We start from the raw sequence: 115,343 nt of genomic DNA, 5'->3' as shown, positions 1-115,343 counted from the left end.
GAACCGCGCAATGAAGTCCGCACTCCGTATCGCCGCCGCCATCGGCCTGGGGGCCGTCCTGTCCGGCGCGCCCGTTATTGCCCCCGCTTTTGCCCAGGACAAGGAACCGGCAATGACGGGCAAGACCGCGATGGGTCCCGTCCTGACCGACGCGAAGGGCATGACGCTCTATGTCTTCGACAAGGACGGTGCCGGCAAGTCGGCCTGCAACGGGCCTTGCGCGACCAACTGGCCGCCGCTTATGGCTCCCGCCTCCGCAAAGCCGATGGGCAAATACAGCGTCGTCACCCGCGACGACGGAAGCCGGCAATGGGCCTACAACGGCAAGCCGCTCTACAGCTGGGCCAAGGATGCGAAGCCGGGCGACACCACCGGCGACGGCGTGAACAACGTCTGGCATGTGGCGAAGCCATAACGTTCGGGGTATCGCGGGGCCGTGGTTACTGTCGTCCGGTGCCACGGCCCTGCCTTCGCCGGGAGTGTACTTATCCGGTCGAGGTAATGCGCAAACGCCGACTTCGCGGGCCGCGCTCTTTAAAGGTCGTTAAGGATCCGAACCGCATGATGACCTCAACGCCATCTTGCTCACGGAGCCGCAGGTCATGTCGATCTACAACGCCGCCTCGTTCGAAGCCGCCCCCTCCGCCGAACCGAAGGTCCGCAAGATGAGCGGCCTGCCGCGTCTGGCGGTCTGGACCGTCATGATCGGCACGCCGTGGCTGCTGATCGTGGAAGCGGTGCGCCTGATCTTCTGAAGCTCGACACTCCAGGCCCGGCGCACCGTCCTTTCAAGCTGTTATTGGGCCGGTGCCACCCAGGGCTCCAGCGCGCCGATCTTCCTGGCCCGCTTCTCGTCCGCCGACAGTTTGAAATTATGCCCGAAGGGCGCGCTCTCGAACGAGCCGTAACCGGGATTGGCCAGCATCAGCCAGTCGCGCCCGAAATGCTCCTTCGCCGCCTCGAACGCCTTCAGACGGTCGGCCTCGCTGCCGTTGTAGGCATCGCTGAAGTCGCCGAAATTGTCGCCGAACAGCAGAACGATCCGGTACTCCTTGGCGATGTAGGCGCGCCGCGTCCCTTTCGCCGAACCCCAGTCCGGCTTTTCCTTCGACATCAGGAAGGTATCGACGTTGCCGCCCATCGGGAAGCCCAGCGCCTGTGCGTTGCGGCGGGTCGGCTCTTCCTGGTCGGCGTTGCGGTTGGTGACGTAGAACACCTTCACGCCCTTCGATTCGGCGTATTGGGTGAACTCCACGGCACCCGGCACCGCCGTCGCCTTCTCCGCCTTCACCCAGGCATCCCAGGTCTTCGACGAGAATTCGCCGTTGGTGGTGACCAGCCCGGCCTGATAGGCGGAGTTGTCCATCGCCGTCTCGTCCAGGTCCAGCACCACGGCCGGCGGCAGATCCTGGTAGTTGCCGGTCTGCTCCGTCGCCGCGGTCCAGCTCTTTTCGGCCAGCGCCTTGTCCAGCTGGATCCTGCCCAGCGCATAGACCGCCAGCGAGTTCGCCTTGTATTCGACCGACCGCTGCATCCACAGCTCGGCGTTCAGAAGATCGCTTTGCGGCACCGGGCCTTGAGGAGCCGGATCCGCCGCCAGGGCGGGGCCTGCCAGAAGGGAAAGGGCAACCGCACCGGACAGCAGCGACCAGCGCCCGGAACAGGCGGAATTGCGCATCGACTCAATCCATCCATCAAGTGTCATGGAACTGTCATCGAAGCACAGATTCGGGTGCTTGGCGACGGTCCCGTGACGCTTGCGTTACCATGCCCAGAAACGCTTGCGTCACGCGGCCCGCCTTAGGGACTCAGGCCGGCTGGGGGATGGCGCTTTCCGGCATCGGGGTCAGCGCCGGAATCGCCTCCACCCGCTCCAGCCAGCGCCGCACCGCCGGATAGGGATCGAGCGGGATATGGCCTTCCGGGGCGCGGGCGACATAGGCGTAGCAGGCGATGTCGGCGATGGTCGGCCGCTCCGCCGCCAGCCAGTCGCGGGTCGCCAGATGGCTGTCCATGAAGCGCAGCAGGCGTTCCGCGATCCTGTGCGCGTCGGCCAGCGTCCCGGCCCCGCCCCACAGGGTCAGGATGCGCGCCAGCGCCGGCCCGAAGCGCAGGTCGCCGGCGGCGACCGACAGCCAGCGCTGCACCTGCGCCGCCTCGTCCGGCGCCTTCGGGTTCCACAGGCCGGAAGCGTCGTAGCGGTCGGCGAGATAGACGAGAATGGCCACCGAGTCCGGCAGGACGAGATCGCCGTCGACCAGCACCGGGATCTGTCCGAACGGGTTCAGGGCGAGGAAGGCATCCGACCGGCGCACCGCGGCATTCGCTTCGACATAGCGATAGGGCAGGCCGAGGATGTTCAGGAAGGCTTCGACCCGGTGGGCATGACCCGACAGCGGCGTGCCGTACAGCGTGATGGCGGGATCGGTGCCGGTGCCCATGGCAATGCCTCTTCTCTGTGGAGCGCGGATGCCCACAGCCAACCACTTGCGCCGCTTCGCAGGAATGCGCTTTGATGAAAAGGGACTCTTTCAGGAAATGGAAGAATTGTGGACCGGCTGGATGAACTGACGATCTTCGTCGCGATCCTGGAGACCGGCAGCCTTGCCGGGGCGGCCAAGCGGCTGCGGCGGTCGGCGCCTGCCGTCACCCGTGCGCTGTCGGGGCTGGAGGAGCGGCTGGGTGTGCGGCTGATCGAGCGCACCACCCGCAACCTCGCCCCCACCGATGCCGGCCGGCGGCTGGCCGAGCAGGCGCGCCGCCTGCTGGCCGATTACGACGAGGCGCTGGCCGCCACCGGAACCGACCGGCCGATGCGCGGGCGGTTGCGGGTCACCGCACCGGTGATGTTCGGGCGCAAGCATGTGACGCCTCTGGTCCTCGACTTCATGCGGGAGTTTCCGGACATCCGCGTCGAGCTGACGCTGTCCGACGGCAACCTCGACCTGATCGAGGAGGAACTGGACGTGGCGATCCGCATCGGCCCGCTGCCCGATTCCGGCCTCGTCGCCCGGCGGGTGGGGCAGGTCGGGCGCTTTCTGGTCGCCAGCCCCGGCTATCTGGCGCGGCGCGGCACGCCGTCGATGCCGGAGGATCTGTCCGGCCACGACATCATCCTGACGACGGCCCGGCCCGGCCCGCCGGACTGGCGCTTTCTGATCGACGGGCGGGAGCGGGTGCTGCGGGTGACGCCGAAGCTGGCGGTCAGCCACATCGAGCCGGCCCTGCTCGCCGCCCGTGACGGGCATGGCATCGCCCGTCCGCTGTCCTATCAGGCGGCGGACGACCTCGCCGCCGGCACGCTGGTGCGCCTGATGCCGCACGCCGAGCCGGAGCCGCTGCCGGTCCATGTCGTGGTGCCGACCGCAAGGCTGATGCCCGGCCGGGTGCGCGCCTTCCTCGACCATGCAGTGCAGGGCCTGTCGGCGCTGGAGGTTCTGCGCAGCTGACATGCGACCCTGTCAGGGATCGCGGGCGACGCGGATGCCGTAGGCGGCATAGCCGCTCTCCGCCGCGTCCACCCGGCGCACGGCGGAGCGGGCATAGCGCGGGTTGCTGTGCCACGACCCGCCGCGCATCGTCCGCTGCGAACAGGCCGCTGCGGGCCGGCCGTCCGGGGCGCAGTCCTCCACCCATTGCCAGACATTCCCCAGCATGTCGTAAAGGCCGAAGCCGTTGGCGCGGTAGCTGCCGACCGGCGAGGTGAACAGAGCGCCGTCGCGGCAGTTCGCCACCTCCCAGTCGGTGAAGCGGTCCTTGGCCGACAGGTCGGCGACGTTCGCCGCATCGCATCCCCTGGCCGGATCGTCACCCCACCAGCGCGCGGTCCGGGTGCCGGCGCGGGCCGCATATTCCCACTCCGTCTCCGTCAGCAGGCGATAGCGCTTGCCGGTCCGGCGGCTGAGCCAGTCCACATAGGCCTTGGCGTCGTACCAGCTCGCACAGACCGCCGGGTCGTTGTTCGTCTGCGCGAACCCCGGCCGGCGCCAGGAGAAATGCCAGCGCGGCAACAGCTCCGTCTCTCCGGCATAGCCGCGGCAGACCGTCCGTGGCCGATAGCCGCTGTCCCGGATGAAGCTGGCATATTCGCCGCGGGTGACCGGATATTTGCCGACGGCGATGGGATGTTGGATCGACGCCGGGGTTTGCGGCGGCTCGTCGGGAAAGCGTTCCGTCTCCGTCGCCGGGGAGCCCTGGAGATAGCTGCCGGCGGGGATGGTGACCAGGACGGGCGCGTCGGGATGGTCCCAGACCTCGCGTGCTGGGCTGCCCGCCTGCCAGGCATGGTAGGCCGCCAGCCGTTCGGCCCGCCAGCCGGTCAGATCGTCCGGCTCCACCCGGCGCCAGGCGGCCAGGGCCGTCAGCATCAGGATGAGGGCGACGACCGCACCGACGGAGCCGGGCAGTGTGATGGTCATGGCGGGAATGTCTCTTGCCGAGGTGCCGGTGCGGATCATGGAGCCATTTCCCCGCAGCGCGCTGCGTCCGGCAACCGCGCGTCCGTGTCCCGGTCGGGGCACTTCCAGCCGGTACCTCAACCGGTATTGGGGCACCACAGCCGGAGGTTCGCCCTTTCGCGGTATGACGCATTCGGCTCCGGCGACCGACCGCCGGCCGCTGGGCCGCTTTCCGCATTCATGGTGGCCGGGAAGGACAAGGTCTTTCCCGGCCATCGCTCTGCTGCAATGCAGCATTCCCGTCGCGTCCGGATTTTGCCCGGTGACGAGTCGGGGGACTTTGCCGTAAGAAACTTGGCGGGGTTTCAAAACGGATGGTTCGCCCGTGCTTCGATCGGTCTCTCTCTGCCTGTTCATCGCCGCTGTCGGCGGTCTTGCGGGCTGCACCTCCGACTATTCTCCCAACACCTACGCCTCCAGCGCGGTCCAGCAGGCCAACAAGGTCGAGGCGGGCATCGTCGTCGGCTTCCGCCAGGTGGCGATCAGCGCCAACGGCACCGTCGGCGCCGTCAGCGGCGGGGCGGCCGGCGGCATCCTGGGCGCACAGGTCGGGACGGGCGGCATGAACGCCGCGCTCGGCACCGTCGGCGGCACGGCGATCGGCGGTCTGCTGGGCACGGCGATGGAGCACATCGCCGGCGACACCAACGGCTGGGAATACATCGTCCGCAAATCGAACGGCGAATTGCTGTCGCTGACCCAGAAGGAGCCGCAGCCGCTGCCCATCGGCCAGAAGGTGCTGGTCATCACCGGCAGCCAGGCCCGCATCGTCCCCGACTATTCCACCCCCGCCGATCCCGACTCTGCGAAGGCCGATTCGGCGAAGCCCGAGCCTGCCAAGGCCGAGACGCCCAAAGCCGACATGTCGCGGCCCGAGCCCCCGAAGTCGGACATCAAGGCGGTGCCGCTCGCCCCGCCTGCCGAACCGGCTCCGGCTGCCGACCCCGCTCCGGCCGAGCAGTCCGCCACCGGTCCGGCGCAGCCTGCCAGCGGCGGTGGGCCGGTCCGCCTGACCGCCCCCACCGACACTCCCCCCGCCGGCCCGGCCCCCACCGCTCCTTCGGCAGCGGCGGAACCCGCAGCGGCGGCTCCCGCCTCTCCCCCCGCTTCGCCCACGGCCCCGGCAGAGACCAAGCCGGCCGAGTAGCACCATACTTGTCCGAATGGACGGGATGGCGCACAGTCCGGTGACCCAGCCAAGTTCACCGACCGAGGCCCCATGTCCGCCGCCGACCGTTCCGCCGCCGCTCCCGTTCCCGCCATGACGAAGGAGGAATTGGAGGATCTGATCCGCGAGGGGGTTCCCCTGGTCGGGAACTTCGGCGTCGTCGTCGAAAGCCTGGGCGCCGGCACGATCCGCCTGCGCCTGCCCTACAAGGACGACTTCGTCCGGCCCGGCGGCACCGTCACCGGCCCGGCGATGTTCGGGCTGGCCGACGTGGCGCTGTATGGCGCGGTGCTGAGCCTGATCGGCCGGGTCGAGCTGGCGGTGACCACCAGCATGACCATCAACTTCCTGCGCCGCCCGCCGCCCGTCGCCATCATTGCGGAAGCGCGCGTGCTGAAACTCGGCAAGCGGCTGGCCTATGGCGAGATCCTGCTGTTCTCCGAGGGCGACCCGGAGCCGGTCGCCCATGTCACCGGAACCTACTCGATCCCGCCGCATGACCCCGTCTCCGTCGCGGTATCTCATTACCGTACCGAGGAAGCCTGATAAAAAATCCTTTTGAATCAACAGGTTTGGCGGCACGGTATTATGTTACCGCGCTTTTAACCTATTGAAATACAATGATAATTTTTCCGTTGACAGAGGTGTGTTCCGGCCCGTAGAAAACCGTCCGCTTCGGCGCCCCGGTATCGGCGGCCAGCCGATCCGTATTCGAAGAAACGAGTGTGGCGATGAAGACCTTCAATCTGAAGCCGACCGAGATCGAGAAGAAGTGGTACGTCGTCGACGCCGACGGCCTCGTTCTCGGCCGGCTTGCCAGCATCCTGGCGAACATCCTGCGTGGCAAGAACAAGCCGACCTACACCCCCCACATGGATTGCGGCGACCACATCGTCGTGATCAATGCTGAGAAGGTGAAGCTGACCGGCAACAAGCGCGACGCCGACATCTTCTATTGGCACACCGGCTATCCGGGTGGGATCAAGGGCCGTTCCAAGGGTCAGATCCTGGACGGCAAGTATCCGGAGCGTGTGATCGAGAAGGCCGTGGAGCGCATGGTTCCGCGCGGTCCGCTCGGCCGCCAGCAGATGACCCACCTCAAGGTCTACAAGGGTGCCACGCATCCGCACGATGCGCAGCAGCCGGTCGCCATCGACATCGGCGCCCTGAACCCGAAGAATAAGCGGAGCGCGTAAGCATGGCCCAGGTCACCACCACCCTCTCCGGCCTTAAGGAACTGACGGGCGCTGCCGCCACTGCGACCGTCTCCGAGGAGCTCGCCGCTCCGAAGCTGGACGCCCAGGGCCGCGCCTACGCCACCGGCAAGCGCAAGGACGCCGTCGCTCGCGTGTGGATCAAGCCGGGCTCCGGCAAGGTCACCGTGAACGGCCGCGACCAGTCGGTCTACTTCGCCCGTCCGGTGCTGCGCATGATGATTGCCCAGCCGTTCGGCGTGACCGAGCGTTCGGAGCAGTTCGACGTCGTCGCCACCGTTGCCGGCGGCGGTCTGTCGGGCCAGGCCGGTGCCGTCCGTCACGGCATCTCCAAGGCGCTGACCTACTTCGAGCCGGCCCTGCGCCCGCCGTTGAAGGCCGCCGGCTTCCTGACCCGCGACGCCCGTACGGTCGAGCGTAAGAAGTACGGCCGCGCCAAGGCCCGCCGCAGCTTCCAGTTCTCGAAGCGCTAATCCCTACACGGGCCTGCTGCTTTACGGTACAAGCGAGGGGCGTCCCGAAAGGGGCGCCCCTTTCTTTTTGTCCTCACCTCACGCCTACCCAAACCTCAACGTTCCTCCCGTCAAGCGAAGGACATCGGTTCCATGGCCTCCATCAGCATTCCGGGCAGCACTCCCGGCGGTTCGAAAATCCGCGTCGGCATCCTGGGCGCTTCCGGTTACACCGGCGCCGAACTGGTGCGCATGCTGCTGCGCCACCCGAATGTGGAGATCGCCGCGCTGACCGCCGAACGACAGGCCGGAAAGCCGATGGCGGAGGTGTTCCCGCATCTGGGCGGCTATGGCCTGCCCGATCTGGTGAAGATCGAGGAGCTGAAGTGGGGCAACCTCGACTTCATCTTCTGCGCCCTGCCGCACGGCACGACGCAGGAGGTGGTCGCCGGCCTGCCGAGCGGGCTGAAGGTGGTCGATCTCTCCGCCGATTTCCGCCTGACCGACCCGGCCGAATACGCCACCTGGTACGGGCATGAGCACCGCGCCGTCGATCTTCAGAAGGAGGTCGCCTACGGCCTGACCGAGTTCAACCGCCAGGGCGTGCGCAAGGCGCGGGTGGTGGCGAACCCGGGCTGCTATCCGACCTGCTCGCTGCTGCCGCTGCTGCCGCTGCTGCTGGAGAACCAGATCGAGCCGGGCGGCATCGTCATCGACGCCAAGTCCGGCGTGTCGGGCGCCGGCCGCGACGCCAAGCAGGCCAACCTCTTCACCGAGGTGTCGGAGGGCTTCAACGCCTATGGCGTCGGCCATCACCGCCACATGCCGGAGATCGAGCAGGAGCTGCGGCTGGCCGCCGGCCGTCCGGTCACCGTCTCCTTCACCCCGCATCTGGTGCCGATGAACCGCGGCATGATGTCGACCATCTATGTCCGCATGGCCGATGGCGTCACCGCCGACGACCTGCGGGCGACGCTGGCCGCCCGCTATGCCGACGAGCCCTTCGTCGGTGTGACCCCGGCCGGCGTGGTGCCGGCGACGCGCCATGTCCGTGCGTCCAACCACAATCTGATCGGCGTGGTCGCCGACCGCGCCCCGCGCAGCGCCATCATCGTGTCGGTGATCGACAATCTGGTGAAGGGCGCGTCGGGTCAGGCCATCCAGAACATGAACGTCATGATGGGGCTGGGCGAGACGACCGGCATCGATCAGGCGCCGCTTTTCCCGTAATCGGCTACCGCGAAAGGATAGGCGGCGGGCTGTGACAGCGTTGTGGCCCTCTGTCCGCACTGTTGCACAGAGGCACCAATCGGGATTTGCTTTGGCCTGTCAATGCGAAATCAGGTGGTGCCTTAAGCCTTACGGTGCTTCAATCCGGCCCGTCATGCACGACTTCGGTACGACCTGATGACTGGCCTTGTCCGCGCCTTCAACGGCATCCTGCCCACCGTCGACCCGACCGCGTTCATCGCGGAAACGGCGGCGGTGATCGGCGATGTCGTGATCGGGGCGAACAGCAGCATCTGGTACGGCTGCACCGTGCGTGGAGACGTCAACGAGATCCGAATCGGCGCTCGCACCAACATTCAGGACGGCACCGTGATCCACGTGGCCTCCGAAGGGCAGGGCACCTACATCGGCGACGACATCACCGTCGGCCACATGGCGTTGCTGCACGCCTGCACGCTGGAAGACGGCTGCTTCATCGGCATGAAGGCCTGCATCCTGGATGGGGCTTATGTCGAGTCGCGGGCGATGGTTGCGGCCGGTGCTCTGGTGACTCCCGGAAAGCGGGTTACGTCCGGATTTTTGTGGGCCGGCAGCCCTGCTAGACCGGTCCGCGAGCTTACGGAAAAGGATCTCGCGGTTTTTCCTGTGCTCAGCCACCGTTATACGGATTTGGCAGAATCCTACAGGAAAAGCTGCTATGGAAGTGGAGCATAGGTCAAGGTACAGGTACGGTTCGGCCGAACGGCTGAGGTGTCGGAACATCGCCGCACACCACATGTTGGGAAGGTCGCTGCCGCGCTTGCACGTGGGCCGTTGCTTCGATTGATACGTTCATCCCCCGCAGGCACTCTGATGGGGAAGGGTTCTGGAAGGGAGTGAAGACAATGAAGACTATTGTTCGCGCGGGTCTGGCTGCCATCCCGGCCGCCATCGTCGCTTTCGGTCTGTCGGCGGCCGCCAATGCCCAGGACGCGAGCCTGGTCGGCAAGGGCACCCAGTGGTGCAACCCGGTCATCGGCTGGACCGGTCAGGTGTCGGAAGGCGTCGCCGCCCGCACCGCTGACGGCGGCTACGTCATCCATCAGGGCAGCTATCCGTGCCCGCCGGCCGCTGCCGCTCCGGCTCCGGCCGCCGTTGCCGCGGTCCAGAGCGAATATCTGGTGTTCTTCGACTGGGATAAGTCGAACATCACCCCGGCCGCCGATCGCGTGATCGGTGACGCGGTGTCGGCCATCCTGAAGAACGGTGGCGCCAAGATCCACGTCGTCGGCCACACCGACACCTCGGGCACGCCGGCCTACAACCAGAAGCTGTCGCTGCGTCGCGCCGACGCGGTCAAGAAGGCCCTGGTCGCCAAGGGCGTCCAGGCTGCCAACATCACGACCGAAGGCAAGGGCGAGAGCCAGCTGCTGGTCCAGACCGGTCCGAACGTCCGCGAGCCGTCCAACCGTCGTGCGCAGATCCTGCCGCGCCTGCTGAACGCTCCGTCGTCTTAAGGACGGTTGGCAGGGGGCCGCTCCGGGGGTTTCGGAACGGCCTTCCCGCCAGCGGGAGAAACCGCAAAGAAAAAGGCCGCGCCGGGCTTCCCGGTCGCGGCCTTTTTCTTTTTCGGTTCCGGGCGCCGTCTGCGCCTCAGCCGGCGGTCTGGGCCAAGTCCTGTTCCGGTTCGCCGGCGGTCAGCCGCAGGGGCACCACACCCGCCCACACCGGGTGGGCCATATCCTCCGGATCGTCGGCGGGCGGGCCGGAGCGCCGCTTGGCCGATGCCTCGGCAATCGGGAAGGCCAGAACCGACGTGGCCTTCAGTTCCTGCACGTTGGGCGCCCGCACCTTGGCGCTGCGGCCGGGCTCGATCTTCTCCATCAGCGCATCGAGGGCGGCACGCTTCTCCGCCTCTTCCGACACCAGCCGCGGCCGGCCGAACAGCATGACCGAGCGGTAGTTGACGGAGTGATGGAAGGCCGAGCGTGCCAGCACCCAGCCATCGATCAGCGACAGCGTGATGCAGGCCTCGCCCCCCTCCTGCAACCGGCGGATCATCCGGCTGGACGAGGCGCCATGGATCATCAGCTCATCGCCCACCCGCCAGGGGACCGTCGGGATCACCATGGGGGAGGGGGTGCCATGGCCCTTGATGGCATCGTCGACGAAGCCGACGTGGCAGATCGGCGCCTCGTCGATGATGGCGTGGATCTGGGCGACGTCATGGCTGCCGCGGTCGCCCAGCCGCACCGGACGGGTGCGCGGGGTCTGCGCCAAGGCGGCGGAGGAAGCGGCGGTGGATTCGTTGAGGGCGGAATCGGCGGGAAGGCTGGTCATTGTCGTGCTCAGGGCCGGACTGTTGCGGTGATCCAGAATGGCCGGCAAAATGGCCCCTTCGAAAGGTCCGGAATGTCGATTTCATTGGGACCAATTCCGCAGACCGCTTTGCTTGACCTTCGCGAGGATCGCCATGGCCCGTTCGGCACGTCCGGTTCTGTCCAGCCTGGGGCCGGTGGCGCTCGACCGGGACGGGGCGGAGCCGCTCCACCGCCAGCTCTACCGTGCCCTGCGTCAGGCGGTGCTGGATGGCCGCCTGCGCCCGGGGGAGCGGCTGCCGCCCAGCCGGGCGCTCGCCACCGAATGGGCCTTGTCGCGCAACACGGTGGTCACCGCCTACGACACGCTGCTGGCGGAGGGGTACGTCACCGGACGGGTCGGCGCCGGCACCTTCGTCGCCGCCTCCCTGCCCGATGCGGCACCCGGCGGTATCTCGGGCCGCGACGAGGCGCGCCGGGGTGTCGGGCTGTCCGCCCGCGGCCGGGCGCTGGCGGAGGCGCCGTCCATCGCCCGCGACCGGGTGGGGCGGCCCTTCGCGCTCGGCACGCCGGACCTGGGGGCCTTTCCCTTCGGCCTGTGGGCGCAATTGATCGGCCGCTGCTGGCGCCATGGCGGGCGGGCGCTGGCGACGGAGCCGGACCCGCTGGGCTACGGCCCCTTGCGGGCGGAGATCGCCGCCTATCTGCGGGCGGTCCGCGCCGTGCGCTGCGAGCCGGAGCAGGTCGTCATCGTCTCCGGTGCGCAGCAGGGCTTGGCGCTGATGGCACAGCTGCTGCTCGACCCCGGCGACGAGGCCTGGGTGGAGGAGCCCGGTTGGCCCGGCAACCGCGCCGCCCTGCTGGGCGCCGGGGCGCGGCTGGTGCCGGTGCCGGTGGACGGGGAGGGCATCGACGTCGCCGCCGGCATGGCCCGCGGGGCCGATGCCCGGCTGGCGCTGGTCACCCCGTCCCACCAGTTCCCCCTGGGCGTGACGATGAGCCTCGCCCGCCGCCTGCGCCTGCTGGATTGGGCGGCGGCGCGCGACGCCTGGATCGTCGAGGACGATTACGACAGCGAGTTCCGCTATGCCGGCCCGCCGCTGGCCGCGCTCCAGGGGCTGGATGGCGCCGGCCGCGTCATCTATGTCGGCAGCTTCAGCAAGGTGATGTTCCCGGCGCTGCGGCTCGGCTATGTCGTGGTGCCGCCCGATCTGGTGGAGCCGGTGCGCGCCGCGCGCCGCCATTTCGATGGCGGGACCAGCGTGGTGCCGCAGGCGGCCCTGCACCGCTTCCTGGCCGACGGCCATTTCGCCTCGCACCTGCGGGCCATGCGCTCGCTCTACGCCGTCAAGCGCGCCGCCATCCTGGCATCGATAGAGACTGTCTTCGCCGGTTTCGCCACGGCCGAGGCGGGCGAGGCCGGCATGCATGTCCTGCTCCGCCTGCCGCCGGACTGTCCCGACCATGTCCTGGCCGAGCGCGCCGCCCGCATCGGCCTGACCACGCCGCCGCTGTCCAGCTATTACCGCGCTGGCTCCAGCACCACCGAAGCGGGCCTCGGCAATGGCGTCCTTCTCGGTTTCGCCGCCCATGACGAGGCAGCGCTCGACCGGGCAGTGCGCGATCTGGCGCGGATGGCGGCAGATATGCCGAAGAGCTGAAGCGACCTCGCCATTTGCTCCTCCACTGGCAGGCGCGGCGAAGGAACCTCCGTTGTACGACATGCGTCCAAGGCGGTACGTACGACTGGGCTGCCGGCCTGACCCATCGGCGTCAATCCGTGTCCACTCCGGATTGCCGCGCATTCGAACGAGCCCTCCGGCACCTTCGCTGAAGGGTGTACGCCTGGGTTTCCGCCGACCCGACTATCCGGAAGTCAGGGTTGCCGGACGGTCGTCCGGGTGAAACCTTCGACCCTCTGGCTTGTTTCCGTCCCGTGTTCCCGCGACACGTGTTCCGTCAATCGCTTCTCGAAAGTGCTGGACTCATGATCGATCGGCAGGACCGGCTCTGGTACAAGGACGCCGTCATTTACCAACTGCACATCAAGGCGTTCTTCGACGCCGACAATGATGGCATCGGCGATTTCGCCGGCTTGACCCAGAAGCTGGACTACATCCAGGAATTGGGTGTGACGGCCGTGTGGCTTCTGCCCTTCTATCCATCGCCGCTGCGCGACGACGGCTACGACATCGCCGACTACACCTCGGTCAACCCGACCTACGGGAACCTGGATGACTTCCGGCGCTTCATGGAGGAGTGCCGCAAGCGCGGCCTGCGGGTGATCACCGAGCTGGTCATCAACCACACCTCCGACCAGCACCCCTGGTTCCAGCGTGCGCGGGAGGCGCCTCCGGGCTCCAACCACCGCGACTATTATGTGTGGTCCGACAGCGACCAGAAGTACCAGGGCACGCGGATCATCTTCTGCGACACGGAGAAGTCCAACTGGACCTGGGATCCGGTCGCCAACGCCTATTACTGGCACCGCTTCTATTCGCACCAGCCCGACCTGAACTTCGACAATCCCGAGGTTCTGGAGGAGGTGCTGAAGGTGATGCGCTTCTGGCTGGACATGGGGGTGGACGGGCTCAGGCTCGACGCCATTCCCTACCTGAAGGAGCGCGAGGGCACCAACAACGAGAACCTGCCGGAGACGCACGACGTCCTGAAGGCGATCCGCGCCGCGCTCGACGCCGAATATCCCGACCGCATGCTGCTGGCCGAGGCCAACCAGTGGCCGGAGGATGTGCTGCCCTATTTCGGCGATCCGGAGAAGGGCGGCGACGAATGCCACATGTCCTTCCACTTCCCGCTGATGCCGCGCATCTACATGGCGGTGGCGATGGAGGACCGGCATCCCATCGCCGACATCATGCGCCAGACGCCCGACATCCCGGCCGACTGCCAGTGGGCCATCTTCCTGCGCAACCATGACGAGTTGACGCTGGAGATGGTCACCGATACCGAGCGCGACTATCTCTGGAACTTCTACGCCGCCGACCGGCGCATGCGGATCAACCTCGGCATCCGCCGCCGCCTCGCCCCGCTGCTGGAGAACGACCGCCGCAAGATCGAGCTGCTGAACAGCCTGCTGATGTCGATGCCCGGCACGCCGGTGCTCTATTACGGCGACGAGATCGGCATGGGCGACAACATCTATCTCGGCGACCGCGACGGCGTGCGCACGCCGATGCAATGGTCCATCGACCGCAACGGTGGCTTCTCGCGCGCCGATCCGGCGCGGCTCTACCTGCCGGCGGTGCTCGATCCGATCTACGGCTTCATGGCCGTCAATGTCGAGGCGCAGTCCCGCAACCCCTCCTCGCTGCTGAACTGGATGAAGCGGCTGGTGGCGGTGCGCAAGCAGCGCCAGAGCTTCGGCCGCGGCAGCTTCTCGCTGCTCTATCCCGGCAACCGCAAGGTCCTGGCCTATATCCGCTCGCTTGAGACCGAGAACGGGTCGGAGATCGCGCTGTGCGTCGCCAACCTGTCGCGCTCGGCCCAGGCGGTTGAGCTCGACCTCAAAAACTGGAAGGGCCGCATTCCGGTCGAACTGCTGGGCCGCACCGTCTTCCCGCCGGTCGGCGACCTTCCCTATCTGCTGACCCTGCCGGCCTACGGTTTCTACTGGTTCGCCCTGACCGCCGAGGCGGAGCTGCCGACCTGGCACGAGACCCCGCCGGAGCCGGTGCCCGACCTGCTGACCGTCGTCGTCCGCGACGGCTGGCATAGCCTGACCAGCGGCAAGGCGGCGGACGAGCTGGGCCGCGATGTCCTCCAGGGCTTCCTGCCGCAGCAGCGCTGGTTCTCGGCCAAGGACCGCCGCATCACCCGCTCGCACGTCACGCTCGCCGCCCAGCTTCCGGGGCCGGGCGAGGGCTTCATGCTGGTCCGGACTCTCGTGGGCCTGGATGGCGACGCCGCCGACCAGAGCTATTTCCTGCCGATGGCGATGAGCTGGGAGGACGGGGCTGGCGGCACCGGCTGGCCGCTGCTGCCCTACACGCTGGCCAAGGTGCGGCGCGGTCCGCGGACCGGCGCCATCTATGACGCCGTGCAGGCCGACGGCTTCGCCCTGGCGCTGATCGAGGCGCTGCGGCGCGGCGACACGCTGAAGGCCACCGCCGGGGAGGACAGCATCCGCTTCACCGCGACCGAGGCTTTGGGCGCCATCGAGCTGTCGCCGGAGCCCGAGGTGCGGCGCCTGGGCGTGGAGCAGAGCAACACCTCCGTCCTGGTCGACAGCCAGATCGTGCTGAAGGTGCTGCGCCGTCTGGTCGAGGGCGAGCATCCCGAGGTCGAGATGGGCCGCTTCCTGACCGAGGTCGGCTTCGCCAACACCCCGGCCCTGCTGGGCACGGTGGAGCAGGTCGCCGCCGACGGCACGCCGACCGCGCTGGCGGTGGCCCAGGCCTTCGTCCGCAACCAGGGCGACGGCTGGGCCAGCACGGTTGAGGAGCTGGAGCGCCAGCTGGAGGACATCCGGCTGGGCGTCGCCGGCAGCACCGAGGACGCCGCCGAATCGGGCGAGCCGTTCGGCATGCATCTGGTGATGATGACCACGCTGGGGCAGCGCACCGCCGAACTGCACCGGGCGCTGGCGCAGAGCACCGGCAATCCGGCCTTCGATCCCGAGCCGATCGCCGCCGGCGATCTGGCGAACTGGGCCGATGCCGTTCGCACCCAGGCCGAGGCTGCCTTCGCCGCCCTGCCGGGGACGCTCGACCGCCTGTCTGCGGACGTGCGGACCGACGCCGAACAGCTGCTGGCCCGCCGGGGCGAGGCGATGGAGCGCATTTCGGCGTTGGCGTCGATGCCGGCCGGCGGCGTCAAGACCCGCATCCACGGCGACTATCACCTGGGGCAGGTCGTGCGGGCGCAGAACGACTGGTATATCCTCGACTTCGAAGGGGAGCCCGCCAAGACGCTGGAGGAACGCCGCGCCAAATCCAGCCCGCTGCGCGACGTGGCCGGCATGCTGCGCTCCTTCAACTATGCGGCCTGGGCGGCGCTGTTCCGGCTGGACAGCGCCGGCGAAGGCGCCAACAGCGGCGACAGCCCGGCGCTGGCCGCCGCCCGCGACTGGGAACGCCGCAGCACTGGGGCCTTCCTCGACGGCTATCGCACGGCCATCGAGGGCTGCCCGGCCTGGCCGGAGGCGGAAGAGACCGCGCGCGGCCTGCTGACCCTGTTCCTGCTGGAGAAGGCCTTCTACGAGATCGGCTACGAGGCGGCGAACCGGCCGGGCTGGATCGGCATCCCGGTGAAGGGCGTGCTGGGCCTTCTCGACGATGCCAAGGAGGCGGGCGCGAAGGAATGACCGGACAAATCCGCGGCGGGCATGGTGTGACGAAACCGCCGCGGGTATGTTCACCTCCGGAGACGGCGTTCCGGCGTCGGCCGTCATTCCTGCCTTCGCAGGGATGACGGCGTTGTGAGAGTTACCGGTCCACGAAGAAGGGCACTTGGCCAATGGCGAGCGACATGACGACGGACACCCGCAAGGACCAGGCGCAAACCGGCGTCTCCGAAAGCCGTACCCCTGAACAGCGCGCTGCCGACCATCGGGCCGAGGCCCTGCGCGCGGCGGCGGACGCCATTGTGCGGGCCGACCATGGCGATCCCTTCGCCGTGCTGGGCATGCAGCAGGAAGCGCCCGGCCGCCCGGTGGAGGTCCGCGCCTTCGTGCCCGGCGCAGAAAAGCTGTGGGTGATCGACAGCGCCACCGGCGAGCCGGCCGGCGAGGCCGAGCGCATCCACCAGGACGGCTTCTATCTCGCCGTGATGCCCGACCGGACGGAGCGTTTCCGCTACCGCCTGCGCGCCCAATACCCGCTGGCGACCCAGGAGTTCGAGGACGCCTATCGCTTCGGCAACATGCTGGGCGAGCTGGACGTCCATCTGCTGGCCGAAGGCACCCACCTGCGCAATTACGAGAAGCTGGGCGCCCACCCGCGCGAGGTCGACGGCATCGCCGGCGTGTCCTTCGCCGTCTGGGCGCCGAGCGCCCGCAGCGTCAGCGTCGTTGGCGATTTCAACAACTGGGACGGCCGCCGGATGCCGATGCGCCGGCGTGTCGAGGTCGGCGTCTGGGAGATCTTCGTTCCCGGTGCCCATGCCGGCCAGCGCTACAAGTTCGAGATCCGCGGACCTGATGGCAACCTGATGCCGGCCAAGGCCGACCCCTACGCCTTCCAGGCGGAGATGCGCCCGGCGACCGCCTCGGTCGTCCACGGCCTGTCGTCCTACGACTGGCGCGATCAGGACTGGCAGAGCCGCAAGCTGGCCGCCTCCGAGCGCACTGCGCCGATCTCGATCTACGAGGTCCATCTCGGATCCTGGGCGCGGGTGCCGGAGGAGGACAACCGCTTCCTGACCTATCAGGAACTGGCGGAGCGGCTGATCCCCTACGCCAAGGACATGGGCTTCACCCACATCGAGCTTCTGCCGATCACCGAGCATCCGTTCGACGGTTCCTGGGGCTACCAGCCCATCGGCCTCTATGCGCCGACCGCCCGTCACGGCTCGCCGGAGGATTTCAAGGACTTCGTCAATGCCTGCCACCGCGCCGGCCTCGGCGTGCTGCTCGACTGGGTGCCCGGCCATTTCCCGACCGACCCGCACGGGCTGGGCGATTTCGACGGCACGCATCTCTACGAGCATGCCGACCCGCGCCAGGGCTTCCACCAGGACTGGAACACCCTGATCTACAATTTCGGCCGGACGGAGGTGCAGAACTTCCTGCTGGGCAACGCGCTGTTCTGGCTCGACCAGTACAAGCTGGACGGGCTGCGCGTCGATGCCGTCGCCTCCATGCTCTATCTCGACTACAGCCGCAAGGAGGGGGAGTGGGTCCCCAACAAGTTCGGCGGGCGCGAGAACCTCGAATCCATCGCCTTCCTGAAGCGGATGAACGAGCTGGTCTACGGCCAGCAGCCGGGCGCCATGACGGTGGCGGAGGAATCCACCTCCTGGCCGATGGTCTCGAAGCCGACCTACCTCGGCGGTCTCGGCTTCGGCTACAAATGGAACATGGGGTGGATGCACGACACGCTGCACTACATGCAGAGCGACCCGATCCACCGCCGCTACCATCACCACGAGATGACCTTCGGGCTGATCTACCAGTTCTCCGAAAACTTCGTGCTGCCGCTCAGCCATGACGAGGTGGTCCATGGCAAGGGCTCGCTGATCAACAAGATGCCGGGCGACGACTGGCAGAAATTCGCCAACCTGCGCGCCTATTACGGCTTCATGTTCGCCCATCCCGGCAAGAAGCTGCTGTTCATGGGCGGCGAGTTCGCCCAGTGGCAGGAGTGGAGCGAGGCGCGCAGCCTGGACTGGCATCTGCTGGACCAGCCGATGCACCGCGGCATGCGCGACCTCGTGCGCGACCTGAACGGCCTCTACCGCGAGCTGGAGCCGCTGCACAGGACCGATTGCGACCCGTCCGGCTTCGAGTGGATCGAATCGAACGACAACGAGAACTCGGTCTTCACCTTCCTGCGCAAGGCCGACGAGTCCGGGCACATCGTCATCGCGGTCTGCAATTTCACGCCCGTCCCGCGCCAGGGCTACCGCGTCGGCGTCCCGCTTCCCGGCCGCTATGTCGAGCGGATGAACACCGACGACGCGAAGTACGGCGGCAGCGGCGTCGGCAACCCCGGCGGCGGCGTCTATGCCGAGGAAATCCCCTGGCACGGCCGCACCCACTCGCTGGACCTGACCATCCCGCCGCTGTCGACGCTGATCCTGGAGCGCAAGGCGGAGTAACGCCGCCTGCCAACCCGCACCCGCCCAACCCAACCCAACCCCAATCCCTTCTCCCCCCTGGGGAGAAGGTTAGGATGAGGGGGGGCCGAAGGCACGCCTGCGCCAGGGGATTGCCAAGGGGCAAGATGCCCCTTGGTGGCGCGCTTTGCGCCCCGGCCCGACCTCGCTGCCCTGGTCCCTTTGCCAACCTCCCTTGACGCCGCCGGGGGGAGGCTTTCTTATTGGATCCCTTGGGTCTTTTCGGGGAACCGGTGAGGCGTGCGCTGGCTGATGGTCGACAGGAACCCCGTTCCCTCCCTTGATGACGCGATGCGGACCCGGCGGGAAAACCGCAAGCTGCGGTGCTGCCGAGGGTGTGGAACACTGGAACAGGCCCCGAAAACCGTTTCATCCTGTTCCAAACGTTCCATCCGCCGGCCAGCCATCCGGCGCCCCGCCGCATTGCCGGCCATGCCGATCACCTCTACGACCTCCACCACACAGGCCGACCGCTGATGCCCTCCACCCCCGCCCGCACCCCGGTCTGGCCCGGCAAGCCCACTCCGCTCGGCGCCACCTGGGACGGGTTCGGCGTCAACTTCGCGATCTTCTCCGCCCATGCCGAGCGGGTGGAGCTTTGCCTGTTCGACAAGACCGGCCAGCGCGAGGTGGAGCGCATCACCCTGCCGGAACACACCGACGAGGTCTGGCACGGCTATCTGCCCGACGCCCGGCCCGGCCTGCTCTACGGCTACCGTGTCCACGGACCCTACGAGCCGGAGGAAGGGCACCGCTTCAACCCGAACAAGCTGCTGATCGACCCCTATGCCCGGGCGCTGTTCGGCGGCTTCAAATGGTCGGACGCCCATTACGGCTACCGGGTCGGCTCGACCAAGGAGGACTTATCGTTCGACCGGCGCGACAATGCCCGCGGCATGCCGAAATGCCGGGTGGTCGATGGCGCCTTCACCTGGGGCCATGACCGCCACCGCCGGGTGCCCTGGACCGACACGGTTCTCTACGAGACCCATCTGCGCGGCTTCACCATGCGCCATCCGGACGTGCCGGCCCATCTGCGCGGCACCTTCGCCGGCATGTCGACCCAGAACGTCGTCGAGTATCTGCGGGCGCTCGGCATCACCTCGGTGGAGTTCCTGCCGGTCCAGGCCGTCGCCGACGAGCAGCATCTCGTCACCCGCGGCCTGACCAACTACTGGGGCTACAACACCATCGGCTTCTTCGCTCCGGAGCCGCGCTACATGAACACCGGCGTCCTGTCGGAGTTCAAGACGATGGTCGCCCGCCTGCACGAGGCGGGGATCGAGGTCATCCTCGACGTCGTCTACAACCACACGGCGGAAGGCAACCATCTGGGGCCGACCCTGTCCTTCAAGGGCATCGACAATCTCAGCTATTACCGGCTGATGCCGGACAGCCCGCGCTACTACATCAACGACACCGGCACCGGGAACACGCTGGATTTCAGCCACCCGCGCGTGGTTCAGATGGTGATGGACAGCCTCCGCTACTGGGTGACGGAGATGCATGTCGACGGCTTCCGCTTCGACCTCGCCACCGTGCTGGCGCGGGAGCCCTACGGCTACGATCCCGGTTCGGGCTTCCTCGACGCCGTGCGGCAGGACCCGGTGCTGGCCGACGTCAAGCTGATCGCCGAGCCGTGGGACGTCGGTCCCGGCGGCTATCAGGTCGGCAATTTCCCGCCGGGCTGGGCGGAGTGGAACGACCGCTACCGCGACACCGTGCGGCGCTACTGGCGCGGCGACGACGGCATGCTGCCGGAACTGGCCGGCCGCATCGCCGGCTCCGCCGACCTGTTCGAGAAGCGCGGGCGCCGCCCCTGGGCCAGCGTGAACTTCATCACCGCCCATGACGGCTTCACCCTGCACGACCTCGTCTCCTACAACGACAAGCACAACTGGGCGAACGGCGAGGAGAACCGCGACGGCCATTCCTCCAACTGCTCCTGGAACCATGGGGTGGAGGGGCCGACCGACGATCCCGCGGTGACCGGGCTGCGGGCGCGGCAGAAGCGCAACATGCTGGCGACGCTGATGCTGTCGCAGGGCACGCCGATGATGCTGGCCGGCGACGAGCTGGACCACAGCCAGGACGGCAACAACAACGCCTATTGCCAGGACAACGACATCACCTGGCTGGACTGGAGCAAGCGTGACGGGGCGCTGGTGTCCTTCGTCCGCCGGCTGATCGCGCTCCGGCGCGCCCATCCGGTGCTGCGCCGGCCGCTCTTCCTGCATGGGCGGGAGGTGGCGGAAAACGGGCTGAAGGACATCGTCTGGTACAACGCGCAAGGGGTGGAGAAGACCGCCGAGCATTGGCGCAACACCCAGGCGCGCTGCATCGTCCTGCTGCTGAACGGCCGCGCCGGCACCCATGTCGGTCCGGACGGGCAGCCGCTGTCCGACGGCGTCCTGCTGATCGTGCTGAACGCCCATGCCGACACCCTGACCGTGACCCTGCCCGACGTGCCGGGCGGCCGGGGCTGGCGTTGCGTGCTCGACACCCGCATCGACGACGGGGCGGGGGACGAGCGCATCCATCTGGCCGGTCGGTCGGCGCTGGTCGACGGGCGGACGGTCCTGGTCTTCACCCTGGTGGAGCAGGCGGGAATGTGACGGGGCGGGCAGGAGAGATGAGCGGAAGACATGCCATGCGGTGCCCTGCGATCCTTTGCCCACTGTCCCTCCCCCGGGTGGAGATGCTACCGCGACGGGCGGAGACAACGTGTGTTACGCTGTGTGGCGCGTTTCCGTCACAGCCGCAGCGGAGCTTCGGGTAGGACGATGCCGGATTACGATTTCTCGCAGGTCGACGCCGCGATCATCGACAGCCAGCTCAACACCGCGCGCGTGTTCCGCGACGTGCTGATCCGGCTGGGCTTCCGGCGGGTGGAGCTGTTCGATTCGGTGAAGGCCGCCACCGGCCTGCTGGGGTCGGTCATGCCCGATCTGGTGCTGGTCGATGCCGACGGCGAGGATTCCGAGGCCTTCCACTTCATCCGGGCGCTGCGCAACGAACCGACGGTGCCCAACCCGTTTGCCTGCGTCATCGTCACCACCTGGGCGCCGACCCCGGCGCTGCTGACCCGCGTCACCAATGTCGGCGGCGACGATCTGCTGATGAAGCCGGTGTCGCCCAAGCAGGTGCGCGACCGCATCGTCAGCCTGATCGAGTCGCGCAAGGGCTTCGTCGTCACCGCCGACTATATCGGGCCCGACCGCCGCAAATCGCCGCGCGAAGGGGCGCAGGTCCCGGTTCTGGACGCACCCAACACGTTGAGGCTGAAGGCGACCGGGCAATGGACCCAGTCCGGCGCCCGCATGCAGCTGAACGAGGCGGTCGCCACCGTCACCACGCAGAAGCGGCTGCGCGCCAGCATCCAGGTCGCCTTCCTGGTGGAGTTCGCCCTGGTCGGCCTGGCGCGGCCGGCTCCCGACCGCATGTCCATCGACCATGTCGGCCGCATCGGCGGTTTCCTGGACGATCTGCTGCGCCGGCTGGGCGACGATGGCGACCATGCCCCCGTCGAGGCGGTCGCCCGTGCGATCAAGACGCTGGCCGACAAGGTGCGCGCCACCGCCGAAACCGGTCCGGTTGCCGCCGACGACCGTGACCAGTTGCAGGCGCTGTCCCGCGCCCTGATGCAGGCCGTCGATCCCGACCGCGCGCTGGAGGCGATGACGCACGAGGTGTCGTCGGCCGTCGCCGGCTACCGCAGCCGGCTGGAGCAGATCGCCCAGGCCAAGGCCGCCGCTGCGGCGGCGCTGACGGCCTCCACCGCCGCCGCGGCCGACGAGGGCGCAAACGAGGGCGCGAACCAGCCCGTCGCCTTGTCCGCCCCGTTGCCGGCTGCCGCCGGCACGGCCCTGTCCGCCGGCTGATGGGAGCCGGCTGATTGGGGAGCGCCGATGGCATAGGCCGCCGTGCGGCATTGACGCCGGCAGTCTCCGTCCCAATCCCTAAGCCCCACCCTTCCTTCCGTACAACCCGCGGGGACCCTGCATGAGTGATCTCGACCGGCTGGCCGATCTGCTTGGACTTGAACCCCACTATCACGACATCTGGGGCAACCGGCGGGAGACGTCCGCCGCCACCAAGCGGGCGCTGATCGCCGCCATGGGGTTGCAGGCCGCCACGGACGGGGAGGTCGCCGACAGCCTGCGCACGGTCGAACGCCGGTCCTGGAGCCGTCCGCTGCCGCCGGTCCTGGTCAGCGGGGAAGGGCAGGGGATCGGTCTTGAGGTGGCCCTGCCGGCCGGGCTGGACGAGGCCGCGCTGGTGTGGGAGCTGACGCCGGAGGGGGGAACCGCCCAGGGCGGCCGCGTCGCGGTCCGCGACCTGCCTGTCACCGACCGCACCGCTCTGGACGACACGGCCTATGAGCGCCGTGCGCTGGGCGCCTTGCTGCCGGTGTCCCTGCCCATCGGCTATCACCGGCTGGACCTGCATGTCGAGGCTGCCGGCGGGCCGGGGCCGTCGGGTTCCACCACCCTGATCGTGGCGCCCGAGCGCTGCGTGACGGTGGAGGAGATGGTGCCGGCCGGCCGCAGCTGGGGCATCGGCTTGCAGGTCTATTCGCTGCGGTCGGAGCACGATTGGGGCATGGGCGATTTCGCCGACCTCGCCGGCTTCGCCGAAGTCGCCGGGCGGCTGGGTGCCGGGCTGGTCGGGCTGAACCCGCTGCACGCCCTGTTCCCGGCGGACCCCAACCACATCGGCCCCTATTCGCCGTCCAGCCGCCAGTTCCTCAACATCCTCTACATCGACCCGGCCGCCGTTCCCGAATTCGCCGGTGCCGACGATCTGCAGGCCCGGATTGCGGATCCCGCCTTCCAGACGGCGCTGGCGTCGGCCCGGCAGGCGGAGCTGGTCGACTACCCCGCCGTCGCCGCGCTGAAGCTGCCGCTGCTGGAGGCTCTGCACGCCCGCTTCCGCAGCCTTTCCGACGACCACCCGCGCAAGGTCGCCTATGCCGCCTTCCGGCAGGACATGGGGGAGGCGCTCGACCGCCATGCCCTGTTCGATGCCTTGCACGAGCATTTCTTCCGCCAGGATTCCGCACAGTGGATGTGGCGGAGCTGGCCGGCCGCCTTCCAGGACCCGCAGAGCGCCGAGGTGGCGGATTTCGCCGCAACGCATGCCGGCCGCGTCGATTTCTTCGCCTGGGCGCAGTTCGAAGCCGACCGCCAGCTGGGCGAGGCCGCGGCGCGTGGGCGGTCCGCCGGCCTCGCCATGGGCTTCTACCGCGACCTTGCCGTTGCCGTCCATCCCGGCGGCGGCTCCGCCTGGGCCGATCCGGCGATGCTGGTGCAGGGCGCAAATGTCGGAGCCCCGCCCGACCAGTTCAACATGAACGGACAGAACTGGGGCTTGGCGCCGCTGTCGCCGCTGGGCCTGCGCGAGTCCGCCTATCGCCCCTTCATCGAGCTTCTGCGCGCCAACATGCGCCATGCCGCCGCGCTGCGCATCGACCATGTGATGGCGTTGCAGCACCTGTTCTGGATCCCGGAGGACGGCAGCCCCGGCGCCTATGTCGCCTATCCCTTCCACGACCTGCTGCGCATCGTGGCGCTGGAGAGCCGGCGCAACCGGTGTGTCGTGATCGGCGAGGATTTGGGCACCGTGCCGGACGGCTTCCGCCCGGCCCTGGAGCAGGCCGGCATTCTCAGCTACCGCGTGCTCTATTTCGAGCGCACCGCCGACGGCGGCTTCAAGTCCCCCGCTGAGTATCCGGCCGGTTCGATGGCGACGGTCAGCACCCATGATCTGGCACCCTTCAAGGGCTTCTGGACCGGCCGCGACCTCGACTGGCGCAAACGGCTGGGCCTTTATCCCGACGATGCCAGCCGCGACAAGGACCACTGGGATCGCGGCGTCGACCGCTGGCGCCTGTTGCAGGCCCTGTCGCGGGAGGGGCTGCGCCCGGACAGCTATCCCACGGAGGACGGCGACCAGCCGTTCCGCGTCGAGCTGTCTGCCGCTGTCCACGCCTATCTGTCACGCACGCCATCCCGCATCGTGATGGTTCAGATCGAAGATGCGCTGGCCGACGACGAGCAGCCCAACCTTCCCGGCACAGTGGACCAGCACCCCAACTGGCGCCGCCGCCTTCCCCGCAAGCTGGAGGAACTGGAGGCTGACGAAGAGCTTCGCCACATCGTCGCCCCGATGACCGGCATCGTTCCGCGATGACGACAACCGCCGCCGGCCTGTGGAAAACCGGGCCGGCGGCGGCGGTTGGAAAAAAATGCATCCGAAGTGAAAAAAGCTCTTCACAGCCCGGCACATGGTCGCTATAAACCCGCCCACACCACGGGGCACGGCGAACGAGCCGCCCCGGTGACGGTCTGGGGGATCGTCTAGCGGTAGGACAGCGGACTCTGACTCCGCCAGCCTAGGTTCGAATCCTAGTCCCCCAACCAACCTCTCCAAACGGCCAGAACTTTCAAGAGCTTACGGGCAGCGCGCACCCCGCAACGTCGGGCGTGTGCAAAACTGACTCGCAACGTTGTCGCACATCGCGCACCCCGGCCGACCTGGAGTGACCGAGCGTGGCGAAGCTAGCAGGCTGCGGAAAACGAACATATTTCGGCTTTTTGCCTCCGCTGAGGCTTGAGAATGGCGTTTCCAACGCCTGTTTTTGTCAGAATGGAGCGCCTTTTCGCGCTCCGAGATGCCCGGAGCCGCTGTTCAGGCGGACTCCGGGCGTGATTATGCTGCCGCCAGCAGTTTTGGCAGGCGGATCAGGTTGTAGGCGGCAGCGGTCAGGGTGAACATCCAACCGACGCGGGCCGTGCCGCGATGACGCGTTTTGCGCAAGCCAGCTCCCTTGATCCAGCCGAACAGCTCCTCGATCCGTTTGCGGATGCGCAAGGACACGGCATAGCCAGGGTGGCGGGTGGTCCGGCCGTCGATCGCCAAGCGGCGGTTGCTCGTGTTCTGCCCGACGTGCGGAGCCACGCCCAACTCGCGCATGTTTGCCACGAAATCCTTGGTATCGTAAGCCTTGTCGGCGCCCACCGTGATGCGGTGGCGGCTGGGGATGGTCTCGACCATGGATACCGCCGCCTCGCGTTCGGCCAAGCCGGTGGCTGCCGTCAGCCGGACATCCACCACCAGGGCCGTTCCGGTTCTCCATCAGGGCGTGGCCCATGAAGGCCAGCTTCGCCAGCTGCCCGTTGCCCTTACGGTACAGCCGCGCCTCGGGATCGCTGGTCGAGGCATGGGTCTCGTTGGGGCATAGCCTTTTTCCGCAGCCTGCTAGTTCTACTGTGTCATAAAGTGTGCAATTGATGGCAGCATGGACATCGCTGAAGAGTTCTGGCGATTGCGATGCGCAAGGTCGCGATGGACGTCGGGACGTGGCGCTCAGGGCGCGGCGGCGGCCCCGCGGGGTCGGAAGCTTTCGGGAAGGTCAGGCGCTTGGAGGCGCCCGGAGCGAGGTGGTCCTGAGGGGGGAAACGCCGCCCGTTCCCTGATCAGGAATCCGTAGGCGGCGATGCACAGGGTCGCGTGGTGATGGAATCCACGCCATCCTCGGCCCTCGGAATGGCCGAGGCCGAGTTCCTGTTTGAGTTCGAGGTAATCGCGTTCGATGCGCCACCGCGACTTGGCGGTCTCGACCAGGGCGTCGAGCGGCATTGTCTCCGGCAGCGTCGACAACCAATATTTGGTCGACTCCTCTTTCACCCTCCGGCCACTCGATCAGCAGCCATTCCTCCGGCCGGCGTTCCGACCGTTCCTCATCGCGATGCGCCGGGTGGACGCGGACGGCGGCGAAACGGGAGGCGAGCGGCGCGTTCGTGCCTTCCCGCCAAGTGACGGAACGCCAAGCGTCCGGCGCCAGCCTTTCGGCCAGAGCCTTCACCGACACGGGCTCGTGTCCGAGGGCGCGTCGCGGAAGCTTCGGCGGCCGCCCCTTGCCGCTCCACGGCTTGGGCGGCAGTGGTTCCACGCCGGGCGGCCAGACGGTCAGCGAGGACTGGACCCCGGCGACGTAAGCCAGCCCCAGCGCGGTCACGCCTTCGCGCAGGGCGGTGTCGTTGCCGTAGCCTGCGTCCATCAGGACCACGCCCGGCGGCAGCCCCGCCGTCATGGCCATGCGGATCTGGTCCAGCACGATGGCGGGCTTGGTCTGGAAGAGGACCCCGTCCGGGACGCCGGTCCGTGCCCGGCGCTCCGCGTCGCCGGCCCATGTCCCCGGTAGGTACAGCCGGAAGGCGACGGGAAGGCTGGCGTGTTCGGGTGCCAGCGACAGCGACACGGCGACCTGACAATTGTCCTGCTTGCCGATCTGGCCGCAGTACTGGTGCGTCACGTCAACGGAATGGCGCCCCTTCTTCGGCATGCCAGTGTCGTCGATGATCCAGGCGCGGATTGGGCCACGTTTCAACAGCGCCCGCAAAACCAGATCGCGCACCCCGGCCAGCACAGCGGCATCGTCCCAGGCCGCCTTGGCAACAAAATGGTGCAAGGACTGGTGGGCGGCGCCGACACGTCCCGGCTCCACCCGCGCCGCCATCGGCTCGACGCTCTTGCGGTCGCCGGGAAGGATCAATCCGGTACAATAGGCACGAAACGGCGCCCCGCGATCAGCGTGACCCAAAGCCGGCGCCAAGCGCTCGACATACGCCGCGAACCGTGATTCGATGGCGTCTGCCGTGCCAAGGGGAGCCATACCGCCTCTCTGAACGACGCATGAATCCCCTTATTACAACGAACCTCTGTCCCATTCCAGATTTTGTGACACAGTAGAACTAGGCGCCCACGCTGTAGCGGTTGGCCGGATCGGCCTTGCCCGGCCTGCCGGACCCGGCCCCGCAGCGTCTCTGCCGTACAGCCGATCTTCGCCGCAATCGAAGTGATCGCCGCCCACCGCGACGCGTGTTCGCCTTCGTGTTCGAACGCCATCCGAATCGCGCACTGGCGCATTCCAGGGGCGTATTTGGGTGGTGCTTGCTTCGTCATGTCGACTCCAGCCTCTCAAGAGACGGGGCCTCAAACAAACCTGGCGCGGTCCACCGCAGATCGATCCGTCAGGAGGTATGGTTTCAGCGCTGAAGATCGGAAAGCTGCGAAGGAATAGGGCTGACTCCCGGATCGACCGAGGACGTCAACCCATCGCGCGCCTTGCGGGCTTCCGCGAGGATCCAGCCGCGGAAAGCCTGCGTCCGGGGATCGTCCAGCCGGCTTTCGTGGATCAGCAGGTAATATTCGCCGGCACTGCGCAGCTCGGATGGCAGCGGCATCACCAGTTCGGCGCGGCGGTCGTACTGCGCCAGCAGGATGTCGGGCACGATGGCTATCCCGCGGCCCTGGCGGGCGGCGTCCAGCGACATGAAGAAATGGCCGAACTCCAGCTCCGCGCCGGTTCCGGCCATGGCTTGCCCGCCGGTCGCCTTCAGCCAGTCCGGCCAAGCGTGCCGGCGGCTGGAGGTGTGGATCAGCGGCAGGCGCACCAGCGGCCGCCCGTCCTCCAGCACCGCTTCGCCTGCAAGCTCCGGTGCGCAGGCCGGGCGGAGGATGTCGGGGAACAGCTCGTCCGCCTGCACGCCGTCCCAGCTCGTCACCATGTCCAGGTCGATGCGCGGCTGCCCGCGCTCATAGCGGCGGCCCGGAATGCGACCGACGCGGATCGCGATGTCGGCCTCGTGCGCCAGCAGGTTCGATGGCTCGATGGACGAGATGATCCGCACCTCGACGCCGGGGTTGGCCTGCGTGAACAGATGCAGGCGCGGCATCAGCCACAGCGACGCGATGGTCGGCAGGATCGAGATGGTCAGCGTGCGCATCGTCCGCGACCGGCCGATCCGCTGCGCCGAGCGCTCCAACTCACCCAGACAATCGCGGACGGTGCGGGCGAAATCCTCCCCCTCCGGCGTCAGTTCGATGCGCCGGGTCATGCGGCGGAACAGCTGGCAGTCCAGCGCCAGTTCGAGGTCGCGCACCTGCCGGCTGATCGCGCCCTGGGTCAGGTGCAGCTCGTCGGCCGCCAGCGTGAAGGAGAGGTGCCGCGCGGCGGCGTCGAACCCGCGCAGGGTGTTGAGCGGCGGCAGCGGTCGTTTCGGCATTGGCATGGCCTCCCATGGATGAGCCTAGGTCATGCATAGGGGCCGAACAAGTCGTTTGTGAGGTCCGGTATCCTCCGGCAGGCTTCCTGTCACTGAACCGTCAGAGTTCAAAAGAAACAGGGCAAGCGCGAGGGTTACCGTGACACGAACAGCCATCACACGACAGACAAGGGGCGATCCCGGTAAGATTTGGACGCTCGAAGTCAGCGGCATTGCCAAGAATTACGGGGCGACCTGTGCGCTCCGCAACGCTTCGTTGCGGCTGCGGCCGGGAAAGGTCCATGCGCTTCTTGGCGAGAACGGCGCCGGCAAGAGCACGCTGGTGAAGATCGTCGTCGGCGCCATCCAGCCCGACCGCGGGCGGATCGCGCTGAACGGCGTTCCGACCCGCTTCGCCGGGGTGCGGCAGGCGATTGCCGCCGGAGTGATCCCGATCTACCAGCATCTCAGCCTGTTCCCCCATCTGTCGGTGCTGGAGAACCTGTCGGCCTTCGCCATCGCGGGTGCGGCGGGGCTGCGCGCCCGGCCGGCCCTGGTGCCGCGCGCCACGGCGCGGGCCTGGCTGGACGCGGTCGGCCTCGACTGCGACCTCGACCTTCCGGTCGAGCGGCTGTCGGTCGGCGAGCGCCAGCTGGTGGAGATCGCCCGCGGGCTGGGGCAGCGCTGCACGCTGCTGGTGCTGGACGAGCCGACCGCCGCCCTGACCCATGACGAGACCGACCGGCTGTTCGGCGTGGTCCGCCGTCTGTGCGCGGAGGGTACCGCGGTCCTTTTCATCAGCCACAAGTTCGACGAGATCGAGGCGCTGGCCGACGACGTCACCGTCCTGCGCGACGGCGTCGCGGTGATCGACGCCGAGCCGCTGGCCTCGCTCAGCCGTGCCGAGCTGGTCCGCGCCATGCTGGGCGACATGGTGGAGTCCGGCGAGCGCGCGTTGCCGCAGCCGGGCGCCCCAATGCTGATCGCGACCGGACTGATGCTCGGGCCGGCGGCCGGCATCGCCACGCGGCCCGCCGACATCACCGTGCGGGCGGGCGAGATCGTCGGGCTGGCCGGGCTGGTCGGTTCGGGCGCCTTGGAACTGGCGGCGGCGCTGGCGGGGGCCCGGCCGGTCGCCGCCGGCACGCTTGCGGTGCGGGGGGAGACGCTGCCGGCGGGCGACCGCGCACGGGCCGTCGCCGCCGGGGTCGGCTATGTTCCGGCCGACCGCCATGCCGAGGGGCTGTTCGGCCCGCTGGCGGCGCTCCAGAACGCCTCCTCCTCGACCGTCGCGCTGTTCTCGCGCGGCGGGCTGCTGCGGCCGGGCGGCGAGGCGGCGGCGCTGATGCCCTGGCTGCGCCGGCTGAACCTGCACCCCTTCCAGCCGGAGCGGCCGGCCGCCGGCTTCAGCGGCGGCAACCAGCAGAAGCTGCTGCTGTCGCGCAATCTGGCGGTGCCAGACCTGCGGGTCCTGGTGGTGCTGGAACCGACGCGGGGCGTCGACATCGCCGCGCGCGAGACCATCCACGACGCGCTGGTCGAGGCCGCTGGCCGGGGCGTCGCCGTCGTCATCGCCTCCAGCGACCTCGACGAGGTCATGGCCCTTTCGCACCGCATCCTGGTCGTGCGGCACGGCAGCCTCGACGGCGAACTGCCGCGCGGCACCGGCCGCGCCGCCCTGATGGACCGGCTGGCCGGCCGGAGGGCGGCATGATGGCCCTGACCGGCGCCCGGCCGCGCCGCTTCTCCGGCCGTCTCAACCCGCCCGCCGCCGTCTGGGTCGTCCTGCTGCTGTTCTGCGTCTTCGCTTTGGCGGTGCCGCGCTTCGCCAGCGCCGGCAATCTGGAGAATTTGCTGCGGGTCGGTTCCATCCTCGGCATCGCCGCCTGCGGCCAGACCATCGTGTTGATCCTCGGCGGGATCGAGTTCTCCTTCGGCGCGTCGGCGGCGCTGGCCAGCGTGGTGACGGTGCTGGCCCTGCCGTCCGCCGGGGTGGCGGGCGGCTTCGCGGCCGGCGCGGCGGCGGTGCTGCTGGTCGGTCTCGTCAACGGCACGCTGGTCGCGCGTTTTTCCCTGCCGCCCTTCCTCGTCACGCTCGGCATGCTGATGGTGGCCGGTGGCGGGGCGGCGGTTCTGGCCGGCGGCCTGCCGATCGACGCGCCGCCGAGCGACGCCTTCTCCTGGCCGGCGCGCGGCCGGGTCGTCGGCATCCCGGTGCCGATCCTGGCGGCGGCGGCAAGCTTCGTCCTGCTGCACCTCCTGCTCGCCCACACCCGCGCCGGCCGGCTCTGGTACCTCGTCGGCGCCAACGGCACGGCGGCGCGGCTGTCCGGAATCACGGTGTGGCGGTCGGTGCTGGCGGGCTATCTGCTGGCCGGCGCCTTCTGCGCCCTTGCCGCCGTCATCCTGACCAGCCGGGTCGCTTCCGGTCAGCCCGGCCTCGCGCCCAACCTGCCGTTCGAGACCATCGCGGCCTGCGCCGTCGGCGGCATCCCGCTGGCCGGCGGGCAGGGCAGGGCGGTGCAGACCCTGTGCGGCGTGCTGGTCATCGCCATGCTGAACAACGCGGTGGTGCTGCTGAACCTGCCCGTCGCCTATCAGCAACTGATGATCGCCGCCGTGATCCTTGGCGCGGTGATGCTCCAGCAGGCGCCCCGGCTGCTCCTGCTGCTGCCGGTCCGGCCGGCCCGCCAGTCGGAGGAGGACCGGTCATGAGCGTCAATCTCCTGCGCCGCTCCGTCGATGGCCTGCGCGCCGCCGGTTCCGTCCTTCCCATCCCCTTCCGGGTCGCGCCGCTCTGCCTGATCCTGGCGGTGGCGGTGTTCGCGGCCATCGCGCCACGCTTCCTCAGCCTGGGCAACGCCGCCAACATCGGGGCGCAGGTCTGGGTTCTCGCCCTGCTCGCCATCGGACAGATGTTCGTGCTGGCGACCCGGGGCTTCGACATCTCGGTCGGCGCCGTCGCCGCCCTGTCCAGCGTCTGCGCGGCGATGGCCTGCAATGGCTGGGGCCTGCCCGGGCTGTCCGCCGGGGCGCTGGCCGGGCTGCTCTGCGGGCTGGTCAACGGCGCCCTGGTCGGCACGCTCGGCCTCCAGCCGGTGGTCGCCACGCTGGGCAGCCTGATCGCGGTGCGCGGCCTGTCGCTGCTGATCACCGGCGACGGGCAGGTGGTGCCGCTCGACGCGGCCGGCGCGGTGACCCGTCTCGGCTTCGAGCCGATGCCGGTCCTCCCCGCCTCCAGCTGGGCGGCGCTGGTCCTGGCGGTCGGGGCCGCCCTGCTGGTCGGCCGCAGCCTCGCCGGCCGGCGCATCCTGATGGCCGGCTCGAACCCCGAGGCGGTGGCGCTGGTCGGCGTCGACACCCGGCGCGTCCAGCTCTGGGCCTATGGCCTGTGCGGCCTGTTTGCCGGTTTCGCCGGGGTGCTCATGACGGTCCGCGCCGGCTCCGGCCTGCCGACCGAGGGGGCGGGGATGGAGCTTCAGGCCATCGCCGCCGCGGTCATCGGCGGGACCGCGCTCAGCGGCGGCATCGCCAGCGTGGCCGCCGTCGTGACCGGGGCCGCCTTCATCCAGGTGCTGCTGACCGGCCTCAACCTTCAGGGCGTCTCGCCCTTCGTCGCCCAGATCGCCGTCGGGGTGGTCATCATCGCCTCCGGCCTTCTCGAAACGCTTCTGCGCTCTCTGCCGTCCTTCCCCTCCCAATCAAGGACACGGACATGACCCGCTCCCCGATCCGCTTCGCCGGAAGCCTCGCCGCCCTTCTTCTGCTCTCCACCGCGCCGGTCCTGGCACAGGACAAGGCCATCGGCTTCGCCATCCCCAACCTCGCCTCGTCCTTCTGGATCTCCGCCGTCTACGGGGCGGAGCAGGAGGCCAAGGCCGCCGGCGTCACGCTGGTCAAGCTGAACGCCGGCGGCGACGCCAACACCAGCCAACAGATCGCCCAGATCCAGGATCTGGCCCAGCGCGGCGTCGCCGCCATCATCATCGGCGCGACCAACGGCGACGCGGTGCGGGCAGTGGTGGAGCAGGCGGTCGGCCGCGGCATTCCGGTGGTCGGCATCTCCTCGCCGCCCAACAGCGACCGGCTTAGCGCGACGGTCAGCGCCGACCATTACGACATGGGCCGTCTCCAGGCGCGCTGTCTGGCCCAGGCCATCGGCGGCAAGGGCGAGGTGGCGATGATGGCGGGACCGACCGGGCAGGCCTGGTCCGACCTGCGGGCCAAGGGCTTCCGCGAGACGCTGGCGAAGGAGGCGCCGGGGGTGACGGTCGTCGCCGAATCCCGGCTGGCCGACAACCGCAACGCCGCCCTGACCACGGCGGAGGACTGGACCCAGCGCTTCCCCGAGCTGAAGGGCGTCTATGCCGCCACCGACGACATGGCGGCCGGCGTGGTCGCCGCGATGAAGGCGGCCGGGCGCATGCCGGCGGTGCGGATCTCGGCCTCCAACTTCAGCCCGACGGCGCAGCAGCTGCTGAAGGACCGCGAGCTGGCCTGCACCTCCATCCAGCAGGTGGTGGCGCAGGGCCGCGCCGCCTTCACCCAGGCGCTGGCCGCCGCCGCGAAGAAGCCGGTCGAGGCCAAGGTCGTGCTGCCGGCGCTGCTCGTCACCTCTGACACGCTGGGCGAGGTCGATCTAAGCTCGGTCGTCGCCCCGGCCGATTACCGGCCCTGACCATATCGAACCGAAGGCAGGACAAGCGATGCTCCCCTCCCACAACCGCTTCCCTTATTCCGCCATCACCGACCGTCCCGACTTCTCCTGGCCGGGGGGCAAGCGGCTGGCCGTCTATGTGGCGCTCTGCGTCGAGCATTTCCCCTACGGCAGCGGCCTCGGCCTGCCCTATTCGCCGGGGCTGAGCCATCCCAACAGCTACAATTGGGCATGGCGGGAATACGGCAACCGGGTCGGCGGCTGGCGGCTGATCGACCTGTTCGACGCCCACCGCCTGCCGCTGACGGTGCTGCTCAACACCGAATGCTACGAGCATTGCCCGGAACTGGTCGCGGCGCTGCGCCAGCGCGGCGACGAGATCGTCGCCCATGGCCGCACCAACGGCGAGCACCAGAACGGCATGGGCCTGGATGAGGAGCGCAGCCTGATCGCCGAGGCGACCGAGGCCATCCGCCGCCACGAGGGCAAGTCCCCCGCCGGCTGGATGAGCCCCGGCGCCCACCCCAGCGCCAACACCGAGGATCTGCTGGCCGAAGCCGGCTACCGCTACACGCTGGACTGGCCGATGGACGACCAGCCGGTGTGGATGCGGACCACCGGCGGGCCGCTGCTGAGCGTGCCCTATCCGCACGAGGTGAACGACGTGCCGATGGTGGTGCTGCATGACGGCACGGCGCCGGCCTTCGCCGACATGGCCATCGACAATTTCGACGAGATGCTGCGCCAGTCGAAGGACCAGCCGCTCGCCTACGGCATCACCATCCACAGCTTCATCGTCGGCCAGCCCTTCCGCATCAAGCAGTTCCGCCGGGTGCTGGAGCATCTCGAAGCCCATCGCGACGAGGTGTGGTTCGCCACCGCCGGCCAGATCGCCGACCATTTCGCCGGTCTGATGCCGCCGCCGGCGACCACCACCCCCTGAACCGGTCCCTTACCCGTTCCTGACGCTGGCCCTCCGTCGGGCCGGCTCCCATCCGAAAGGTTCCATCATGACTGAGACGCCCCTTGGGCTGTCCCAAACCCCGGCGCATGCCCGCGCTCTGCCCCCGCTGCGGGTCGCCGTTGCCGGCCTCGGCGCCGTCGGGCTGAAGATCGTCGAGGCGCTCGACGAGGGGCTCGACGGCTGCGTCCTGACCGCCGTCTCGGCCCGCGACAGGACGGCGGCGGTGGACCGCCTGTCCGCCCTGGCCCGCCCGGTGCCGGTGGTGGACATCGCCGAGCTGGAGCCGCTCGCCGATCTCGTTGTCGAATGCGCCCCCGCAGCGCTGCTTCCGTCCATCGTCGAGCCGTTCCTCCGCGCCGGCAAGACCGCGGTGGTGCTCAGCTCCGGCGCCCTGCTGGCCAACGAGGGGCTGGTCGCAACCGCCCGCGCCCATGGCGGGCAGATCGTCGTGCCGACCGGGGCGCTGCTCGGGCTCGACGCGGTGACGGCGGCGGCGGAGGGGGAAATCCGCGCCGTACGCATGGTGACGCGCAAGCCGGTGCGCGGGCTGGTCGGCGCCCCCTATCTGGTCGAGAACGGCATCGCAATCGAGGACATCACCGGCCCGTTGCGCATCTTCCACGGCACCCCGCGCGAGGCGGCGGTCGGCTTCCCGGCCAACCTGAACGTGGCGGTGGCGCTGTCGCTGGCCGGCATCGGCCCCGACCGCACGACGCTGGAGATCTGGGCCGACCCGGCGCTGGAGCGCAACACCCACCGCATCGAGGTCGAGGCGGACTCGGCGACCTTCACCATGGCGATCGAGAACATCCCGACCGACAACCCGAAGACCGGCCGCATCACCGCCCTGTCGGTCCTGGCCTATCTGCGCAAGCTGCGTGCGCCGCTGCGCGTCGGCTCCTGAGCGCCGTCCTTTTCAGAAAATCAAAAACAGAAGGGGGATTCGTCATGGATCTCGGACTTTCCGGCCGCACCGCGCTGGTGCTGGGCGCCGGGGGCGGGCTCGGCCGCGCCATCGCCCTGGGTCTGGCGCGCGAAGGCGCCAACCTCGTCATCGCCGACCGCGACGCGCCGTCGCTGGCCGCCACCAGCGCCATCCTCACCGACACTGTTGGCGCCGGAACCGCCGCACCCTGCCTCCCCATTGTCTGGGATCTCGGCGACTCTGCCGCCACCGACCGCAACGTCGCCCTGGCCGAGGAGCGGTTCGGCGGAATCGACATCCTGGTCAACAACACCGGCGGCCCGCCGCCGTCGCCGGCCAGCGGCGTCGATCCGAAGATCTGGTCGGCGCAGTTCGAGGCGATGGTGCTGTCGGTCATCCGCATCACCGACCGGGTGCTGCCCGGCATGCGGACGCGGCGCTGGGGCCGGATCGTCACCAGCGCCTCGTCGGGCGTCGTGGCGCCTATCCCTAACCTTGCGCTGTCCAACGCGCTGCGCCTGTCCCTGGTCGGCTGGTCCAAGTCGCTGGCCCGCGAGGTGGCGGCCGACGGCGTGACCGTCAACGTCGTCCTGCCCGGCCGCATCGCCACCGACCGCATCCGCTTCCTGGACGAGAGCAAGGCGGCCCGCGAAGGGCGGCAGGTCGCCGACATCGTCGCCGAGAGCACCGCCGCCATCCCGATGGCCCGCTACGGCGAGCCCCGCGAATACGCCGACGCCGTCGCCTTCCTGGCCAGCGAGCGCGCCGCCTACGTCACCGGCTCCACCCTGCGGGTGGACGGCGGCTACATCCCCAGCATCTGACAGTCCCAAGGATCCCCAGCATGAGCAGCAGCACCGACACCGTTCTCTCCGCCGCAGAGCGCGAGGACATCCGCACCCGCTTCCTGGCCGTCGACACCTCCAACGTCGCCGACGTGCTCGACGTGATGGGCTGGCCCGACCAGGGGCTGGCGGCGGAGTTCATGCCCTATCCCGCCACCGCCGGGCGGCTGGCCGGCTGGGCCTATACCATCCGCGGCCAGATGACGCCCTATCCGCTGGGCGGCGACGCCGACAAGATGGCGGCATGCCAGGGGCTGTCGCCCGGCGAGGTGTCGGTGTGGAGCGGCGACGGCGACGGCATCTGCTATTTCGGCGAGCTGATCGCCATCGGCATGAAGGAGCGCGGCAGCACCGGCGCGCTGGTCGACGGCGGCATCCGCGACGTGCGCTGGCTCGGCCATCACGGCTTCCCGGTCTATGCCCGCTACCGCACGCCGGTGCAGTCGATCGGCCGCTGGAAGGTCAACGCCTGGCAGGTTCCGGTCTTCCTGCGCGGGGCCACGGTGGAGCGGGTGCGGATCGAGCCGGGCGACTTCATCCTGGCCGACGAGGACGGCGCGCTCGCCATCCCGGCGGCCATCGTTCCGAAGGTGCTGGCGGAGTCGGAGGCGCTGACCGCGACCGAGATCCGCATCCGCGAGGAGCTGTCGAACGGCCTGACCCTGGCGCAGGCGCTGGAACGCTACGGCCACGTCTGACGCCCCGCCGGGCGGCCCCGTTTCCGCCTGCCGGAGACGGGGCCGCTCCGGGATATCGGTGGACGCCGCCATCTCCCGCACCGCGACACCAGTGTTGAAAGGGCCCCAGCATGACCGCCGCGTCTCACCGCGACCCTGCTCAAACCGTCGCGACCGCCCTCGCCGCGGCGCGCGCCAGCCGGCTCAACGCCTTCATCGAGCTGTTCCCCGACGCGGAGCAGCGGGCGCAGGCTTTATCGGCGGAATCTGCGGACGGTCCGCGACCGGCGCCCTGGGGTCTGCCTTTCGCCCACAAGGACGTGTTCGTCACCGCCGGGCGGCAGCCGACCGTGGGAGTCGGGCACGGCTACCGCTGGGGCGGGGCGCGGACCAGCGTGGCGCTCGACCGTCTGGCGGCGGCCGGAGCCATCGCCATCGGGGCGCTGAACCTCGACCCGCACTGCTACGCCGCCACCGGTCTCAACCCCTATTTCGGACGGGTGCTGAACCCGGTGGATGCGCGGTTCGCCGTCGGCGGATCGTCGAGCGGGTCGGCGGCGGCGGTCGCGGCCGGCATCGTGCCCTTCGCGCTCGGCACCGACACCGGTGGATCGGTGCGCATCCCGGCCGCCCTGTGCGGCGTTCTCGGCTTCAAGCCGACGGCCGGAGCCGTCAGCGATCCCGGCATCGCGCCGCTGTCGCCGTCGCAGGACGTCATCGGCCTCATCGCCCGCGATCCCGCTCTGCTGCGCGCGGTGTTCTCGGTGCTGCGCGATCCGGTTCCCATAGGGCAACAGGATCCGGGCATCGCCCCTCCGCGTATTGGCCTGCCGGTGGAATGGCTCCGCACCGGCGTTGATCCGGAGGTCGCCGCGGCCATCCGGTCCGTCCTGTGCCGGATGACCGAGGGCGGGGCGCTGGCGGCCGAGGTCGCCCTGCCGCCGCTCGACGCGCTGAACGCCTGCGCCGGGACCATCACCTCGTTCGAGGCGTCGGCTTTGCACCGGACCGCGCTGGCCGAGCGTCCGGACTGGTATCCGGCGGCGGTACGGCGGCGTCTGGTCGCGGCGGCCGAGGTGGGGCGCGATGCCTACGATCAGGCATTGCGCGACCGCGAGGCCCATCGGGCGGCGGTGATCGAGGGTGCTTTCGCGGCGGCGGACGTCCTGCTCTGTCCGGTGATCGGCGGACCGGCTCCGCGTCTGGATGGGGTCGACGACGACGACGTGACCGTTGCCGGCGCCACCACCCTGGCTTTCCTGCGCTTCAACCGCCCTTTCAGCCTGCTCGGCCTGCCGGCGCTGGCGCTGCCGGCCGGGCGCGACCGCAACGGGATGCCGGTGGGGGTCCAGATCGTCGGACGGCCGGGCGCGGATGATCTGGTCCTGGCCATCGCCGAGCGGTTCGGCGGAATGCCGCTCTGACCCTCACCCCGCTTTGGCGGCCATCGCCTCGATCTCCACCAGCCAGCCCGGCTCCACCAGCCCGGCCACCTGCACACGGGTGCGCACCGGAATGTTCGGAGTCCCGGCGGTGCCGAACACTTCGGCGTAGGCGCGGGAATAGCCCTGGAAATCGGCCCGCCCGCCCATCCGCGCATCGCCGACCAGGAAGGCCTGGACCTTGACCACGTCGTTCAGGCCATAGCCGCGTCGTTCCAGCGTGGCTTTCAGCTGCGTCAGGATGTTGCGGGTCTGCATTTCCGTGTCGCCATAGGCCTCGACCCGGTCGCTCGGAACGGAGCCGTCGATGACCGGCGGTGTCAGCCCGCTCAGCATCAGGAACTCGGTACCATCGACCGGCACCCGCACCGATTCCAGGAACTGGGTCCGGTAGGGCGAGGACTCATCCAGCGGGTAGCGTTCAATTCCGTTTGCCAAGGCAATGCCTCCAATCGTCGATGCCAAAATCTCGGCCCAAACCTCCGCATCCGGCCGGTTTCCGACAAACGATTTATCCGGCCTGCATGCATGAGAAGGATTCATGCATCCTGAGTCCAGTGGCGGGCCGCCGCAGCATGGTGCCTTGCCGCAAGCCTGGTAACGCCCCACGACGGCTCAGCCGGCAGCTTGGATGAAAGAGTTGGCAAAGTTGCGCCAGGTCCGCTCGCCGTGCATGAAGGTCCGGCCCGTCCCGGCGCGAACCCGCGCGGCCGCGCTGTCGGTATAGATGCTCTCCAACTGTTCGATTACCTCGTCGACAGCGGATTCGCCCCAGCCGCGGCGTGCGCCGGTGGGGTCGAAGACTGGAGTCTGGTTGCGGAGAGCCAGGCAATTGTCCTCACGGATCAGGTCGAGATGCCCGGTGTTGGCCGACAGGATCACCGGCACACCGCAGGCCATCGCTTCCATGGCGACAAGGTTGGTGGCGCCCTCGCAGCGGTTGGGGAAAACGGCGGCGTGACAATCGGCCATGATCGCCGCGATCCGATGCCTCGGGAGGAAGCCCATGTCGACGAAGCCCTCCGGAGGCACGCCATGCGCCATCGCCCACTCCACGATCCGCAGCTTGCCGTTTTCGCCGATCATCGGGGGTACGGGCGTCAGCGGGGATTCGGCGACCGTTTTGGAGGTGTGCGGCCAGTGATTGTGCCACGCGGTGACCAGCAGCGCTTCGGGGTGGCGCTGGTGGAACTGGCGGAAGGCAGCCAACACGATGTCCTGGCCCTTGCGGAACTCCAGCTTGCCGCCGGAGAAGATGACGAAGCGGTCACCGAACCGGCCGGTGGGAGGCAGCGCAGGACACTCACCCGGATCGATGCCCTGGAAAGCGCAGTCGACCTCCGGGAGTCCCTGCTCCAGAAGCAAATCCCGGTTGTAAGTTGAATGCACCACGAGCTTGTCGTAGCGGCGTGCCCGCTCCAGCGTGGCGGCGTCGAACCGGCTGTCCTCGAAGGCGATCACGCCGACATTGCGGCTGCCGCGGAAGCGCGCGGATGTCGGCCCTTCGGTGAAACCGTTGGCCAGCGCATGCAGCAGCGTCCAGCCTTCGATGACCACCACCCTGTCCCCGACCCGACCGGCGATGGCGCCGATGCGCTCATACCCGGCAAGCAGGGCCGTCACTCTTTCCCGGTTCTCCGGCCGCAGCGTGGCCAGCAGCGGCTGTTCCAGCAACAGCGGCGGGCGGCCCCGGTCCAACAGGCAAAGCGCCGTATGCACGCCGACCAGACCCCAGCCATGAATTTCCGAAAGCTGCCAAGTCAAGGCAATGTTCTGTTCCACGCACAGCCTTTCGACGCCCACCCTTTCGACGCACGGTGCAGATGCCGGTTGACCTTCCCGGTGGGGACTGGTGCTATGCAGCAGGAAGTGTCGGCATCCGGCCGGCCCGTTATTTAGCGCCGGCTCCTCTCGACCTTCAAGGCATGACCGTCAAGATCGCATTCATAGACCCGGCGGGAGGCGATTACACTCCCGCGACGCCGCGTCATCGGCCGCTCGGCGGATCGCAATCGGCGCTCTGCTACCTGACCGAGGCGCTGGCCGCCGCCGGCCATGCGGTCACGCTGGTCAACGGCACGCGCGCGGCCGTCACCGTGCGCGGGGTGCGCTGCCTGCCCATCGCTTCGGTCCGCCTCGAGGATCTGTGCGACTTTCACGTCGTGGTGTTCCTGAACGGGTGCGACCGGGAGTTTCTGCTGCGTCTGCGCGCCACGCTGGGCGGCGGGTGCAAACTGATCCTTTGGACGCAGCACGCCATCGACCAGCCGGCCGTGGCCAACCTGGCCGACGCCGGCCTGCGCGACTGCCTGGACGGCATCGCCTTCGTCAGCCAATGGCAGATGGACGGGTATCTGAACGCCTTCCCTTTCGATCCGACCGTCTGCCGGGTGATGCGCAATGGGATCGCGCCGGCCTTCGCCACCCTGTTCGGGCCGGACGAGGACATCCTGGCGGCGAAGGCCTGGCCGCCGATTCTGACCTACACCAGCACGCCGTTCCGTGGTCTCGACGTGCTGCTCGACAGCTTCCCGCTGATCCGGGCGGCGATTCCGGGAACCCGGCTGCGCGTGTGTTCGAGCCTGGAAGCTTATCAGGTCTCCGCCGGGCAGGACCCCTTCACCGCCCTGTACCAGCGCTGTCGCGAGACCGAAGGGGTGGAGTATCTCGGCGGCCTCGGCCAAGTGGAATTGGCGGGAGCGATGCGGGAGGCGACCTGCCTTGCCTATCTCAACCGCTTTGCCGAGACCTCCTGCATCGCCGTGCTGGAGGCGCTGGCAGCCGGCTGCCTCGTGGTGTCGAGCCAATTGGGCGCCCTGCCGGAAAGCGGTGCCGGGTTCGCGCGTCTCATACCGGTGCCGCAGGATCCGCAGGAGCACGCATGGCGCTATGCCGAGGCGGCGGTGGCCGCCCTGCGGGACCTGCGGGACGATCCCACCGGCGTCGGCCGGCGGCTCCGTGCCCAGGTCGAACACGCGAACGCCGGGACGATCTGGGAGGTGCGGGCGCGGGGCTGGATGGACTGGTTCAAGGAATTGCTGGCGCCGGCCTCCGCGGCGCCGGTTTCTCTGGCACCGGTTTCCCTGCCGCCCGTTTCGGCAGGGGGCGCCCCAGCGATCACCGCCAAGATCGTCTCTGCCCAACAGCAGCTCATGGAGGCTTTGGGCACTCATCTGAATTCGGGAGGCGACCGGCGGTTGGCCGACCCGGTCTGGCGTGCGGAGGCGCGCCGGATGATCGAGCTGGTGGAGCGTTCGCTGCACCTCGATCACAACGATGAGGAGGCGCGCACCGGCCTCTGGTCGGCCCTGCGGGGCTATGACGCCTGGTTGGCCTACCGGACGGCGCTGCCCGAATTGCCGCAGCCGTCTCCGCCGCCGCCCGGCGGGCGACGGGTCTTCGACTGCTTCCAGTTCTACAACGAGCTGGATCTGCTGGAGGTCCGGCTGGCGGAACTCTACCCGGTGGTGGACCGCTTCGTCCTGGTCGAGGCGACCCATACCCATGCCGGCGCGGCCAAGCCGCTGTATTACGCCGACAACCGGGCGCGCTTCGCAGCCTATGCCGACAAGATCGTCCATGTCGTCGTTACCGAGGACCCGGGCGGCTTCGCCTGGAACCGCGAGGCATACCAGAGGGACGCGATCCTGCGCGGCCTGGGGGATTGCCGGCCCAGCGACATGATCCTCATCTCCGACGCCGACGAGATCCTGCGCGCGCCGGTCGTCGAGCGGCTGCGGTGGGAGGCGGACGAGGGCGCAGGCGGTGGAGCAGGCACGAGCGCCACGCTTTTCGCCCCGCATCTCGACATCTTCCTCTATTTCCTCGACCTCAAGGCGCCCGACCCGTGGATTTCGGTGGCCGCCGCGCCCTGGGAGCTGATCCGCCGCATCGGTGCGAACCGCGCCCGCTATCTGGCCAAGCAGGGGATCGGGCGGGTCATCCCGGATGCCGGGTGGCATTTCACCTGGATGGGGGGTGCCGCTCGTTTCCGCGCAAAGCTGGAGGCTTTCGCCCACCGTGAGATGATGGCCGGCTTCGACCGCGACCCGCAGGCCAACCAAGCACGCCTCGACCGTTTCTACGCCACCGGCCGCTTCGACGACGGCGTCTTGCCCGGCGTTTGGACGGGCCTTCGCCGCGTGCCCATCGACGGGCGCTATCCGGCGCGCATCCGGGAAACGCTCGCCCGCTTCCGCCATCTCGGCTGGATCGCCCCGCAGGCGGAACCGGCGCCGGAGACCCTGATCGAGAACGGCCGGGCGCGGGAGAGGGAGGGGGACGGCATGGCGGCCGAGGCGCTCTGGCGCCGGGCCGCAGCCCTCGACCCAACCCACATCGAAGCCTTCCACGCGCTTGCCGAGCGGCTGCTCGCCCGGAACGCGACAGCCGAGGCGCTCCAACCCCTGCGCTGCTGCACCCGGTTGGACCCCGAGGGGAGCTTCCACCTTTTCAAGCTCGCCCGCAGCCTGCTGCTGCTCCGCCGGTACGAGGCGGGAGTGGCGGTCCTGATGGACCTTGTCCGCCGCGAGCCGGAGGAGCATCGCGCCTACGGCAACCTCGCGGTCGCGTTGAAAAATCTCGGCCTTCACGAACGGGCGGTGGCGGTCGGCCGTCGCGCGCTGGCGCTGATGCCGGCCGATGCCGGCCTGCTGAACAATCTGGGCCTCGCCCTGTCGATGCGGGTCGGAGGGGACGAGGCGGCGTTCGACGCCCTGTCGCGTGCGATGGTCCTGGAGCCGGACCATGCCGAGACGCTGATGAACCGTGCCCTGGTCCTGCGCAGCCTGCACCGGTTGGACGACGCGGAGGCCGCGTGCCGCCGCCTCGTCGCGCAGCGGCCCGAGGACCCCGGAGCCCACACGCTCCTGGCAACCTGTCTGCTGATGCGGGGCGATCTGGCGCCGGGGTTCCGCGCCTATGAGTGGCGCACCCGGCTGGCCGATGGGCAGGCGGAGGCGCGCGGCCTGCCGACGCCGCCTTGGGGCGGCGGCGCTCCCGATGGGTACCGTATCCTTCTGCACGACGAGCAGGGGCTCGGCGATGCGATTCAGTTCGCCCGCTACGCGCCGCTGCTTGCGCGACGCGGCGCCCATGTGATCGTACAGTGCCGGGACGCGCTGGTACGGCTCCTCGCCACGTTGCCGGGCGTGGCGACGGTGGTCGGGCATTCCGCGCCGACACCGGAGCATGATGGTCATGCGGCCCTGATGAGCCTGCCGCATCTCCTTGGCACGACCCTCGCCACGGTCCCGGCGGAGGTGCCTTACCTTGCCGCCGAACCCGCCCTCGTCGCGATTTGGCGCGACCGGCTGGGGCCGGCGCGGGTGGGGCTGCGCGTCGGGCTGGTCTGGGCCGGTAACGCCGACCTTCCCAACGATGCGAAGCGCTCGCCGGGTTTGAAGCCTCTGTTGCCGCTCCTCGACCTTCCCGGCATCGCCTTCGTCTCCCTTCAGAAGGGCGGCGGGCGGGCGGATCTGGAGCAGTTGGGCGGCCGGCTTCCCGCAGGCTTCCATGATGTCGGCGACCGGTTGGACGACCTCGCCGATACCGCGGCTGTGATGGCGCAGCTCGATCTGGTCATCTCCGTGGACAGTGCGGTCGCCCATCTTGCCGGGGCGCTGGGGCGGCCGGTCTGGACCATCTTGCGCGCGGAGTCCGAGTGGCGATGGATGCTGGAGCGGACCGACAGTCCCTGGTATCCGACCATGCGGCTGTTCCGGCAGGCGCGCGCGGGTGACTGGAGCGACGTCGTGGCCGCGCTGCGCACCGCATTGCAGCGGGCGGTCAGGGAAGCCCCGCGGTGAGGGCGCCCTGCGCGGTGCGCCGCCCGACCTCGTCGTGCAGAGCCGCGCGGACGCTTGCGAAGACGGGCGCCCAATCCAGTTCCGGCCCCTGGCGGAACAGCCGCATCGACGGATACCAGGGCGTGCGCTCGCCGGTGAAGCCATAGATCCAGTAGGGGACGTGCTGCACGAGGTTCCAGATGGGGGTGCCGAGCGAGCCGGCCAGATGCGCCACGGCGCTGTCCGTCATGATGACCAGATCCAGCCGCTCGATCATCGCCGCGGTGTCGGCGAAATCCTCCAGATGGGGGCCGAGCGGCACCACCAGCCGGCCTGCCGGGCCGAGCGCGTCCAACTCGGCCTCCTGGGGTCCCTTCTGAAGGCTGTAGAGCCGCACACCCGGAATTTCGGCGAGGCGCAGGAACGGCATCAGCGTCGTGGCGCGCCACGCATTGTCGGCGAAGCTGGACCGGCCCGCCCAGACGATGCCGACGCGCAGCGTTCCCGGTTCCCGTTCCCCCAGCAGCCGCGCCGCTTTCCCGCGGGCGTCCGCTGGGACGGTGAGCGCCACCGGGGGCGGCACGGAGGCGAGCGTCGTGCCGAACAGCATCGGCAGGGTCATTTGCGACACCTCGACATCGCAGTCCGGCGCGGGCGCTCCCCACGGCCTCCACTCGTCAGGGGCAAGGCCGGACAACACCCGCCGCAATTCCGCATGGCATTCGTAGATCGGCCGACCGCCGGCCTGCCTGACCATCGGCAGATAGCGGGCCACCAGCAGGGAATCGCCGAAGCCCTGCTCGGCCGTCACGAAGACGCGGCGCCCGTCCAATGGCTGCCCGTTCCATGACGGGGCCGAAGGGGCGCGCGCGAGATAGGAGGGAATCTGCTTTCGCGCCTCGTAATCGTCGAAGCCGTGCACATAGTCGCCGATCTGCAGCCGCGTCAGCGCCCGTTCCCACCGCAGCAGCGCCGTCGGTCCGCCGTTTTCGGTGACCGCGCGGTCTATTGCAGCCAGGGCTTCGGCATACAGCCCCGCCTTGCGCAGCGCGACCGCGCGGTTGAACAGAACCGTCCGGTCGCGCGGCGCGCGCCGGACTGCCTCCTCCTGCGCCGCGACCCCTTCGGCAAGGCGGCCGGCTTCGGTCAGCGCATTGCCGAGGTTGCTCCAGATGCCGCCCTTCCCGGGCGCATGCTCCAGACCGCGGCGGTGGCAGGCGATGGCCTCCGCCAGTCTTCCGGCGCGGCGCAGGGACATGCCCAGGATGCTCCACGCCTCAGCATTGGAAGGATTGGCGTCGAGCGCCGCCTCCGCGGCCTTGCGGAGGCGGTCGTCGTCGCCGGGCGCCTTATCGGCGTCATCCGTTCCGATCATGGCTTGAAGGCCGAGGGGGCCGGCGTTAAATACATGTGCGATGCAACCATTGGGGCGGTAAACCCTGCATCATAGCACCCGCCACCACCGGCATGAAGGTCGTAGGCTTTTGCGAAGGGCGATGCGGGCAGGCGAGGATACGGTCATCGCGCAGGCGGTGACCGGCTGATGACAGACGATCCGGGTTCGGTGAAGACGCACAGGCGGACGCTGGCCGGGGATCCGGCGGATGCTCTGCCCTGGCAGCATTTGGCGATGGACGCCTGCCGGGTCGGGAACAGGCGGCAGGCCCTGTCGCTGTTCGTCCGGGCCGCCTGGCTGCACGGAGACGGTGCGGTTCTGGAACAGCAGATCGACGGGGTGATCACCCCCGCGCTCAACCAGGCCGTGACGCTGATGCAGAGCGGACAGGTCGACGAGGCGGCCGCGGTCATCGAGCCTTTGGCCGAAATCATCGCCCCGCGCGGGGACTTCGCGCATGTTCTCGGCGTTCTGCGCTTCGTTCAGGGACGGGACGACGAAGCCGCCCATTTCCATGCGGCGTCCCGGATGGCGGACAATGGCCTTGGCGCCGCGCTGTCCGGCATCGCCCGTCACCGCGCCGATTACGACTTCATCGGCACGGTGGTGATCCCCGTTTACCGGATGGAGGACACCATCGAGCGGGCGCTCGACAGCGTCCTGGCGGCGGTCCTGCACCACCGGGCGGCGTCCGGCGACGCGGAAGCGAAGGTCCATGTCTGCGTCGTCGACGACGCCTCACCGGACGACACCGTGTCGCGGGCGCTGCGATGGGCGCGGGCGCATCCGGAACAGAGCGTCGCGATCATCGCCAACAATCTGAACCGGGGTGCGGGGCGGGCACGCAATGCGGGTGCCGCCGCCGCACTGGGGCGCTATCTCTGGTTCCTCGATGCCGACGATTATTACCTGGAGCGGCACCTCTTCCTGACGATCCGGGCCCTGGACGAGGCGCCCGAGGCCGGCTTCGTTCGAACCGGCATGCTGTTCGACGGGATCGACGCCGAAATCACCCAGGATTGGCGGCAGGCGTCGGAAAACTGCTATCCCGGCAATCTCTGTGTCCGGCGCGACTGTCACGACCGGATCGGCGGCTTTCCGGAGGAAGCGCCTTTCTACCCGGCGGTCGCCGACGATGTAGCCTACAGCCGCGCCCTGCATAGCCGGTTCGGCGGCCTGAAGATCTGCGACAAGACCGTTCACTACACGATGCGGCCGGGCAACGCGCTGGAGCGGCAACGGGCCGAGATGACCGGCGGCCCCCTGTCGGCGGAGCGCGAGAAGCCGGACAGCCGCTTCGTGGCGATCGAACTGTTGACCCGGCGCCGCCTTTACAGCTTGGCGGGCAAGGCGATGGCCGGGCCGGGGGCGCCTCCGGTTCCTTCGGCGCCGCCGATGGACGCCGCCGTCTGGCTGGAGACGGGGAAGGAGCTGATCCGCGACCAGAGGCCGGAACCTGCCGTTGCAGCACTGGTCCGGGCCGCGGCCCTCGATCCGTCCAACGCAGCGGTCTGGTTCGAGCTTGGGCTGGCGGCTAACACGCTCAAGCGCGATGCCCTGGCGCTCCGCGGGTTCCAGGCGGTGGCGAGCCTTCACCCGGATGCCGGGGCGGCGCGCTTCAACCTCGCTTCGCTGAGGTTCGAGCAGGGGGTTTTCGATCCGGCAGCCCGCCATCTGCGGGAGGCGCTGGCTCTCCGGCCGGAGCATGGCGGTACCCTGTTCCTGTTGGGGCGCACCGAAAGGCGGCGGGGGCAGCCGGGGATCGCGCAACGGCTTCTCGGGTGGGCCGCGCGGGTTGAACCGGACCTGGGAGAGATCCGCGCCGAGCGGGCCGAGGCGGCCCTCGGCCTCGGCCGTCCGGCGGACGCCGCGGAGCATGCGCGGCGTGCGCTGGCGCTTGCACCGGGCCTGTTCGACGGCCACACCGCCCTTGCCGGCACCCTGGAGGCGCTCGGCCGGCCGGATGCGGCGCTTCCCGGCTGGGAGCGCGCGATCCGCTGCAATCCGGGCCGGGGTGGGGCGTTCACCGGGCGTGCCGTCAATCGGCTCACCCGGCGCTATGGACCGCCGCCCGCTCCGGCGTCGAGGGCGGGGATGGGGCGCCGGCTCGCCTCGACCTCGCTCGGTTGGCATGGGCGGTTCGGCAACCAGCTTCTGCAATATGGCGTCCTGCGCCTGTACGCTGCGCGGCACGGTCTTACCCTGGAAGTGCCGCCCTGGCCGGGCAGGCATCTCTATGGGCTGGACGATCCGATGCCCGGCCCGGCCTTGCTCCGCTTGCCGGAACGGCAGGTCGAGGCCAGCGTCGTGGCCTCGCTCAGTGGTGTGCAGGGCGGCATGGAGAGCGGCGTTGAGGACGAGGTGCTGGCCGACCGCGACGTCACCGCCTATTTCTGCGGCGATACCAGCTTCCTGGCACCGCATCGGGAAACCTTCCGCGGTTGCTTCACGCCGGGTCCGCACATCCGGCCCTGGACGGATGCGCTGACCGCCCGCCTGCGCGGGGCCGGCCATACCGTGGTGGCCGTGCACATCCGGCGCGGCGACTTCGGCTGGGGGCCGTTCTGGATGGCCCCTGAAAGCTGGTACCTCCGTTGGCTGGATGCGGTCTGGCCCGGCCTCGACCGGCCGGTCCTCTACGTCGCGACCGACGACCCGCGCTGCCTCTCCGCCTTCGCCGCCTACCGGCCGCTCTCCGCCCGGGATGTGGCGGAGCCGATCCCCGGCGCGGAGTTTTTCACCGATTTCCATGTGCTGTGCGAGGCCGATCTGGTGGCGGTGTCCAACAGCAGCTTCTCCTTCGTGGCGACCATGCTGAACCGGCGCGCCCGAAGTGTCGTCCGTCCCGACAAGGCTCAGCAGGCGCTGGTTCCCTATTCCCCCTGGTCCAGTCCGGTCCTGCTGTGACGATGGATGCCGGCCGCCCCGACGGGCTTCTGCAAGCCGCAATCGCCCATCATGCCGCCGGCCGCGCGGAAGAGGCGGAACTCGCCTACCGGGCGGTGCTGGCCGCCCGGCCCGGCCATCCCGGCGCCCTGCATCTGCTGGGGGTACTCGCGCTTCATCATGGCCGGCCGGCGGTCGCAGCGCAGCTCATCGGGGACTCCATCCGCCGGGACCCCGGCAATCCCGCCAGCTTTTCCAGCCTTGCCGGCGCCCTGCGTCGTCTGGGCCAGCCCGGCAAGGCGCGGGCGGGCGCATACCTGGCACTCGCGCTCGACCCCTGCCTGCCCGACGGCCTCGGCACTCTTGCCGACATTCTGTCCGACCTGGGCGAGCATGGCGCCTCTGCCGATGCGCTCGGGCGGCTGCTGGTGCTCAGCCCGTGGTCGACGGAGCCAAGGCTCAAGCACGCCCATGCGCTCCTCCACGCCGGCCGGAACGAGGAGGCGGTCGAGACGCTGATGACGCTTCTCGGCATGACGCCTTTGTCGGTGGCGGGATACACCAATCTGGGCGTGGCGCTGCGCCGGCTCGGGCGGGTGGAGGAGGCGATGGCCGCCTACCGCAGCGCGCTGGGGTTTTCTTCCGGCGAGCCGGGAACCCTCAACAACCTTGGCATCACCTATCAGGACCTGGGCCGCTACGAAGCCGCCGCCGCCTGCTTCCGCCGCTCCATCGCGGTGCAGCCGGACGGCGCCCACGCCCATCTCAATCTCGGCCTCGTCGCCCGCGACGAGATGCGGGTGGACGAGTCCATCGTCCTGGCACGCCGCGCCGCCATCCTGGAACCGGCTCTGGCCGAGGCGCACACCGCGCTGAGCCACGGTCTCCTGATCAAGGGGGAGTTCCGCGAAGGATTCGCGGAGTATGAATGGCGGTCCCGCATGGCGGACTTCCCCTCGCCCCGCCGCGACTTCGCCTCGCCGGTCTGGGACGGATCGCCTCTCGCGGGACGAACCCTGCTGGTTCACGACGAGCAGGGGGTCGGGGACACGATCATGTTCGCGCGCTACGCCGTGCTGCTCCAGACGCACGGCGCGCGGGTATTCCTGGACTGCAACGGGCAGCTCGTCCGGCTGCTCTCGTCGATGCCGGGGATCGCCGGCGTCGTTCCCCGCCACGGCCCGCCGCCGCCGCACGACGTCCATGTGGCCCTGGCAAGCCTGCCTCACATGTTGCGCGCCACCCTCTACACCATTCCGGCCCCGTTCGCCTATCTGCGGGCGGAACCCGATCTGGTGGAGAGCTGGCGAGCGCGCCTCGGTCCAAAAACCGGTCTCCGCGTCGGGTTGGTCTGGGCCGGCAACCCGGAGTTCAAGGGCGACGGGCTGCGCTCCCCCGGTCTGGAAGCCTTCCGGCCGCTGCTCGATCTGCCGGGGATTTCGGTCTTCGGGCTTCAGAAGGGAGCCGGCAGGCGCGATCTGGACCGGTGCGGGCCGCTGCCCGCCGGCTTCGTCGACCTGGGCGCGCACATCGCCGACTTCGCCGACACGGCGGCGATCATGGAGAACCTGGATCTGATCGTCAGCTCCTGCACCGGGCCGGCCCATCTCGCCGGGGCGCTCGGGCGGCCGGTGTGGACCGTGCTGCCCTTCGCTCCGGACTGGCGGTGGCTGGAGCATGGCGTCTGCACCCCCTGGTATCCGACCATGCGTCTGTTCCGGCAGGAGCGGCGCGGCGATTGGAGCGCGGTCGTGGCACGGCTGTGCGCGGCGCTGGAAAGCCTGGGCGGCTGAGGCTGCGGGGGGCCGGGTCCTTCTTGGCCATCGAAGTCAGGACGGATCGACCGTGAAGGCTTCCGGCGGCAGGCCGGCGGCGTGGCGGTCCCACATGGTCTGGAAGGCGCGTTCGAGATGCCGCGTGAAGCGCGGGCTGTCGAACAGGGGGGACGTGCTGCGGCCGGCCTCCAGCCGGCGGCGAAAGCCGGCGAGCGTCGCCGGCTGTCCGGCCAGCTGCAACGCCCGTTCCTCGTACTCCGCGACGGAACCGGTGACCGTTTCCGGCAGGCCGGCGGCGTGCAGCAGGCTGGCCGCCACGCTGGAGGCGAAGGTCCCGCCCTGCATGGTGAGGACGGGCGTCCCCATCCACAGGGCGTCGGAGGTGGTGGTGTGCCCGGTGTAGGGAAAGCTGTCGAGCGCCAGATCGGCGAGCCGGTAGCGGGCGAGATGCTCGGCCTGCGGACGGGGAGCGGCGAAGACCAGACGCGCCGGCTCGACGCCATGGCGCTCCGCCTCCATCCGCAGATTGGCGGTGGCGTCGCTTCCCGCGTCCAGCAGCCAGAGCGTGCCGGCCGGGACGCGGCGCAGGATGCGCATCCACAGGGCGAACAGGTCGGGGGCGATCTTGAAGGCGGCGTGGAAGGCGCAGAAGACGACGCCTTCGACCGGCAGGCCACAGGCCGCGCGCGTCGGCATCGGGGCGCCGGTCGGCCGGCGGCGGTCGTTGACCTGATAGCTGTCGGGCATCCGGACCAGCCGCTCGCGGTAGAAGGGCTGGTGCTCGGGCGGCGTGACGATGCGGTCGCCGATGGCATAGTCCAGCAGTTCCGCGCCCAAAGGTCCCGGATAGCCCAGATAGGCCACCTGGATGGGCGCCAGACGCCGCGACAGCAGCGTCAGCCGGGCGTTCTGGGTATAGCCCTTGAGGTCCACCAGGATGTGGATGCCGTCCTCGGCGCAGATCGCCGCGACCGTGCCGGGATCGGCCTGCCGCAGGTCGCGGAAGCGGTCGAAGCCGGCTTCAAGCCGCCGCCGCATCGGGCTTCCGTCATCCTCGCCGTAGGAATAGCCGAAGATGGAAAAACGCGCACGGTCGTGCAGCTCGAAAAGCTCCGCCGTCAGATGGGCGGTGGCGTGGTCGTGGAAGTCGGCGGAGAGATAGGCGATGTTCAGCCGTCCCCCCGGCGGCAGGGGGCGCCGCGGGGCCGCAGCCGGCGGGATCGGTCCGACGGCCTCGCGGTGGAAGCGGCGGGCCGCGCGGTCCTGCTGGGCCGTGCTGGTCCCGATGAGCAGGCTCAGCAGCGGCAGCACCACGCCCCGGTCATGGTCGATGACGTCGAGCAGTTGGCGGCAGGTCTCCTCGTGGGTTCGCCAGTCGCAGATGGACAGGCTCGCGAACAGGCGGTCGCACAGCGATTCGGTCCGCTCCGGGACAAGCCGGTGGGCGTGGTCGTAGCCCTGGGCGGCTTGGGCCAGCCGCTTGGCCGCCCGCAGGGTGTGGGCGCTCTCGCGCCATGCCTCCGCCTTGTCCGGCTGAAGCGCCAGCGCCCGCCGATGGGCCTCCAGCGCCTCGCCGCCGCGCCGTTCGTCCCGGAGCAGGGTGCCGAGCCGGGTGAAGAGCAGGGCGTCCGGCTGAAGGCGGAGCGCCCGCCGGATCAGGGCGGCGGCGAGGCGGGGGCGGGCATGGCGTTCCAGCAGGGCGAGGTTGCCGAAGGCGTCCGCCAGATCCGGCTGCAAGGCGACGGCGAGGGCGAAATGCCGCCGCGAGTCCTCCTGCCGTCCCAGGGAGAACTCCACCACGCCCAGCAGGAAGGCCGCCGCCGGCTGGTCGGGCGACGCGGTGAGGATCGCACGGCAGAGCCTGCCGCTTTCCTCCGGCCTTCCCTGTTGGTAGAGGGCGAATGCCCGGCCCACGGCCTCCTCCATCCTGGCATGCGGCGCTTCGGGTGGCGGCGCATGACTGAGCGGGCGGATGACCGTGCCGCCGTCGGGCGTGGAGAGGGTGTGGGGGTCCTGCTTGCGGGGCAGGGGGTAGCCGGCCAGATGCAGGATGCCGAGCGGGGCGTGGGGAAGCTCCGGCTCCAGCAGCATCCGGCCGTCCGCGGACCCGAAGGGGGTGGCGCGGAAACAGATCCAATTGCAGCGCGCCGGCAACTGGCTGAACGGCAGCCCGCCGGTGCGCAGGGCGAGGTTCAACGCGACCTGTTCGCTGACGAAGAGCACGGTCCGGCGCAGCGAGTCCGCCAGCAGGCTCGCCCAGAGCGCCCAGTGCGGCGCGTCGCGGCGCGCGGCGAACACCCCGCAGTTCAGCAGCGGGTAGGCGAAGAGCCGGCGGGCCGTGTCCTCGTCGAAGCAGGCCTTGTACCAGTCATGAAGGTGATGGGCGTAAGGCGCGCCGTCGTAGAAGGGCGTGTAGGCGCGGTCGAGTTCCGGCACGATGGCGAAGCCGGTCGCCGCCGCGCCCGCCAGCAGCAGCTCGATGGCCGACCAATCCTGCACCCAGCAGTCGGCGTCCAGCCACAGGATGACGGCGGCGTCGGGAACATGGTTCGGGAGATGGGGGCGCGACACCATCGCCTTGAAATACTCCGGCATCGGCCGGTCGAAGGGATGGTCCCAGCCGGGGACCGCCAGCCGCGCCCCTTTGCTGGCCAGCCAGCGCCGGTCCTCCGCCCCAAGCCCGAGATCGAGGACGGTGATGGGAACCCCGGCCCCTTGCGGAAAGGCGCGGATCGAGCGGACGAGCCCCTGGAGCAGCGGGAAATAGGCGGCGTCGGCGGCCGTCGCAATCGCGAAGGGATGCACCGGTCAGCTCCCGGCCGGCGTTCCTCTCCCGCGGCGGGGGAGGCGCGGCACAGGAGTGAAATCCCTGAGGCGGGAACCCGCGGTCCGTTCCATTCGTTCCCTACCTTCCATCGATCCGGGGGCGACCCTGCATCATCGGCCAGGTCTTGGCAATCCTCCGGGCGGCTTGCCACGCCGGTGCGTTCCGCCCCATGTTCCCGTCTCCCCGGGCTCACGGCCCCGGTTTTAGGTCCCTGGTTCTGCTTGTCCGAGGTCTCGGTATGCTCCTTCATCCGCGTCAGACTTGCCGGGTCTGCGGTTCGCCGATCCTGCGGCCGGCCATCGACCTCGGCCCGCAGATGCTGCAGGGAGCCTTCGCCAAGCCGGGGCGGCCGGCGCCGGCCGAGGTGGCGCTTCCCATGCGGCTCGTGCGCTGCGGCGGCGATGGCGATCCGGCATCCTGCGGGCTGTTGCAGACCGCCGCCAGCGTGCCGCCCGAACTGCTGTACCGCACCTACTGGTACCGGTCGGGCCTCAACGCGACGATGCGCGATCACCTGCGCGGCATCGCCGGGCAGGCCGCGGCGCTGGCCGGATCGTCGGGCGGGCGGCCGGCGCCGGCGGTGCTCGACATCGGCTGCAACGACGGCACCCTGCTCCTGTCCTATCCCGCCGCGTCGCTGCGGGTCGGGGTCGATCCGTCCGACATCGCCGCCGGGATTGCCGGCGACGTCACCGTCGTCAACGCCTTCTTCCCCTCCGATGCCGCCCTGGGCGAACTCGCCGGCACCCGGTTCGACATCGTGACCTCCATCGCCATGTTCTACGACATCGAGGACCCCTGCGGGGCGGCGGCGGCGATCTCCGGCCTGCTCGCCCCGGACGGTCTGTGGGTGCTGGAGCTGTCCTATCTGCCGCTGATGCTGTTGCGGAACGCCTTCGACACGGTGTGCCACGAGCATCTCGAATATTACAGCCTCGCCGTGCTGGAGACCGTCGCCAGCCGGGCCGGGCTGCGGATCTTCAGGGCGGAGGTCAACGGGATGAACGGCGGCAGCATCCGCTGCTTCGTCTGCCACGCCGCGAACGACAGGTTCGGCACGGCGGAGGACCGGGCCTTCCTGGAGGCGCTGCGGCGGCGCGAGGCGGCGATGGGGCTGGCGACGGACCGTCCCTACCGTGCCTTTCAGACGCGGGCGGAGGCGCTGCGCGACGAGCTGGTCGGCCATCTGCGCGCCGTCCGCGACAGGGGCGGGCGCGTGCATGTCTATGGCGCCTCGACCAAGGGAAACGTGCTTCTGCAATGGTGCGGCATCGGCCGGGATCTCGTCGAATGCGCCGCCGACCGCAATCCCGCCAAGGTCGGCGCCGTCACACCGGGCACAAACATCCCGATCGTCTCGGAAGCGGAGTCCCGCGCGCTCCGGCCCGACCTCTACCTCGTGCTGCCCTGGCATTTCCGCCGCGAGTTCCTGGAGCGCGAACGCGCGATGGTGATGGGCGGCACCCGCCTGCTGTTTCCGCTGCCCGAAGTCGAGGTGGTGGAGGCGGGGAACTTCGAACAGGCCCTGGCCCGCCTGGACGATGTGGAAGCGTTTCTGCTGGGAAATGGCTGACGGAAAGCGGCAGGCTGAAGGCTCACCCCGGACCTGTTCCGGTATGGGCCAGAACCGCGTCCAGCAGCCTGCCGAGCGCGTCGGGGTCGATGATCACGGGGATGTCGAGCCGGGCGAGCAGGTCTTCGGGCGGGCTGCCGGGCCAGTTGGAGGGGTCGTCGGCGAACCGGCCGGCCAGATGATGGAACCGGCCGAGCAGCGGGATCTGCACGCCCATCTGCGCGTTCCAGCGGGAGTCCGGATGAAAGAAGTCCGGATTGCAGAGATGCACCCAATGCCCGCCCGGCGGCAGGAAAACCTGATTGGCGGTGGCCGCTCCGACCGGGGCCACCACCACCTCCGCCTCCGCCATCAACCCGATCGTCTCCAACACGCCGAGCCGTTCCGGCTGCACCGTTTCGAAGCCCCGGTCCTCCAGCAGGGCGGCGATCTCGGCGTCGTTGGCGATGCGATGCTTGGGCGCCGAGCCGCGCCGCGACAGGTAGAGGCGCCGCGTCGGCGGCCCGTCGCCGCTCCGCTGCGGCAGCAGCCGGTCGCGCAGCCAGCGATAGGCGACGGGATAGGGAATGGCCGACGGCACCGCCGCCCGCTTCAGGCGGTAGAGAAGCCGTGCGCCGTCCGGACCCACCAGATCCCGTGCGTCGATGACCTGCTCGGCGGGCAGGCCGGCGAGTTGCAGCATTTCCCGATGGTACGGACGCACGTCGAAGAGAAGCACCGGCAGGGGGCGTGTCTCGGCCACGTGCTCCCGCACCATCACTCTCGGCAGCACCTCAACGAGGAAATGCCAGTAATTGGGCGTGGAGGGCAGGAAGAGCACCGGCTGGTCGATTGTCACCGTCCGGTAGAGCGGGCGGGGCAGGCGGAAGGCGCCGGCCGTGGCGCCGGGCGTCACGCCGACCAGCGGCACGCGGGATCCCTGCACGACCGTTTCGGCCACCTCACGCAGCAGGAAGCGCCGGCCGGCCAGCAGATGGCTTTCGTAGTTGTCCTTGACGTAGAAGCCCTGGACGACCTCGATCTCCGCGTCGAGCGCCACGCCCACCGGTTCCCGTGCGAGCGTCGGCAGCCGGTCGATCTGCGGGCGCAGCCACTCGGGGCTCGCCGCCGCCAGCGCCTCGTACAGCTCCTGGGCCAGCTCCTGGGCCGGGGCCTGCCAGATCCGATGGCGGAAGCCGGCGGCGGCACACCAGGCCGGGAAGGGCAGCAGGGCCAGCGGGAAGCGGTCGATGGCCTGGGGCGGAACCTCGGGAAAGTCGAGCGGGTCCTTGATCGCCAGAAACTCCATGGCGAGGGCAGGACGCTCGACGAGCAGCGCCACCCGCACCAGCCGCTCCAGCAGGTCGCGCAAGGTTTCGGTGAAGCCGGGCGCCTCCCGCATGAGCGAGAGCGCCTGTTCGCAGAACCGCGCGGCACCCGGCGGATCCCCGCCGCCGAACGCGCGAACGGCGGCGCGCTCGCAGAAGCCGGCATAGACCTCCCGCAAGGGAAGGAAGCCGGGTGCCCGCGTCACCCCCTGCCGCAGCCAGGCGACCGCTTCCTGCTCGTCACCGATCCGGCCGTGCAGCAGGGCCAATGCGAGGTGGGTCTCTCCGTCCTCGGGCCGCAGGGCCAGGGCGCGCCGGTGGTGATGGCAGGCCGCCGCCGGCCGGCCTGCGGCCTGCTCCAGGATGGCGAGGTTGCGGTGAGCCTCGAAGAAGCCGGGGGCCAGCGCCGTCACGACGGTGAAGAGACCCCGCGCCGCTTCCAGGCGGCCCTGTCCGAACGCGATGGTGCCCAGCAGGCAGCGGGTCTCCGCCTGCTCCGGCCGGACTTGCAGGATCGAGCGGCAGAGATCGGCCGCCTCCTCGGCGCGGCCGGCCTGATGGAACGCGACCGCCCGGTCCAGGGCCTGGGCGAGCGTGATGGCGCCTTGCGGCGGAACGGCTTCCATCCGACAATGGTTAGCATTGGCCGCCGGCCCGCCGACAGGGTTTTTCCGGATGGCGCTTTTTTGGTGGCGTCCGTGAGAGGGACAGTGGTGGGCGAGGAAGGCTTTCTTCTTGTTTTCAACCGGGGATTGCTGCGCGTAGAGAGATCCGAGCTGACGGAGGCGGCGGCGAGCTTCCGGGCCGCTGCCGTCCTGCGGCCGGAGCATCCGGTGGTCTGGTTCCTGCTGGGGGTGACCCTGCGGACGATGGGGCGTGCGGAAGAGGCCGTGGCGGCGCTGCATGTGGCGCTCCACCTGCGGCCCGGGCATCCCGACACGCTCTTCCATCTTGCCTCCGTCCATCTGGAACGGCGGCGGCCCGGGTGTGCCTTGCCGGCCCTGCGCCGCCTGATCGCCCTATGGCCAGGCCACGAGGGCGCGGCCTTCGCGCTGGGCAGCGCGCTGATGGCGCTCGACGACCCTGAGGAGGCGGAGCGCGCCTTCCGGCTGGCAGCGCTGCTGCAACCCGACGGGGCGGCGGTGAACAACAATGTCGGCGCGGCGATCATGGCGCAACGGCGGCCCGGGGCGGCGCTGGGACATTTCCGGCGCGCCGTCAGGATCGATCCGGCCCGGCCCGAGCATCGCAAGAATCTGGGCATCGCCCAGCTCATGCGCGGCGAGCTGGAGGAGGGCTTCCGCGATTATGAATGGCGCACCGGCCAGGCGGTCTGGCAATGGAACCAGAGCTTTCCGGGCAAGCCGGTCTGGGACGGCGGTCCGCTCGACGGCCGGACCATCCTGGTCCATTACGAACAGGGGCTGGGCGACACTGTGCAGTTCGTCCGCTATTTCCCGCTGCTCAAGGCCAGGGGCGCACGGACCGTCTTCGAGTGCCAGCCGCTGTTGAAACAGCTGCTCGCCACCGCCCCCGGCATCGACATGCTGGTGGCGCGGGGGGAGGCACTGCCGGATTTCGATTGCTGCCTGTCCCTGATGAGCCTGCCTCACCGCTGCCGCACCAGGGCGGATACCATCCCACAAGGCATTCCCTATCTGCGGACCGATCCGGAACGGGCGGCCTTCTGGCGTGAGCGGGTGTGTGGGCATGCACGGCCGGGCGAACTCCGCATCGGCATCCAGTGGCGCGCCGACGGCGGCGACCGGTCCATCCCGCTGGACTGCTTCGAAGCCGTGTCACAGGTTCCCGGCGCGCGGCTCTTCAGCCTGCAACAGGCTGTCGGGCTGGACGAGCTGGAGCGGCTGGGCGCGCGGTTCGGGATCGTCGACCTGCCGGGCCGGCGGGCCGGGGCGGAGGGATTCCGCGACACGGCGGCGCTCGCGGAGGCCATGGATCTGGTGGTCGCCTGCGATTCCGTGGTCGGGCATGTCGCGGGGGCGTTGGGCAGGCCGGTGTTCCTGGCGCTGCCCTGGCTGGGCGACTGGCGCTGGATGAAGCATCCCGACTGCACGCCCTGGTATCCGGCGCACCGGCTGTTCCGCATGGCGCGCCCCAACGACTGGCAGGGGGTCATGCTGCGGGTGGCCGAAGCCGTGGCGGATGAGGTTCGCCGTGCCCGATCTTGAGTCCGCCGTCGCGCTCTATGAGGCAGGCCGCCATGCGGAGGCCGCCGTGGCCTGCCTCGCCCTGCTGGAGGCAGGAGTGCGCGACGCCGACATCCTCAACCTGCTGGGGGCGTCGCTGGTCTCGACCGGCAACGGCGATACGGCGGTTGGACCGCTGGAAGAGGCGGTGCGGATCGCCCCCGCACATCTTGCCGCCCGCTGCAATCTGGCGCTTCTGCGGCAGCAGCGGCGCGACTGGGCAGCGGCGGAAAGGCATTTCGACCTGCTCGTCTTGCTGGATCCGGCCTTCCGGCTCGGCCAGGAGCGTCTCGGCACCGTGCGGCAGGAACGCGGCGATCTGGATGGGGCGGTCCGTGCCCTGGCGCGGGCGGTCCGTCTCGACCCCCGGTCCGGGTTGGCGTGGTTCAACCTCGCCTCGGTGCGGATGCTGGCCGGCCTGTTCGAGGAGGCCATTGCCGGCTTTCGCCACGCCATCGCCGAGGATCCCGCCGGCGCCCTCGCCCATGTCCAACTCGGCGAGATGCTGTTGCGGCTGGGAGAGATCGATGCGGCGGCGGAGGCCTTCCGGCGCGGGCTGCGGCTCGACCCGGCCATTCCCAATGCGGCGGATGGGCTGGCCCGTTGCGGGCGCTATCGGATCATGGCCGGCACCACCGGAACGCAGGCCGGCGGCGTGGCAATCCGCGGCCCCTTCGAGAGCGCCACGGGGTACGGCTATTTCTGCCAGTGCCTCATCCGGGCGCTGCGGGCGCGGCAGGTGCCGCTGGAGGCGGTCGGAATCAAAGGGCTGGAATCCTGGCCGGGAGGCCGGCTCGACCGGCCCGTGCCGGCGCGGGCGATGGTGAACTGCCTCATTCCGCTGGCGGTGGAGCGGGTGCCGGGCCTTGCCGCCGTGACCTTCTCCATGTTCGAGGGGACGCGCATTCCGCCGGCATGGCGGCGGATGAGCGAGCGCAGCGACCTGATCGTGGTGCCGACCGAATCCTCGCGCCTGGCCTGGGCGGAGCAGGGCTTTCCCGAGGACCGCCTGCGCGTCTGCCCGCTCGGCGTCGATCCGGCGGGGCCGGGGAGCGTCCCGGTCCTGGTCGCTTCCGGCGGGCGGCAGGTGTCGAGCTACCGGCACCGCTTCCTCAACGTCTCGGACTTCAACCCACGCAAGAACATCGACGGGCTGCTGCGGGTCTGGCTGCGCGCCACCGCGCCGACCGACGAGGCCGTGCTCATCCTGAAGGTCGGCCGGAGCCTCGGTCCGGGCTTGCGGACACAGCTCGGCGAGCTGGTGCGGGCGGCGGAGCAGGCTGTGGGCCGGCGGCTGGCGGAGGCCGCGCCGGTGGTGCTGATCGACCGGCTGCTGTCCGACGAGGAGATGAAGGGGCTTCACCGCGCCGCCACCCATTACTGGAGCCTGTCGCATGGGGAGGGCTGGGACCTGCCCATGGCCACGGCCGGGGCCATGGGGCTGGGGCTGATCGCGCCCGCCCACTCCGCCTATCTCGCCTATCTGGACCAGGGAACCGCACGCCTGATCCCGTCCTCCGTCGCTCCCGCCCGCGTGCCGGGGCAGGAGGGGTTCCACCCGCCCTTCCATGGGCTGGACTGGTGGGTGCCGGACGAGGAGGCCGCCGCCGCGATCCTGACGGGCATCGTCCGGGGAGGGGATCGCCTGCCGTCCGCCCGCGACCGTCTGGCGCGCTTCACCTGGGAACGCTCGGCCGACCGGCTGCTGGCCATCCTCGACGAGGCGGGGCTGCGCTGATGGAAACCGAGGAGACCTTCGCCGCCGCGCTGGCGGAGCATGAAGATGGCCGGTTCGCGGCGGCGGAGGCCGGCTACCGCGCCGTGCTCGCGCGGGAGCCCAGCCATCCGCAGGCCAACAACAACCTCGCCGTCCTGCTGCGGCGGGCGCGGCGCTGGGGCGAGGCCGCCGTCTGCCTCCGCACGGCCGTGGCAGGCTGGCAGGAGGACGCCGGCGTGCGCAGCAATCTCGCCTGCACGCTCGGCGACCAGGGGCGCGTCGCCGAGGCGATGGCCGCCATGCGCGTCGCGCTCGCGCTCAGCCCGGAGGCGCCCGGCTCCTGGTTCAACGCCGGAAACCTGCTCAGATCGGTGCAGAATCCCAGGGGCGCCACGATAGCCTATGGACGGGCGATCCGCCTCGATCCCGGTATGGGCGAGGCGCTGAGCAATCTCGGCGACTGCCAGCGCGAGGACGGGGCGCTGACGCAGGCGGTGGACAGCTATCTGGCGGCGATCCGGGCGCGGCCCGATCTGCCGCAGCCCTTCGTCAATCTGGGGGAGGCGCTGAAGGAGCAGGGGCGCATCGCGGAGGCCATCGGCATTCTCCAGAAGGGGCTGGAGCATCACCCGGACATGGTGTTGATGCGCTCCAACCTGCTGTTGACACTCCATTACTCCCCCTGGGTTCCGCCGGAGGTCATCGCCCGCGCGCATGCGCACTGGAACGAGCGTCACGCGCGGCCCCTCTTCGACGGTGCCAACGACTTCGCCAACGACCGCGATCCGGATCGGCGGCTGCGGGTCGGCTATGTCTCTCCGGATTTCTGCCATCATGCCTGCGCCCATTTCATCGAGCCGCTGCTGCGCGAGCATGACCGCGGCGCGGTGGAGGTCCTGTGCTACGCCACCGCGCGGCGGCGGGACGACATGACCTTGCGGATGGAGGCGCTCGCTGCCGGCTGGCGCTCGCTGGCCGATCTGGACGATGCGGACGCGGCGGCGCTGATCGGGCGGGACCGCATCGACATCCTCGTCGATCTGGCCGGCCACACGGCGGGCGGCCGGCCCCTGCTGTTCGCGCGGCGGCCCGCGCCGGTGCAGGTCACATGGCTCGGCTATCCCGACACCACCGGGATGCCGGCGGTGGACTGCCGGTTGACCGATGCCGTCGCGGACCCGCCGGGCAAATCCGATGGCCGGCACGCCGAGCGGCTGGTGCGGCTGCCGCACGGCTTCCTCGCCTTCCAGCCGCCCGACGGCGCCGGTCCGGCCGGAAACCCGCCGGCGCTCGCCAACGGTTTCGTCACCTTCGGATCCCTCAACAACCTGGCCAAGGTGAGCCCGGAGGTGGTGCGGGTCTGGTCCGCCCTGCTGGCGCGGGTGCCGTCGGCCCGGCTGCTGCTGAAGAGCCCGGGATTCGAGGATATCGCGGTGCGGAGTGCCGTCCTCAAGGACTTCGCCCGCCGGGGAGTGCGGTCCGAGCGGATCGAGCTTCTGGCGCCGGTGCCGTCCGTCGCCGAGCACCTGCGGGTCTACGACCGGCTGGACGTGGCGCTCGACCCGTTTCCCTACAACGGCACGACGACGACCTGCGAGGCGCTGTGGATGGGGGTTCCGGTCATCACGCTGGCCGGCAGCCATCACGTGGCGCGGGTGGGCGCCAGCCTGTTGTCCCACTGTGGGCTGGAGGAGTTGATCCAGCAGGATGAGGCCGGCTATGTCGACGCGGCGTCGTCGTTGGCCGGCGACCTTTCGCGGCTGTCCGGGCTGCGCCGGGGCATGCGGAAGCGCTTGGAAGGCTCGGCACTTCTCGATCATCGCGGTTTCGCGCGGTCGGTGGAGCAGGCTTACCGGGCCATGTGGCGCGGTTGGGCACTTGGTGGCCGTCCTTAGTGCATCATTCCGGACATCGCCCTCTTCGCTCAATCGCGATGGCGACGGGCAACATCTCAACATTGCGAATGTACGCTTGTATCCATTCCTTGAAGTTATCTAACTCTCGGCTTTCCGGCTGCTGGTCGTTTTTAGGAAATTTCTCTCAAATTCGCATATTTCCATGCCGGTGGTTGGATATAATATTATAGTGCTCATAATAAATTAGGCTGAAGAGACAAAATTTACCCTGTTTTTTATTATGGATTATCCGTAGAGTGTTATTGTTAATTATTTGTTAATCACTATTAAGAACTTGCTTACAACCGGCTTTGTCACAAATCGACTGATTTTGACTTTGGACTTCTTTAAAAATATCCCCTTAGGTTGCTATCATCCGCCTTTGTCAAAGGCGGGCATTTTCGGGCTGCGCCAGTGGTTGGCGCGATACCAGCCCTTGGACCGCGATCGTCAAGCTTCCTTCGGGGAAGCCTTTAGATGGGGATTGGTATGGCTGCCGGTGCAACTCTGACCCTGACCACTGGTACGGACTACATCTTCTCCACATCGGAGATCTGGTCCGGGATCAAGGGGCTCGGCACGCGCGGCGTGGTGCTGAATTCCCAGGGATACACCATCGCGGTCACCAACCTGGACCACATCACCGGCGGCAGAAATGCTCCCGGCAGCGGCAATAAGGACGTCATCCGGCTGGCGGGCGCGGGCGGCAACACCATCACCGTCTCGGGGTTGGAAACGCTGATCGGCAGCGGCGGTTACGACCGGGTCGTCGGCACCTCGACCGGCACCACCATGGCGGTGGAGTCGGTGGAGACCTTCATCGGCGCCGCCACCGGCACCAACCTGATCGTTCTGACGAACGACGCCGGCAACACGATGTCGGTGGCCTATCTGAAATCGCTTGTCGGCAGCGCCGGCAAGGACGTCATCAGCTTCGGTGCCAACGGCCAACTGGGAAGCACCGTCGCCGTAACGGCGGTCGAGACGTTGATCGGCACCTCGGGTGACGATCTCATCGCGACCATCGCCGGCGGCAGCAACACCGTCCAGGTGAAAAACATCGAGATCTTCCTCGGCAATGGCTCCAAGGCCGGGGACGTCGTCGTGCTCGACAGCGCGGGGGGCACGATAGGCCTCAGCTTCGTCGAGACGCTGATCGGCAGCAGCGCCGTCGATGTCTTCACGATGGCCTACAAGAGCGGCTCCATCAACATGGCGACGGGTGGTGGCACCACCGCCGTGTCGATGATCGACACCATCGTCGGCGGAACCGGCTCCCGCAACGCCGCCATCCTGCTGGACGTCGGCACCACCGTCACGGTCGCCAGCCTCAACACGCTGATCGGCGGCAGCGGCAACGACGTCGTCAACATGACGTTCCGCGATGGAACGCCGATCGTCGGCGTGGGCCCCATCGCCTGGAACACCGTCGGCAACACCATGCAGGTGGAGGCGCTGGAGACGATCGTCGGCACCACCGGCGAAGACACGCTCATGGTGCTCGGCAACACCGGCATCACGATGAGCGTCTCGGCGATCGAGGCGATCATCGGAAAGGGAGGCACCGAAACGGTGCTGCTGGGCAACGGCGGCAACACGGTCAAGGTCTCCTCCCTGGAGACGCTGATCGGCGGCGCCGGCAACGACGTCGTGTCCGTAACCGGGGTCAGCGCCAACAACGGCATGACCATGATGGTGTCGTCGGTCGAGACCTTGATCGGCGGCGCTGGCAACGACGTGGTGTGGCTGACCGAAACCGCCGGCACCGTCTATGTGTCCGGGATCGATACAGTCTTCGTGGGCGGTCAGGCCATGGACATCGGCAACGCCGACCGTTTCCTGGTCTTTCCGGTCGCGGTGACCTCGCCCTCGGCCCCCGCGCTCAGCGTTGGGTCGGACAGTGGCACGCCGGGCGACGACAAGACGAACGTGACCCTGCCGACCCTGACCGGCACGGCCGCCGCGGGCAGCGTCGTCAATCTCTACGGCAACGGCACCACGCTGCTGGGCAGCGGGACCGCCGACGGCACCGGCCAATGGGCGGTCACGGCGACCACGGCGCTCACCGACGGCACCTGGACGATCACGGCGAAGACCGTCTCCTCCGGCATGGAGAGCGCGGCGTCGGGCGAGTTTCTGCTGACCATCGACGCGACGGCGCCGACCGCGCCGACCCTGGCCTTCACGCCGGGATCGGACAGCGGCCGCTCCTCCGCCGACGGTGTCACCAACGTCACGACGCCGACCGTGACGGGCACGGCCGAGGCGGGCAGCACGGTCACCCTCTATCTCGACGGGGTGAGCGTCGGAACGACGACCGCCAGCGGCGTCGGCGCCTGGTCGATCACCAGCTCCGCGGTTTCCCAAGGCGGCCACACCCTGACCGCCCGCGCGGTGGACACGGCCGGCAACACGAGCACCGTCTCGGCCGGCCTCGCGCTGACGGTGGACACCACGGTGGCGGCCCCGACCGGCCTAGCCCTGGCGACGGCGAGCGATACCGGGATTCTGGGCGACAACCTCACCGCCATCAACACCCCGGTCATCGGCGGCACGGCAGAGGCCAATGCCGTCGTAAGCCTGTACAAGGACTCCACCACCCTTCTCGGCAATGCGACCGCCGACGGAAGCGGCGTCTGGCGGATGACGCTGGGCGCGCTGGGCGACGGCGCACACACCCTTGCCGCGCGCGCGGTCGATCTGGCGGGCAACAGCAGCACCGCCTCAAGCCCGTTCATCGTCACCGTCGACACCACGCCTCCGGCAGCCCCCTCCGCCCCGTCGCTGACGGCGGCGTCGGACAGCGGCAGCTCCTCCTCGGACCGGCTGACGAATGTCAGGACGCCGACCTTCACCGGCACGGCCGAGGCGAACAGCGTCATCGATCTGCTGGTCTCCGGCAGCGTGGTGGGAACGGGCACCGCCGATGGTTCCGGCGCCTGGACCGTGACCGCCGGCAGCGCCCTTGCGGACGGCAGCTGGGCCTTCTCCACCCGCTCGCGCGATGCCGCCGGCAACACGCGGGACGGCGTGGGGAGCCTGACCGTCACCATCGACACCACGGCGGACGCGCCGGGCGGCCTGAAGCTGACCGCCGCCACCGACACCGGCCGCAGCACGACCGACGGCCTCACCAACCTTGTCTCGCCCACCGTCGCCGGCACGGCGGCGGCCGGCAGCACCGTGACGCTCTACGACGGTGCCGTCGTGCTCGGCGCCGCGACGGCCAACGGCCAGGGCAACTGGGAAATCGCCACCAGCGGCCTCGCCGTCGGCGCCCACACGCTGATGGCCAGGGCCGTCGATGCCGCGGGCAACACCAGCCTTCCCTCCACCGCCTTCACCGTCACGGTGGACACCAGCGCGTCCGCCCCGACCGGCCTGGCCCTGGCGTCGGCGTCGGACACCGGCGTCACCGGCGATTCGAGGACGAACCTCACGACGCCCTCGGTCACCGGGACGGCCGAGGCGTCCAGCATCATCCTTCTCTACGAAGGCAACACCCTGCTCGGCCAAGCCACGGCGGGGGCCGACGGCAGCTGGACGGTCGCCTCGTCCGCGCTGACCGGCGACATCCACACCCTGACCGCCCGCGCCGTCGATCCGGCCGGCAACACCTCCGCGGCGAGCGGCGGCCTTGTCGTCACCATCGACCTGACGGCGCCGAACGCTCCGGGCGGACTCCTGCTGAACTCCGACAGCGGCACGCCGAACGACAACCGGACCCGGATCGCCACGCCGGCGATCACGGGCACAGCCGAGGCCGGCAGCACCGTGCGGCTGTATGAGGGCAACGTCCTGCTCGGGACGGGCACGGCGGACCTCGCCACCGGCGCCTGGACGGTCACCTCCGCCAGCCTGGGGGATGGGGTCCACACGCTGACCGCGCGGGCGGTGGACACCGCCGGCAACACGGGCGCCGCCTCCGCCGCCCTCGCCATCACGATCGACCAGATCTCGGCCACGCCGGGTGCCCTGGCGCTGAGCGGCGCCACCAACAGCGGCAGCCAGGCCGACACCCTGACCAACGCGCTGGCCCCCACCATCACCGGCACGGCCGAAGCCGGCGCCACGGTCACGCTCTATGGCGGCGGTTCGAACGTCAGCGCGACGGCCGACGGGTCGGGCCACTGGTCCGCCACGATCACCGGCCTCGGCGAGGGCGACCACACCCTGACCGCCAGCGCCGTGGACGTGGCCGGCAACACCAGTCAGCTGTCCGCCGGTCTGGTCGTCAGCATCGACCGCACCGGGCCGGGATTGTCGGTGCCGACGGCGGACACGGCCGGGCCTTCGGGCCAGTTCACCCCGATCCTGTCGGGCACCGCCGAGGCCAACAGCGTCGTCACCCTGTATGACGGCTCCGTCGTCGGGGCGGCGGTGCTCGGGGTCGTGACCGTCGGCAACAGCGGCCTCTGGTCGATCACCACGCCGGAACTTGGCGGCGGCACCTACACGATGACCGCGCGCGCTCTGGACGCGGCCGGCAACGAAACCGTCACGACCACGCCGCTTTCGGTGACCGGGCGCATCGGCGTGCCCGGCGGCCTCCAGCTCGCCTCCGATTCCGGCGTGCCCAACGACGGGATCACCAACGTGGTCTCGCCGATCCTGACGGGAACCGCGCTTGCGGGCGCGACGGTCTCCCTCTACAGCGGCCTGACGCTGATCGGCACCGGCACGGCCGATGGCAGCGGCGTGTGGACCGTCGCCTCCACCGGCACGCTGGCGACCGGAAGCGCTCACACGCTTTACGCCAGGATCGATGCCTATGGAACGGTCCTCACCTCCGCGGGCCTGACGGTCACCATCGACACGACGGCGCCCGATCAGCCGGACGCGCTGGCGCTGCAGGCCGGATCGGACAGCGGCTCGGTCGACACCGACCGCATCACCAACCTCGACGCGGTCACCGTCACCGGCACCGCCGAGGCGCGCAGCGTCGTCACCCTGTATGGCAGCGACGGGACCACGGCGCTCGGCACCGCCACCGCCTCCGACGGCGGGATATGGTCGCTCAGCACGGGCTCGCTGGCGGCCGGCGTCCACACGCTCACCGCCCGCGCGGTGGACATCGCCGGCAACACCGGCGCCGCCTCCGGCGGTCTTGTCGTCACCATCGACCGCACCGCCGACGCCCCGACCGGCCTCGCCCTGGCGACGGGATCCGACACGGGCCTGGCGGGCGACGCGATCACCGGCGTCCTGGCCCCGACCATCACCGGAACGGCGGAGGCCAACGGCACCGTCTCGCTGTACAACGGCGCCAACCTCGTCGGCACCGCCACCGTGGACGGCAGCGGCAACTGGTCGGTGACCACCTCCGCGCTCGGCAACGGCACGCACAGCCTGACCGCGCGCGTCGTGGACGTCGTCGGCAACACCAGCAACGCCTCCTCGGCCTTCGTGGTCACCGTCGACACGACGGCGCCCGACGCGCCGGGCGGGCTGTCGACCGACCCGGCCGACGACAGCGGCGTTTCGAACAGCGATCGCCTCACCAACATCCGGACGCAGACCGTCACCGGAACGGCGGAGGCCGGCGCCACCGTCGTCCTGTACGACGGCGCCACCGCGCTGGGCACGCAGGTCGCGACGGGCGGGGCCTGGACCATCGGGACGGGCACGCTCGCCGAGGGCGGACACACGCTGACGGCGCGGGCCGTCGACGCGGCCGGCAACACCGGAGCCGCCTCCGCGGCGCTGACCGTCACCATCGACCTGTCCACCCCGGCCCCGAGCGCCATGGCCCTGACCGCGGCGTCGGACACCGGCTACAGCGCCACGGACCGCATCACCAACGCCACGACGCTGTCGCTGACCGGCTCCGCCGAGGCGAACAGCACCGTCACGCTCTACGACGGCCTGGCCGGCAGCCTGACGCCGCTGGCGACGCTGGTCGCGGACGGCAACGGCGCCTGGTCCTACACCGGGACCGCGTTCGCCGAAGGCACGCACACCCTCACCGCCACCGCGGTGGACCCCAGCGGCAACACGTCGAGCGGCGCCGGCACGCTGGTGGTGACGGTCGACCTGACCGTCGACGCGCCCGGCGCGCCGGCCCTGGCCTCCGCGTCGGACACCGGGGTGTCGGGCGACGGGAAGACCCGCCTGCTCGCGCCCACCTTCACCGGCACGGTGGAGAGCGGCGCGGTGGTGTCGCTATATGACGGCGGCAATTTCGTCGGCATGGGCACGGCCAATGGCGCCGGCGTCTATTCCATCGAGACGCCGCTGAGCAACGGGTCGCACACCATCACGGCCCGCGTCGTCGATGCCGCCGGCAACAACACGGCCGCCGCTTCGGCCCCGCTGGTCATCACCATCGATGCCGTCGCCCCCGACGCGCCGTCCGCGCCGGTGCTGGACCCGGCCTCCGACAGCAGCACGCCGGGCGATCTCCTCACATCGGTCGCCACGCCGACCGTGACCGGCACGGCGGAAGCGCTCAGCACCGTCCATCTCTACAGCGGCGGCATCAGCGTCGGAACGGCCACCGCCGACGGGACAGGCGCCTGGACGATCACCGCCGGCAGCCTCGCCGACGGCGTCAACACGCTGACCGTCCGCTCCGTGGACGACGCCGGCAACACCAGCAGCGCCTCGGCTTCGCTTCTGCTGACCATCGACACCACGCCCCCGACCCCGGGCGGCCTGGCCTTGACGGCGGCCACCGACAGCGGCCGCGCCAACAACGATGCCGTCACGTCGGTGACGGCGCCGGTCATCACCGGCACCGCCCAGGCCGGCAGCATCGTCACACTCTACGACGCCAACGGAAACACCCTTCTGGGCAGCGCGACGGTGGACAGCCTCGGCCAGTGGTCGGTCGCCAGCCCGACGCTGTCCGAGGGGCTGCACACGCTGTCGGCCCACGCCGTGGATCCGGCCGGCAACACGGCGGTCGTGGCGGCGGCCCTGATCGTCAACGTCGACCTCACCGTCCTGCCGTCTTCGGCGCCCAGCCTGACCGCCGGGTCCGACAGCGGCATCGCCAACGACCGGCTCACCAACGACACCACGCCCACGGTGAGCGGAAGCGCCGAGGCGTACAGCGTCATCACCCTCTACGCCGGCACCACGCTCGTCGGCACGGGAACCGCCGACGGTTCGGGAAACTGGACAGTGACCACGGGGACGCTCATCAGCGGCAGCCACACGCTGACCGCCCGCGTCACCGATCTGGCCGGCAACAACACCGCCGCGGCGTCTGCACCGCTGATCGTCACCATCGACACCGAGAACCTCACGATGTCGAACCTGGCCCTGGCGGCCGGGGACGACACCGGGGTGTCCGACACCGACGGGCTGACCAAGCTTGCCACGCCGACGATTGTCGGCACGGCGGAGAGCTTCAGCGTCGTCACCCTGTATGAAGGCACTGTCAGCGTCGGCTCGGCGACGGCGGACGCGACCGGCGCCTTCTCCCTCACCACGAACTCCCTGTCGCAGGGCAACCATTCCCTGACGGCGTTCAGCGTCGACCGGGCCGGCAACACCTCCACGGTGTCGAGCAGCCTTGTCCTGTCGGTCGACCTGTCCACCCCGCAGCCCAGCCTGCTCATGGCCGTTGCGTCCGACAGCGGCATTTCGAACAGCGATCATGTCACCAACAATACCGTCCTGCCGCTGAGCGGCACGGCCGAGGCAGGCAGCACCGTCGTCCTGTACGACGGCACGACCGCGTTCGGCACGGTCGTGGCCGACAGCCTGGGCGGCTGGTCGCTGCTGTCTCCCTCGCTGGCGGCGGGCAGCCACAGCCTGACCGCCGAGGCGACCGACCTCGCCGGGAACCGCTCGACCTCCGCAGCTCTCGTCGTCACCATCGACACGGTTGCGGCGGTGCCCTCGCTGGGCCTGTCGGCCGCGAGCGACACCGGGGTCACCGGCGATTGGACGACCAACGACTCCACGCCCGATTTCACGGGCACGACGGAGGCCGGCGGGTTCGTCTCGCTTTACGAAGGCGGCACGCTGCGCGGAACGACGACCGCCGACGGCGCCGGCCTGTGGACCATCACCAGCAGCCAGATGGGCAACGGCCCGCACACGCTGACCGCGCGCGGCATGGACGCCGCCGGCAACACCAGCGTCCTGTCCTCGGCGGTGGTGATCACCATCGACACGGTCGTGCCGAACGCGCCGACCGGCATCACGCTCGCATCCGCCTCCGACAGCGGGACGTCGAACACCGACCGCCTCACCAACGTCGCGACCCCGACGCTGTCCGGCTCGGCCGAGGCCAACAGCACGGTCGTCCTCTACAGCGGCACCACGGCCGTCGGCACGGCGACCGCCGGCGGCGGCGGGGGCTGGACCATCACCGCCGCGTCGCTGGCCGACGGCGTGAACACGCTGACGGTGAAGGCGACCGACGCCGCCGGCAACACCAGCGCCGCCAGTTCGCCGCTGAACGTCACCATCGACACCGTCCAGACGGCGCCCGGCACTCCGGTGCTGGCCGCCGCCTACGACAGCGGAAGCTCCAGCACGGACGGCATCACCAGCATCGTCAACCCGACGATCACCGGCACCGGCGAAGCGGGCAGCGTCGTCACCCTTTACGACGGCAGCGTGAGCTACGGCTCCACCACCGTGAACGGGCTGGGCGTCTGGTCGATTGCCACCGGCACCCTGGTCCCGGGCACCCGCACCCTCACCGCTCGTGCGGTCGATGGCGCCGGCAACAGTTCGGTGGCCTCCGCCGGGCTGGTCATCACCATCGACACCTCGGCGGCGGCGCCGGGGACCCCGTCGCTCGTCGTCGACAGCGGCGCCTCCAACACCGACCGGCTGATCAACACCGGTTCGCCGACACTCACCGGCACGGCCGAGGCGAACGGCCTCGTCCGGCTCTACGATGGCGCCAGCCTCGTCGGATCCGGCACGGCCGACGGGTCGGGCCTCTGGACCATCGCCGCCAGCGGGCTCGGCGCGGGGGCGCACACGCTGTCGGCCCGGATGGTCGACGTCGCCGGCAACACCAGCGATCCGTCCGCGGCGCTGACCATCACCGTGGACACCACGGCGCCCGGCGCGCCGGGAACCCCGTCGCTCAGCGCCGGCTCGAACAGCGGTTCCACGGCGGACCGCATCACCTCGGTCTCCGCCCCGACCATCACCGGCACGGCCGAGGCGAACAGCCTCGTCACGCTGTATGACGGCACGACGAGTCTCGGCACCGTGACGGCCAACGGCAGCGGCGCCTGGTCGATCACCACCCCGTCGCTGACCGACGGGACGCACACGCTGTCCGCGGTCGCGCTCGACCTTGCCGGCAACACCAGCGCCGCCTCCGCGGCGCTGACGGTCACAATCGACACCACGGCGGCGGCCCCGACGGGGCTCGCCCTGGCTGCCGCCTCCGATACCGGTCTCGTGGGCGACAACCTGACCTCCGCCACCACCCCGACGATCACCGGCCGTGCCGAGGCGGGCAGCGTCGTCACCCTGCTGGAAGGATCGACGGTGCTCGGCACCGGCACCGCCGACAGCACGGGCGCCTGGTCGATCACCAGTTCCGTCCTGGCGGGCGGCACCGGAACGGCGCATTCGCTGTTCGCCACGATCGTCGATGTGGCGGGCAACACCAGTTCCGCCTCCGCTGCGCTGAACTTCACCATCGACACCGAACCGGACGCGGTCTCGATTGTGCTTGCCCCGTCGTCGGACACCGGGTCCTCCAACAGCGACCGGATCACCTCCGACACCATGCCGACGCTCAGCGGCATCGTGGGAACGGACACGCTCGGCGCCGGCCGGATCGTCACGATCACCAGTGCGTTCAACGGGGGAACCGCCCAAGCCATCGGGACGGTGGTGGCGGACGCCGCGACCGGCGCCTGGAGCTTCACGCCGTCGAGTTCCCTGGCCGCGGGAGTCTACAACTTCGGAATCTCCTCGTTCGACAATGCGGGGAACGCGGGCGTCAACGGCCTCACGGTGACCATCGATCTCACCGCCGACATACCCGGCGGGTTGGCCCTCGCCACCGGATCGGACAGTGGCCGCGACACGACCGACAACAAGACGAACGTCACCGCACCGGTCATCACCGGCACCGCCGAAGCCGGCAGCATCGTCACGCTCTACGACAACGCCGTCTCCGTCGGGACAGTCACGGCAAGCGGGCTTGGCACCTGGTCCTTCACCACGCCGACGCTGCCCGACGGCGCCCACACCTTCACGGCCAGGGCCGTGGACGTCACCGACAACACCAGCGGCCTGTCCGCCGCGCTGGTCGTCACCGTCGACACGCAGGCCGCCGCGCCAAGCGGTCTCACCCTGACGACCGATTCCGGCAGCAGCGCAACCGACCGCGTGACCAACGTCGCGTCGCCGACGATCCGCGGCACGGCCGAAGCCTCCAACGTCGTCATGCTGTATGACGGCTCGGCCCTGGTCGGCATGTCGACCGCCGGTCTCGACGGCAACTGGACGGTCCAGGCGATCGGCCTGGCGGACGGCGAGCGCACCCTGACGGCGACGACCGTCGACCAGTTCGGCAACACCAGCGCCGCCTCGGCCGCCCTGCTCGTCACCATCGACACCGCGGCACCCCAGCCCTCGTCCATCGCCTTGACGGCGGGCTCCAACAGCGGCTCGACCGCCGACCTCGTGACCAACAGCACGACGCCGGTCCTGACCGGGACGGCGGAGCCGGGCAGCGTGGTCATGCTGTATGACGGCGCCGCCCTTCTGAACAGCTCGACCTCCGACGGCAGCGGCGCCTGGACGATGGCCTCGGCGTCACTGAGCGAGGGCACGCACAGCCTGACCGTCATTTCCCGGGATGTGGCGGGCAACACCGGCGCGGCCTCGGCTCCGCTCGTCATCACCATCGATCTCACCTCGGCGACCCCGACCGGGCTGGGGCTCGGCACCGGCTCCGACAGCGGTGCGCTGGCGAACGACCGCATCACGAATGTCGCCACGCCGACGATCCTGGGCGTCGCCGAGGCGAACAGCGTCGTCACGCTGCACGACGACGTCAGCGGCCTGAACATCGGCACCGCCACCGCCGACGGGTCCGGTGTCTGGTCCATCGGCGTGGCCTCGACGCTCTCCAGCGGCACGCATTCGCTGACCGCGACCGCCGTCGATGTGGCGGGCAACACCAGCGCCGCCGGTGTGCTCATCGTCACCATCGACACGGCGGCGGACGTTCCGACCACGCCGGTTCTGACGGCGGGCTCCGACCTCGGCAGCTCGAACAGCGACCGTCTGACCTCCGACAGCACGCCGACGGTGAGCGGAAGCGCCGAGGCCAACAGCGTCATCACCCTGTATGACGGCAGCGTCTTCGTCGGGTTGGGAACCGCCGGCGGCGACGGCCGCTGGTCGGTGACGGCCGGCGCCCTGACGGAGGGGGCGCACACGCTCACCGTGCGGGCGACGGATTTGGCCGGGAACACCAGCAACGCCTCCGGCGAACTGGTGGTGACCATCGACCTGACGACGGCCGTCCGCTCGATCATGCGGGTGAGCGGAAGCGCGGGCGCCAACAGCGTCGTTCAGCTCTACGAGGGCGTGAACCCCGCCGGGGAGGGCATCACCTTCTTCGGGTCGGCGACGGCCGACGGCAACGGCCTGTGGACCCTGCTGGCAAGCGACCTGGGCGTGGCCGACTACACCCTGACGGCGGTGGCGCCCGGCGCGAACAGCAGCACCGCGGGGCCGTCCGCTCCGCTGGTGACCATCGATGTCGTGACGCCGGTCCGCTCGATGCTGCTGGCCCAGGCGTCCGACACCGGCAGCGGGCGCGACGACCTGCTGACCAACGACACCACGCCGACCCTCATCGGCATGGTCGAGGCGGACAGCGTGGTCACGCTGTACGACGGCAACGTCGCGGTGGGCACCACGACGGCCGACGGCACCGGCGCCTGGACGATCACCTCGACGACGCTGAACTCCGGCCTGCGTCAGCTTTCGGTCACGACGGTCGACCGCGCCGGGAATACGGCCACCTCCGCCTCGGGGCTGGCGGTGACCATCGACACGACAGCACCGTCGGCACCCGCAACCCCGGCGCTGAGTGACGACAGCAACAGCGGCCGTCTCAACAACCTCGTGACCAACGTCCGGCAACCGGTGCTGACCGGCAATGCCGAGGCGAACGCGCATATCCTGCTCTACGCCAACGGCACGCTGGTGGGCGAGACCGACGCGGATGGGTCCGGGAACTGGTCGGGGGGCACCTCGACGCTGAGCCTCGGCGCCCAGACCCTGACCGTCAGGGCCGTGGACGCGGCGGGCAACACCTCGTCGGCGAGCGGCGGGCTGACGCTGACCATCACGCCGGAAAGCACCGCCCCGACGGATCTCGGGTTGGCCGCGGCCTCCGACAGCGGCGTCCAGGCCGACCGGCTGACCAACGTCCGCACCCCGACCATCACGGGATCGGCGGTGGCGAACAGCGTGGTGACTCTGTACGACTACATCACCGTCGTCGGGACGGGGACCGCGGACGGAAGCGGCCGCTGGTCGATCACGGCCGGAAGCCTGAGCGGGTCGAGCTACACCTTCACCGCCAGCGCCACGGACCCCGACGGGGTCGAATCGCCGCTGTCGGCGCCCTTCATCTTCAGCATCGACACCACGGCGCCCACGGCGCCGGGCAACCTCGACCTCGCCAACGACGACGACACCCTGACGAACAACGCCACGCCGCCGATCACCGGCACTGCGGAGGCGGGCAGCACGGTGCTGCTGTATGACGGCGCCCTTCTCGTCGGCTCGGCGACGGTCGACGGCAGCGGCCTGTGGACGGTCAGCCCGTCCTCGGCGCTGTCCGATGCCGCCCACAGCCTGACCGTGCGTGCGGTCGATGCCGCCGGCAACACCTCGGCGGCGTCCAGCGCACTGGTCGTGACCGTCGACACCGTCGCGGCGGCTCCCGGCGCCCTCGACCTGACGACGGACAGCGGGGCCAGCAGCACCGACAACCTGACCAACATCGCCACGCCGACCATCGTCGGCACGGCGGAGGCCGGCAACAGGGTCGTGCTGTACGATGGCGGAAGCGCCGTCGGGACGGCCACGGCCGGGGGCGGCGGGCTTTGGACGATCGGGGCCTCATCCCTGTCCGACGCGGTGCACACGCTCACCGCCAGGGCCTTCGATGCGGCCGGCAACACCTCGGCGGCGTCCGGCGGGCTGATCGTCACCATCGACACCACCGTGGCGGCCCCGACCGGTCTCGGCCTTGCCACCGGCGCCGGCACGGTGACCAACACCGCAATGCCGACGATCACCGGCACTGCCGAGGCGGGCAGCACCATCACCCTGTACGAGGGGGCCTCCTCCCTTGGGACGGCCACGGCCGACGCGACGACCGGGGTTTGGAGCCTGTCGGCGGCCTCGCTGAGCGAGGGAGTCCACACGCTGAGCGCCATGGCCGTCGATCTGGCCGGCAACAGCTCGTCCGCGTCCGGCGGGTTCGCCGTGACCATCGACACGGTGGCACCGACGCTCCTGGCGGCACTTTCCGTCAACGGGAGCCTGCTGACCCTGACCTTTGCCGAGGCGGTGAGCCTCGCCGCGGCCCCCCATCAGACCACTGGCATGAGCGTGACGGTCGACGGCACGCCCCGCGCCGTCACCGCCGTCTCCGGTACGGGCGGCGACACCCTGACCCTGACGCTCGCGTCCGCCGTGTCCCACGGGCAGACCGTGACCTTCAGCTACGATCCAACCCTGTCGGGCAGCGCCTTGACCGATCTTGCGGGCAATGAGATGGCCAGCCTCGTCGGGCAGGCCATCGTCAATGCCACTCCTTCGCCCCCGCCGCCGCCGCCGCCCACGACGACGGTCGTGATCGACGGCGTGCCGACGACGACGACGACGGGCACCGACGGCATGGGCCGTCCGATGGAGTCCGTGGTGATCGCCCCGGTCGCGGAGAACCGGACCGACACGGACAGCAAGACCAGCCTGGCGGACGTGCCGCTGGCCGGAACCGCGGTCGCCCCGGTGCTGGCGGCGAGCCTGCCGACCGGCGTTGGCATGACCTCGACCGGCACCACCGCCGGACTGACCCTGGGCGAGCTGGCCAGCTCCTTCTCCAGCCAGCTGGGCACCTTGGGCATCGTCGCGCCGACGACCGCGACCGTGCCCAACGCCGGCCTGACCCAGTCGCTGCCGTCCACCAGCACGGTGACGCTGCGGCATGTCACGCCCACCGTCGCGACGGGGCAGGCCCCGGTCACCCCGATCACCATCACCGGTTCGGCTCCGGCCGGTCAGGCCTCGGCCGTGCTGCTGGACGCGCGCCAGCTGCCGGCCGGGACGGTGGTGAACCTCGACAACGTGGACTACGCCGTCATCACCGGCGCGGTCACGGTGGGCGGTGGCGCCGGCTCGAACGTGGCGATCGGCGACAGCGCCAACCAGACCATCATCCTGGGCGCCGAGGACGACACGCTGCGCGGCGGCGGCGGCGACGATGTGATCGGCAGCCGGGAGGGCCGCGATCTGCTCTATGGCGACGACGGAAACGACACGGTGTTCGGCGGGCTTGGCTACGACCGCCTGTCGGGCGGCGCCGGCGACGATCTGCTGCGCGGCGACGAAGGCGTCGACGCCGTGCGTGTGGAGGCGAACTTCGCCGACGTGCTGATCGCCCACGGCGCCTATGGCTCGCTGACGATGGCCAGCGCCACGCTCGGCGTCGACCGGCTGGAAAGCGTGGAGATCCTGCGGTTCAACGACCGTGTGGTCCTGGTCAACGCGCCCACGGGCATCATCAGCGACACCGGCGCCTCGCAGATCAGCGAGACGCTGTACCTCGCCCGCAATGCCGATGTGGCGCAGGCCGTGGCGCGCGGCGAGTTCGCCAGCGGCATGGACCATTACCGGCAGTACGGCGCGGCCGAAGGACGGCTGCAACCGGTGGCGCTGGACGAGGCCTTCTACCTGTCCCAGAACGAGGATGTCGCCAAGGCGGTCGCCGCCGGTCTGTTCGCCAGCGGCCTCCAGCATTACCTGCTCAAGGGCGAAAAGGAGGGGCGCGATCCCAACGCGCTGTTCGACACGGCCTGGTATGTGCAGCACAACGCCGACGTCGCCGCCGCCCTTCAGGCCGGCACCATCGACAGCGCCTATGACCATTACGAGGCCTTCGGTTGGAAAGAGGGGCGGACGCCGTCGGCGTGGATCGACACCGCCGCCTATCTGGCGGCCAACCCGGATGTCGCGGCGGCGAAGGTGGACCCGATGGCCCATTATCTGAACTTCGGCGCCCGCGAGGGGCGGACGATCACCGCGGCTGACAGCGGCCTGTGGCTGAGCTGAGGCCGGTCGGGACCGGAGGACGGGGCGGGGCGGGACGGTTTTCCGCCCCGCCGTCCGCGCCGCCATCCGCCCCTCGGGCGGTGCCGAAGCGAGCGGAAACCGGCGCGGGCGTCACGCAGGCGGGATGATCATGCAGCCAACTGACGCAGGGCTTCCGCGACGCGCCCGATGACGGTCGTCCAGTCGCCCGGCGCGGGCTGTCGGAAAAGCCGCATCGTCGGGTACCAGGGCGTGTCGTCGCGGTCCTGGAGCCAGCGCCAGCATCCGTCGTAGCGCGACATGACCCAGACGGGCTTGCCCAGCGCGCCGACGAGATGGGCGACCGAGGTGTCGACCGTGATCACGAGATCGAGGCGCATCACCAGGGCTGCCGTGTCCGCGAAATCGGTGATGGCTCCCATCGGATCGTGGATGTCCATCCCCGCCGGCGGTTCGGCGAGCTGTGCCGCCGGCCCCCCCATCTGCAGGTTCACGAAGCGCAGGCCCGGCACCTCGGCCAATGGCGCCAGGTCGTGCAGGCTCATGCTGCGCCGCCGGTCCGTCAGGTTCGCGCGCAGCAGGCCTGGCCGGGGGTCTCCCGACCACACCAACCCGACCCGCAGCCCGGCGCCGGGCAGGGGCTGGCCCAACCATTTGCCGACCGCCTCGGCGGGCGGGTAGAGGTAGGGGATGCCGCCGGGGATCGTGCCCAGCTCTGTGCCGAGCAGCCGCGGCAGGCTCATCAGCGGGCAATGGAACTCCGGCTTCGGGAAGGGGTCCGTCAGCGCATGGACCGCGGCCACGCCGGGCATGCCGGCGACCAGCCGCTTCAGCGACGGCTGCACCGCCAGCACCACGCGACCGCCCCGCGCCGCGACCAGCGGGGCGTAGCGGACGAAATGAAGGGTGTCGCCGTGTCCCTGCTCGGCATGCAGCAGGATGGTGGCGCCGTTCAGCGGCTCGCCCTGCCAGGCCCGCAACTGCCCGTTCACCGTCGGGAGCTGGCCGGTTTCCCAGCGGGCCTCGTAATGGTCCCAGCCCTCCTTGAGCCGGCCGGCTTTGAGCAGGGCCAGCGACAGGTTGAAGCGGGCGTCGGGGTGCTTCGGTTCGGCGGCCAGCGTCCGGTTGAACAGGCGTTCCGCCTCGTCCAGCTGGCCGAGGTCGAGGTTGACGATGCCGAGATTGTTCAGCGCCGAGACATGCGACGGGTTGATCAGCAGGGCTCGCCGGCACAGCGTCGCCGCCTCGGCGAAATCATCGCCGTTCCGGGCCTGGGATCGCTGGACATAGCCGAGGTTGGCGTAGGGATCGGGATGGTCCGGCTTGAGCGCCACGGACCGGCGGCAGAAGCGGACGGCGCCCTGGCCGTCGTTCAACTCCCATACGGCACTGGCGAGGTTGTTCCATGCCCCCGGATGATCGGGGGACAGGCGCAGGGCCCGGCGATAGGCGGTCGCGGCCTGCGCATGGTTCTTCTCCCGCGAGGCGGTCGCGCCGAGGTTGACGTAGGCCTGGACCGTTGCCGGCTCCAGCGCCACCGCCGCCCGATAGGCGGTGCGCGCGTCGGCCAGCCGTCCCGAAAGCAGGCGGGAATCGGCAACGGCCAGGAGTTCGCTTGCCGTGGCCGGGCGCAGGCGGCAGAAGCGCTCTAGCAGGGCCGGCGCATTGTCGCCCGGCAGGGGCTGCCTGTGCAGGTTGGCCAGCGCTTCCGGGTAGGCCGGGTTGAGCGTGAGCGCCAGGCGGTACTGTTCCCGCGCCTTGTCCGGCCGGCCGAGTGCGCGCAAGGCCTCACCCAGGCTGTTGCGGTAGTAGGCCTGCGCCCCGTCGACCATGAGCGCCCGGCGCAGCCAGCGGCTGGCCACCTCCGCCGCCCCGGCCTGCAACGCCGTCACGCCAAGCAGGTGGAGGACGTCGCCATGCGACGGTGCAGCGGACAGAATGGCCCGGTACAGAGTGCCGGCGGCAGCATCCCCTGCCTTATGCCGGGCAACCGCGGAAGCGAGCATCGACCTCACGTCGGGTGGCGTGGCCGCTGGGCCTTTCCCGACCTCAGGTTTGGCCAGCTGGCCCATGTCCTCACCCTCATCCTCGTGGCGTCGGTAAGTCTTTTGAAATACATAGCGCTTTCCGACGCCAAGGGCAGCATCCTTCGGGTCCTGAATCCGGCTTGGCAATCCGTCGTGACATGCGCGTGCACCGGCTCTTGTTGCCGCGAGGTGCAACCGGCCGCACCGGCGGTCTATCCGGCGAGCCGGTCGAGACGGTGCGTCACTCCGGCAGAGGCCTCTGGCATTGGATCGCGTCGCCTTCGCCGCGCGGATCGTGGGCGCCGCTCACGCTGTCGGCATCGGTGAGCCTGATGGCGCCCGCCTGGCCGAAGATCGGCGACAAGGCCGGAAGGGGCGCCACCTCATGCCCCAGAGCGGCAAGAGTCCCCATCGCGGCCTCGCCCAGGGACGCCTCGATCTTGAGGCTGTCGCGGCTGTCGGAGAAGGTCTTTCCCAGAAGGAAGCGGGGCTGGGCGAGCGCCTCCTCGGGCGTCATGCCGTGATCGATCAGGCCGCTGAGCAGCACGGACAAGGTCTGCGGCTGGCCGTCCGCGCCCTGGGTGCCGTAGAGAAGGTGAGGGTTTCCATCCTTGAGGGCGATGCCGGGATTGAGGGTGTAGAACGGGCGCTTGCCCGGCTCGATCCTGTTGCGGTCGCCGGGAACGGTCGAGAATGCCGCGCCACGGTTCTGCCAGAGGATGCCGGTGTCGCCGATCGGGACACCGCTGCCCCAGTCGAAATAGGTGCTTTGCAGGACGCTGGCGCAGCGTCCCTGTTCGTCGGCCGCGGCGAAATAGACCGTATCGCCATGCTGGTAGGGATGAGGCCAGGGCAGGGCGCGTGCCGGATCGATGGCGGCGGCCTTGGCGGCCAGACGCTGCGGATCGAGGAAATCCCAGGGAGGCGGTTCGGAACAGTCCGGATCGGCGATCAGCGGCCGGTCCAGGAAAGCCTGTTTCACCGCCTCGACCAGCAGATGGTAACGCAGCGGGCTGGTGGGCGGCAGGGCCGCCAGATCGAAGTGGGAGAGGATGCCCAGGATCGCCAGTGTGGAAAGTCCCTGCGTCGGCGCGGGCGGCGCCAGCAGGGTCAGCCCGCGATAGTCCAGGCTTGCGGGAGCCTCGTCCCGTGTCCGGGTCGCTGCCAGATCCGTGGCACGGAGAGGGGAGCCGGCGGCGGCCAGCCCCTCTGCCAGCTGCTCGGCCAGCCGCCCATCATAGAAGGAGCGGTAACCGTCCTCCGCCAGCAGGGAGAGGCTGCGGGCGAGGCCGGGCTGCCGGAAGAGGGCACCGGGGGCCGCGCTGAAATGCTCCGCGAAACCTCTCCACTGCGGGATCTCGTCGTGGCGGAAATCGAACCAGAATTGTTGCGAGCGGCTGGGGACATAGCCGTCGCGGGCCAGGGCGATGGCGGGGGCGAGAAGGTCGGCGAAGGCCTGTGTGCCGCCCCAGCGATCCGCGCTATAGGCAAGGGCATGGCCCCAGCTGTCGACCGCGCAGGCCGAGGTGACCGTCGAAGCCGGTCCGCGCAGAGGGATGGCGGAGCCGTAGGCGGGTAGGGTCTCCGCCGCCTGTCCGATGCCGAGGAAGCAGCGCTGCCGCCCCTGCCGGTCCGCCACCAGCCAGACGGCGTCGCCGCCGATCCCGCAGAAATGCGGCATGACGACCGACAGGCAGGCGGCGATGGCGACCGCCGCTTCGATGGCGGTGCCGCCGCTGGCCAGAACGGCGGCTCCGGCTGCGGAGGCCAGGGGGTGCGGGCTGGTGACCATTCCGGGCCGGGCGACGTTCATCTCTTTCCCCCTCTGGTGGACCCCGGCCGTCGGTCCGGCCGGGCCTGTTCCCTGCTGTCAGTTGGTCTTGTAGGCGAGCTTGCGGTCGGCCGCCGGCGGCAGGAACTGGCGGGTGAAGATCTGGTCCGGCTTGGGCGTGGCGGTCAGCTGATAGCCTTCGACCACGATGCCGATGGAGCGGGCGAGGCGGGCATCGTCCACATCGCCGAGGCCGAGCCTGGCGACCTCCGGCGAAACGATGAGATGCTCGTAGGAGAAGATCATGCGGGCGCGCTCAAGCTCTTCCTTGGCCAGATTGTCGTAGGCCAGGACCGCCTTCAGCCCGGCGGCAGGATCCCCGCCGATCTCGACCGCCGCCTTGTTGACGGCGCGGACGAGACCGCTGACAGCGGCCGGGTTCTCCCGGATCAGCTTCTGGGAAACCATCATGCCGTTGGAATAGAGGTCGAGGCCGAAGTCGCCGAACAACAGCCAGTTGTAGTCCTTGGCCGGGTCCTGGCGGTTGTTGATCAGGTTGAACCAGCTGGTGATGTTGAAGACCAGGGCGCCGTCGATGTCGCCCTTGATCAGCATCGGTTCCTGCAGGTTCGGCCCCATGTTCTCGATGGCGACCTTGGTCATGTCGACCTTGTTGAGCGTGCCGAGCACGGTCACGAGGCGGGTGGTCGGGGTGCCCTGGGCGCCGCCCAGCTTCTTGCCGACGAGATCGGCGGGTGTGGCGATGTTGGTCGCCTTCTTCGAGACGATTGCGAAGGGCGGCTTGTTCCAGAGCTGATAGACCATGACCGGCACGTCGCCGGGGCGGGTCGCCGCATTCTGGATGATCGCGTTGATATCGCCGAAGCCGGCGTCATAGGCGCCCGACATGATGCGGGTCACGGTGGCCGCCGACCCTTCGCCCTGGTCGATGGTGACGTTCAGCCCCTCCGCCTTGAAATAGCCCTTCTGCAACGCCAGCAGGAACGGCGCGTCGGAACCCTGGGTCTTCCAGCCGAGCGTGAACTTGATGTTGGTGTCGGCCGACGCCGTCCCGCCCAGGCAAAGGCCGAGCGCAAGCGTCGCGAGAAGCTTTTTCAACATGGGGAGGCTCCGTTTCGGAAATGATGGGTCAGGCGGAGGCAAAGCCCTGCCGGCGGGTGGCCCAGCCGGTGACGCGCGCCTCGACCAGCGAGAAGGCGACGTAGAGCAGGATGCCGAGGGCGGCGAGCAGGAAGAGGCCGGCGAAGACCAGCGGCACGTCGAAGTTGGAGGAGGCCGTCATCATCACGTTGCCGATGCCCTTGTTGGAGGCGACGGTTTCGGACAGCACGCTGCCGACGAAGGCGAAGGTGACGGCGATCTTCAGCGAGGCGAAGAAGAAGGGCATGGTGCGGGGCAGGCCGACGTTCCACAGGATGTCGAACCTGCTGGCGCCCAGCGACTTCAGCACGTCCTCCAGTTCCGGCTCGGTGGTGGCGAGGCCGGTCGCGATGTTGACGACGATGGGGAAGAAGCACATGGCGAGCGCCGTGAGGATGGCCGGCGTCGCGCCCGATCCGAACCACAGCACGAAGATCGGCACCACCGCGACCTTGGGGATCGAGGAGAAACCGATCAGCAGGGGATAGACCGTGTCGTAGGCGGTGCGCGAGACGCCGATGGCCGCCCCGATGACCACCCCGACGGTGACGCCCAGGACGAAGCCGATCATGGTGGTCCAGAGGGTCTGCATCACATGCGGCCACAGGATGCCGAAGCGTGCGGCCAGCGTCGCGAAGACCTGGGTCGGGCGTGGCAGCACAAGGTCGGAGACCTGGAGGACGAGGCAGAGGATCTCCCAGGCCGCGAAGAAGCCGAGGATGAGGAGAGCGGCCCAGAGGCGGCGGCGCAGGTCGTAGCTCACGGCTCAGGCTCCCTGGATTGCGGCATCGCTGCGCGCATCGATGATGAGGTCGCGCAGGCGCTGGTTGAGGGCGACGAAATCGGCGTCGAAGGTCATGTCGACCGTGCGCGGCCGGGGGAAATCGACGGCGCTGTCGTCGATGATGCGGCCGGGACGGGCGCTCATCACGCAGATGCGCGAGGCGAGGAAACCGGCCTCCTTCAGATCGTGGGTGATCAGCAGGACGGTGGGTTTGCGTTTCAGCCACAGGGACTGCATCGTTCCCCACAGCTCCTCGCGGGTGAACTGGTCGAGCGCGCCGAACGGCTCGTCGAGCAGCAGCAGGCTCGGCTCATGGATGAGGGCACGGCACAGGTTCGCGCGTTGCAGCATCCCGCCCGACAGCTGCCAGGGATAATGGTTGGCGAATTTGTCCAGCCCGACATCGGCCAGCAGGGCATGCACCCGGTCGCGGAACTCCGTTTTGCGCTTGGCGCGATAGTCGGACCGGAAGGGCCGCACGATCTTCAGCGGCAGCATGACGTTCCGCTCGATGGTGAGCCAAGGCAGCATGGTCGGGTTCTGGAAGGCCATGCCGATGCGCAGCGCCTTGGCCCCGACCTCGCGTCCGCCGACGATGACGGCCCCCCGGGTCGGGTTCAGCAGGCCGGCCGTCAGCCGCAGGATCGTCGATTTCCCGCAGCCCGACGGCCCGACCAGGGCGACGAATTCACCCGCCGCGATCCGAAGGTTCGTCTCCTGCAAGGCTGCGACCGTCTTGCCCGGCTTGCCGAACGAAACGGCGGCCTGCGAAAGCTCGACGGCTATGGACGGGGCGACGGCAGGGGCGATTGACGGCTGGCCTTGCGGGAGGGCTTGGGATCGGGACATGCGGCGTACCTCGTGGCGGATCGATGAAACTGTATGCAACGGGTGCGCCAGTTCCCCAGTAGGGCCAAGCTCCATGGAAGAGAAGCGGGAAGCTGGCGCAAGAAAAGTGCATACAGTTTTTGCATGCACTCATTTTATGCAAGCGAGCGGGGCCGCTGCATTCAAATGCGGCACTTGGCGAGTTGCATTCCCATCCGGCCTCGCTTATGGAAGGCGGAGCAGGCGGGGGCGGTGATGGCCGAGGAAAAACGTTCGAAAAAATCCGGAGGCGACCGTGTCGCGGCGATCTGCACGGCCTTGCGGCGCGCGATCATCGAGCGGGCACTGTCGCCGGGAGACCGGCTGCCCGAGGATTCGCTGGGCGAACGCTTCGGCGTCAGCCGGACCATCGCCCGCAGCGCGCTCGGGCAGCTGGCGGCGGAGGGGCTTGTCGATCTGCGACGCAACCGCATCGCCGTGGTCGCCGTGCCGTCCTTCGAGGATGCGCGCGACATCTTCGACATCCGGGTCGATCTGGAGCGTCAGGTCGTCCGCCATCTGGCCGGCAAGCTGACCGAGGCCCAGGTCAAGCAGCTGACGGCCATCGTCGAGGCCGAACATCAGGCCCGCCATGGTGCCGAGGGGGTCTCGATCCGCCTTGCGACGGAGTTCCATGTCCGGCTGGCGGAAATGACCGGCAAGCCCGTTCTGATCCGCTACGTGACGGAAATCTGTTACCGCGCCGGTCTGTCGCTGGCGGTCTTCAGCCGGCCCCATTCGTCCGAATGCGCAGTGAATGAGCATCTGGAACTGATCGAGGCGATCCGGACCGGCCCCGCCGACAAGGCCTGCGCCCTGATGGACGAGCATCTGGAGGCCGTGGCCTCCCGCGCGCTGCTGCAAAGCTCGGGCGCCCGGAGCCGCGACCTCATGGACATCCTGGCGCCCTACACCGAATAAGGGCGCCAGGACTGGCGGTAACTCAGCGGGCGCAGGACGGATCGAGGATCCATTCGGCGCTGTCGTTCCAGACATCGGTTTCGACGATCAGCCCGTCCCGCACCACGAAGCGGTCGACATAGCGGTTGTTGTCGAAGGGCGTGCCGTCCGGCCAGGCGCCATACAGGTAACCCAGGCTGTAGACGATGGTTTCCGTCTCGCCCGGCACCACGTCATAGCGCTCGATCCGCTTCTTCACCCATTTGTAGCGGGCGGCGTTGAAGCCGGTCGGCCCGCTGGGGGTGTCGAAAACGCGATGCCCGGTGAAGCGGCAGATGAAACCCGGCGCCACATATGTGGCCGCGCGCACCGGATCGGGGGCCATCGACGCCTCCAGATAATCCTTCACCGCCTGCAGATCGCGTTCAGTCGTCTCACTCATCTGGACCTCCATAAGTGTCGGCATATTGGTATCAAAAGTGCATGCGATTTTCGCATGCAAACGACACGCCGGAATTCGAGATGCCGCAGACCAACAGTTTCGATCTTCTCCTGCGCAACGCCCGACTCAGGGGAGGGCAGGGCTTGCAGGACATCGCGGTCAGGCAGGGCCGGATCGCCGCCATCGGCCCCGACCTGACCGGCACCGCCGCTTTGGAAGAGGATGCCGGCGGGTGCCTCGTCCTGCCGGGGCTGGTGGATACCCACATCCATCTCGACAAATCCTGCCTGCTCTGCCGCTGCCGCGATGCCGGCGGCGGACTGAAGGGGGCGATTGCCGCGGTCTCCGGGTTGAAGCGGGCCTTCACGGTCGAGGATGTCTACCAGCGCGGCGCCCGCACGCTTGAACGCGCGATCATGCAGGGCACCATGCATATGCGGGCGCATGTGGAACTCGATCCGCTGGTCGGCCTGCGCAGTTTCGAGGCAATGACGCGGCTCAAGCGCGACTATGCCTTCGCCATCGACCTGTCGATCTGCGTCTTTCCGCAGGAGGGGATGACCCACGACCCGGCGGTCGAGCGGCTGCTGGCCCAGGCCCTGGCGGAGGGGGCCGATCTGCTGGGCGGCTGTCCCTACACCGATGCCGACCCGTCCTTGCAGATGGAGCGGATCTTCGCCCTGGCGGTGGCGCATGACGTCGATCTCGATTTCCATCTGGATTTCGATCTCGACCCCAGCTGGTCGCATCTGGAGGAAATCTGCCGGCGGACGGTGGCGGCGGGCTGGCAGGGGCGGGTCGCCGTCGGCCATGCCACCAAGCTTGCGGCCATCGACGATGCCGCGCTGGATCGGATGACCGCACTCCTGGCCGAAGCCGGCGTGGGGGTGACGGCCTTGCCGGCGACGGATCTCTATCTCAACGGGCGCGATCAGGGGCATCGGGCGCCGCGCGGGGTGGCCCCGGTCCATCTGCTGGCGGACGGCGGCGTCACCGTCTCGGTCGCGACCAACAACGTCCTGAATCCCTTCACGCCCTTCGGCGACGGTTCGCTGATCCGGATGGGCAACCTCTATGCGAACCTCATGCATCTGGGGCCCGAACGGTTCGGCGATTGCCTCGACATGGTCTCGACCACCGCCGCCCGGCTGATGCGGATTGCCGATTACGGCATCGCGGTCGGCGGACAGGCGGACCTGATCGTGCTCGACGCCGATGACGAAGCCGACGCCTTCGGCGGCATCGCCACGCCACTCATGGGGTTCAAGCGCGGCCGCAAGAGCTTCGTCAGGCCTGCCGCGACGCTGGTGAGATAGCGGCCAGTCGGGATGGCGGGGTCTCCGCGCAGCCTCGCCGCACCGTCCATCGCGCCTTTACAGCGCCGGCCCAATGATCTTATCTCCGCAGCATGGATCGTCGCAGGCTCCAGTTCTTTGTCGCGCTCTGCGAGGAGCTGCATTTCCACCGTGCCGCCGCGCGGTGCCACATCACGCAGCCTGCCCTCAGCCAGCAGTTGCGGCAGCTGGAGGACGAGCTTCAGGTCCAGCTGGTTCACCGCAACAAGCGGCGGGTTTCCCTGACCAGGGCCGGCGAGTCCTTCCTGGGCGAGGCCCGGAAGATCCTGAACCAGATGGATCGGGCCGCACAGCTCGCACGCCAGACCGACCGCGGCGAGATCGGGCAATTGTCGGTCGGCATGACCGCACCGGCGCTTTACATCGTCTTTCCCGAGATCATGCACCGGTTCCGCACGGCACTGCCGAATTTCGGCGTGAACGTCCATGTCATGACGACGTCCGAGCAGGAGGAGGCCCTGAGGGCGGGGGCCATCGATGTCGGCATCTTCCATCCCCCGCTCGACGACCAGTCGCTGTCGTCGCACCTCATCGCGCGCATCCGCTTCAATGTCGTGCTGTCGGACCGCAACCCGCTGGCGGAGCGGCCTCGCCTGCGGCTGGAGGATCTGTCCAGGCAGCGCTTCATCATCTTCCCGCGCGTGATCGGTCCGCGCCTGTACGACGAGATCATCAGCCTGTGCCAGCAGGCGGGGTTCAGCCCGGAACTGATCCTCGAAGCCTCGCCCGCCCAATCGATCATCGCGCTGGCCGCCGCCGACTTTGGCATCGGCCTCATCGCCTCCGACCTTCAGCAGTTCGCGCGGCCGGGTGTCGTCTACCGCCCGCTGGACGGGCCGGCCCCCTATCTGACGCTCGGGGTCGCCTACCAGAGCGACGACACATCCCCGGCGATCCAGACATTTCTCGACGTCGCCGCGACCGTCGGCGAACTGGTCTCCTGAGCCGACAGCCGCCGGGATGATCACCGCCGGTAAAAAAAGCTGCCGGTGAAAACTTCTGCTTATCAATCGATCACTTTTAAAAGTTGGACCTACTCAGTTCGTTGGCCCTATCGTTCGCGTAACGGAGGATCAAGCCAATGAAAGTCTTCATGATTGGGGAAGCCGCCAATCACAAGGACAAGCTCGGCGCTTTCCTGACGACACCCTGCGAGATCATTCCCCTTCCCCGTGAGGCCGCCCACTCGCCCGAGTTCGATTCGGCGATCACGGCGGACGACGTGGTCGTCTCTTTGCGCTTCTCCCGTAACGATGGGTCGGTTCCGGATTTTCGACTTCTGCATGTGCCGGGAGCCGGGCTGGACGGCATCGACATGGCCTCCCTGCCGGCCGAGGCCAGCCTGTGCAACGTCTTCGAACATGAGATTCCCATCGCCGAATTCGTCATGGCGGCGATGCTGAACTGGGAAATCCGCCCCGATGCCCTGCGCGGCTCCTTCGCCACCGACACCTGGTCCGATGTCTACCGGGCGCGGGTGCCGCATGGAGAAATCCACGGCCTGACCCTGGGGCTGATCGGCTTCGGCCGCATCGGGCGGACGATTGCCCGGCGGGCGGCGGCCTTCGGCATGCGCATCCTTGCCGTGGATCAATTCGCGGCTGACCCCGACGGTCTGGCCGAGGCGATCCTGCCGCCGGACCGCCTGCCGGAGATGCTGGCGCAGTCGGATTTCGTGGTGATCGCCTGCCCCCTGACCGACGAGACGCGCGGGCTGATCGGAGCAGCCGAACTCGCCGCCATGAAGCCGACGGGCGTGCTGATCAACGTGTCGCGCGCACCCATCGCCGACGAGGAAGCGCTGTACGGCGCCCTGCAACGCCGGACCATCGGCGGTGCGGTGCTCGACGTCTGGTACGGCTATCCGGCCGGGGCGGATGATCGGGTGGCGCCGGCGCGCTTCCGCTTCGAGGATCTGCCGAACGCGGTCTGCACCCCGCATTCCTCGGCCTGGACCACCCGGCTGCCCGAACGCCGCTATGCCTTCATCGCCCGGAACATCGACCGGCTGATTGCCGGCGAACCGCTGCTGAACCTTGTGCGGGCGCCTGCTCCGGCAGCGCCGCCCGCCCGCCAGAACACGAGCTTCCCATGATCCGAGACACCGAGGACCTCGCCCGCCGCAGCGCCGGCGTGCCGATCAAGATCACCGGCGTGAAGACCTTCGTCGTCAACGCCGAGATGCGTAACTGGATCTTCGTGAAGGTGCTGACCGACCAGCCCGGCCTGTATGGCTGGGGCGAGGCCAGCCTGAACTGGAAGACGCGGGCCGTCACCGGCGCCGTCGAGGATCTGGAGCCGACCGTGCTGGGGCGCGACCCGCGCGACATCGAACAGTGCGTCCGCGCGATGAACAAGTTCAGCTATTACAAGCTGGGCATGGTCGGCGTCACGGCGATCAGCGGCATCGAGCACGCGTTGTGGGACATCTTCGGCAAGAGCGTCGGCCTGCCGGTCTGGCGCCTGTTGGGCGGCAAGGTCCGCGACCGCGTGCGGGTCTACACCCATCTCGGCCTCGGCGAGATGAAGTCGGTCTATGAGACCTTCGATATCGGTTCGCTGAAGGAGCGTGCCGCCGCGGTGACGGAGAAGGGCTATGACGCGCTGAAGGTGGTGTTCATCCCCTACGGTGCCCACAGCGCCCCGGTCCCGGCCCAGCGCCATGTCGGCAAGATGATGCAGGCGCTGCGCGACACGGTGGGCGACGGCGTCGACATCATGATCGACTTCCACGGCCGCCCCGGCTCCATCGCCGCCGCCATGGGCTATATCCGCGAACTGGAACCCTATAAGCCGATGTTCTGCGAGGAGCCGGTCCAGCCCGGCGACACCGAGGCGCTGCGCCGCATCGCCGAGCAGGCCGACTGCCCCATCGCGTCGGGCGAGCGGCTGGTCGGTTTGAGGGAGTTCATGCCGGTTTTCGCCCAGAAGGCGGTGCACATCGCCCAGCCCGACCTGAACCACACCGGCGGCCTGCTGGAGGGGAAAAGGATCGCGGCGCTGGCGGAGGCGGAGCTGATCGGCATCGCGCCCCACAATCCCAACGGCCCGCTGGCCGGTGTCGCCGCCCTGCATTTCGACATCTCCACCCCGAACTTCGTCATCCAGGAGGAGATGAGCGGCGCGGTGCCCTGGTACGACGACGTCGTGCAGACGCCGATCCGCCGCACCGGCAGCCACTGGGAGGTGCCGGACGTTCCCGGCTTCGGCATCGAGGTGAACGAGGCGGAGGCGGCCAAGCATCCCTTCAAGCCGGAGGTGATGCACACGACCTCCGCCGTCCTGGACGATGGCACCATCGTCGATTGGTAAGCCGCAACCGGTCAAGGCGCTGCCTTCCTGTTTCATCGGACGGATTTCCATCATGAGAGAATTCAGCACCCCGGGCGACGTGTTCAACGCGCTGCCGTCGCGGGTCGTCTTCGGGGCGGGCGCGGTCGACCGCATCGACGGGGAAGTTGAGCGGCTGGGGGCCAAACGTGCGCTCGTCGTGTCCACGCCCGGCCGCAGCGCCATGGGCGGGCGCGTCGCCGACCGCCTCGGCAGCCGCTGCATCGGCATCCTGCCGGAAGCAATTTCCCAGGTGCCCATCGAACTGGCGATCCGGGGCCGGGCCAAGGCGCGCGAGATGGGCGCCGATTGTCTGGTCAGCGTCGGCGGCGGTGCCTCCATCGGTCTGGGCAAGGCCATCGCGCTGGAACTCGGGCTCCCGATCATCGCCGTGCCGACCACCTATTCCGGCTCCGAGATGACCGGCTTCTGCGGGATCACCATCGACGGCGTCAAACGGATGCACCAGAGCCTGCGCATGCTGGCCGGCACCGTCGTCTACGATCCCTCGCTGACGCTCGGTCTGCCGGTGGACGTCAGCATGGCCAGTGCCATGAACGCGCTCGCCCATTGCGTCGACGCCATCTACACCCCCACCATCAGCCCGGTGATCGTGCCGGCGGCGATGGAGGGCGCGCGGGCGATCATGGACGCGCTGCCGCGGGTGGCCGCCCGTCCGGACGATGGCGATGCCCGCGCCGACCTGCTCTACGGCGCCCACCTCGCCGGTGCGGCGCTGGCCGGCGGCTTCGCCCTGCAACATGGCGTCGCCCATGTGCTGGGCGGCACCTACGGCGTGTCGCACGGGCTGTCCCATGCGCTGGTGCTGCCCCATGTCGCGGCCTACAATGCGCCCTTCGCCCCCCAGGCGATGGACCGGCTTGCCGCCGCCATGGGGGTGGCGGATGTCGGCGCCGCCATCTTCGACGTGATGGAAACGGTCGGCCTGCCGACGCGCCTGACCGAGGTCGGCTTCTCCGCCGACCGGATCGCGGAGGCCGCCCGCATCACCGTCGAGACCGACAACCGCTACAACCCCGGACCGGTGACCGAGGAGGCCGTGCGCGGCATCCTCGCCGCGGCGGTGGAGGGGCGTCGTCCGGGTCCGCATCCGGGCCGGTAGTGGCCGGCGCTGGGAGCCGAACCGGAGCAGAGAACGCAAAAAAGGGAGGAACCACCATGACGATCAAACCCACCATGACGATCAAGCGCCGACAGTTTCTGGCCGCCACCGCGGCGGGCGCCCTGGCCGTCCCCTTGGCCGCCCCCTTCATCTCGAAGGCGCATGCCGCGGAATTCGCCTGGAAGTTCGGCCACGGCTTCCCCGCCAGCCACCCGCTGCATGTCCGCGCCGTCGAGGCCGCCGAGCGCATCCGCAAGGAGACCAACGGCAAGGTCGACATCGCCGTCTTCCCCAACAGCCAGCTCGGCGGCGACAGCGACCTGCTGGCGCAGGTCCGCTCCGGCGGCATCGAATTCTTCAGCACCGGCGGCCTGATCCTGTCCACCCTGGTCCCGGTGGCCTCGATCAACGGCATGGGATTCGCGTTCAAGGATTACGATGCGGTCTGGAAGGCGATGGACGGCCAGCTCGGCGGCGTGATCCGCAAGGGCTTCGACAAGGCCGGCCTCCACGCCTTCGAGCGCATCTGGGACAACGGCTTCCGCCAGATCACCACCGCCACCAAGCCGATCACCGGGCCGGCCGACCTCGCCGCCTTCAAGATCCGCGTCCCGGTCAGCCCGGTCTATGTGTCGCTGTTCAAGGGGCTGGGCGCATCGCCGACCAGCATCAACCTGGGCGAGGTCTATGCCGCACTCCAGACCGGCGTGGTCGATGGGCAGGAGAATCCGCTGGTGGTCGCCGACACCGCCAAGTTCTACGAGGTGCAGAAATTCTGCTCGATCACCAACCATGTGTGGGACGGCTCCTGGATCGTCACCAACGGCCGGTCCTGGCGCGGGCTGCCCGAGGATCTGCGGCAGATCGTCAGCCGCAACCTGAATGACGGCGCGCAGCAGCAGCGCCAGGACATCGCCGGCCTGAACGAGGCGCTGCAGAACTCGCTTTCGCAGAAGGGGCTGACCTTCAACAAGGTCGATCCGGCGCCCTTCCGGGAGGTCCTGCGCAAGTCTGGCTTCTATGGCGAATGGAAGGCCAAATACGGCGAGGAGGCCTGGAACGCCCTGGAAAGCTCGGTGGGGGCCCTGACATGACGGCGGCGGTGGATCACAAGTCCACCGCCGGTCCTTCCGACGGCGCCAGCCCGTGGCTGACGCAGGTCGACCGGCTCCTGGGCTGGCTGTCCGAATTGCCGGTGGCGCTTCTGGTGGCGGCGGAGGTGGTGATCCTCTTCACCGGCATCGTCGCCCGCTACGTGCTCCACGCGCCGATCACCTGGTCGGACGAGCTGGCGTCGATCCTGTTCCTGTGGCTGGCGATGCTGGGGGCCGTCGTCGCCTTCCGCCGCGGCGAGCATATGCGGATGACGGCCTTCGTCAGCTGGGCATCGCCCCGCGCGCGGGCCTTCCTCGACGTCTTCGCGGTGGCGGCGGCGCTCTGCTTCCTGCTGCTGGTCATCCTGCCGGCCGGCGAATTTGCCTGGGAGGAGTTGGAGATCACCACCCCGGCTTTGCAGATCTCGAACATGTGGCGTGCGGCGGCCCTGCCGACCGGTCTTGGGCTGATGATCGCGACGGCCCTGGTCCGGCTGGCACGGGTGGGCGATGTCCGGCTGGTGGCGGGCGCCCTGGCGGCGGTGGCGGCTATCGCCGCACTGTTCACGGTTCTCCAGCCGGTGCTGGCCGATCTCGGGAAGATCAACCTGCTGGTCTTCTTCGTGGTCGTTGTGGCCGGCTCGGTGTTCGCCGGCGTACCCATCGCCTTCGCCTTCGGGCTGTCGAGCTTCGGCTATCTCGCCTTGACCACGAAGGTGCCGCTGCTGGTCGTCGTCGGCCGGATGGACGAGGGCATGTCGCATCTGATCCTGCTGTCGGTGCCGCTGTTCGTCTTCCTCGGTCTCCTGATCGAGATGACCGGCATGGCCCGCGCCATGGTGGCGGTGCTGGCCAACCTGCTGGGCCATGTGCGTGGCGGCCTGTCCTATGTGCTGATTGGCGCCATGTATCTCGTCTCCGGCATTTCCGGATCGAAGGCCGCCGACATGGCGGCAGTCGCCCCGGTGCTGTTCCCGGAGATGAAGAACCGCGGCGCCAAGCCGGGCGATCTGGTGGCTCTGCTGGCCGCGACCGGCGCGCAGACCGAGACCATTCCGCCCAGCATTGTGCTGATCACCATCGGGTCGGTCACCGGCGTCTCCATTGCAGCATTGTTCACCGGCGGCCTGCTGCCCGGCCTGCTGCTGGCGGTGATGCTGTGCCTGGTCGTGCGGCACCGCTATCGCAACGAAGACCTGTCGGGGGTGCGCCGGCCGACCGGCGGCGAATTGGGCAAAAGCCTGGTGGTGGCGCTGCCGGCGCTCGCCCTGCCTTTCGTGATCCGCACCGCGGTGATCGAGGGCGTCGCCACCGCGACCGAGGTGTCTACCATCGGCATCGTCTATGCCGTCGCCGTCGGGCTGCTGGTCTATCGCCGCTTCGACTGGCGGCGGGTGGTGCCCATGCTGGTCGAGACCGCCGCCCTGTCGGGGGCGATCCTGTTCATCATCGGCACCGCGACGGGGATGGCCTGGTGCCTGACGCGCTCCGGCTTCTCGACCGATCTGGCCCATTTCATGGCCAGCCTGCCGGGAGGCTCCTTCACCTTCCTGGCGGTGTCCATCGTCGCCTTCATCATCCTGGGCAGCGTTCTGGAAGGCATCCCGGCCATCGTGCTGTTCGGCCCGCTGCTGTTCCCCATCGCCCGCGAGATGGGCGTGCATGAGGTGCAGTATGCGATGGTGGTGATCCTCGCCATGGGGCTGGGCCTGTTCGCCCCGCCCTTCGGCGTCGGCTTCTACGTCGCCTCGGCCATCGGACGGGTCAACCCGGACGAGGGCATGCGCCCGATCATGGGCTATCTGGCGGCGCTGCTGGCCGGACTGGCGCTGGTCGCGGCCATTCCCTGGATCTCGACCGGCTTCCTGTAACCTATCCCTTCAGGTTTTTGTTCAAGCCGGCTCCGGTTCACTCCGGGGCCGGCTTCGTTTTTGGGAGGCCGGTCAGCGCTGCGAGACCGATCCGGCCGCCGCCACCACCAGGGGGGCGAAGCGTTCCTCCATCTCCTCCGGCGTGAAGCGCGCGCGTGATACGGCGATGTTCAGCGCGCCCACCGGCACGCCGCCCGATCCGGTGATGGCCGCCGCGACCGACAGGTCGCCGTGATAGAATTCCTCGAACGCGGTGGCATAGCCGCTCACCGCCGATTTCGCGATCTTGGCCAGCAGCTCGTCGCGTTTCCAGGTGGTGGTGGGCGTATAGGGCTTCAAATCCATCCGGTCGACCAGTTCCGCCGCCTCCGCCGCCGGCAGGCGCGACAGGATGGCGATGCCGGGCGCGGTGCAATAGGCCGGCATCCGCGTGCCGACGATGACGTCGGTGTTCAGCACATGCCGGCTCATGAAACGCGACACGAAGACGATCTCCGTCCCGTCCATCATGGTCAGGTTGATCGTCTCTTCCGTCGTCTTGCTCAGATGCATCAGATAGGGCATCGCGCGCTGCAGCATCGCATTGCTGTGCAGATAGTGATGCGCGATGTCCAGGCTGCGGACGGTCAGCTCGAACCGCTTGGTCACCGGATCCTTCCGCAGATAGCCCAGCTTCTCCAGCGTGTAGGTGAAGCGTTGTGCAGCACTCTTGTCCATGCCGACGGCGGCGGCGACCTGGGTCAGGCTCATGGACGGCCGCGAGGAATCGAAGGCGTGCAGCACGCGGAACGCCTTGTCCACCGACATCACCATCAGCGGATCGCCGGCCCGGCTTTCGGAACCGGGGTTTTCGGCGGTGCCGGCATCGATGTCCGTGCCGGCGGGATCGCCCGTCCTGGGCGCTGGGGAGGCGGATCGGCGCGGTGCCATGTCGGTCGGTCCTGACTGTGCGCGGTGAGAGATACCGTTGACAGCGTACCGAAAGCAAGCCAAGCTAATCAATACAAAGTATTGCATTTCAATACACCACCACGCGATCACCCTTCGATCCCCCATTCCCGCGGGGGCTTCCGGCTGCCGGCCATACGTCGCCGGGCCGGACCGGCCCCCGCATCGACAGGAGCGCACCAGTGACCGACTTCATCCTCACCGAGACCCGCGGCCCGGTCGGCATCATCACGCTGAACCGTCCCAACGTGCTGAATGCCTGGAACAAGGCGATGCGCGACGATCTGGTCGTTGCCTTCGACCGTATGGAGGCCGACGAGTCCATCCGGGCGATCATCCTGACGGGTGCCGGCGACCGCGCCTTCGGTGCGGGCCAGGATCTCAACGAAACCAAGAGCTTCGATGCCGACCGCGCCGAGGAATGGGTGGCCGAGTGGGAGCGGCTCTACAACCGCATGCGCAGCCTGTCGAAAGCGCTGGTGGTGGCGCTGAACGGCGTCGCCGCCGGTTCCGCCTTCCAGGTGGCGCTGCTGGGCGACCTGCGCGTCGGCCACCCCGGCGTGCGCATGGGCCAGCCGGAGATCAATTCCGGCATCGCCAGCACCACCGGCCCCTGGATCATGAAGGAGATGATCGGGCTGGCGCGGACCATGGACCTGACGCTGACCGGCCGCCTGATGGACGCGGAGGAATGCCACGCCATCGGCCTGATCAACCGTCTCGTTCCGCAGGACCGCGTGATGGCCGAAGCGCTGGAACTGGCCGGTGAACTGGCCGCCAAGCCGCCGGTCGCCATGCGTCTCGACAAGCAGCGCTTCCGCGAGATGACCGAGGCCGGCTTCCGCGACTGTCTGGCCGCCGGCGTGCGCATCCAGCGGGAAGCCTACGCGTCGGGCGAGCCGGCCCGCATGATGGAGGAATTCCTGGCCAAGCGCGCCGCGCGCAAGACGGCCGCCTGACCGGCCATTCCGGCACGTCTTTTAAAAACGGGACGGTTCGCCGCCGTCCCACCCGCCCGACAGCTCCTCCATCAACCGGACGACCGCCAAGATCCGGCCAGCGAACAGGGATTACGACAATGGGAATGAATGACGGTTTCTCCATCGACCGCCGCGGCCTGCTCTCCACCGCGCTGAAGGGTGCCGCGGGCACCGCCGTTGCGGCGGCCCTTCCGCCGGTGCTGGCGGCCGGGATGAGCGGCCCGGCGCTGGCGCAGACCTCGCAGATCACCGTGGCCGATCCGGGCGGTCCCTACAGCCCGGCCTTCCGCAAGGCGTTCTACGACCCGTTCGAGAAGGCCACCGGCATCAAGGTCATCAATGTCGCCCGCGAGGCCGAACCGACCGCACAGTTCAAGGCAATCGTCGAAACCAAATCCTACAGCTGGGACGTCTGCACGCTGACGCTGTCGGCGCGCGACATCCTGACCCGCCAGAACCTGCTGGAACCGCTGGATTTCGCCGCCGCCGACGCGCCCGGCCTGATGCCGGATGCGCTGACCGGCCAGTGGATGGGGACGGACGTCTATTCGACCATCCTCGGCTACCGCACCGACAAGTTCGCGTCCAACCCGCCGCAGAGCTGGGCCGATTTCTGGAATGTCGAGAAATTCCCCGGCCGCCGGTCGTTGCGCAAGAACCCCATCGACACGCTGGAGCAGGCGCTGCTGGCCGACGGCGTGCCGCTGGATAAGCTCTACCCGCTCGACGTCGACCGTGCCTACAAGAGCCTGGACCGCATCCGCCCGCACATCGCCGCCTGGTGGACCGGCGGCGCCCAGTCGACCCAGCTGATCCAGAGCGGCGAGGTCGACATGATCGCCCTGTGGAACGCCCGCGCCCAGGCGGCCATCGACGGCGGCGCGCCGGTGAAGATCTCGTGGAACCAGGGCCTCTATTCCATCGAGGGATGGGGCATCCCGCGCGGCAACCCGCGCGCCGACGCCGCACGCAAGTTCATCAAGTTCTGCGCCGACCCGCAGCGCCAGGCCATCTTCACCGAGGTGCTGGCCTACGGTCCGACCAACCTCAAGGCTTATGACGAGATCCCGAAGGAGCGGGCGCAGGCCCTGCCCACCTTCCCCGAGAATCTCAAGACCATGACCATCGCCCGCGAGGATTGGTGGGGCGCCAACCGCTCCAAGATGAGCGAACGCTTCAACGCCTGGATCCTCGGCTGACGACCATCACAGGAGACCCGCCGCCATGCTCCCCTCCCACGGAACGGCCCCTCCCGCCTGCAAGCTTCTGGTCGATGGCCTCACCAAGAGCTACGGGTCCGTCGTCGCCCTCCAGCCCACCCGGCTGGAGGTTCCGGCGGGCGAATTCCTGACCCTGCTGGGCCCCTCCGGTTCGGGCAAGACCACGCTGTTGCAGATGATCTGCGGGCTGGTGGAGCCGAACGGCGGGCGCATCCTGATCGATGGCCGCGACGAGACCCGCACGCCGGTCCACAAGCGCGACATCGGGCTGGTCTTCCAGCATTACGCCCTGTTCCCCCATTTGACGGTGGCGGAGAACATCGGCTTTCCCCTGCGCATGCGCGGGATCGCGGGCGCCGATGTCGACCGCCGGGTGCGCGAGGCGCTGGAGATGGTCCATCTCGGCCATCTCGGCGACCGCTTCCCCAAGGAGCTGTCGGGCGGCCAGCAGCAGCGGGTGGCGTTGGCCCGCTGCTTCGTCTACCAGCCCTCCGTCATCCTGATGGACGAGCCGCTGGGGGCGCTCGACAAGAAGCTGCGCGAGCACATGCAGTACGAGATCAAGCGGCTGCACCGCGAAACCGGTGCCACCATCATCTACGTCACCCATGACCAGGAGGAAGCCCTGGCCATGTCCGACCGCATCTGCCTGATGAACCACGCGCGCATCGAGCAGATCGGCACCCCGCACGACATCTATGCCCGGCCGAAGACCGCCTTCGCCGCCGACTTCATCGGCGTGTCGAACATCTTCCGTGGCCGGCTCCAGCGCGACGAGGGCGGGGCGCCGATCCTGGTGACCGGCGGTGGGCGCTTCCGCCTGTCGCCCGCCACCGCCGGCACCGTTGCCGGCCAGGGCGAAGCGTCGCTGATCGTCCGGCCCGAACAGCTCGACCTCGACGGCGAGGGCGACAACGAGGTGTCGGGCCAGGTGGTCGACACCGTCTATGCCGGTTCGGAGACTCGCGTGCTGGTGGCGCTGGGCGACCAGTCCACCGTCACCGTCCGGCTGCGGCGCGGCATGTCCCCGCCGCCGCTGGGCAACCGCGTCGCCGTGCGCTGGCGCAGCGACGCCGGGGTGCTGGTGTCATGAGCGCCGTCCTCCTGCACGGCGCGGACGAGGGCGGTCTGAGGCAGCGGCTGCGCTTCGGACCGCTCTGGCTGGCGGCGCCCGGCATCGCCTTCCTCGCCGTCTTCTTCCTCTATCCGGTCCTGCGGCTGCTCGGCCTCAGCGTGCAGGACGCCGACACCGGCGCCTGGACGGGCGAGCATTACGCCCGCATCGTCGACACCGGCGTCTATTTCCGCGTGCTGATGGGCACCTTCCGCATCGCCGGGCTGACGGCACTGTTCTCGCTGCTGCTGGGCTATCCGCTGGCCTATTGGCTGGCGCAGCTGCCGGAGCGCAGGCGCGGCGTGATGATCCTGGCGGTGATGGTGCCGTTCTGGACCAGCTATCTGGTGAAGACCTTCGCCTGGATGGTGATCCTGGGCCGCACCGGCGTCATCGGCGGCATCCTGGCGGCCGGCGGCCTGCCGCAGCCGGAGCTGCTGCACAACGAGTTCGGCGTGATGATCGGCATGGTGCACGCCATGCTGCCGCTGGCCGTGCTGACCATGCTGCCGGTGATGACCGGCATCGACCGCCGGTTGGTGCAGGCGGCGGAAACGCTGGGGGCCGCACCGGGCCATGCCTTCTGGCTCGTCTATTTCCAGCTGTCGCTGCCGGGCATCGCCGCGGCGGGGCTGCTGACCTTCATCTCCTCCCTGGGCTTCTTCATCGTTCCGGCATTGCTGGGCGGACCGCAGCAGACCATGCTGGCCCAGCTGATCATCGCCCAGATCCAGGAGATGCTGAACTGGGCCTTCGCCGGGGCGCTGGCCACGTTCATGCTGGCGGCGGCGCTGGTCACCTGCTGGGTCTATGATCGCATCTTCGGGCTGTCCACCCTGTCCGGCGAGGGATCCCGGCGCAAGAAGGGCGGCGGTCGCATGCGCAAGGCGGGGCAGGGCATCCTGTCGGCATTGGCGGCGTTGACCGCAGCCGCCGCGCGCGTCACCGCACCCGTGCTGGGCGAGCGCGGCCGCGACCGGCTGCCGGCGGTCTATTCGACCCTGGTGCTGGTCTTCCTGGTGGCGCCGGCCATCGTTGTGGTGCCCATCGCCTTCACCAGCTCGCCCTTCCTCGATTTCCCGCCGCCGGGCTACAGCCTGAAATGGTTCGAGGTCTATTTCGGATCGGACCTGTGGCTGGGCGCCACGCTGCGCTCCTTCGGCGTCGCCTTCGCCACCGCCATCCTGGCGACCCTGATCGCCGGGCTGGCCGCCCTGGCGCTGGCCCGCTCGACCTCGCGCTGGCGCGGCGCCATCTTCGCCCTGTTCCTGGCGCCGATGATCGTCCCGCGCATCGTCATCGCGGTCGGCCTGTTCTATCTGTTCGCCCAGATCGGGCTGGTCGCCACCGACCTCGGCCTCGTCATCGGCCATACGGTGCTGGCGCTGCCCTTCGCCTTCGTCGCCATCGCCGCGGTGGTCAAGGGGCATGACTGGCGGCTGGACCAGGCGGCGGCGACGCTCGGCGCCAACCGGGTGCAGACGCTGATACGGGTCACGGTTCCGCTGATCCGCGGCGGTCTGGTCGCCGCCTTCCTGTTCGCCTTCATCACCTCCTTCGACGAGCTGACGGTGGCCATCTTCGTCAGCGGCGGGGTCAAGACCACGCTGCCCAAGCAGATGTGGGACGACATGATCCTGCAGCTGAACCCGACCCTGGCCGCGGTGTCGGTCGTCGTCTTCCTGATCGTCATGGCGCTTCTGCTGATCGCCGAGCGGCTGCGCCGGTCCGGCCGCTGAGCGGCGGATTGCGCATCGTTCGTTCACCCCGAGATTTCCAGAGCCGAGATTCCCGACCATGTCCGATTTCTCCACCGGGTTCGCCGGCCTGCTGACCCAGGCCGCGCGGACCGACGGCGAGCGTCTGTTCGCCCGCTACAACGGCGCCCCGCTGACCGCCGGCACCCTCGACCGCCAGTCCGACAGCATGGCGGCGGAGCTGCGGCGGATGGGTCTGGTCCCCGGCGACCGCGTGGCTCTGATGCTGCGCAACAGCCCGGCAGTGCTGTCCACCCTGTTCGGCATCGCCAAGGCCGGGCTGGTGTGGATCCCGATCAACGCCCAGCAGCGCGGCGACGGCCTGCGCTACATCCTGGAACATTCCGATCCGGCGGCGGTGCTGGCCGACGCCGACCTCGTGGCGACCATCGCCGACTGCGGCGCCGACCTGTCGGGCAAGCCGCTGATCGTGGCCGGCGGCGACGGCGCCTCGTCCCTGCCGCGGCTGGAGCCGATGCTGGACAGCGGCGCCCTGTTCGAGGAGACGCTCCCCGGACCGGACGACCTCTTCGCCATCATGTACACCTCGGGCACCACCGGCCGGCCGAAGGGCGCGCTGGTCACCCACCGCATGATGCGTCTGGCCGGCGAGGCGGTGGCCCGCGTTTCGGCGGCCCGCGACGGCGACGTGTTGTTCGTCTGGGAGCCGCTCTATCACATCGGCGGCGCGCAGATGATCGTGTTGCCGCTAATCGCCAAGGTGTCGCTGGCGATGGTCGACCGCTTCAGCGCCAGCCGCTTCTGGGATCAGGTCCGCGACTATGGCGCCACCCACATCCATTATCTCGGCGGCATCCTGCAAATCCTGCTGAAGCAGCCGCCGGACGCGCGCGACCTCGACCATCCCGTGCGCATCGCCTGGGGCGGCGGCTGCCCCAAGGAGACCTGGACGCCGTTCCAAGAGCGGTTCGGCGTCGAGATCCGCGAATGCTACGGCATGACCGAGGCGTCGAGCATCACCACCTGCAACGACGAGGGCATTGTCGGCGCGGTGGGGCGGCCGATGCCCTGGTTCACCGTGGATCTGCTGGACGAGGCCGGCAAGCCGGTCGCCCGCGGCGACCGCGGCGAGATCGTGGTGCGCACCGACACGCCCGGCGCCCTGTTCGCCGGCTATTTCCGCAATCCAGAGGCGACGGCGAAGGCGCTGCGCAACGGCGCGCTGCACACCGGCGACCTCGGTTCTCTGCTGCCGGACGGCACGCTGCTGTTCCACGGCCGGATGACCGACAGCATGCGCTGCAAGGGCGAGAACGTCTCCGCCTGGGAGATCGAGCACATCGCCGCCACCCATCCCGCCATCGAGGATTGCGCCGTCATCGGCGTGCAGGCGGACATCGGCGAACAGGACATCAAGCTGTTCGTGAAGCCCAGGCTGGGCGCCACCGTGGACATCCCGGCCCTGTCCGACTGGCTCGGCCGGCAATTGGCTCCCTACCAGAACCCGCGATACATCGCCCTGGTGGAGGGGTTCGAGCGCACGCCCAGCCAGCGCATCATGAAGCACCGCCTGTCGCCCGCGGTGAACGACAGCTGGGACCGGCAGGCGGCGCGGTAAGGCTGCCCCGCCTCGTCGTCACCTCCGTCGAAAACGAACAAAGCCGGCTGTAAGACACAGCCGGCTTTGCCGTTCATCAGGAATGGATCGCTTGCGCGTTGTGCGACGCCCATGCCCTCACCGGGTCAGGCGCGGCTCCGGCAGGCCCTGGACGCCGGCGTCGAACATCAGGATCCGGCCGCCGTGCGGATCCTCGGCCAGATCGGCCGGGCCGCGGCTGAGCGAGGTGACCAGCATCGTCCGCAAGCCCTCTCCGCCGAAGGCGCACATGGTCGGCTTGCGCATCGGCACCTCGATGCGGCGGTCGAGATCGCCGCGCGGGGTGAAGCGCTTGATGCAGCCCTCGTCCAGGCAGCAGATCCAATAGCAGCCGTCGGTGTCGACCGCCGCACCGTCCGGCCGCCCGACCATCGCCCGCATGTCGACGAAGGGGCGCCGGTTGCCGGCGGTGCCGGTCTCCGGATCGTAGTCCCAGGCCCAGACCATCCGCACGTCGCGGTGGGTGTCGGACGCGTAGAGCGTGCGGCCGTCCGGGCTGAAGGCGGAGCCGTTGGGGATGACGAAGCCGGTCAGCCCGGTCTCCACCAGCCCCTCGGCGCGGGTGTAGCGGTACCACGCGCCGGACGGGTCGCCCTTGGCGATGTCCATCACCATGGCGGACACCCACAGCCGCCCCTGCCGGTCGCAGCGCCCGTCGTTGAAGCGCATGCCCTCCGTCGGAAAGGGGCTGTCGGCGAGGCGGCCGAGCACCGCATCGCCGCCCGCTTCGGGCAGCTCCGCATCGAAGAGACCGGTCTGGCAGGCGACGACCGCACCGCCGTCCGGCCGCAGCACGAGGCTGCCGACCGGTTCCGGCAGCGTCCAGTCACGCCGCACGCCGCTGGACGGATCCAGCCGGTGGATGCGGCGGCCGGGAATGTCGATCCAGGTCCAGCTGCGGCGGTCGGCGTCCCAGACGGGATTCTCGCCGTTGCCGTTGCGCAGGTCCGGTTCGATGACGGCGTCGAGGCCGATGGTGGTGACGGCGGTCATTTGGTTGCTTCCACCGGTCCGCCCGATATGCCCGCCCGTTCGGCCCGCCAGCGCTTCACCAGCGGTAGCAGCATCGTCAGGATGGCGACTGTCAGCAGCACCGCGGTGATCGGCCGGCTGTAGAGGAAGTCGTAGCTGCCGCCCGAGAGCGACAGCGCGCGGCGGAAGTTGGCCTCGGCCATCGGTCCCATGATCAGCGCCAGCACCACCGGCGAGGCCGGGAAGTCCCACTTCTGCATGAAGTAGCCGGCGACGCCGGCGGCCAGCATGATGCCGATGTCGAACAGGCTGTTGTTGATGGCATAGGTGCCGACCACGCAGAGCGCCAGGATGACCGGCGTCAGCACCGACTTCGGCATCTGCAGGATGCGGCCCATGAAGCGCAGCGAGCCCAGACCCAGCACCAGCATGCCGACATAGCAGAAGATCATGCCGGCGAAGAGGGTGAAGACCAGATCGCCGTGTTCCTTGAACAGCAGCGGACCCGGTTGCAGGCCCTGGAGCGTCAGGGCGCCCAGCATCACGGCGGTGACCGCGTCGCCGGGGATGCCCAGCGTCAGCATGGTCAGCAGCGCGCCGCCGGTGCAGCCGTTGGCGCCGGCCTCGCAGGCGGCGACGCCGCCCAGCTCGCCCTTGCCGTAATTCTCCGGCGTCTTGCTGAAGCGCCGCGCCTCGTTGTAGGCGACATAGGCGGCGATGTCGGAGCCGGCGCCGGGAATGATGCCGATGACGATGCCGAGGATCGAGGAGCGCGACACGACGCCGAGCAGCGACTTGTAGGTCGCCCAGGGCGGGACGATGCGGCCGAGCGCCGCCGCCATGCCGAGGCGGACCTTCGGGTCCTCCATCGACTTGAAGGCTTCGGCTGCGGCGAACAGCCCGATCATCACCGGGATGAAGGGAACGTTGAACAGCTCGGTGTAGCCGCCGGTGAAGCGCGGGAAGCCGCCCATCGGGTCCATTCCGACGGTGGCGATCAGCAGGCCGAGGAAGCCGGCGATCAGCCCCTTCACCACCGACTTGCCGGAGATGCTGGCGATGATGCTCAGCCCGAAGACGGCGAGCGCGAAGCTTTCCGACGCGCTGAACTCCAGGGCGAAGCCGGCGAGCACCGGCGCCAGGAAGATGAGCACGAGGATGCTGGCCATGCCGCCCAGGAAGGACGACAGGGTGGCGGTGCCGAGCGCCACGCCGGCCATGCCCTTCTTGGTCAGCTCGAACCCGTCCATCGCGGTGGCGGCGGCGGCCGGGGTGCCGGGGATCTTCAGCAGGATGGCGGTCACCGAGCCGCCATAGACGCCGCCGAAGAAGACGCCGGAGATCATCAGCAGGCCGGACACCGGGTCCATGCCGAAGGTGAAGGGCAGCAGGATGGCGACGCCCATCGTCGCGGTCAGGCCGGGAAGGGCGCCGATGACGATGCCGAGTGCCACACCCACCAGGGACAGCAGCAGGGCCATCGGGTTGGCGGCCAGCGTCGCGACGCCGTTCATCAGCATGTTGAGTTCATGCATGGCGGCGCTCCTTCGCAGGCGTGAGGCGGGACGACGCGGTCATTCGAACAGGCTCCCGACCGGCAGCGGCACCTGAAGGGCGCTCTGGAAGGTGAAATAGATCACGGCGGTCACGACGACGGCGATCACCGGGTTCCACAGCGGGCTGCGCTGCCCCATCAGCCACATCAGTGCTGCCATGTAGACCACGGTGGCGACGGCGTAGCCGACATACTCCATGGCATAGAGGCAGGCGGCGGTGGCGAGGATGCCCAGCGCCACCCCGGCATAGCCGGCGACGCCGACCGGCGGGGTGTCGTCGGCAATGGTCGGCATGCGCAGCGTGTTTGCGATCAGGATCAGGCACAGCACGATCAGCACGGTGGCGTGGATGATCGGGAACCGGGCCGGGCCGACGTCGGCGGCCAGCATGGTCTTGGGGAAATCGCCGGTCGATGCGATGGCGGCGGCGGCCACCGCGATCAGCACGACCGCGATGACCAGATTGGCGATCTTGGTGGAGAGGGGCGCGCCGGCCCCGCCGCCCTGGACAGGTGCGTTGCTCATCAGTCGGACTCCTCGGAAACGGAACGCCGGCCCCGGCGGCTCGGGGCAGCCGGGCCGGCGCGTTTCCGTGTTACTTGGCCATGCCGAGCTTGGTCATCAGATCCTTGAAGAAGGCGTTGTCCTTCTGCATGGCGGCGCCGAACTCCGGACCGTCGGCATAGGCCCAGGTCAGGTTCATCTTGGCGAGCTGCTCACGGAAGGCCGGCTCCTCGGCCGCCGCCTTGCTGGCCTTGCGCAGGGTCTCGACGACCGGTGCCGGGGTCTTCTTCGGAACGACGATGCCGCGCCAGGTGGCGACCGACAGGTCGATGCCCTTCTCCTTCAGGGTGGGCACGTCCGGGAACGCCTTGGAACGCTCGTCGGCCATCACCGCCAGCATGCGGAGCTGGCCGCCGGCAACCTGGCTCGACACCTCGGCCGGGCTGACCGACACCGCCTCGATGTGGCCGCCCAGCAGGGAGGTCACGGCCGGGTTGGCGCCGTCGAACGGGATGTGGTTGAAGGTCAGGCCGGTCTTGTTCTGCAGGGCCTCGGCGGCGAGGTGCCAGATGGCGCCGGTGCCGGAGTTGCCGATGCGGACCTTGCCGGGGTTGGCCTTGGCGTCGGCCAGGAACTCCTCGATGGTCTTCCAGGGCGCGTCGGCCTTGACGGTGATGGCGCTCGGCTCGGCGTTCAGGCGGGCGACCGGGGTGAAGTCGTCGACCGAGAAGCGGGCCACGCCCATGTGCGGCAGCAGGGTGATCTCAACGGTGCCCATGCCGACCTTGTAGCCGTCGGCGCGGGCGGCCATGATCTCGGTCAGGCCGACGGCGCCGCCGCCGCCGGTCTTGTTGACGACGCCCATCGCCTGCGGCAGGTGCTTCTTGGTGGCGTCGGCATAGGCGCGGGCGACCAGATCGGTGCCGCCGCCGGCGGCATAGGGGACGATCAGCTCGATCGGCTTGGTCGGGTAGTCGGCGGCCTGCGCGCCGGCAATCAGGCCGGCCGTGGCCAGGACGCCGACGACGGCGCCGGTCAGGAGGCGATAGCCCTTCATAAACGTTCTCCCTCGAATTTTGCTTGGTGGGGTTGCGGACAGGAAAAGCGGACGGCTTCGCCGCCCGCGTGAAGTCAGCGCGGGTTGAGCGCCGTCCAGGACGCGACGAAGGCCTCGGCCCGCCCGGCGATCTCGGCGGCGGTCATGCCCGGCTTGTAGAGCGCCGATCCCAGCCCGAAGCCGGCGACGCCGGCCTCCAGGAAGGGGGCCATATTGTCGGGAGCGATGCCGCCCACCGGCAAGAGCCGGGTGCCGGCCGGCAGCACGGTGCGGATCGCCTTGACGATGGTCGGGTTGATCTGCTCGGCCGGGAACAGCTTCAGCGCGTCGGCGCCGGCCGCCAGAGCGGCGAAGGCCTCGGTCGCCGTGGCGACGCCGGGAACGCAGGCCAGGCCGGCCGCCTTGGCGGCGCGGATCACCGCGGTGTCGGCATGCGGCATCACCACCAGATCGGCGCCGATCTCCTTGAGGCGGGCGACCTGCGCCACCTCCAGCACGGTACCGGCGCCGACCAGCGCGTCCTGCGGCAGGATGCGGCGGATGGCGGCGATGCTGTCGAACGGGTCCGGCGAATTCAGCGGCACCTCGATCAGCCGGAAGCCGCGCTCATAGAGGGCGCGGGCGGCGCCCTCGCATTCGGCGGGCTTCAGGCCGCGCAGGATGGCGACCAGCGGCAGGGCGGCGAAGGCGGCGTCGAGCCGGGCCTTCAGGCTTTTATCAGACATGAGTGTCCTTTCCGGCCGGCGGCGCGATCAGGCCGGCGGCGATGGCGAACTGGAACAGCCCCTTGGGCGCGGTGTTTTCGAGCCGGGCGGTGGGCTCGATGCCCAGCAGGGCCAGCCCCTGGACGTAGCGGCGGCAGAGCGCACCGTCGCCGATCAGCAGAAGCGGCCGGCCGCTGCCCAGCGCCGCCCCCATCCGGGTGAGGCCGGAGACCATCTCGTGTCCGATCAGCAGGCCGGACAGGAAATCCTTCAGCAGCTCCGGCGCCATGCGGCGGGTGATGCCGAGCGTGCGCGCGGCGAAGATCTGGTGCGTCAGGTCGCCCGGCCCGCTGGCCTGCGCCGCCCGCACGCCGTCGGCGAAGGCCGTGTCGCGGGCGTCCGCATCGGCCTCTACATCCACCGGCATCAGACGGCCCAGGATCGAGTGCTTGGTCAGCACCGCGAACAGCTCGCCGGTCATGTAGGTGGCGAAACGGGTCATCCGCCCGCCCTCGATCTGCACCCATTTGGAATGGGTGCCCGGCAGCACCATGCAGGCTTCGCGCGCCCAGTCGGGGCGGTCGGCCAGCACGCCGGCGATCTGGATTTCCTCGCCGCGCAGGATGTCGGGAGGCGCGTCGGGCGGGGCGTAGGTGACGCCGGGGGCGATGAGGATGCGGACACCGGCGGCGCTGTCCACCGCGATGGCGTGTCCGGCCAACGTGCCGGTGTCGGCCGGGCAGGCGACATAGGGGGCCTCGGCCCAACCCTGGGCGCTGCCGACCATGCCGCCGGCCACCACCGGTACGCCCGGATTGCCGGCCAGCCATTCGCCGCACAGCCCGGCGAAGGCCTGCTCGAAGCCGGGCAGGCCGGGTTGCGGCAGATTCTGGATGCCGTGCGCGTTGGCGCGCTGCTCCAGCACCGTGCCGGCGCCATCCATGAGGAATCCGCGCAGACTGGAGGTGCCCCAGTCCAGCGCGATCAGGGCCGCCCCGTCGCGCTTCCGTCCTGTTTCCATCCCAATTCCTTCGATATCGCGTCGGCCGCCGCACGGACGACCGGTCCGAGTTCAGCCATCCGTTCGTCCGGCATGTAGGGCACCGCGCTCGCCACGCTGATGGCGGCGACCACCTGATTGCTGATGTCGCGCACCGGCGCGCCGACGCAGCGGACGCTGATCTCGTTCTCTTCCAGGTCGAGCACCCAGTCCCGCCGCAGGAAGCCCGCCATCAGCTTTTCGTATTTCGGCCAGGGCAACGGTCCGGGCCGTCCGCCCACCGTGTCCGGCGCCGTCGCCACCGCGTCGTGCAGCGCGCGCCAGCGCGACGGCGGCATCCCCAGCATCAGCGCCTTGCCGATGCCGGTCGAGGCCAGCGGCATGCGCAGGCCGACGCGAGAGCGCATCTCCAGCCCGCGCGTGCTCGGAATCTTGTCGAGATAGAAGACCTCGTCGCCGTCGACCACGCCGAGATGGACGGTGTCGCCGGTGCGCTGGGCCAGCGCCTCGATGTGGGGCCGGGCCAGCGCCACCAAGGGCCGCTGCTCCAGCGCCTTCATGCCGAGTTCGATCAGCTTCGGTCCCAGCAGATAGCCTTTGTAGGGGACATGGTGCAGGTACCCCTCCGCCACCAGGCTGTTCAGCATGCGGTGGACGGTGCTGCGCGGCGTGTTCAGCCGCGCCGCGATTCCCTTCACCTCGGTCGTGCCGGTCGCCACGCACTCGATCGCCGCCAGCCCGCGGAGCAGGGTCTGCGTTCCGGCGGCCTGCCGCCTTTCGGGCGTGGCCGGGTCGATCGCGTCAACGGGCTGGGTCATGGGATCGGTTCTGGTGGGCATTCGTGTCGCCTCGATGACGGGACCTTAGTGGCCACGTTGTATGTTGTCAAATCCAACAGTGATGTTGCCACATAGTGAGACATCTATAAAGAAGGCAATATGACGCGCCGGCTTAGCCAATCTTGACCAGACCCCTCTTCACCCCTAACATCCTGATTATATTGAGAACAATGTCTCAATATTTGAGACATTGAGCGCGTTGAGCGCGGACCGTACCGCGCTTCGCGGATTTTCAACACGAGGGAAGGAAGGGCTCACACATGTTCGGTGATCTGAAGGGCAAGCGCGTTCTGGTGACGGGGTCGACCCAGGGAATCGGTCTGGCGGCGGTCGAGGCGTTCGCCCGCCACGGCGCGCTTGTCGGCATGAACGGCCGCAAGGCGCCGGCCGACCTCGATTCCACGCTGGCCCGGCTGAACGCGCTGGACGGCGAGGTCGCCTTCCTGTCCGGCGACGTGTCGTCCAGCGAGGGAGCCAAGCGTCTGGTCGAGGATTTCGTCGCCCGCTTCGGCGGTATCGACGTGGTGATCAACAATGCGGGCGGTCTGGTCGCGCGCAAGCCGCTGGAGGAGATCGACGACGAATTCTTCGACGCGGTGACCGACCTGAATGCGCGCTCCGCCCTGATGGTCACCAAATACGCGCTGCCGCACCTGAAGGAGTCCGCCACGCAGAGCGGAACCACCGCGTCGGTGATCCTGGTCGGCTCGGTTGCCGGCTACACCGGCGGCGGCCCCGGCGCCGGTCTGTACGGTGCGGCGAAGGCGTGGCTGCACAACATCCAGAAGAACTGGGTGAATTTCCACACGAAGGACGGCATCCGCTTCAACACGGTGTCGCCCGGCACCTTCGACACCGCCTTCCACGCCGACAAGGACACGGACACCAAGGCCCGCATCGGCGCCGGCTTCCCGATGGGCCGCTTCGGCAAGCCGGAGGAATGCGCGCCGACCTTCCTGTTCTTCGCCTCGCACGCCTGCAGCGGCTACATCACCGGACAGATCCTCGACGTCAACGGCGGCCAGTACATGCCCTGAGACGGCCGGCAGTGAACGGCGGCAGGGGTGAAGCCCCCCACCGCCGTTCCCGGCTATTCCCTCCGGCCCGGGGCATCGTCGCGCAGCACGACGTAGATCGCCGGGATGACCAGAACGGTCAGCAGCGTCGAACTCAGCAGGCCGAACAGCAGCGAGATCGCCAGCCCCTGGAAGATGGGGTCGGTCAGGATGAAGGCGGCGCCGATCATCGCCGCCACCGCCGTCAGCAGGATCGGCTTGAAGCGGATCGCCCCGGCCTCCAGGGCGGCCTCCCGCACCGACAGCCCGCGGTCGCGAAGATGGCGGATGAAGTCCACCAGCAGGATCGAATTGCGCACGATGATGCCCGCCAGGGCGATGAAGCCGATCATCGAGGTCGCGGTGAAGGCGGCCCCGAACAGCCAGTGGCCGAGCACGATGCCGATCAGGGTCAGCGGCACCGGCACCAGGATCACCAGCGGCAGCGTGAAGCTGCCGAACTGCGCGACCACCAGCAGATAGATGCCGAGGATCGCCACCGCGAAGGCGGCCCCCATGTCGCGGAAGGTGACATAGGTGATCTCCCACTCGCCCTCCCACAGCAGCGCGGGTTTGCTCTGGTCGGCGGGTTGTCCATGCAGCAGGATGTCCGGCGCCGCTGTGAGCCCGGCGGCTTTCCAGTCGATCCGTTTCAGCCGCTCCTGCACCGCCAGCATGCCGTAGACCGGCGCCTCGTAGCGTCCGGCGAGATCGGCCATCACCATCTCGGCGAAGCGGCCGTTGCGGCGGAACAGCGGATAGGAGGCCGGTTCCCGCGTCATGGTGACGAGGTCGCCCAGCTCGACCGTGCCGCGGGCGCCGGGCACCGGCGTCGCCAGGATGCGCTCCGACAGGAACAGGCCCGACTTCGGCAGCCGCACCGATATCTCGATGGGGGTGCGTCCGGCCCCGCGATGCGAGTAACCGACCGGCACGCCGCCGACCAGCGCCTGCAACGTGTCATAGACCGCCTGTTCCTCGACACCGTGGAACTCCAGGCTCTCGCGGTCCAGCGCGAAGCGCAGCCGCTCGCCGGGCGGGCGGACGGTGTCGTCCACATCGACGATGAAGTCGACGCTGCGGAAGGCGTCCCGGACGATGCCCGTCGCCTTGCGCCGCGTCTCCGCATCGGGGCCGTAGACCTCGACCAGCAGGGTGGAGAGCACCGGCGGACCGGGCGGCACCTCGACGACCTTGAGCGAGGTGCCGTCGGGAACCGCCAGATCCCTCAGCCGCGCCCGGATGTCGAGCGCGATGTCGTGGCTGCTGCGGCGGCGCTCGCCCTTGGGGGCGAGGTTGACTTGCAGGTCGCCCTGCTCCGGCTGGTCGCGCAGATAGTAATGGCGGACCAGACCGTTGAAGTTGAAGGGCGAGGCGGTGCCGCCATAGGCCTGGACGCTCGCCAGTTCGGGCAGGTCGGCGATCTTCCGCGCAGCGGCCAGCAGCACGCGCCCGGTATCCTCCTGTGCCGCGCCGCGCGGCAGGTCGACGACGACCTGGAGTTCAGACTTGTTGTCGAAGGGCAGCAGCTTGACCGCCACGTCCTTGGTGTAGAACAGCGCCGTCGAGGCCAGCGTCGCCACCCCGACCGCGAGCAGGAAAATCCAGGCCCGGCGTTTGCTGCGGATGACCGGGCGCGCGACGGAGAGATACAGGCGGCCCAGCAGGCCGCCCCGTCCATCGCCATGCCCGCCGCCATGCCCGCCACTGTCTTCATCGCCGTGCCCGGCCGGAGCATCGTCGCCCGGCCGCAGCTTCACCATCAGCCAGGGCGTCAGCACCATGGCGGCGAAGAAGCTGAAAACCATGGCGGCCGATGCGTTGGCCGGGATCGGGCTCATGTAGGGGCCCATCAGGCCGGACACGAACATCATCGGCAGCAGTGCCGCGATGACGGTCAGGGTGGCGACGACGGTCGGGTTGCCGACCTCCGCGACCGCCTCGATGGCGGCCTGGACCTTGCTGCGGCCGTCGCGCATCGACCAGTGGCGGTCGATGTTCTCCACCACGACGATGGCGTCGTCCACCAGGATGCCGATGGAGAAGATCAGCGCGAACAGGCTGACGCGGTTGATGGTGTAGCCCATCAGCCAGGACGCGAACATGGTCAGCAGGATCGTGGTCGGGATGACGATCAGCGTCACCATGCCCTCGCGCCAGCCGATCGCCAGCACGATCAGCGCGACGATGGTCACGGTGGCGAGCGCCAGATGGAACAGCAGTTCGTTGACCTTCTCGTTCGCCGTCTCGCCATAGTTGCGGGTGACGGTCAGCGTCAGGTCCCTGGGCAGCGATCCGGCCTGGATGGCCTGCACGCGCTCCAGAACGCGCCCGGCGATGGTCACGGCATTGGCCCCGGCGCGCTTGGCGATGGCGATGGTGACCGCCGGGGTCTGGACGAGCCCGCCCTTGCCGTCGGGCAGCAGGTTCCAGGCCGTGCTTTCGTCCGGCCGCGCGCCCATCACGATGTCGGCCACATCCTTGACATAGACCGGGCGGCCGTCGCGGGCGGTGACCAGCAGCAGGCCGATGTCGGCGGTCCCCTGGAGCGTCTGGCCGGCCAGCGCCGGCAGGCTGCCGCCCTGGGCCCGCACCGAGCCGACCATGAAGGACCGGTTGGCGCTCCTCACCTTGTCGACCAGCTGGTTGAGCGTGACGCCGAACAGCGCCAGCCGCTCCGGATCCGGTTCCACCCGGATCTGGTCGGGACGGCCGCCGACGATGACGCTGCGGCCGACATCCTCCACCTGCACCAGCTGTGCCAGCAGCTCGTCCGCCACGCCATACAGCGCGGTGTCGGTCCAGCGCGACGCCGCGTCCGGCCTGGGGGCCAGCGTCAGGGTCAAAATCGCCACGTCGTTGATGCCGCGCCCGACGATCAGCGGCTCCGGAATGCCGAGCGGGATGCGGTTCAGGTTGGCCCGCACCTTCTCGTGCACGCGCAGGATCGCCTCGTCCGCCGAGGTGCCGACGAGGAAACGGGCGGTGACGACCACACGGTCGTCCAGGGTCTGGCTGTAGGTGTGCTCGACCCCGTCGATGCCCTTGACGATCTCCTCCAGCGGTTTGGTCACCAGCTCGACCGCGTCGTCCGCCTTCAGCCCGTCGGCGCGAACCAGGATGTCCACCATCGGCACGCTGATCTGCGGCTCCTCCTCCCGCGGCAGCGAGAGCAGGGCGACCGTGCCGACCACCAGCGAGGCCAGCAGCAGAAGCGGGGTCAGGGGCGAGCGGATGAAGGTCCGCGTCAGCACCCCGGAGAGACCGAGCCTCATCGCGCACCGTCCGGGCGGACGATCACGTCGCCGGGTCTCAGGCCGGACAGCACCTCGATCCCGCCGCGCTGGTCGCCGACGCTGGGAATCGGACCGCCGACCTGGACCGGCACCTCCGTCCCGTCGGCCAGCCGTACGAAGTCGGTGCCGAAGCGGCGCAGGACATGGTCGGGCGGGATGACGAACGCCTGCCGCGTGCCGGTGGCGACGTACACGCGCACGCGCTCGCCCACGAAGAAATCGCCGAGCCCGCTCACCGTGGCGTCGGCCACCACCTGACCGCCGGACATCTCCGGATAGACCTGACGGACGGTACCGCGCTTCAGGTCGAGCGGCTTCGCGTCCAGCGCCCCCTCGCCGCCGGATGGCGCGACCGGGGCGAGACCGCGGTCGCCGACCAGCACCGGGTCGCCCTCATGCATGAAGCGGGCGTGGCGTTCGGGCAGGCGCAGGCGCAGCACATAGGTTTCCGTCGCGATGCTGGCGACGGTCTCGCCGGGCATCACCACGGCGCCGTCGATGACCTTGACCTGGAGAATGCGGCCGTTGGCGGGCGCCGACACCGCGCCCTCGCGCAGCTGCTGCTCCACCACCGCCCGCTCGGCCGTCATGGCGGCGATCTGGGCGCGGGCCACGTCCACGGCGGACTGCGCGTCGTCGAGCCGCTGCTGCGTCCCCGTTCCGCTCGCCCGCAGCTGCCGGGCGCGGTCCAGCTCCAGGCCGGCCTGATGCTGCTGCGCCTGGAGCGCCTGGATGCGCGCGTCCAGCGCCGCCAGTTGCAGCGGCAGCTTCGGGTCGTGCACGGTGGCAACGACCTGACCCATGGTGACCTTGTCCCCTTCCTTCGCCGTCAAGTCGGCGATGGTGCCGCCGATGCGGGTGCGCGCCAGCGTCTCGTGGACGCTTTCCACGGTGGCGAAGACGGCCTTCAGATCCTCCACCGCACGGGCGCGCACGGTGAGCCGGCCGGCCCCCGCATCGGGCTGGGCCAGCGCGCCGGACAGCGGAACGATGGCGAACAGGAGCGTCGCGGCCAGAACGAGGCCTGCGGGTCGGCGGGGCATGACGGGCCACCTTGACTGGAATGGATGAAGCACCTCTTGACCAATAATTTAGAATAGTCTAATTTAGTGTCAATGAATGAATTGGATCGCAGCCATGTGAGTTCGGCGGCGCGCCTGCTGAGGGCGCTGGCCAACGAACGGCGCCTGTCCATCCTCTGCCTGCTGGGGCGTGGGGAACTCTGCGTCGGCGACCTCGCGGATGCGGTCGGGCTCAGCCAGTCGGCCTTGTCGCAGCATCTGGCGAGGCTGCGTGCCGAAGGCCTCGTGCGGACCCGCCGCGACGGGCTGACGATCTTCTACAGGCTGGCAAGCGCCGAAGCCGCCGCCGTGATCGAGGTGCTGGCGGGGCTGTATTGCGATCCTTCGCCGGAGAATCCTCCGTCTTCGAACCAATCCTTGCATCGGGAGACATCGACATGAGCATCGACCGCATCGTGATGGCCTTCGCCGGGACCGTTGTCCTGCTGAGCCTGGCCTTGTCGCACCTGCACAGCCCGCAGTGGCTGTGGCTGACCGCCTTCGTCGGCGCCAACCTGTTGCAGGCCGCCTTCACCGGCTTCTGCCCGTTGGCGGTCGTCCTCAAGCGGCTGGGCGCCAGGGCGGGCGCCGCCTTTACCTGAGCGCATGCACCTGATGTCACGGCGGAGACGATCCGCATAGACCTTGAGGTCGCAGTCTGCCTTCGCCTGAACCGAAGGCAGACTGCGGCAAAGCCACATTGTGACGTTCCGCCGCATCGATCAAGCTTGTCCCAGATACGAAGGACGAGAAGACGGGAGGACGGAGCATGGCCCTGCTGGATCGCGACAGTGCCGAAGCCGATGACAAGGGCCCGATGGCCGGGGTGGACCGCCGGCTGCTGGTGGTGGCCCTGGCCCTGGCGCTGCTGACCCTGCTGGCGGTTCTGGACCAGTACCGGCCGACGCCGGGATCGGCGCCGCCGGTGGACTGGCAGTTGCCCGGCGTGGAGCTGCCGCGGACGGTGCCGATGGCGAAGGCACCCAGCCCGCGCCCGGACGAGCTGCTGGGGGCCGACTGATGGGGCTTCCGGTCAGCCGGACGGTGGGCTGTCGCTTCCGTCGCCGAGCGGCCGTTCCATCAGCACGCCGTCCAGCCAGCGGCCGAACTTGAAGCCCACGGCGGGCAGGATGCCGACAGGACGGAAGCCGCAGGCGCTGTGCAGGCCGATGGAGCCGTGGTTGGCGCTGTCGCCGATCGCCGCGATCATCCGGCGGTAGCCCGCCGCCTCGCACATCTCGATCAACGGGTCCATCAGCGCCCGGCCGATGCCGCGCCGGCCCATGCCGTCGGCGACATAGACGGAATTCTCCAGCGTGAAGCGGTAGGCGCTGCGCGTGCGGTACAGGCCGGCATAGGCATAGCCGACCAGCCGCCCTTCGCATTCCGCCGCCAGATAGGGCAGGCCGCGGCCCAAAATGTCGGCGCGGCGGCGGGCGATCTCGGCCTCGTCCGGCGGAACCTCTTCGAACGAGGCGGTGCCGTGCAGCACATGGCGGGCGTAAAGGGCGGTGATGGCGGGAATGTCGGTGTCGGCGGATGCCCGCACGGTGATGGCGGGCCCGGCAATGGAGACCATGTGAATCAACTCCGGTCAGGACGGTCGGCGGGAAGAAGAAGGGCGCAGACGGTCGCCAACCCGCCGCCGACGCCGAGAAGCGCGAAACCCCAGCCCCAGCCGGCACCGGCTGCGCCGCCGGCCCGATCCAGCACCAGACCGACCGCCAGCGGCGCCGCCCCTCCGGCGCCGAAGCCCAGAATGGAGCGGACGGCGAGCGCCGCCCCCAGGCTGCCGGGTTCGACCGATTCGGTCATCGCCGTCGACAGCACGGGGGAGTCGCCCAGCGCGGAGAAGCCGTAGAGCGCCGCCACCGCCAGGACCAGGGCCAGCGGCATCCCGTCCATCCAGCCGATGGTGAAGGAACAGGCGGCGCCCAGCACGCCCATCGCCACCAGCACTGTCCGCCGGCCAAGCCGGTCGGATGCGCGTCCCATCAGCAGCGACGACAGGAAGCCCGAGAGATGGATGGCACCGGCGATCCACAGCCCGCGCACGCCGGCCCCGTCGCCACCGGCGCCTGCGAGGCTGGCGGTCAGGAAGGCCGGCAGCCACGCCCACATGCC

The 115,343-nt window shown here is 69.3% G+C and carries 78 protein-coding genes, 1 tRNA gene and 3 pseudogenes (1 of these 82 only partly in view); 51 read left to right on the top strand and 31 right to left on the bottom strand.

Going from position 1 to position 115,343, the window contains the following annotated elements; translation table 11 throughout:
• The first annotated feature begins 10 nt into the window (after nucleotides 1-10).
• Nucleotides 11-415 (top strand): COG4315 family predicted lipoprotein, encoded by a 405-nt coding sequence (locus CRT60_RS14560; RefSeq protein ID WP_098737145.1) that lies wholly within the window; start codon nucleotides 11-13, stop codon nucleotides 413-415.
• A 187-nt stretch (nucleotides 416-602) separates the two neighbouring features.
• The gene (locus tag CRT60_RS36460; protein WP_167421718.1) at nucleotides 603-755 is read left to right on the top strand and encodes a hypothetical protein; all 153 of its coding nucleotides are present in this window, start codon (nucleotides 603-605) and stop codon (nucleotides 753-755) included.
• 41 nt (nucleotides 756-796) lie between these two features.
• Here CRT60_RS36460 and CRT60_RS14555 read toward each other — a convergent pair whose 3' ends face one another.
• Both CRT60_RS14555 and CRT60_RS14550 read right to left on the bottom strand, forming a co-directional pair.
• A complete protein-coding gene (locus CRT60_RS14555; RefSeq protein ID WP_098737144.1) occupies nucleotides 797-1,678 on the bottom strand; it encodes a 5'-nucleotidase, lipoprotein e(P4) family in 882 nt (293 codons plus the stop codon).
• Between the two features lie 130 nt (nucleotides 1,679-1,808).
• Complete coding sequence (locus CRT60_RS14550) at nucleotides 1,809-2,441, bottom strand: glutathione S-transferase family protein (RefSeq protein WP_098737143.1); 633 nt, start codon at nucleotides 2,439-2,441, stop codon at nucleotides 1,809-1,811.
• 108 nt (nucleotides 2,442-2,549) lie between these two features.
• Here CRT60_RS14550 and CRT60_RS14545 point away from each other — a divergent pair, with 108 nt between their 5' ends.
• Nucleotides 2,550-3,449, top strand: coding sequence for a LysR family transcriptional regulator (locus CRT60_RS14545; RefSeq protein WP_098737142.1), 900 nt, complete (start codon nucleotides 2,550-2,552; stop codon nucleotides 3,447-3,449).
• 12 nt (nucleotides 3,450-3,461) lie between these two features.
• Here CRT60_RS14545 and CRT60_RS14540 read toward each other — a convergent pair whose 3' ends face one another.
• Nucleotides 3,462-4,418 (bottom strand): formylglycine-generating enzyme family protein, encoded by a 957-nt coding sequence (locus tag CRT60_RS14540; protein ID WP_098737864.1) that lies wholly within the window; start codon nucleotides 4,416-4,418, stop codon nucleotides 3,462-3,464.
• 364 nt (nucleotides 4,419-4,782) lie between these two features.
• Between CRT60_RS14540 and CRT60_RS14535 the strand changes: the two genes are divergently transcribed.
• The 7 genes from CRT60_RS14535 to CRT60_RS14505 all read left to right on the top strand — a co-directional run bounded on the left by CRT60_RS14535 (nucleotide 4,783) and on the right by CRT60_RS14505 (nucleotide 10,017).
• Nucleotides 4,783-5,604, top strand: a complete 822-nt coding sequence (locus tag CRT60_RS14535) for an outer membrane lipoprotein (RefSeq protein WP_098737141.1) — start codon at nucleotides 4,783-4,785, stop codon at nucleotides 5,602-5,604.
• Between the two features lie 72 nt (nucleotides 5,605-5,676).
• Entirely contained in the window at nucleotides 5,677-6,171 is a 495-nt protein-coding gene (locus CRT60_RS14530; RefSeq protein WP_244592506.1) for a PaaI family thioesterase, read from the top strand.
• A 185-nt stretch (nucleotides 6,172-6,356) separates the two neighbouring features.
• Complete coding sequence (gene rplM / locus CRT60_RS14525; protein ID WP_098737140.1) at nucleotides 6,357-6,821, top strand: 50S ribosomal protein L13; 465 nt, start codon at nucleotides 6,357-6,359, stop codon at nucleotides 6,819-6,821.
• 2 nt (nucleotides 6,822-6,823) lie between these two features.
• The gene (rpsI, locus tag CRT60_RS14520) at nucleotides 6,824-7,312 is read left to right on the top strand and encodes a 30S ribosomal protein S9 (RefSeq protein ID WP_098737139.1); all 489 of its coding nucleotides are present in this window, start codon (nucleotides 6,824-6,826) and stop codon (nucleotides 7,310-7,312) included.
• Nucleotides 7,313-7,444: 132 nt separating this feature from the next.
• Nucleotides 7,445-8,521, top strand: a complete 1,077-nt coding sequence (gene argC, locus CRT60_RS14515) for an N-acetyl-gamma-glutamyl-phosphate reductase (RefSeq protein WP_098737138.1) — start codon at nucleotides 7,445-7,447, stop codon at nucleotides 8,519-8,521.
• Nucleotides 8,522-8,698: 177 nt separating this feature from the next.
• Nucleotides 8,699-9,235 (top strand): gamma carbonic anhydrase family protein, encoded by a 537-nt coding sequence (locus tag CRT60_RS14510; protein ID WP_098737137.1) that lies wholly within the window; start codon nucleotides 8,699-8,701, stop codon nucleotides 9,233-9,235.
• A 170-nt stretch (nucleotides 9,236-9,405) separates the two neighbouring features.
• Nucleotides 9,406-10,017, top strand: coding sequence for an OmpA family protein (locus CRT60_RS14505; protein ID WP_098737136.1), 612 nt, complete (start codon nucleotides 9,406-9,408; stop codon nucleotides 10,015-10,017).
• 136 nt (nucleotides 10,018-10,153) lie between these two features.
• Here the strand turns inward: CRT60_RS14505 and CRT60_RS14500 are convergent, their stop codons facing one another.
• On the bottom strand, nucleotides 10,154-10,840 hold the full coding sequence (locus CRT60_RS14500) for a pyridoxamine 5'-phosphate oxidase family protein (protein WP_098737862.1): 687 nt from the start codon (nucleotides 10,838-10,840) through the stop codon (nucleotides 10,154-10,156).
• 133 nt (nucleotides 10,841-10,973) lie between these two features.
• On the opposite strand from CRT60_RS14500, the gene pdxR reads away from it, so the two are divergent.
• The 7 genes from pdxR (at nucleotide 10,974) to CRT60_RS14465 (ending at nucleotide 25,034) form a co-directional block, all read left to right on the top strand.
• Nucleotides 10,974-12,479: a MocR-like pyridoxine biosynthesis transcription factor PdxR gene (pdxR, locus tag CRT60_RS14495; protein ID WP_098737135.1), complete on the top strand. Its 1,506-nt coding sequence runs from the start codon at nucleotides 10,974-10,976 to the stop codon at nucleotides 12,477-12,479.
• Between the two features lie 326 nt (nucleotides 12,480-12,805).
• On the top strand, nucleotides 12,806-16,141 hold the full coding sequence (gene treS, locus CRT60_RS14490) for a maltose alpha-D-glucosyltransferase (RefSeq protein ID WP_098737134.1): 3,336 nt from the start codon (nucleotides 12,806-12,808) through the stop codon (nucleotides 16,139-16,141).
• A 164-nt stretch (nucleotides 16,142-16,305) separates the two neighbouring features.
• Entirely contained in the window at nucleotides 16,306-18,594 is a 2,289-nt protein-coding gene (gene glgB / locus CRT60_RS14485) for a 1,4-alpha-glucan branching protein GlgB (protein ID WP_244592505.1), read from the top strand.
• 494 nt (nucleotides 18,595-19,088) lie between these two features.
• Nucleotides 19,089-21,227, top strand: coding sequence for a glycogen debranching protein GlgX (gene glgX, locus CRT60_RS14480; RefSeq protein ID WP_098737861.1), 2,139 nt, complete (start codon nucleotides 19,089-19,091; stop codon nucleotides 21,225-21,227).
• A 168-nt stretch (nucleotides 21,228-21,395) separates the two neighbouring features.
• A complete protein-coding gene (locus CRT60_RS14475; protein ID WP_244592504.1) occupies nucleotides 21,396-22,493 on the top strand; it encodes a response regulator in 1,098 nt (365 codons plus the stop codon).
• A 121-nt stretch (nucleotides 22,494-22,614) separates the two neighbouring features.
• Nucleotides 22,615-24,804, top strand: coding sequence for a 4-alpha-glucanotransferase (gene malQ, locus CRT60_RS14470; RefSeq protein WP_098737132.1), 2,190 nt, complete (start codon nucleotides 22,615-22,617; stop codon nucleotides 24,802-24,804).
• A 156-nt stretch (nucleotides 24,805-24,960) separates the two neighbouring features.
• Nucleotides 24,961-25,034, top strand: a tRNA-Gln gene (locus CRT60_RS14465).
• Between the two features lie 289 nt (nucleotides 25,035-25,323).
• On the opposite strand, the pseudogene CRT60_RS14460 reads toward CRT60_RS14465, so the two are convergent.
• The 4 genes and pseudogenes from CRT60_RS14460 to CRT60_RS14445 all read right to left on the bottom strand — a co-directional run.
• Nucleotides 25,324-25,846 (bottom strand): annotated as a pseudogene (locus tag CRT60_RS14460) (transposase); the annotation flags it as partial.
• 134 nt (nucleotides 25,847-25,980) lie between these two features.
• Nucleotides 25,981-27,289 (bottom strand): annotated as a pseudogene (locus tag CRT60_RS14455) (IS701 family transposase).
• Between the two features lie 122 nt (nucleotides 27,290-27,411).
• Nucleotides 27,412-27,579 (bottom strand): annotated as a pseudogene (locus CRT60_RS14450) (IS3 family transposase); the annotation flags it as partial.
• An 83-nt stretch (nucleotides 27,580-27,662) separates the two neighbouring features.
• A complete protein-coding gene (locus tag CRT60_RS14445) occupies nucleotides 27,663-28,682 on the bottom strand; it encodes a LysR substrate-binding domain-containing protein (RefSeq protein ID WP_161958057.1) in 1,020 nt (339 codons plus the stop codon).
• A 139-nt stretch (nucleotides 28,683-28,821) separates the two neighbouring features.
• Between CRT60_RS14445 and CRT60_RS14440 the strand changes: the two genes are divergently transcribed.
• The 9 genes from CRT60_RS14440 to CRT60_RS14400 all read left to right on the top strand — a co-directional run bounded on the left by CRT60_RS14440 (nucleotide 28,822) and on the right by CRT60_RS14400 (nucleotide 38,153).
• The gene (locus tag CRT60_RS14440; RefSeq protein WP_098737130.1) at nucleotides 28,822-30,375 is read left to right on the top strand and encodes a sugar ABC transporter ATP-binding protein; all 1,554 of its coding nucleotides are present in this window, start codon (nucleotides 28,822-28,824) and stop codon (nucleotides 30,373-30,375) included.
• The gene (locus CRT60_RS14435) at nucleotides 30,372-31,376 is read left to right on the top strand and encodes an ABC transporter permease (RefSeq protein ID WP_098737129.1); all 1,005 of its coding nucleotides are present in this window, start codon (nucleotides 30,372-30,374) and stop codon (nucleotides 31,374-31,376) included. Before CRT60_RS14440 ends, CRT60_RS14435 begins: the two co-directional genes overlap by 4 nt.
• Complete coding sequence (locus tag CRT60_RS14430; protein ID WP_098737128.1) at nucleotides 31,373-32,380, top strand: ABC transporter permease; 1,008 nt, start codon at nucleotides 31,373-31,375, stop codon at nucleotides 32,378-32,380. Before CRT60_RS14435 ends, CRT60_RS14430 begins: the two co-directional genes overlap by 4 nt.
• Nucleotides 32,377-33,339, top strand: coding sequence for a substrate-binding domain-containing protein (locus CRT60_RS14425; RefSeq protein WP_098737127.1), 963 nt, complete (start codon nucleotides 32,377-32,379; stop codon nucleotides 33,337-33,339). Before CRT60_RS14430 ends, CRT60_RS14425 begins: the two co-directional genes overlap by 4 nt.
• 28 nt (nucleotides 33,340-33,367) lie before the next feature.
• Complete coding sequence (locus CRT60_RS14420) at nucleotides 33,368-34,261, top strand: polysaccharide deacetylase family protein (RefSeq protein ID WP_098737126.1); 894 nt, start codon at nucleotides 33,368-33,370, stop codon at nucleotides 34,259-34,261.
• A gap of 67 nt (nucleotides 34,262-34,328) precedes the next feature.
• Complete coding sequence (locus CRT60_RS14415; protein ID WP_098737125.1) at nucleotides 34,329-35,186, top strand: aspartate dehydrogenase; 858 nt, start codon at nucleotides 34,329-34,331, stop codon at nucleotides 35,184-35,186.
• 44 nt (nucleotides 35,187-35,230) lie between these two features.
• Entirely contained in the window at nucleotides 35,231-36,031 is an 801-nt protein-coding gene (locus CRT60_RS14410; protein ID WP_098737124.1) for an SDR family oxidoreductase, read from the top strand.
• 20 nt (nucleotides 36,032-36,051) lie between these two features.
• The gene (locus CRT60_RS14405) at nucleotides 36,052-36,750 is read left to right on the top strand and encodes an RraA family protein (RefSeq protein WP_098737123.1); all 699 of its coding nucleotides are present in this window, start codon (nucleotides 36,052-36,054) and stop codon (nucleotides 36,748-36,750) included.
• A 110-nt stretch (nucleotides 36,751-36,860) separates the two neighbouring features.
• Entirely contained in the window at nucleotides 36,861-38,153 is a 1,293-nt protein-coding gene (locus CRT60_RS14400; RefSeq protein WP_098737122.1) for an amidase, read from the top strand.
• A gap of 3 nt (nucleotides 38,154-38,156) precedes the next feature.
• Here CRT60_RS14400 and CRT60_RS14395 read toward each other — a convergent pair whose 3' ends face one another.
• Both CRT60_RS14395 and CRT60_RS14390 read right to left on the bottom strand, forming a co-directional pair.
• Nucleotides 38,157-38,609: a Rid family hydrolase gene (locus tag CRT60_RS14395; protein ID WP_204561920.1), complete on the bottom strand. Its 453-nt coding sequence runs from the start codon at nucleotides 38,607-38,609 to the stop codon at nucleotides 38,157-38,159.
• A 177-nt stretch (nucleotides 38,610-38,786) separates the two neighbouring features.
• Nucleotides 38,787-39,953 (bottom strand): glycosyltransferase family 4 protein, encoded by a 1,167-nt coding sequence (locus CRT60_RS14390; protein ID WP_098737860.1) that lies wholly within the window; start codon nucleotides 39,951-39,953, stop codon nucleotides 38,787-38,789.
• Nucleotides 39,954-40,096: 143 nt separating this feature from the next.
• On the opposite strand from CRT60_RS14390, the gene CRT60_RS14385 reads away from it, so the two are divergent.
• Nucleotides 40,097-43,978: a tetratricopeptide repeat protein gene (locus CRT60_RS14385; protein WP_161958055.1), complete on the top strand. Its 3,882-nt coding sequence runs from the start codon at nucleotides 40,097-40,099 to the stop codon at nucleotides 43,976-43,978.
• On the opposite strand, the gene CRT60_RS14380 is transcribed toward CRT60_RS14385, so the two are convergent.
• A complete protein-coding gene (locus CRT60_RS14380) occupies nucleotides 43,959-45,332 on the bottom strand; it encodes a tetratricopeptide repeat protein (RefSeq protein ID WP_098737119.1) in 1,374 nt (457 codons plus the stop codon). The two genes, CRT60_RS14385 and CRT60_RS14380, sit on opposite strands and share 20 nt — an antisense overlap.
• 168 nt (nucleotides 45,333-45,500) lie before the next feature.
• Between CRT60_RS14380 and CRT60_RS14375 the strand changes: the two genes are divergently transcribed.
• Nucleotides 45,501-48,260, top strand: a complete 2,760-nt coding sequence (locus tag CRT60_RS14375) for a glycosyltransferase (protein WP_098737118.1) — start codon at nucleotides 45,501-45,503, stop codon at nucleotides 48,258-48,260.
• Nucleotides 48,261-48,262: 2 nt separating this feature from the next.
• Nucleotides 48,263-50,032 (top strand): tetratricopeptide repeat protein, encoded by a 1,770-nt coding sequence (locus CRT60_RS14370; protein WP_098737117.1) that lies wholly within the window; start codon nucleotides 48,263-48,265, stop codon nucleotides 50,030-50,032.
• Between the two features lie 36 nt (nucleotides 50,033-50,068).
• On the opposite strand, the gene CRT60_RS14365 is transcribed toward CRT60_RS14370, so the two are convergent.
• On the bottom strand, nucleotides 50,069-52,819 hold the full coding sequence (locus CRT60_RS14365) for an O-linked N-acetylglucosamine transferase family protein (RefSeq protein ID WP_244592503.1): 2,751 nt from the start codon (nucleotides 52,817-52,819) through the stop codon (nucleotides 50,069-50,071).
• Nucleotides 52,820-53,079: 260 nt separating this feature from the next.
• On the opposite strand from CRT60_RS14365, the gene CRT60_RS14360 reads away from it, so the two are divergent.
• Nucleotides 53,080-54,414 carry a class I SAM-dependent methyltransferase gene (locus CRT60_RS14360; RefSeq protein WP_098737116.1) on the top strand — a complete coding sequence of 445 codons (1,335 nt, stop codon included), beginning with the start codon at nucleotides 53,080-53,082 and terminating at the stop codon, nucleotides 54,412-54,414.
• 22 nt (nucleotides 54,415-54,436) lie between these two features.
• On the opposite strand, the gene CRT60_RS14355 is transcribed toward CRT60_RS14360, so the two are convergent.
• Nucleotides 54,437-56,347, bottom strand: a complete 1,911-nt coding sequence (locus tag CRT60_RS14355; protein ID WP_143273260.1) for a glycosyltransferase family 61 protein — start codon at nucleotides 56,345-56,347, stop codon at nucleotides 54,437-54,439.
• Between the two features lie 63 nt (nucleotides 56,348-56,410).
• On the opposite strand from CRT60_RS14355, the gene CRT60_RS14350 reads away from it, so the two are divergent.
• The 4 genes from CRT60_RS14350 to CRT60_RS14335 all read left to right on the top strand — a co-directional run bounded on the left by CRT60_RS14350 (nucleotide 56,411) and on the right by CRT60_RS14335 (nucleotide 76,834).
• Nucleotides 56,411-57,910, top strand: coding sequence for a tetratricopeptide repeat protein (locus CRT60_RS14350; RefSeq protein ID WP_161958054.1), 1,500 nt, complete (start codon nucleotides 56,411-56,413; stop codon nucleotides 57,908-57,910).
• Nucleotides 57,897-59,666, top strand: coding sequence for a tetratricopeptide repeat protein (locus tag CRT60_RS14345; protein ID WP_161958053.1), 1,770 nt, complete (start codon nucleotides 57,897-57,899; stop codon nucleotides 59,664-59,666). The genes CRT60_RS14350 and CRT60_RS14345 overlap by 14 nt, the downstream gene beginning before the upstream one ends.
• On the top strand, nucleotides 59,666-61,540 hold the full coding sequence (locus tag CRT60_RS14340) for an O-linked N-acetylglucosamine transferase, SPINDLY family protein (RefSeq protein ID WP_098737112.1): 1,875 nt from the start codon (nucleotides 59,666-59,668) through the stop codon (nucleotides 61,538-61,540). Before CRT60_RS14345 ends, CRT60_RS14340 begins: the two co-directional genes overlap by 1 nt.
• 489 nt (nucleotides 61,541-62,029) lie before the next feature.
• Nucleotides 62,030-76,834: an Ig-like domain-containing protein gene (locus CRT60_RS14335; protein ID WP_098737111.1), complete on the top strand. Its 14,805-nt coding sequence runs from the start codon at nucleotides 62,030-62,032 to the stop codon at nucleotides 76,832-76,834.
• Between the two features lie 128 nt (nucleotides 76,835-76,962).
• Here the strand turns inward: CRT60_RS14335 and CRT60_RS14330 are convergent, their stop codons facing one another.
• The 5 genes from CRT60_RS14330 to CRT60_RS14310 form a co-directional block, all read right to left on the bottom strand.
• Nucleotides 76,963-78,819 carry a tetratricopeptide repeat protein gene (locus tag CRT60_RS14330; RefSeq protein ID WP_161958052.1) on the bottom strand — a complete coding sequence of 619 codons (1,857 nt, stop codon included), beginning with the start codon at nucleotides 78,817-78,819 and terminating at the stop codon, nucleotides 76,963-76,965.
• 262 nt (nucleotides 78,820-79,081) lie between these two features.
• Nucleotides 79,082-80,653 (bottom strand): gamma-glutamyltransferase family protein, encoded by a 1,572-nt coding sequence (locus tag CRT60_RS14325; protein ID WP_098737109.1) that lies wholly within the window; start codon nucleotides 80,651-80,653, stop codon nucleotides 79,082-79,084.
• 57 nt (nucleotides 80,654-80,710) lie between these two features.
• Nucleotides 80,711-81,733: an ABC transporter substrate-binding protein gene (locus CRT60_RS14320; protein ID WP_098737108.1), complete on the bottom strand. Its 1,023-nt coding sequence runs from the start codon at nucleotides 81,731-81,733 to the stop codon at nucleotides 80,711-80,713.
• A gap of 28 nt (nucleotides 81,734-81,761) precedes the next feature.
• Nucleotides 81,762-82,535, bottom strand: a complete 774-nt coding sequence (locus CRT60_RS14315) for an ABC transporter permease (protein ID WP_098737107.1) — start codon at nucleotides 82,533-82,535, stop codon at nucleotides 81,762-81,764.
• Nucleotides 82,536-82,538: 3 nt separating this feature from the next.
• A complete protein-coding gene (locus tag CRT60_RS14310) occupies nucleotides 82,539-83,405 on the bottom strand; it encodes an ABC transporter ATP-binding protein (RefSeq protein ID WP_098737106.1) in 867 nt (288 codons plus the stop codon).
• Nucleotides 83,406-83,639: 234 nt separating this feature from the next.
• Here CRT60_RS14310 and CRT60_RS14305 point away from each other — a divergent pair, with 234 nt between their 5' ends.
• On the top strand, nucleotides 83,640-84,344 hold the full coding sequence (locus tag CRT60_RS14305; protein WP_098737105.1) for a GntR family transcriptional regulator: 705 nt from the start codon (nucleotides 83,640-83,642) through the stop codon (nucleotides 84,342-84,344).
• Between the two features lie 22 nt (nucleotides 84,345-84,366).
• Here the strand turns inward: CRT60_RS14305 and CRT60_RS14300 are convergent, their stop codons facing one another.
• On the bottom strand, nucleotides 84,367-84,765 hold the full coding sequence (locus tag CRT60_RS14300) for a nuclear transport factor 2-like protein (RefSeq protein WP_098737858.1): 399 nt from the start codon (nucleotides 84,763-84,765) through the stop codon (nucleotides 84,367-84,369).
• Nucleotides 84,766-84,845: 80 nt separating this feature from the next.
• Between CRT60_RS14300 and CRT60_RS14295 the strand changes: the two genes are divergently transcribed.
• From CRT60_RS14295 to CRT60_RS14265, 7 genes are all read left to right on the top strand, one after another.
• Nucleotides 84,846-86,081: an amidohydrolase family protein gene (locus CRT60_RS14295; RefSeq protein WP_098737857.1), complete on the top strand. Its 1,236-nt coding sequence runs from the start codon at nucleotides 84,846-84,848 to the stop codon at nucleotides 86,079-86,081.
• Nucleotides 86,082-86,173: 92 nt separating this feature from the next.
• Entirely contained in the window at nucleotides 86,174-87,064 is an 891-nt protein-coding gene (locus CRT60_RS14290) for a LysR family transcriptional regulator (protein ID WP_098737104.1), read from the top strand.
• Between the two features lie 137 nt (nucleotides 87,065-87,201).
• The gene (locus CRT60_RS14285; protein WP_098737103.1) at nucleotides 87,202-88,215 is read left to right on the top strand and encodes a 2-hydroxyacid dehydrogenase; all 1,014 of its coding nucleotides are present in this window, start codon (nucleotides 87,202-87,204) and stop codon (nucleotides 88,213-88,215) included.
• Nucleotides 88,212-89,432, top strand: a complete 1,221-nt coding sequence (locus tag CRT60_RS14280) for an enolase C-terminal domain-like protein (RefSeq protein ID WP_204561917.1) — start codon at nucleotides 88,212-88,214, stop codon at nucleotides 89,430-89,432. Before CRT60_RS14285 ends, CRT60_RS14280 begins: the two co-directional genes overlap by 4 nt.
• 52 nt (nucleotides 89,433-89,484) lie before the next feature.
• Nucleotides 89,485-90,573 carry a maleylacetate reductase gene (locus CRT60_RS14275; RefSeq protein WP_098737102.1) on the top strand — a complete coding sequence of 363 codons (1,089 nt, stop codon included), beginning with the start codon at nucleotides 89,485-89,487 and terminating at the stop codon, nucleotides 90,571-90,573.
• A 56-nt stretch (nucleotides 90,574-90,629) separates the two neighbouring features.
• A complete protein-coding gene (locus CRT60_RS14270) occupies nucleotides 90,630-91,667 on the top strand; it encodes a TRAP transporter substrate-binding protein (RefSeq protein WP_244592502.1) in 1,038 nt (345 codons plus the stop codon).
• On the top strand, nucleotides 91,664-93,538 hold the full coding sequence (locus tag CRT60_RS14265) for a TRAP transporter large permease (RefSeq protein ID WP_098737101.1): 1,875 nt from the start codon (nucleotides 91,664-91,666) through the stop codon (nucleotides 93,536-93,538). The genes CRT60_RS14270 and CRT60_RS14265 overlap by 4 nt, the downstream gene beginning before the upstream one ends.
• Before the next feature lie 72 nt (nucleotides 93,539-93,610).
• On the opposite strand, the gene CRT60_RS14260 is transcribed toward CRT60_RS14265, so the two are convergent.
• Nucleotides 93,611-94,468: an IclR family transcriptional regulator gene (locus CRT60_RS14260; RefSeq protein WP_098737100.1), complete on the bottom strand. Its 858-nt coding sequence runs from the start codon at nucleotides 94,466-94,468 to the stop codon at nucleotides 93,611-93,613.
• A 200-nt stretch (nucleotides 94,469-94,668) separates the two neighbouring features.
• On the opposite strand from CRT60_RS14260, the gene CRT60_RS14255 reads away from it, so the two are divergent.
• From CRT60_RS14255 to CRT60_RS14235, 5 genes are all read left to right on the top strand, one after another.
• Nucleotides 94,669-95,445, top strand: a complete 777-nt coding sequence (locus CRT60_RS14255) for an enoyl-CoA hydratase/isomerase family protein (RefSeq protein ID WP_098737099.1) — start codon at nucleotides 94,669-94,671, stop codon at nucleotides 95,443-95,445.
• A 119-nt stretch (nucleotides 95,446-95,564) separates the two neighbouring features.
• Nucleotides 95,565-96,665 carry an ABC transporter substrate-binding protein gene (locus tag CRT60_RS14250; RefSeq protein WP_204561914.1) on the top strand — a complete coding sequence of 367 codons (1,101 nt, stop codon included), beginning with the start codon at nucleotides 95,565-95,567 and terminating at the stop codon, nucleotides 96,663-96,665.
• Nucleotides 96,666-96,690: 25 nt separating this feature from the next.
• The gene (locus CRT60_RS14245) at nucleotides 96,691-97,779 is read left to right on the top strand and encodes an ABC transporter ATP-binding protein (protein WP_098737097.1); all 1,089 of its coding nucleotides are present in this window, start codon (nucleotides 96,691-96,693) and stop codon (nucleotides 97,777-97,779) included.
• Complete coding sequence (locus CRT60_RS14240; protein WP_098737096.1) at nucleotides 97,776-99,539, top strand: ABC transporter permease subunit; 1,764 nt, start codon at nucleotides 97,776-97,778, stop codon at nucleotides 99,537-99,539. The genes CRT60_RS14245 and CRT60_RS14240 overlap by 4 nt, the downstream gene beginning before the upstream one ends.
• A 58-nt stretch (nucleotides 99,540-99,597) precedes the next feature.
• Entirely contained in the window at nucleotides 99,598-101,136 is a 1,539-nt protein-coding gene (locus tag CRT60_RS14235; protein ID WP_098737095.1) for an AMP-binding protein, read from the top strand.
• A gap of 117 nt (nucleotides 101,137-101,253) precedes the next feature.
• Here CRT60_RS14235 and CRT60_RS14230 read toward each other — a convergent pair whose 3' ends face one another.
• The 7 genes from CRT60_RS14230 to CRT60_RS14200 all read right to left on the bottom strand — a co-directional run bounded on the left by CRT60_RS14230 (nucleotide 101,254) and on the right by CRT60_RS14200 (nucleotide 107,786).
• Nucleotides 101,254-102,168: an SMP-30/gluconolactonase/LRE family protein gene (locus CRT60_RS14230; RefSeq protein ID WP_098737094.1), complete on the bottom strand. Its 915-nt coding sequence runs from the start codon at nucleotides 102,166-102,168 to the stop codon at nucleotides 101,254-101,256.
• On the bottom strand, nucleotides 102,165-103,682 hold the full coding sequence (locus CRT60_RS14225; RefSeq protein ID WP_098737093.1) for a tripartite tricarboxylate transporter permease: 1,518 nt from the start codon (nucleotides 103,680-103,682) through the stop codon (nucleotides 102,165-102,167). The genes CRT60_RS14230 and CRT60_RS14225 overlap by 4 nt, the downstream gene beginning before the upstream one ends.
• A 39-nt stretch (nucleotides 103,683-103,721) precedes the next feature.
• A complete protein-coding gene (locus CRT60_RS14220) occupies nucleotides 103,722-104,228 on the bottom strand; it encodes a tripartite tricarboxylate transporter TctB family protein (RefSeq protein WP_098737092.1) in 507 nt (168 codons plus the stop codon).
• Nucleotides 104,229-104,298: 70 nt separating this feature from the next.
• On the bottom strand, nucleotides 104,299-105,264 hold the full coding sequence (locus CRT60_RS14215; RefSeq protein ID WP_098737091.1) for a Bug family tripartite tricarboxylate transporter substrate binding protein: 966 nt from the start codon (nucleotides 105,262-105,264) through the stop codon (nucleotides 104,299-104,301).
• A 74-nt stretch (nucleotides 105,265-105,338) separates the two neighbouring features.
• Entirely contained in the window at nucleotides 105,339-105,989 is a 651-nt protein-coding gene (locus tag CRT60_RS14210) for a 2-dehydro-3-deoxy-6-phosphogalactonate aldolase (protein WP_098737090.1), read from the bottom strand.
• Nucleotides 105,982-106,989, bottom strand: a complete 1,008-nt coding sequence (locus CRT60_RS14205) for a 2-dehydro-3-deoxygalactonokinase (protein WP_098737089.1) — start codon at nucleotides 106,987-106,989, stop codon at nucleotides 105,982-105,984. Before CRT60_RS14205 ends, CRT60_RS14210 begins: the two co-directional genes overlap by 8 nt.
• Nucleotides 106,953-107,786, bottom strand: coding sequence for an IclR family transcriptional regulator (locus tag CRT60_RS14200; protein WP_098737854.1), 834 nt, complete (start codon nucleotides 107,784-107,786; stop codon nucleotides 106,953-106,955). The genes CRT60_RS14205 and CRT60_RS14200 overlap by 37 nt, the downstream gene beginning before the upstream one ends.
• A 281-nt stretch (nucleotides 107,787-108,067) precedes the next feature.
• Here CRT60_RS14200 and CRT60_RS14195 point away from each other — a divergent pair, with 281 nt between their 5' ends.
• Nucleotides 108,068-108,844, top strand: a complete 777-nt coding sequence (locus tag CRT60_RS14195) for an SDR family NAD(P)-dependent oxidoreductase (RefSeq protein ID WP_098737088.1) — start codon at nucleotides 108,068-108,070, stop codon at nucleotides 108,842-108,844.
• Nucleotides 108,845-108,897: 53 nt separating this feature from the next.
• On the opposite strand, the gene CRT60_RS14190 is transcribed toward CRT60_RS14195, so the two are convergent.
• The gene (locus CRT60_RS14190; protein ID WP_098737087.1) at nucleotides 108,898-112,137 is read right to left on the bottom strand and encodes an efflux RND transporter permease subunit; all 3,240 of its coding nucleotides are present in this window, start codon (nucleotides 112,135-112,137) and stop codon (nucleotides 108,898-108,900) included.
• Nucleotides 112,134-113,201: an efflux RND transporter periplasmic adaptor subunit gene (locus CRT60_RS14185; RefSeq protein ID WP_098737086.1), complete on the bottom strand. Its 1,068-nt coding sequence runs from the start codon at nucleotides 113,199-113,201 to the stop codon at nucleotides 112,134-112,136. Before CRT60_RS14185 ends, CRT60_RS14190 begins: the two co-directional genes overlap by 4 nt.
• A gap of 72 nt (nucleotides 113,202-113,273) precedes the next feature.
• On the opposite strand from CRT60_RS14185, the gene CRT60_RS14180 reads away from it, so the two are divergent.
• From CRT60_RS14180 to CRT60_RS14170, 3 genes are all read left to right on the top strand, one after another.
• Complete coding sequence (locus CRT60_RS14180; RefSeq protein ID WP_098737085.1) at nucleotides 113,274-113,621, top strand: ArsR/SmtB family transcription factor; 348 nt, start codon at nucleotides 113,274-113,276, stop codon at nucleotides 113,619-113,621.
• Nucleotides 113,618-113,821: a YgaP family membrane protein gene (locus CRT60_RS14175; protein WP_098737084.1), complete on the top strand. Its 204-nt coding sequence runs from the start codon at nucleotides 113,618-113,620 to the stop codon at nucleotides 113,819-113,821. The genes CRT60_RS14180 and CRT60_RS14175 overlap by 4 nt, the downstream gene beginning before the upstream one ends.
• A 167-nt stretch (nucleotides 113,822-113,988) precedes the next feature.
• Complete coding sequence (locus CRT60_RS14170) at nucleotides 113,989-114,240, top strand: hypothetical protein (RefSeq protein WP_098737083.1); 252 nt, start codon at nucleotides 113,989-113,991, stop codon at nucleotides 114,238-114,240.
• Nucleotides 114,241-114,252: 12 nt separating this feature from the next.
• On the opposite strand, the gene CRT60_RS14165 is transcribed toward CRT60_RS14170, so the two are convergent.
• Both CRT60_RS14165 and CRT60_RS14160 read right to left on the bottom strand, forming a co-directional pair.
• Nucleotides 114,253-114,798 carry a GNAT family N-acetyltransferase gene (locus CRT60_RS14165; RefSeq protein WP_098737082.1) on the bottom strand — a complete coding sequence of 182 codons (546 nt, stop codon included), beginning with the start codon at nucleotides 114,796-114,798 and terminating at the stop codon, nucleotides 114,253-114,255.
• A gap of 5 nt (nucleotides 114,799-114,803) precedes the next feature.
• Nucleotides 114,804-115,343, bottom strand: the 3' end of a protein-coding gene (locus CRT60_RS14160; protein ID WP_244592501.1) for an MFS transporter. Its footprint extends 714 nt past the window's final position; only the last 540 of its 1,254 coding nucleotides appear in the window; the start codon falls outside the window, past its right edge; it ends in the stop codon at nucleotides 114,804-114,806.

This window comes from Azospirillum palustre (assembly GCF_002573965.1).
Classification (GTDB): domain Bacteria; phylum Pseudomonadota; class Alphaproteobacteria; order Azospirillales; family Azospirillaceae; genus Azospirillum; species Azospirillum palustre.
The sequence above is the reverse complement of the archived record's forward strand: the minus strand, read 5'-3'. Positions and strand labels throughout refer to the sequence as shown.

Coding starts and splice junctions, on each gene's coding strand:
- CRT60_RS14560 (WP_098737145.1), top strand. CDS start 11: ATGAAGTCCGCACTCCGTATCGCCGCCGCCATCGGCCTGGGGGCCGTC.
- CRT60_RS36460 (WP_167421718.1), top strand. CDS start 603: ATGTCGATCTACAACGCCGCCTCGTTCGAAGCCGCCCCCTCCGCCGAA.
- CRT60_RS14555 (WP_098737144.1), bottom strand. CDS start 1,678: ATGCGCAATTCCGCCTGTTCCGGGCGCTGGTCGCTGCTGTCCGGTGCG.
- CRT60_RS14550 (WP_098737143.1), bottom strand. CDS start 2,441: ATGGGCACCGGCACCGATCCCGCCATCACGCTGTACGGCACGCCGCTG.
- CRT60_RS14540 (WP_098737864.1), bottom strand. CDS start 4,418: ATGACCATCACACTGCCCGGCTCCGTCGGTGCGGTCGTCGCCCTCATC.
- CRT60_RS14530 (WP_244592506.1), top strand. CDS start 5,677: ATGTCCGCCGCCGACCGTTCCGCCGCCGCTCCCGTTCCCGCCATGACG.
- rplM (WP_098737140.1), top strand. CDS start 6,357: ATGAAGACCTTCAATCTGAAGCCGACCGAGATCGAGAAGAAGTGGTAC.
- rpsI (WP_098737139.1), top strand. CDS start 6,824: ATGGCCCAGGTCACCACCACCCTCTCCGGCCTTAAGGAACTGACGGGC.
- argC (WP_098737138.1), top strand. CDS start 7,445: ATGGCCTCCATCAGCATTCCGGGCAGCACTCCCGGCGGTTCGAAAATC.
- CRT60_RS14510 (WP_098737137.1), top strand. CDS start 8,699: ATGACTGGCCTTGTCCGCGCCTTCAACGGCATCCTGCCCACCGTCGAC.
- CRT60_RS14505 (WP_098737136.1), top strand. CDS start 9,406: ATGAAGACTATTGTTCGCGCGGGTCTGGCTGCCATCCCGGCCGCCATC.
- CRT60_RS14500 (WP_098737862.1), bottom strand. CDS start 10,840: ATGACCAGCCTTCCCGCCGATTCCGCCCTCAACGAATCCACCGCCGCT.
- pdxR (WP_098737135.1), top strand. CDS start 10,974: ATGGCCCGTTCGGCACGTCCGGTTCTGTCCAGCCTGGGGCCGGTGGCG.
- treS (WP_098737134.1), top strand. CDS start 12,806: ATGATCGATCGGCAGGACCGGCTCTGGTACAAGGACGCCGTCATTTAC.
- glgB (WP_244592505.1), top strand. CDS start 16,306: ATGACGACGGACACCCGCAAGGACCAGGCGCAAACCGGCGTCTCCGAA.
- glgX (WP_098737861.1), top strand. CDS start 19,089: ATGCCCTCCACCCCCGCCCGCACCCCGGTCTGGCCCGGCAAGCCCACT.
- CRT60_RS14475 (WP_244592504.1), top strand. CDS start 21,396: ATGCCGGATTACGATTTCTCGCAGGTCGACGCCGCGATCATCGACAGC.
- malQ (WP_098737132.1), top strand. CDS start 22,615: ATGAGTGATCTCGACCGGCTGGCCGATCTGCTTGGACTTGAACCCCAC.
- CRT60_RS14445 (WP_161958057.1), bottom strand. CDS start 28,682: ATGCCGAAACGACCGCTGCCGCCGCTCAACACCCTGCGCGGGTTCGAC.
- CRT60_RS14435 (WP_098737129.1), top strand. CDS start 30,372: ATGATGGCCCTGACCGGCGCCCGGCCGCGCCGCTTCTCCGGCCGTCTC.
- CRT60_RS14430 (WP_098737128.1), top strand. CDS start 31,373: ATGAGCGTCAATCTCCTGCGCCGCTCCGTCGATGGCCTGCGCGCCGCC.
- CRT60_RS14425 (WP_098737127.1), top strand. CDS start 32,377: ATGACCCGCTCCCCGATCCGCTTCGCCGGAAGCCTCGCCGCCCTTCTT.
- CRT60_RS14420 (WP_098737126.1), top strand. CDS start 33,368: ATGCTCCCCTCCCACAACCGCTTCCCTTATTCCGCCATCACCGACCGT.
- CRT60_RS14415 (WP_098737125.1), top strand. CDS start 34,329: ATGACTGAGACGCCCCTTGGGCTGTCCCAAACCCCGGCGCATGCCCGC.
- CRT60_RS14410 (WP_098737124.1), top strand. CDS start 35,231: ATGGATCTCGGACTTTCCGGCCGCACCGCGCTGGTGCTGGGCGCCGGG.
- CRT60_RS14405 (WP_098737123.1), top strand. CDS start 36,052: ATGAGCAGCAGCACCGACACCGTTCTCTCCGCCGCAGAGCGCGAGGAC.
- CRT60_RS14400 (WP_098737122.1), top strand. CDS start 36,861: ATGACCGCCGCGTCTCACCGCGACCCTGCTCAAACCGTCGCGACCGCC.
- CRT60_RS14385 (WP_161958055.1), top strand. CDS start 40,097: ATGACCGTCAAGATCGCATTCATAGACCCGGCGGGAGGCGATTACACT.
- CRT60_RS14380 (WP_098737119.1), bottom strand. CDS start 45,332: ATGATCGGAACGGATGACGCCGATAAGGCGCCCGGCGACGACGACCGC.
- CRT60_RS14375 (WP_098737118.1), top strand. CDS start 45,501: ATGACAGACGATCCGGGTTCGGTGAAGACGCACAGGCGGACGCTGGCC.
- CRT60_RS14370 (WP_098737117.1), top strand. CDS start 48,263: ATGGATGCCGGCCGCCCCGACGGGCTTCTGCAAGCCGCAATCGCCCAT.
- CRT60_RS14360 (WP_098737116.1), top strand. CDS start 53,080: ATGCTCCTTCATCCGCGTCAGACTTGCCGGGTCTGCGGTTCGCCGATC.
- CRT60_RS14355 (WP_143273260.1), bottom strand. CDS start 56,347: ATGGAAGCCGTTCCGCCGCAAGGCGCCATCACGCTCGCCCAGGCCCTG.
- CRT60_RS14340 (WP_098737112.1), top strand. CDS start 59,666: ATGGAAACCGAGGAGACCTTCGCCGCCGCGCTGGCGGAGCATGAAGAT.
- CRT60_RS14335 (WP_098737111.1), top strand. CDS start 62,030: ATGGCTGCCGGTGCAACTCTGACCCTGACCACTGGTACGGACTACATC.
- CRT60_RS14330 (WP_161958052.1), bottom strand. CDS start 78,819: ATGCTCGCTTCCGCGGTTGCCCGGCATAAGGCAGGGGATGCTGCCGCC.
- CRT60_RS14325 (WP_098737109.1), bottom strand. CDS start 80,653: ATGAACGTCGCCCGGCCCGGAATGGTCACCAGCCCGCACCCCCTGGCC.
- CRT60_RS14320 (WP_098737108.1), bottom strand. CDS start 81,733: ATGTTGAAAAAGCTTCTCGCGACGCTTGCGCTCGGCCTTTGCCTGGGC.
- CRT60_RS14310 (WP_098737106.1), bottom strand. CDS start 83,405: ATGTCCCGATCCCAAGCCCTCCCGCAAGGCCAGCCGTCAATCGCCCCT.
- CRT60_RS14305 (WP_098737105.1), top strand. CDS start 83,640: ATGGCCGAGGAAAAACGTTCGAAAAAATCCGGAGGCGACCGTGTCGCG.
- CRT60_RS14300 (WP_098737858.1), bottom strand. CDS start 84,765: ATGAGTGAGACGACTGAACGCGATCTGCAGGCGGTGAAGGATTATCTG.
- CRT60_RS14295 (WP_098737857.1), top strand. CDS start 84,846: ATGCCGCAGACCAACAGTTTCGATCTTCTCCTGCGCAACGCCCGACTC.
- CRT60_RS14290 (WP_098737104.1), top strand. CDS start 86,174: ATGGATCGTCGCAGGCTCCAGTTCTTTGTCGCGCTCTGCGAGGAGCTG.
- CRT60_RS14285 (WP_098737103.1), top strand. CDS start 87,202: ATGAAAGTCTTCATGATTGGGGAAGCCGCCAATCACAAGGACAAGCTC.
- CRT60_RS14280 (WP_204561917.1), top strand. CDS start 88,212: ATGATCCGAGACACCGAGGACCTCGCCCGCCGCAGCGCCGGCGTGCCG.
- CRT60_RS14275 (WP_098737102.1), top strand. CDS start 89,485: ATGAGAGAATTCAGCACCCCGGGCGACGTGTTCAACGCGCTGCCGTCG.
- CRT60_RS14270 (WP_244592502.1), top strand. CDS start 90,630: ATGACGATCAAACCCACCATGACGATCAAGCGCCGACAGTTTCTGGCC.
- CRT60_RS14265 (WP_098737101.1), top strand. CDS start 91,664: ATGACGGCGGCGGTGGATCACAAGTCCACCGCCGGTCCTTCCGACGGC.
- CRT60_RS14260 (WP_098737100.1), bottom strand. CDS start 94,468: ATGGCACCGCGCCGATCCGCCTCCCCAGCGCCCAGGACGGGCGATCCC.
- CRT60_RS14250 (WP_204561914.1), top strand. CDS start 95,565: ATGGGAATGAATGACGGTTTCTCCATCGACCGCCGCGGCCTGCTCTCC.
- CRT60_RS14245 (WP_098737097.1), top strand. CDS start 96,691: ATGCTCCCCTCCCACGGAACGGCCCCTCCCGCCTGCAAGCTTCTGGTC.
- CRT60_RS14240 (WP_098737096.1), top strand. CDS start 97,776: ATGAGCGCCGTCCTCCTGCACGGCGCGGACGAGGGCGGTCTGAGGCAG.
- CRT60_RS14235 (WP_098737095.1), top strand. CDS start 99,598: ATGTCCGATTTCTCCACCGGGTTCGCCGGCCTGCTGACCCAGGCCGCG.
- CRT60_RS14230 (WP_098737094.1), bottom strand. CDS start 102,168: ATGACCGCCGTCACCACCATCGGCCTCGACGCCGTCATCGAACCGGAC.
- CRT60_RS14225 (WP_098737093.1), bottom strand. CDS start 103,682: ATGCATGAACTCAACATGCTGATGAACGGCGTCGCGACGCTGGCCGCC.
- CRT60_RS14220 (WP_098737092.1), bottom strand. CDS start 104,228: ATGAGCAACGCACCTGTCCAGGGCGGCGGGGCCGGCGCGCCCCTCTCC.
- CRT60_RS14215 (WP_098737091.1), bottom strand. CDS start 105,264: ATGAAGGGCTATCGCCTCCTGACCGGCGCCGTCGTCGGCGTCCTGGCC.
- CRT60_RS14210 (WP_098737090.1), bottom strand. CDS start 105,989: ATGTCTGATAAAAGCCTGAAGGCCCGGCTCGACGCCGCCTTCGCCGCC.
- CRT60_RS14205 (WP_098737089.1), bottom strand. CDS start 106,989: ATGGAAACAGGACGGAAGCGCGACGGGGCGGCCCTGATCGCGCTGGAC.
- CRT60_RS14200 (WP_098737854.1), bottom strand. CDS start 107,786: ATGACCCAGCCCGTTGACGCGATCGACCCGGCCACGCCCGAAAGGCGG.
- CRT60_RS14195 (WP_098737088.1), top strand. CDS start 108,068: ATGTTCGGTGATCTGAAGGGCAAGCGCGTTCTGGTGACGGGGTCGACC.
- CRT60_RS14190 (WP_098737087.1), bottom strand. CDS start 112,137: ATGAGGCTCGGTCTCTCCGGGGTGCTGACGCGGACCTTCATCCGCTCG.
- CRT60_RS14185 (WP_098737086.1), bottom strand. CDS start 113,201: ATGCCCCGCCGACCCGCAGGCCTCGTTCTGGCCGCGACGCTCCTGTTC.
- CRT60_RS14180 (WP_098737085.1), top strand. CDS start 113,274: ATGAATGAATTGGATCGCAGCCATGTGAGTTCGGCGGCGCGCCTGCTG.
- CRT60_RS14175 (WP_098737084.1), top strand. CDS start 113,618: ATGAGCATCGACCGCATCGTGATGGCCTTCGCCGGGACCGTTGTCCTG.
- CRT60_RS14170 (WP_098737083.1), top strand. CDS start 113,989: ATGGCCCTGCTGGATCGCGACAGTGCCGAAGCCGATGACAAGGGCCCG.
- CRT60_RS14165 (WP_098737082.1), bottom strand. CDS start 114,798: ATGGTCTCCATTGCCGGGCCCGCCATCACCGTGCGGGCATCCGCCGAC.